This window comes from Streptomyces sp. NPDC032091 (assembly GCF_055580265.1).
In genome coordinates, this window is the sequence record NZ_JBVILR010000003.1 from 395,252 (window position 1) to 507,269 (window position 112,018).

General features: G+C 72.6%; 101 protein-coding genes, 1 tRNA gene, 1 other RNA gene and 1 pseudogene (1 of these 104 only partly in view). 28 read left to right on the top strand and 76 right to left on the bottom strand.

From position 1 onward, the window contains the following. Nucleotides 1–75: 75 nt before the first annotated feature. From ACZ5NJ_RS07600 to clpS, 5 genes are all read right to left on the bottom strand, one after another. Nucleotides 76–183: a putative leader peptide gene (locus tag ACZ5NJ_RS07600; protein ID WP_311736929.1), complete on the bottom strand. Its 108-nt coding sequence runs from the start codon at nt 181–183 to the stop codon at nt 76–78. A gap of 77 nt (nt 184–260) precedes the next feature. Continuing rightward, complete coding sequence (locus ACZ5NJ_RS07605) at nt 261–683, bottom strand: M67 family metallopeptidase (RefSeq protein WP_468763764.1); 423 nt, start codon at nt 681–683, stop codon at nt 261–263. A 135-nt stretch (nt 684–818) separates the two neighbouring features. Next, a complete protein-coding gene (locus tag ACZ5NJ_RS07610; protein WP_468763765.1) occupies nt 819–2,270 on the bottom strand; it encodes an amino acid permease in 1,452 nt (483 codons plus the stop codon). A gap of 317 nt (nt 2,271–2,587) precedes the next feature. Continuing rightward, nucleotides 2,588–3,187 carry a DUF2017 domain-containing protein gene (locus ACZ5NJ_RS07615; protein ID WP_468763766.1) on the bottom strand — a complete coding sequence of 200 codons (600 nt, stop codon included), beginning with the start codon at nt 3,185–3,187 and terminating at the stop codon, nt 2,588–2,590. After that, nucleotides 3,187–3,501 (bottom strand): ATP-dependent Clp protease adapter ClpS, encoded by a 315-nt coding sequence (gene clpS / locus ACZ5NJ_RS07620; protein ID WP_366452208.1) that lies wholly within the window; start codon nt 3,499–3,501, stop codon nt 3,187–3,189. The genes ACZ5NJ_RS07615 and clpS overlap by 1 nt, the downstream gene beginning before the upstream one ends. 102 nt (nt 3,502–3,603) lie before the next feature. Between clpS and ACZ5NJ_RS07625 the strand changes: the two genes are divergently transcribed. Next, the gene (locus tag ACZ5NJ_RS07625) at nt 3,604–4,932 is read left to right on the top strand and encodes a nicotinate phosphoribosyltransferase (RefSeq protein WP_468763767.1); all 1,329 of its coding nucleotides are present in this window, start codon (nt 3,604–3,606) and stop codon (nt 4,930–4,932) included. Between the two features lie 188 nt (nt 4,933–5,120). Beyond that, a complete protein-coding gene (locus ACZ5NJ_RS07630) occupies nt 5,121–5,729 on the top strand; it encodes an isochorismatase family protein (protein ID WP_468763768.1) in 609 nt (202 codons plus the stop codon). Between the two features lie 63 nt (nt 5,730–5,792). On the opposite strand, the gene ACZ5NJ_RS07635 is transcribed toward ACZ5NJ_RS07630, so the two are convergent. After that, nucleotides 5,793–6,095, bottom strand: a complete 303-nt coding sequence (locus tag ACZ5NJ_RS07635) for a hypothetical protein (RefSeq protein WP_468763769.1) — start codon at nt 6,093–6,095, stop codon at nt 5,793–5,795. Between the two features lie 113 nt (nt 6,096–6,208). Beyond that, nucleotides 6,209–8,563, bottom strand: a complete 2,355-nt coding sequence (locus tag ACZ5NJ_RS07640; RefSeq protein WP_468763887.1) for an immune inhibitor A domain-containing protein — start codon at nt 8,561–8,563, stop codon at nt 6,209–6,211. Nucleotides 8,564–9,063: 500 nt separating this feature from the next. Here ACZ5NJ_RS07640 and ACZ5NJ_RS07645 point away from each other — a divergent pair, with 500 nt between their 5' ends. Continuing rightward, nucleotides 9,064–9,369: a hypothetical protein gene (locus ACZ5NJ_RS07645; RefSeq protein WP_468763770.1), complete on the top strand. Its 306-nt coding sequence runs from the start codon at nt 9,064–9,066 to the stop codon at nt 9,367–9,369. 93 nt (nt 9,370–9,462) lie between these two features. Here the strand turns inward: ACZ5NJ_RS07645 and ACZ5NJ_RS07650 are convergent, their stop codons facing one another. Together ACZ5NJ_RS07650 and ACZ5NJ_RS07655 are read right to left on the bottom strand one after the other, a co-directional pair. Continuing rightward, nucleotides 9,463–10,218 carry an RDD family protein gene (locus ACZ5NJ_RS07650; protein WP_468763771.1) on the bottom strand — a complete coding sequence of 252 codons (756 nt, stop codon included), beginning with the start codon at nt 10,216–10,218 and terminating at the stop codon, nt 9,463–9,465. 80 nt (nt 10,219–10,298) lie between these two features. After that, nucleotides 10,299–12,032: an RDD family protein gene (locus ACZ5NJ_RS07655; RefSeq protein ID WP_468763772.1), complete on the bottom strand. Its 1,734-nt coding sequence runs from the start codon at nt 12,030–12,032 to the stop codon at nt 10,299–10,301. 301 nt (nt 12,033–12,333) lie between these two features. On the opposite strand from ACZ5NJ_RS07655, the gene ACZ5NJ_RS07660 reads away from it, so the two are divergent. Further along, nucleotides 12,334–12,825: an SsgA family sporulation/cell division regulator gene (locus ACZ5NJ_RS07660; RefSeq protein WP_468763773.1), complete on the top strand. Its 492-nt coding sequence runs from the start codon at nt 12,334–12,336 to the stop codon at nt 12,823–12,825. A 26-nt stretch (nt 12,826–12,851) separates the two neighbouring features. Here the strand turns inward: ACZ5NJ_RS07660 and ACZ5NJ_RS07665 are convergent, their stop codons facing one another. After that, a complete protein-coding gene (locus ACZ5NJ_RS07665) occupies nt 12,852–14,243 on the bottom strand; it encodes an FAD-binding oxidoreductase (protein WP_468763774.1) in 1,392 nt (463 codons plus the stop codon). 96 nt (nt 14,244–14,339) lie between these two features. Between ACZ5NJ_RS07665 and ACZ5NJ_RS07670 the strand changes: the two genes are divergently transcribed. Next, nucleotides 14,340–15,893, top strand: a complete 1,554-nt coding sequence (locus ACZ5NJ_RS07670) for a tetratricopeptide repeat protein (protein ID WP_468763775.1) — start codon at nt 14,340–14,342, stop codon at nt 15,891–15,893. Between the two features lie 66 nt (nt 15,894–15,959). On the opposite strand, the gene hppD is transcribed toward ACZ5NJ_RS07670, so the two are convergent. Beyond that, a complete protein-coding gene (gene hppD, locus ACZ5NJ_RS07675) occupies nt 15,960–17,105 on the bottom strand; it encodes a 4-hydroxyphenylpyruvate dioxygenase (protein ID WP_468763776.1) in 1,146 nt (381 codons plus the stop codon). Between the two features lie 129 nt (nt 17,106–17,234). Between hppD and ACZ5NJ_RS07680 the strand changes: the two genes are divergently transcribed. From ACZ5NJ_RS07680 to ACZ5NJ_RS07695, 4 genes are all read left to right on the top strand, one after another. Beyond that, nucleotides 17,235–17,705 carry an Lrp/AsnC family transcriptional regulator gene (locus tag ACZ5NJ_RS07680; RefSeq protein ID WP_395509077.1) on the top strand — a complete coding sequence of 157 codons (471 nt, stop codon included), beginning with the start codon at nt 17,235–17,237 and terminating at the stop codon, nt 17,703–17,705. 68 nt (nt 17,706–17,773) lie between these two features. Continuing rightward, entirely contained in the window at nt 17,774–18,391 is a 618-nt protein-coding gene (locus tag ACZ5NJ_RS07685) for an ArsR/SmtB family transcription factor (RefSeq protein WP_468763777.1), read from the top strand. Between the two features lie 52 nt (nt 18,392–18,443). Beyond that, entirely contained in the window at nt 18,444–18,662 is a 219-nt protein-coding gene (locus ACZ5NJ_RS07690) for a hypothetical protein (protein WP_468763778.1), read from the top strand. Next, complete coding sequence (locus tag ACZ5NJ_RS07695; RefSeq protein WP_468763779.1) at nt 18,659–19,960, top strand: MFS transporter; 1,302 nt, start codon at nt 18,659–18,661, stop codon at nt 19,958–19,960. The genes ACZ5NJ_RS07690 and ACZ5NJ_RS07695 overlap by 4 nt, the downstream gene beginning before the upstream one ends. On the opposite strand, the gene ACZ5NJ_RS07700 is transcribed toward ACZ5NJ_RS07695, so the two are convergent. Then, the gene (locus ACZ5NJ_RS07700) at nt 19,890–20,687 is read right to left on the bottom strand and encodes a S16 family serine protease (protein WP_468763780.1); all 798 of its coding nucleotides are present in this window, start codon (nt 20,685–20,687) and stop codon (nt 19,890–19,892) included. The genes ACZ5NJ_RS07695 and ACZ5NJ_RS07700 overlap by 71 nt on opposite strands. 65 nt (nt 20,688–20,752) lie before the next feature. Next, a complete protein-coding gene (locus ACZ5NJ_RS07705; protein WP_007264382.1) occupies nt 20,753–21,394 on the bottom strand; it encodes an IclR family transcriptional regulator in 642 nt (213 codons plus the stop codon). Between the two features lie 368 nt (nt 21,395–21,762). Between ACZ5NJ_RS07705 and ACZ5NJ_RS07710 the strand changes: the two genes are divergently transcribed. Next, nucleotides 21,763–22,782, top strand: coding sequence for a hypothetical protein (locus ACZ5NJ_RS07710; RefSeq protein WP_468763781.1), 1,020 nt, complete (start codon nt 21,763–21,765; stop codon nt 22,780–22,782). An 82-nt stretch (nt 22,783–22,864) separates the two neighbouring features. Here the strand turns inward: ACZ5NJ_RS07710 and ACZ5NJ_RS07715 are convergent, their stop codons facing one another. The 4 genes and pseudogenes from ACZ5NJ_RS07715 to ACZ5NJ_RS07730 all read right to left on the bottom strand — a co-directional run bounded on the left by ACZ5NJ_RS07715 (nt 22,865) and on the right by ACZ5NJ_RS07730 (nt 26,915). Beyond that, nucleotides 22,865–24,652, bottom strand: coding sequence for a DEAD/DEAH box helicase (locus ACZ5NJ_RS07715; protein WP_468763782.1), 1,788 nt, complete (start codon nt 24,650–24,652; stop codon nt 22,865–22,867). A 134-nt stretch (nt 24,653–24,786) separates the two neighbouring features. Continuing rightward, nucleotides 24,787–25,220 (bottom strand): annotated as a pseudogene (locus ACZ5NJ_RS07720) (type II toxin-antitoxin system death-on-curing family toxin). After that, nucleotides 25,217–25,417, bottom strand: coding sequence for a hypothetical protein (locus ACZ5NJ_RS07725; RefSeq protein WP_468763783.1), 201 nt, complete (start codon nt 25,415–25,417; stop codon nt 25,217–25,219). Before ACZ5NJ_RS07725 ends, ACZ5NJ_RS07720 begins: the two are co-directional and overlap by 4 nt. Nucleotides 25,418–25,448: 31 nt before the next feature. Beyond that, entirely contained in the window at nt 25,449–26,915 is a 1,467-nt protein-coding gene (locus tag ACZ5NJ_RS07730) for an MFS transporter (RefSeq protein ID WP_468763784.1), read from the bottom strand. A 195-nt stretch (nt 26,916–27,110) separates the two neighbouring features. Between ACZ5NJ_RS07730 and ACZ5NJ_RS07735 the strand changes: the two genes are divergently transcribed. Next, nucleotides 27,111–27,182, top strand: a tRNA-Cys gene (locus ACZ5NJ_RS07735). Between the two features lie 83 nt (nt 27,183–27,265). Here the strand turns inward: ACZ5NJ_RS07735 and ACZ5NJ_RS07740 are convergent. The 4 genes from ACZ5NJ_RS07740 to ACZ5NJ_RS07755 all read right to left on the bottom strand — a co-directional run bounded on the left by ACZ5NJ_RS07740 (nt 27,266) and on the right by ACZ5NJ_RS07755 (nt 31,644). Further along, nucleotides 27,266–28,540: a tyrosine-type recombinase/integrase gene (locus ACZ5NJ_RS07740; protein WP_468763785.1), complete on the bottom strand. Its 1,275-nt coding sequence runs from the start codon at nt 28,538–28,540 to the stop codon at nt 27,266–27,268. Nucleotides 28,541–28,619: 79 nt separating this feature from the next. Next, the gene (locus ACZ5NJ_RS07745; RefSeq protein WP_468763786.1) at nt 28,620–28,853 is read right to left on the bottom strand and encodes an excisionase family DNA-binding protein; all 234 of its coding nucleotides are present in this window, start codon (nt 28,851–28,853) and stop codon (nt 28,620–28,622) included. Between the two features lie 473 nt (nt 28,854–29,326). Next, complete coding sequence (locus ACZ5NJ_RS07750; protein WP_468763787.1) at nt 29,327–30,793, bottom strand: ATP-binding protein; 1,467 nt, start codon at nt 30,791–30,793, stop codon at nt 29,327–29,329. A 2-nt stretch (nt 30,794–30,795) separates the two neighbouring features. Further along, nucleotides 30,796–31,644 carry a bifunctional DNA primase/polymerase gene (locus ACZ5NJ_RS07755; RefSeq protein ID WP_468763788.1) on the bottom strand — a complete coding sequence of 283 codons (849 nt, stop codon included), beginning with the start codon at nt 31,642–31,644 and terminating at the stop codon, nt 30,796–30,798. A 246-nt stretch (nt 31,645–31,890) separates the two neighbouring features. On the opposite strand from ACZ5NJ_RS07755, the gene ACZ5NJ_RS07760 reads away from it, so the two are divergent. Next, the gene (locus ACZ5NJ_RS07760) at nt 31,891–32,862 is read left to right on the top strand and encodes an HNH endonuclease signature motif containing protein (RefSeq protein ID WP_468763789.1); all 972 of its coding nucleotides are present in this window, start codon (nt 31,891–31,893) and stop codon (nt 32,860–32,862) included. 12 nt (nt 32,863–32,874) lie between these two features. On the opposite strand, the gene ACZ5NJ_RS07765 is transcribed toward ACZ5NJ_RS07760, so the two are convergent. The 14 genes from ACZ5NJ_RS07765 to ACZ5NJ_RS07830 form a co-directional block, all read right to left on the bottom strand. Continuing rightward, entirely contained in the window at nt 32,875–33,213 is a 339-nt protein-coding gene (locus ACZ5NJ_RS07765; protein WP_468763790.1) for a hypothetical protein, read from the bottom strand. Between the two features lie 9 nt (nt 33,214–33,222). Next, nucleotides 33,223–33,513 carry a hypothetical protein gene (locus ACZ5NJ_RS07770; RefSeq protein WP_468763791.1) on the bottom strand — a complete coding sequence of 97 codons (291 nt, stop codon included), beginning with the start codon at nt 33,511–33,513 and terminating at the stop codon, nt 33,223–33,225. 16 nt (nt 33,514–33,529) lie between these two features. After that, entirely contained in the window at nt 33,530–33,706 is a 177-nt protein-coding gene (locus tag ACZ5NJ_RS07775) for a hypothetical protein (RefSeq protein ID WP_468763792.1), read from the bottom strand. An 11-nt stretch (nt 33,707–33,717) separates the two neighbouring features. Further along, a complete protein-coding gene (locus ACZ5NJ_RS07780; protein ID WP_468763793.1) occupies nt 33,718–34,206 on the bottom strand; it encodes a hypothetical protein in 489 nt (162 codons plus the stop codon). A 194-nt stretch (nt 34,207–34,400) separates the two neighbouring features. Continuing rightward, complete coding sequence (locus tag ACZ5NJ_RS07785) at nt 34,401–36,533, bottom strand: hypothetical protein (protein ID WP_468763794.1); 2,133 nt, start codon at nt 36,531–36,533, stop codon at nt 34,401–34,403. Beyond that, the gene (locus tag ACZ5NJ_RS07790; protein ID WP_468763795.1) at nt 36,533–38,194 is read right to left on the bottom strand and encodes a hypothetical protein; all 1,662 of its coding nucleotides are present in this window, start codon (nt 38,192–38,194) and stop codon (nt 36,533–36,535) included. The genes ACZ5NJ_RS07785 and ACZ5NJ_RS07790 overlap by 1 nt, the downstream gene beginning before the upstream one ends. Nucleotides 38,195–38,272: 78 nt before the next feature. After that, nucleotides 38,273–38,497, bottom strand: coding sequence for a hypothetical protein (locus tag ACZ5NJ_RS07795; RefSeq protein WP_468763796.1), 225 nt, complete (start codon nt 38,495–38,497; stop codon nt 38,273–38,275). Further along, complete coding sequence (locus tag ACZ5NJ_RS07800; protein ID WP_468763797.1) at nt 38,494–38,853, bottom strand: RRQRL motif-containing zinc-binding protein; 360 nt, start codon at nt 38,851–38,853, stop codon at nt 38,494–38,496. The genes ACZ5NJ_RS07795 and ACZ5NJ_RS07800 overlap by 4 nt, the downstream gene beginning before the upstream one ends. After that, the gene (locus ACZ5NJ_RS07805) at nt 38,850–39,086 is read right to left on the bottom strand and encodes a hypothetical protein (RefSeq protein WP_468763798.1); all 237 of its coding nucleotides are present in this window, start codon (nt 39,084–39,086) and stop codon (nt 38,850–38,852) included. The genes ACZ5NJ_RS07800 and ACZ5NJ_RS07805 overlap by 4 nt, the downstream gene beginning before the upstream one ends. Further along, nucleotides 39,083–40,096 carry a DUF2637 domain-containing protein gene (locus tag ACZ5NJ_RS07810; protein WP_468763799.1) on the bottom strand — a complete coding sequence of 338 codons (1,014 nt, stop codon included), beginning with the start codon at nt 40,094–40,096 and terminating at the stop codon, nt 39,083–39,085. The genes ACZ5NJ_RS07805 and ACZ5NJ_RS07810 overlap by 4 nt, the downstream gene beginning before the upstream one ends. Continuing rightward, the gene (locus ACZ5NJ_RS07815) at nt 40,093–40,395 is read right to left on the bottom strand and encodes a DUF6303 family protein (protein WP_468763800.1); all 303 of its coding nucleotides are present in this window, start codon (nt 40,393–40,395) and stop codon (nt 40,093–40,095) included. The genes ACZ5NJ_RS07810 and ACZ5NJ_RS07815 overlap by 4 nt, the downstream gene beginning before the upstream one ends. Next, nucleotides 40,392–40,661 carry a DUF6284 family protein gene (locus ACZ5NJ_RS07820; RefSeq protein ID WP_468763801.1) on the bottom strand — a complete coding sequence of 90 codons (270 nt, stop codon included), beginning with the start codon at nt 40,659–40,661 and terminating at the stop codon, nt 40,392–40,394. The genes ACZ5NJ_RS07815 and ACZ5NJ_RS07820 overlap by 4 nt, the downstream gene beginning before the upstream one ends. A 92-nt stretch (nt 40,662–40,753) precedes the next feature. Then, entirely contained in the window at nt 40,754–41,224 is a 471-nt protein-coding gene (locus tag ACZ5NJ_RS07825) for a transcriptional regulator (RefSeq protein ID WP_468763802.1), read from the bottom strand. 58 nt (nt 41,225–41,282) lie between these two features. Continuing rightward, entirely contained in the window at nt 41,283–41,531 is a 249-nt protein-coding gene (locus ACZ5NJ_RS07830; protein ID WP_468763803.1) for a hypothetical protein, read from the bottom strand. Nucleotides 41,532–42,354: 823 nt separating this feature from the next. Here ACZ5NJ_RS07830 and ACZ5NJ_RS07835 point away from each other — a divergent pair. Together ACZ5NJ_RS07835 and ACZ5NJ_RS07840 are read left to right on the top strand one after the other, a co-directional pair. Beyond that, nucleotides 42,355–43,101 carry a helix-turn-helix domain-containing protein gene (locus ACZ5NJ_RS07835; protein WP_468763804.1) on the top strand — a complete coding sequence of 249 codons (747 nt, stop codon included), beginning with the start codon at nt 42,355–42,357 and terminating at the stop codon, nt 43,099–43,101. After that, on the top strand, nt 43,098–43,571 hold the full coding sequence (locus ACZ5NJ_RS07840) for an NUDIX domain-containing protein (protein ID WP_468763805.1): 474 nt from the start codon (nt 43,098–43,100) through the stop codon (nt 43,569–43,571). Before ACZ5NJ_RS07835 ends, ACZ5NJ_RS07840 begins: the two co-directional genes overlap by 4 nt. Here the strand turns inward: ACZ5NJ_RS07840 and ACZ5NJ_RS07845 are convergent. From ACZ5NJ_RS07845 to ACZ5NJ_RS07910, 14 genes are all read right to left on the bottom strand, one after another. Then, the gene (locus ACZ5NJ_RS07845; protein WP_468763806.1) at nt 43,564–44,127 is read right to left on the bottom strand and encodes an HD domain-containing protein; all 564 of its coding nucleotides are present in this window, start codon (nt 44,125–44,127) and stop codon (nt 43,564–43,566) included. The genes ACZ5NJ_RS07840 and ACZ5NJ_RS07845 overlap by 8 nt on opposite strands. 28 nt (nt 44,128–44,155) lie before the next feature. After that, entirely contained in the window at nt 44,156–44,593 is a 438-nt protein-coding gene (locus ACZ5NJ_RS07850) for a GntR family transcriptional regulator (RefSeq protein WP_468763807.1), read from the bottom strand. Nucleotides 44,594–44,709: 116 nt separating this feature from the next. Then, nucleotides 44,710–44,949 carry a YozE family protein gene (locus ACZ5NJ_RS07855; protein WP_468763808.1) on the bottom strand — a complete coding sequence of 80 codons (240 nt, stop codon included), beginning with the start codon at nt 44,947–44,949 and terminating at the stop codon, nt 44,710–44,712. A gap of 349 nt (nt 44,950–45,298) precedes the next feature. Beyond that, a complete protein-coding gene (locus ACZ5NJ_RS07860) occupies nt 45,299–45,529 on the bottom strand; it encodes a hypothetical protein (protein ID WP_468763809.1) in 231 nt (76 codons plus the stop codon). A gap of 437 nt (nt 45,530–45,966) precedes the next feature. Beyond that, on the bottom strand, nt 45,967–48,315 hold the full coding sequence (locus ACZ5NJ_RS07865; protein WP_468763810.1) for a hypothetical protein: 2,349 nt from the start codon (nt 48,313–48,315) through the stop codon (nt 45,967–45,969). Between the two features lie 2 nt (nt 48,316–48,317). Next, the gene (locus ACZ5NJ_RS07870; protein WP_468763811.1) at nt 48,318–48,734 is read right to left on the bottom strand and encodes a hypothetical protein; all 417 of its coding nucleotides are present in this window, start codon (nt 48,732–48,734) and stop codon (nt 48,318–48,320) included. A 31-nt stretch (nt 48,735–48,765) separates the two neighbouring features. Further along, nucleotides 48,766–49,947 carry a type VII secretion-associated serine protease mycosin gene (gene mycP, locus ACZ5NJ_RS07875; RefSeq protein WP_468763812.1) on the bottom strand — a complete coding sequence of 394 codons (1,182 nt, stop codon included), beginning with the start codon at nt 49,945–49,947 and terminating at the stop codon, nt 48,766–48,768. Between the two features lie 1,444 nt (nt 49,948–51,391). Beyond that, nucleotides 51,392–51,904: a hypothetical protein gene (locus ACZ5NJ_RS07880; protein WP_468763813.1), complete on the bottom strand. Its 513-nt coding sequence runs from the start codon at nt 51,902–51,904 to the stop codon at nt 51,392–51,394. Nucleotides 51,905–51,983: 79 nt separating this feature from the next. Next, nucleotides 51,984–54,296: a xanthine dehydrogenase family protein molybdopterin-binding subunit gene (locus ACZ5NJ_RS07885; protein ID WP_468763888.1), complete on the bottom strand. Its 2,313-nt coding sequence runs from the start codon at nt 54,294–54,296 to the stop codon at nt 51,984–51,986. Nucleotides 54,297–54,346: 50 nt separating this feature from the next. Further along, the gene (locus ACZ5NJ_RS07890) at nt 54,347–56,938 is read right to left on the bottom strand and encodes a (2Fe-2S)-binding protein (protein WP_468763814.1); all 2,592 of its coding nucleotides are present in this window, start codon (nt 56,936–56,938) and stop codon (nt 54,347–54,349) included. After that, a complete protein-coding gene (locus ACZ5NJ_RS07895; RefSeq protein WP_468763815.1) occupies nt 56,935–57,861 on the bottom strand; it encodes an FAD binding domain-containing protein in 927 nt (308 codons plus the stop codon). The genes ACZ5NJ_RS07890 and ACZ5NJ_RS07895 overlap by 4 nt, the downstream gene beginning before the upstream one ends. A gap of 464 nt (nt 57,862–58,325) precedes the next feature. Then, complete coding sequence (locus ACZ5NJ_RS07900; protein WP_468763816.1) at nt 58,326–59,957, bottom strand: beta-N-acetylhexosaminidase; 1,632 nt, start codon at nt 59,955–59,957, stop codon at nt 58,326–58,328. A gap of 158 nt (nt 59,958–60,115) precedes the next feature. Continuing rightward, nucleotides 60,116–60,400, bottom strand: coding sequence for a DUF3039 domain-containing protein (locus tag ACZ5NJ_RS07905; RefSeq protein WP_468763817.1), 285 nt, complete (start codon nt 60,398–60,400; stop codon nt 60,116–60,118). Nucleotides 60,401–60,429: 29 nt separating this feature from the next. Next, entirely contained in the window at nt 60,430–60,990 is a 561-nt protein-coding gene (locus ACZ5NJ_RS07910; RefSeq protein WP_045947037.1) for a YqgE/AlgH family protein, read from the bottom strand. 263 nt (nt 60,991–61,253) lie between these two features. On the opposite strand from ACZ5NJ_RS07910, the gene murA reads away from it, so the two are divergent. After that, nucleotides 61,254–62,591: a UDP-N-acetylglucosamine 1-carboxyvinyltransferase gene (gene murA / locus ACZ5NJ_RS07915; protein ID WP_468763818.1), complete on the top strand. Its 1,338-nt coding sequence runs from the start codon at nt 61,254–61,256 to the stop codon at nt 62,589–62,591. 226 nt (nt 62,592–62,817) lie between these two features. Here the strand turns inward: murA and ACZ5NJ_RS07920 are convergent, their stop codons facing one another. From ACZ5NJ_RS07920 to ACZ5NJ_RS07945, 6 genes are all read right to left on the bottom strand, one after another. Further along, nucleotides 62,818–63,099, bottom strand: a complete 282-nt coding sequence (locus ACZ5NJ_RS07920) for an HU family DNA-binding protein (RefSeq protein ID WP_007264399.1) — start codon at nt 63,097–63,099, stop codon at nt 62,818–62,820. A 308-nt stretch (nt 63,100–63,407) separates the two neighbouring features. Beyond that, nucleotides 63,408–64,844, bottom strand: a complete 1,437-nt coding sequence (locus ACZ5NJ_RS07925) for an NAD-dependent malic enzyme (protein ID WP_468763819.1) — start codon at nt 64,842–64,844, stop codon at nt 63,408–63,410. A 411-nt stretch (nt 64,845–65,255) separates the two neighbouring features. Beyond that, complete coding sequence (locus tag ACZ5NJ_RS07930) at nt 65,256–67,562, bottom strand: HelD family protein (RefSeq protein WP_468763820.1); 2,307 nt, start codon at nt 67,560–67,562, stop codon at nt 65,256–65,258. A 936-nt stretch (nt 67,563–68,498) separates the two neighbouring features. After that, nucleotides 68,499–69,071, bottom strand: a complete 573-nt coding sequence (cyaB, locus tag ACZ5NJ_RS07935) for a class IV adenylate cyclase (RefSeq protein ID WP_468763821.1) — start codon at nt 69,069–69,071, stop codon at nt 68,499–68,501. 9 nt (nt 69,072–69,080) lie between these two features. Continuing rightward, nucleotides 69,081–69,395: a 4a-hydroxytetrahydrobiopterin dehydratase gene (locus ACZ5NJ_RS07940; RefSeq protein ID WP_468763822.1), complete on the bottom strand. Its 315-nt coding sequence runs from the start codon at nt 69,393–69,395 to the stop codon at nt 69,081–69,083. Nucleotide 69,396: 1 nt separating this feature from the next. Further along, nucleotides 69,397–70,644: a Twin-arginine translocation pathway signal gene (locus ACZ5NJ_RS07945; protein ID WP_468763823.1), complete on the bottom strand. Its 1,248-nt coding sequence runs from the start codon at nt 70,642–70,644 to the stop codon at nt 69,397–69,399. Between the two features lie 112 nt (nt 70,645–70,756). On the opposite strand from ACZ5NJ_RS07945, the gene ACZ5NJ_RS07950 reads away from it, so the two are divergent. Both ACZ5NJ_RS07950 and ACZ5NJ_RS07955 read left to right on the top strand, forming a co-directional pair. Further along, nucleotides 70,757–70,897: a hypothetical protein gene (locus ACZ5NJ_RS07950; protein ID WP_468763824.1), complete on the top strand. Its 141-nt coding sequence runs from the start codon at nt 70,757–70,759 to the stop codon at nt 70,895–70,897. Next, nucleotides 70,890–71,147 carry a hypothetical protein gene (locus ACZ5NJ_RS07955; RefSeq protein ID WP_468763825.1) on the top strand — a complete coding sequence of 86 codons (258 nt, stop codon included), beginning with the start codon at nt 70,890–70,892 and terminating at the stop codon, nt 71,145–71,147. Before ACZ5NJ_RS07950 ends, ACZ5NJ_RS07955 begins: the two co-directional genes overlap by 8 nt. A 692-nt stretch (nt 71,148–71,839) precedes the next feature. On the opposite strand, the gene ACZ5NJ_RS07960 is transcribed toward ACZ5NJ_RS07955, so the two are convergent. The 5 genes from ACZ5NJ_RS07960 to ACZ5NJ_RS07980 form a co-directional block, all read right to left on the bottom strand. Continuing rightward, nucleotides 71,840–72,403, bottom strand: a complete 564-nt coding sequence (locus tag ACZ5NJ_RS07960) for a CGNR zinc finger domain-containing protein (RefSeq protein ID WP_468763826.1) — start codon at nt 72,401–72,403, stop codon at nt 71,840–71,842. Nucleotides 72,404–72,485: 82 nt separating this feature from the next. Then, nucleotides 72,486–73,034 (bottom strand): GNAT family N-acetyltransferase, encoded by a 549-nt coding sequence (locus tag ACZ5NJ_RS07965; protein ID WP_468763827.1) that lies wholly within the window; start codon nt 73,032–73,034, stop codon nt 72,486–72,488. A 9-nt stretch (nt 73,035–73,043) separates the two neighbouring features. Beyond that, on the bottom strand, nt 73,044–74,195 hold the full coding sequence (locus ACZ5NJ_RS07970) for a uroporphyrinogen-III synthase (RefSeq protein WP_468763828.1): 1,152 nt from the start codon (nt 74,193–74,195) through the stop codon (nt 73,044–73,046). Between the two features lie 190 nt (nt 74,196–74,385). Next, nucleotides 74,386–75,765 carry a nitrate/nitrite transporter gene (locus ACZ5NJ_RS07975; protein ID WP_468763829.1) on the bottom strand — a complete coding sequence of 460 codons (1,380 nt, stop codon included), beginning with the start codon at nt 75,763–75,765 and terminating at the stop codon, nt 74,386–74,388. Between the two features lie 97 nt (nt 75,766–75,862). Further along, complete coding sequence (locus ACZ5NJ_RS07980) at nt 75,863–76,831, bottom strand: LysR family transcriptional regulator (protein WP_468763830.1); 969 nt, start codon at nt 76,829–76,831, stop codon at nt 75,863–75,865. An 84-nt stretch (nt 76,832–76,915) separates the two neighbouring features. Here ACZ5NJ_RS07980 and ACZ5NJ_RS07985 point away from each other — a divergent pair, with 84 nt between their 5' ends. Continuing rightward, nucleotides 76,916–78,226, top strand: coding sequence for an MFS transporter (locus tag ACZ5NJ_RS07985; protein WP_468763831.1), 1,311 nt, complete (start codon nt 76,916–76,918; stop codon nt 78,224–78,226). Between the two features lie 119 nt (nt 78,227–78,345). Beyond that, on the top strand, nt 78,346–79,773 hold the full coding sequence (locus ACZ5NJ_RS07990) for an SH3 domain-containing protein (protein ID WP_468763832.1): 1,428 nt from the start codon (nt 78,346–78,348) through the stop codon (nt 79,771–79,773). A gap of 117 nt (nt 79,774–79,890) precedes the next feature. Here the strand turns inward: ACZ5NJ_RS07990 and ACZ5NJ_RS07995 are convergent, their stop codons facing one another. From ACZ5NJ_RS07995 to ftsE, 6 genes are all read right to left on the bottom strand, one after another. Beyond that, complete coding sequence (locus tag ACZ5NJ_RS07995; RefSeq protein WP_468763833.1) at nt 79,891–80,439, bottom strand: GNAT family N-acetyltransferase; 549 nt, start codon at nt 80,437–80,439, stop codon at nt 79,891–79,893. A 99-nt stretch (nt 80,440–80,538) separates the two neighbouring features. Then, nucleotides 80,539–80,927, bottom strand: a transfer-messenger RNA (tmRNA) gene (gene ssrA / locus ACZ5NJ_RS08000). 84 nt (nt 80,928–81,011) lie between these two features. Next, nucleotides 81,012–81,497: an SsrA-binding protein SmpB gene (gene smpB, locus ACZ5NJ_RS08005; protein WP_468763834.1), complete on the bottom strand. Its 486-nt coding sequence runs from the start codon at nt 81,495–81,497 to the stop codon at nt 81,012–81,014. Nucleotides 81,498–81,515: 18 nt separating this feature from the next. Beyond that, nucleotides 81,516–82,697, bottom strand: coding sequence for a S41 family peptidase (locus ACZ5NJ_RS08010; protein WP_468763835.1), 1,182 nt, complete (start codon nt 82,695–82,697; stop codon nt 81,516–81,518). 67 nt (nt 82,698–82,764) lie between these two features. Beyond that, nucleotides 82,765–83,751: a permease-like cell division protein FtsX gene (ftsX, locus tag ACZ5NJ_RS08015; RefSeq protein WP_468763836.1), complete on the bottom strand. Its 987-nt coding sequence runs from the start codon at nt 83,749–83,751 to the stop codon at nt 82,765–82,767. Nucleotides 83,752–83,768: 17 nt separating this feature from the next. Further along, nucleotides 83,769–84,458 carry a cell division ATP-binding protein FtsE gene (gene ftsE / locus ACZ5NJ_RS08020; protein WP_042810247.1) on the bottom strand — a complete coding sequence of 230 codons (690 nt, stop codon included), beginning with the start codon at nt 84,456–84,458 and terminating at the stop codon, nt 83,769–83,771. A 228-nt stretch (nt 84,459–84,686) separates the two neighbouring features. On the opposite strand from ftsE, the gene ACZ5NJ_RS08025 reads away from it, so the two are divergent. Next, nucleotides 84,687–84,875: a hypothetical protein gene (locus ACZ5NJ_RS08025; protein WP_344155544.1), complete on the top strand. Its 189-nt coding sequence runs from the start codon at nt 84,687–84,689 to the stop codon at nt 84,873–84,875. 99 nt (nt 84,876–84,974) lie between these two features. Here ACZ5NJ_RS08025 and prfB read toward each other — a convergent pair whose 3' ends face one another. Continuing rightward, nucleotides 84,975–86,087 (bottom strand): peptide chain release factor 2, encoded by a 1,113-nt coding sequence (gene prfB / locus ACZ5NJ_RS08030; protein ID WP_468763837.1) that lies wholly within the window; start codon nt 86,085–86,087, stop codon nt 84,975–84,977. A 320-nt stretch (nt 86,088–86,407) separates the two neighbouring features. On the opposite strand from prfB, the gene ACZ5NJ_RS08035 reads away from it, so the two are divergent. Beyond that, complete coding sequence (locus ACZ5NJ_RS08035; protein ID WP_468763838.1) at nt 86,408–87,436, top strand: isopenicillin N synthase family dioxygenase; 1,029 nt, start codon at nt 86,408–86,410, stop codon at nt 87,434–87,436. A gap of 73 nt (nt 87,437–87,509) precedes the next feature. Here the strand turns inward: ACZ5NJ_RS08035 and ACZ5NJ_RS08040 are convergent, their stop codons facing one another. Both ACZ5NJ_RS08040 and ACZ5NJ_RS08045 read right to left on the bottom strand, forming a co-directional pair. Next, nucleotides 87,510–88,784, bottom strand: coding sequence for a serine/threonine-protein kinase (locus tag ACZ5NJ_RS08040; RefSeq protein ID WP_468763839.1), 1,275 nt, complete (start codon nt 88,782–88,784; stop codon nt 87,510–87,512). Between the two features lie 200 nt (nt 88,785–88,984). After that, on the bottom strand, nt 88,985–90,748 hold the full coding sequence (locus ACZ5NJ_RS08045; RefSeq protein ID WP_468763840.1) for a serine/threonine-protein kinase: 1,764 nt from the start codon (nt 90,746–90,748) through the stop codon (nt 88,985–88,987). Nucleotides 90,749–91,226: 478 nt separating this feature from the next. Between ACZ5NJ_RS08045 and ACZ5NJ_RS08050 the strand changes: the two genes are divergently transcribed. From ACZ5NJ_RS08050 to ACZ5NJ_RS08070, 5 genes are all read left to right on the top strand, one after another. Beyond that, nucleotides 91,227–94,313, top strand: coding sequence for an FHA domain-containing protein (locus ACZ5NJ_RS08050; RefSeq protein WP_468763841.1), 3,087 nt, complete (start codon nt 91,227–91,229; stop codon nt 94,311–94,313). 269 nt (nt 94,314–94,582) lie between these two features. After that, on the top strand, nt 94,583–95,830 hold the full coding sequence (locus ACZ5NJ_RS08055; protein WP_468763842.1) for an ABC transporter substrate-binding protein: 1,248 nt from the start codon (nt 94,583–94,585) through the stop codon (nt 95,828–95,830). Continuing rightward, nucleotides 95,827–97,155 carry a carbohydrate ABC transporter permease gene (locus tag ACZ5NJ_RS08060; protein WP_468763843.1) on the top strand — a complete coding sequence of 443 codons (1,329 nt, stop codon included), beginning with the start codon at nt 95,827–95,829 and terminating at the stop codon, nt 97,153–97,155. The genes ACZ5NJ_RS08055 and ACZ5NJ_RS08060 overlap by 4 nt, the downstream gene beginning before the upstream one ends. After that, complete coding sequence (locus ACZ5NJ_RS08065; protein ID WP_468763844.1) at nt 97,152–97,991, top strand: carbohydrate ABC transporter permease; 840 nt, start codon at nt 97,152–97,154, stop codon at nt 97,989–97,991. The genes ACZ5NJ_RS08060 and ACZ5NJ_RS08065 overlap by 4 nt, the downstream gene beginning before the upstream one ends. 134 nt (nt 97,992–98,125) lie before the next feature. Next, entirely contained in the window at nt 98,126–100,393 is a 2,268-nt protein-coding gene (locus tag ACZ5NJ_RS08070) for a bifunctional glycosyltransferase/CDP-glycerol:glycerophosphate glycerophosphotransferase (RefSeq protein WP_468763845.1), read from the top strand. A gap of 1 nt (nt 100,394) precedes the next feature. Here the strand turns inward: ACZ5NJ_RS08070 and ACZ5NJ_RS08075 are convergent, their stop codons facing one another. The 3 genes from ACZ5NJ_RS08075 to ACZ5NJ_RS08085 all read right to left on the bottom strand — a co-directional run bounded on the left by ACZ5NJ_RS08075 (nt 100,395) and on the right by ACZ5NJ_RS08085 (nt 103,381). Continuing rightward, nucleotides 100,395–101,291, bottom strand: a complete 897-nt coding sequence (locus ACZ5NJ_RS08075; protein WP_468763846.1) for an RNA polymerase sigma-70 factor — start codon at nt 101,289–101,291, stop codon at nt 100,395–100,397. Nucleotides 101,292–101,433: 142 nt separating this feature from the next. Continuing rightward, the gene (locus ACZ5NJ_RS08080; protein ID WP_468763847.1) at nt 101,434–102,636 is read right to left on the bottom strand and encodes an NAD(P)/FAD-dependent oxidoreductase; all 1,203 of its coding nucleotides are present in this window, start codon (nt 102,634–102,636) and stop codon (nt 101,434–101,436) included. Nucleotides 102,637–102,742: 106 nt separating this feature from the next. Continuing rightward, nucleotides 102,743–103,381 (bottom strand): TetR/AcrR family transcriptional regulator, encoded by a 639-nt coding sequence (locus ACZ5NJ_RS08085; RefSeq protein WP_468763848.1) that lies wholly within the window; start codon nt 103,379–103,381, stop codon nt 102,743–102,745. 191 nt (nt 103,382–103,572) lie between these two features. Here ACZ5NJ_RS08085 and ACZ5NJ_RS08090 point away from each other — a divergent pair, with 191 nt between their 5' ends. Next, the gene (locus tag ACZ5NJ_RS08090) at nt 103,573–104,478 is read left to right on the top strand and encodes an ABC transporter permease (protein WP_468763849.1); all 906 of its coding nucleotides are present in this window, start codon (nt 103,573–103,575) and stop codon (nt 104,476–104,478) included. Then, nucleotides 104,471–105,289, top strand: coding sequence for an ABC transporter ATP-binding protein (locus ACZ5NJ_RS08095; protein ID WP_468763850.1), 819 nt, complete (start codon nt 104,471–104,473; stop codon nt 105,287–105,289). The genes ACZ5NJ_RS08090 and ACZ5NJ_RS08095 overlap by 8 nt, the downstream gene beginning before the upstream one ends. A 75-nt stretch (nt 105,290–105,364) precedes the next feature. Here the strand turns inward: ACZ5NJ_RS08095 and ACZ5NJ_RS08100 are convergent, their stop codons facing one another. From ACZ5NJ_RS08100 to ACZ5NJ_RS08115, 4 genes are all read right to left on the bottom strand, one after another. Continuing rightward, nucleotides 105,365–110,332 (bottom strand): NAD-glutamate dehydrogenase, encoded by a 4,968-nt coding sequence (locus ACZ5NJ_RS08100; protein ID WP_468763851.1) that lies wholly within the window; start codon nt 110,330–110,332, stop codon nt 105,365–105,367. A 359-nt stretch (nt 110,333–110,691) separates the two neighbouring features. After that, nucleotides 110,692–111,360, bottom strand: a complete 669-nt coding sequence (locus ACZ5NJ_RS08105; RefSeq protein ID WP_468763852.1) for an HAD family hydrolase — start codon at nt 111,358–111,360, stop codon at nt 110,692–110,694. A gap of 14 nt (nt 111,361–111,374) precedes the next feature. Next, nucleotides 111,375–111,875 carry a DUF6912 family protein gene (locus tag ACZ5NJ_RS08110; RefSeq protein ID WP_468763853.1) on the bottom strand — a complete coding sequence of 167 codons (501 nt, stop codon included), beginning with the start codon at nt 111,873–111,875 and terminating at the stop codon, nt 111,375–111,377. 32 nt (nt 111,876–111,907) lie between these two features. Beyond that, nucleotides 111,908–112,018, bottom strand: the final stretch of a protein-coding gene (locus ACZ5NJ_RS08115; RefSeq protein ID WP_468763854.1) for an Rv3235 family protein. The gene runs 477 nt beyond the window's last position; the window shows 111 of its 588 coding nt (coding positions 478–588); its start codon lies beyond the right edge, outside the window — the gene reads right to left on this strand; its stop codon occupies nt 111,908–111,910.

Below are 112,018 nucleotides of genomic sequence, written 5' to 3' on the forward strand. Positions count from 1 at the left end.
TGTCGTGAAGGAGGAGGGGGCAGGAGAAGCGAAGAGGGCGCGCTCGCGAGCGGCCCGCGCGCGGGGCCGTGGTGCTCAGGCGGCAGGACAGATGGCGCTGGCGAGGCGGCACAGGTCGACGTGCAGCCGCGCCACGAGCAGCAGCCTGCCGGGCGTCTCGATGCTCACGTCGTGGGAAACCATGCGGTCATGTTAACGATTCCCGGTCCCCCGTTTGGAGTGTGATCCCGCATCGTGGACGTCTGCCGCTCACATCGTGGTCAGTAGGCCTCGACGACCTGCACTTCTTCCTCGGTGATCACGCCGTCGACGATCCGGTACGAGCGGAACTGGAACTCGCCGAGGCCGTCGGCGTCGGCCGTGGAGACCAGGACGTAGTGGGCGCCGGGCTCGTTGGCGTAGGTGACGTCCGTGCGCGAGGGGTAGGCCTCGGTCGCGGTGTGCGAGTGGTAGACGATCACGGGCTCCTCGTCCCGGTCGTCGAGTTCGCGGTAGAGCTTCAGCAGGTCCTTCGAGTCGAACTCGTAGAACGTGGGCGAGCGGGCCGCGTTGAGCATCGGGATGAACCGCTCCGGGCGGCCGGTGCCCGCGGGGCCGGCCACGACGCCGCACGCCTCGTCGGGGTGGTCCTTGCGCGCGTGTTCGACGATCTGGTCGTACAGGGCCTGGGTGAGGGTCAGCATGGGCCACAGGATAAGCAGACGGGCCCTCCCGTACCGAGGCGTGGTACAGGAGGGCCCGCATGGTGGACACAAGGTCCGGGGGAGTTCGGTTCCCGGCCGTGCCGGGCGGCCGGGATCCGGGGCGTGCGGCCCGGGCTACGAGGAGCTGGAGGCCTTCGCGAACGCGGCGCCGCTGGGGTTGCGGGCCTTGAGGACGAGGTAGGACACGCCGAGGATCAGGCCCCACAGCGGGGCGCAGTACAGCGAGACGCGCGAGTCCGCGTCGAGGGCCATCATCACGATGACCATGCCGATGAAGGCCAGCGAGAACCAGCTGGTGTACGGCGCGCCGGGGGTGCGGAAGGTGGACTGGGGCAGCTCGCCGCGGTCGGCCTTGGCCCGGTAGCGGATCTGGCAGACGAGGATGACGATCCAGGCCCACATGCCGGAGATGGTGGCGAAGGAGACGACGTAGTCGAAGGCCTTGCCGGGGGCGACGTAGTTGATCCAGACGCCGACGAGCATGAGGGCGGCGGAGAAGGTGGTGCCGACGAGCGGGGTGCCGGTCTTGGTCAGCTTGATGAAGAACTTCGGGCCCTGGCCGTTGAGCGCGAGGTCGCGCAGCATGCGGCCGGTGGAGTACATGCCCGAGTTGCAGGAGGACAGGGCGGCGGTCAGGACGACGAAGTTGACGATCGCGGCGCCGACGCCCAGGCCCATCTTCTCGAAGGCGAGGACGAAGGGGCTCTCGCCGGCCTTGAAGTTCGACCACGGGATGACCGACATGATCATGATGAGGGCGCCGACGTAGAAGACGGCGATGCGCCACGGCACGGTGTTGATGGCCTTGGGCAGGGTCTTCGCCGGGTCCTTGGACTCGCCGGCGGTGACACCGACCAGCTCGACCGCGAGGAAGGCGAACACGACGATCTGGAGGGTCATCAGCGTCTCGCCGATGCCGTTGGGGAAGAAGCCGCGGTCGTTCCACAGGTTGGAGACCGAGGCGCCGGCGGCGGCGTCGGAGAAGCCGACGGTGAGGATGCCGGCGCAGATCAGGATCATGCCGACGATGGCGGTGACCTTGACCATGGAGAACCAGAACTCCAGCTCGCCGAAGAGCTTCACGGAGATCAGGTTCGCGGCGTAGAGGATGACCGTGAAGATCAGCGCGTAGGCCCACTGCGGGAAGCTGTCGTGCGTCCAGTACGACATGTACTTCGCGGCGGCGGTGACCTCGGTGATGCCGGTGACGACCCAGAACAGCCAGTACGTCCAGCCGGTGGCGTAGCCCCAGAACGGGCCGAGGAACTCGCGGGCGTAGTCGGAGAAGGAGCCCGAGACGGGGCGGTACATGAGCAGTTCGCCCAGGGCCCGCATGATGAAGAAGATGACCAGGCCGACGATCGCGTAGGCCAGGATCAGGCTGGGCCCGGCCTTGGAGATCGCCTTGCCCGCGCCCAGGAACAGGCCGGTGCCGATGGCCCCGCCGATCGCGATCATCTGGATCTGGCGGGCGCCGAGCGCGCGGTGGTAACCCTCGCCGTCGCCCTCGCCCTGCGCGCCCTCGCCGGGCGTCCTGTCGTGCTGCTCGACCTGCACAGAGGTCATGTTTGGTGCGCCTTTCTCCACGCCGACCCGCGCCTCGAACGGCTGCGGATCGGGTCCTCGATCCCCCCGGATACGGATGGAGTTGCACCCGGCGGTCAGCCGGTTCAAGCGGGCCGGGGGACATGGGTGGCGTCCCGGCGGCGGTCGTGAAGATTTATCACGCGCTTACGGGTGGAGGAAGGGCCGAAAGATGACACAGTGCCCGGGTAAATGCGGACATATGACGCAGAACCAATCAGATCACCGCATGGCGGTGATCTGATCGTTATCCGGATTTGAGCGTCCGCTGAGCGAACAGTGTCCGCGGTTGAGGATCCTCAGAGGGTTTCGACGAGGGTTTCCTGCAGGCCGCCGAGCCAGAGGTAGGCCATCACCATCGGCTTGCGCGGGTCGTCGTCCGGCAGCCGGTACAGCTCGGAGCTCTGCTCGTCCTCGGTGATCTCCAGCCGGGCCGCGATGGTCAGCCGCAGGTCGTTGAGGGCGCCGAGCCAGCGCAGCGGCAGCTCCCCGTCCAGCTCCAGCACCGCCGCGCCGTCACCGGCCGGCGTGAGCGCGTCGAGGCTGCGTACGACGGCCAGCGCGTCCTCCCGCTTGCGGGTGCGCAGGTCGTTCTCGGTGAAGCGGCGGAACTCCGCCGAGCGGGCCCGCAGCTCCTCCGGGTCCTCGCCGGGCCCCGCGCCGGGGCCCCCGTAGGCGTCGGGGAACAGCCGGGCCAGGGCCGGGTCGGACGGGGGCTCGGTGGGCCCCTCGGCGGCGAACAGCACGGCGAGGGGGTCGGCGTCCTCGGCGGGCTCCGGCTCGCCGGGGCCGATCAGCTCCAGCAGCTGCACCGCGAGGGAGCGCAGGATGGAGATCTCGATCTCGTCCAGCGCGACGGCGGCCCCGCCGCCCTTCAGGGGCTCGAACACGCCGCCCATCAGGTGCGGTCCTGCGAGAGGGTCGCCCAGAGCCCGTAGCCGTGCATGGCCTGCACGTCGCGCTCCATCTCCTCGCGGGTGCCGCTGGAGACGACCGCCCGTCCCTTGTTGTGGACGTCGAGCATCAGCCTGGTCGCCTTGTCCTTGGGGTAGCCGAAGTACGCCTGGAACACGTACGTCACGTAGCTCATGAGGTTGACCGGGTCGTTGTGGACCAGGGTCACCCAGGGGACGTCGGGTTCCGGGACCGCGAAGGTCTCCTCTGCCGATTCGGTCCGTTCGATCTCAATCGGAGCAACACTCACTTGTCCCATGCTGCCACTGCGGCAGGCCCGTCGCACAAACGGGCCCCCTCCGGGAGCGCCCGCCGGCCTACATCTCGTCACTTTGACGAAATGTGCGCTAGCATCCCTGACATGAACCCTGCGGACCTGGGCCTGCCGGTGGACGTGCCGTCGACAGCGCTCTTCACGGACCATTACGAGCTCACGATGCTGCAGGCCGCCCTGGCCAACGGCACGGCCGACCGGCGCTCCGTCTTCGAGGTCTTCACCCGGCGGCTGCCCGAGGGACGGCGTTACGGGGTCCTGGCGGGCACCGGGCGCGTCCTGGACGCGGTGGAGAACTTCCGCTTCGACGGAGCCGTGCTGGAGTTCCTGCGCGAGCGCGCCGTCGTCGACATGCGGACGCTGGACTGGCTGGCCTCGTACCGCTTCTCGGGTGACATCTGGGGCTACCCGGAGGGCGAGGTCTACTTCCCCGGGTCGCCGGTGCTGCGGGTGGAGGGCAGCTTCGCCGAGTGCGTGCTGCTGGAGACGGTCGTCCTGTCGATCCTCAACCACGACTCGGCGATCGCCGCGGCCGCCTCCCGGATGGCCTCGGCCGCCGGCGAGCGGCCGCTGATCGAGATGGGGGCGCGCCGGACGCACGAGCTCGCGGCCGTCGCGGCCTCGCGGGCGGCGTACGTGGGCGGCTTCACCTCGACCTCCGACCTGGCGGCCGGGTTCCGGTACGGGATCCCGACGGTCGGCACCAGCGCGCACGCCTTCACCCTGCTGCACGACAGCGAGCGCGACGCGTTCACCGCGCAGGTGGCCTCGCTGGGCTCCGGAACCACCCTGCTGGTGGACACGTACGACGTCGCGGAGGCCGTCCGCACGGCGGTGGAGGTCGCCGGGACGGGGCTGGGCGCGGTCCGGATCGACTCCGGTGACCTGCTGCTCGTCGCGCACCGGGTGCGGCAGCAGCTCGACGAGCTGGGGGCGACGGACACGCGGATCGTGGTCACCTCCGACCTGGACGAGTACGCCATCGCCTCGCTGGCGGCGGCGCCGGTGGACGCGTACGGGGTGGGCACGCAGCTGGTCACGGGCAGCGGGCACCCGACGTGCTCCATGGTCTACAAGCTGGTCGCGCGGGCGGAGTCGGCCGACCCGAAGGCTCCGCTGGTGCCGGTGGCGAAGAAGTCCTCCGGCGGGAAGACCTCGGTCGGCGGCCGCAAGTGGGCGGCGCGGCGGCTGGACGCGGACGGTGTCGCGGAGGCGGAGGTGGTCGGCACCGGGCCGGTCCCGACGGCCCTGGCGGACCGGCAGCTGCTGGTCCAGCTGGTCAAGGCGGGCGAGGTGGTGGCCCGCGAGCCCCTGGACGCGGCCCGCACCCGCCACCGCACGGCCCGCGCGGGTCTCCCCCTGTCCGCGACGCAGCTCTCCCGGGGCGAACCGGTGATCCCGACGGAGTACGCGTAGTCCCCGGCCGTGAACGGCCCGCGCGGCGTTCGGGCGCACCGGGCGCGAGCGCACGGAACGGGGTCCGGGGCGCGGCCCCGTGGGGGCCGGCCCCCGTTTCGGGAAGGGGCGGGGTGGGGGAAGAGCACCCGCAGGGCCCGCCGCACCGCACCGCACGACCACCCATACCGAGCCGAAGGGCACGCGACATGCACCGCGCACTGATCGTCGTCGACGTACAGAACGACTTCTGCGAAGGCGGCAGCCTCGCGGTCACCGGCGGCGCCGACGTCGCCGCCGCGATCACCGAGCTGATCGGGAACGCCACCCCCGGCTACCGCCACGTCGTGGCGACGCGGGACCACCACATCGACCCCGGTCCGCACTTCGCCCTCCCCCCGGCGGAGCCGGACTACGAGAACTCCTGGCCCCCGCACTGCGTCGCCGGGACCGAGGGCGTCGGGTTCCACCCGAACTTCGCGCCCGCCGTCGCCTCGGGGGCGGTCTCCGCCGTCTTCGACAAGGGCGCGTACGAGGCCGCGTACAGCGGCTTCGAGGGCGCCGACGAGAACGGCTCCGGCCTCGCCCAGTGGCTGCGCGAGCGGCACGTGGCCGAGGTGGACGTCGTCGGCATCGCCACCGACCACTGCGTCCGCGCCACCGCCCTCGACGCCGCCCGCGAGGGCTTCACCACCCGCGTCCTGCTGGACCTGACGGCCGCCGTCGCCCCCCACACCACCGAGCAGGCCCTGGAGGACCTGCGCGCGGCCGGCGTGACGCTCGTGGGCACCGCGGGCGGCGCCCGGCCCCGCGCCTGAACCCCCGGGAGCCGCCGGGCGCCGCCGGGCGCCCCGGGGTGCGCCGGGGGCGCGCGGAGGCCTCTAGCGCCCCAGGAGGGCCCGGATCGGGTGCCACAGCTCCGACGTGCCGTCCGGGGCGCCCCGCCACAGGAGGCCGTCCGGGTGGTGGAGCACCGCCGTGATCTCGTCCGGGGTCGGGGGGTGGGCGTTGCCGCGGAGGTACACGGCCCGCATGCCGAGGTTCCGCAGCCTGGTCAGGGCGCGGGCCCGGTTCGCGGCGTGGACGAGGACGCGGACCTCGCCGCCCTCGCCGGACGGCCTCGGCAGCGTCAGCGCGACCACCACGCTGCCGCCCGGCAGTCTGACGAAACCTCCACCTGGCATGATCTTCAGCTCCCCCGTCAATAAGAACAGTCGTCCCCCGCATCTAAACGCGATCGGCCGCCGCCCGCTAGAGGGCGACGGCCGATCATGCTTTGACCTGCGGCTTTACCGGACTACTTGCCGGAGGGGCCGACCTCGATCGTCATCTGGAGACCGTCGTAGGTCTCCTTCGCGATCTTGATCTTGGTGTTGGTGTCAGCGACCTTCACCGAACCGGTCGGGTTCTCGTCGTAGTAGTACTTGCCCTTGTGGTCGTCGAAGACCAGGTTGGCCGGCTTCGGCTTGACGAAGAGCGACTCGCCGTTCTTGTGCAGGGTGAACGCGTCCGTCGAGTAGGCGCTGAACGGGGCGTCGTACGGCTGGATCTTGTTGCGCAGCAGCGTGCCGTCGGCCCACTTCATCGGCTTGGCGTTGGCGTCGATCGGAAGGATCAGACCCGAGCCCGGGTGCTGGCTCGTGTTGTTGTCCTTCTGCGACTTGTCCCACAGCCAGATCAGCAGACCGTCCTGGTACGGGTAGTGCTCGACCCAGTTCGGCTTCGAGTTGGACCAGCCGAAGTTGTACGGGCCCACCTTGAGGGTGGAGTCGTACGAGACGTAGCGGCGGTTCTCCGCGATGTAGTACTGCGGGTACTCCTTGGTGAAGCTGCCGCCGACCCGCTGGAAGCCCTTGCCGGTCCAGCCGTTGTCGCCGTTCTCGGCACCGTCGGTGAACAGCGCCGCGCCGTCGGCGGTCAGGGTGATGGCGTCGGCCGCGAAGCCCTTGCCGCCCGCGCCGCCGTCCGTCTGGTAGCGGAAGCGGAGGTCGACCTTCTTGCCCGCGTAGGCGTCGAGCGGGAAGTTCAGGGACTTCCAGGCGCCGGAGACGCCGGTCAGCGAGGGGGCGCCGGAGGCGTCGGCCGGGAGGGCCGCGCCGTCGGCGGTGCCGGCGAGGGCGGTCCAGGTGGCGCCGCCGTCCGTGGAGACCTCGGTGTAGAGGAAGTCGTAGTCCTGCTCGATGTCCCACCAGCCCTTGAGGGAGAGGGCCGCCGACTTCTTGCCCGTCAGGTCGACGGAGCGGGTGAGGGTGTTCTTGAGGTCGTCACCCATCTGGCTCCACCACTGCGAGGAACCCTCGGCGGGAGCGACGATGTCGGTCTTGACCTGCTTCTTCGGCAGCTCGACGACCAGCGCCTGCTTGTCCTTGGTGTTGTACTCCGAAACACCCAGCTTGTGCGTGGACTTCGTCGCGGCCTTGGCCGTGTCGTAGTTCAGCCAGCCCAGCTGGAGCTTGTCCCAGGCGGTCATGTCGCCCGGGAGGTCGCCTATGGAGTCCTTGCCCTCGCCGAGCCAGGAGCCCGCCGACATCAGGGACCAGAAGCCGACCGAGTTCTCGCCGCCACCGGAGGTGTCGTAGAGGTCCGGCAGACCGAGGTCGTGGCCGTACTCGTGCGCGAAGACGCCGAGGCCGCCGTTCTCCGGCTGCATCGTGTAGTCGCCGACCCACATGCCGGTGTCGCCGATCTGGGTGCCGCCGGCCTTGTTGTTGGCCGGGCCGGTCTTGCCGACGTCCGTGCCGTACGCGTACCAGCGGTGCGCCCACAGCGCGTTCTTGCCCTGCACGCCGCCGCCGGCCGACTCGTCCTCGCCCGCGTGGACGATCTGGAAGTGGTCGATGTAGCCGTCGGGCTCGTTGAAGTTGCCGTCGCCGTCGAAGTCGTTGCGGTCCCACTGGTCGTACTGCGCCAGGGTCGCCTTGATGTCGGCGTCGGACTTGCCGGCCTTCTTCTGGGCCTCCACCCACGCGTTCACACCGTCGCGGACGGCGTCCCACACGTTGGAGCAGTTGGTCTGACCGCAGTAGTTCGAGCCGTAACGGGCCTCGTTCCACGGGATCTTGACCCAGTCGGAGACCTGGCCGTCGACCGAGTAGCGACCCGAGGAGGTCTTCTCGTAGTAGGTCTTCAGCGAGTTCTTGCCCTGGCCGGTACCGAAGTACAGGTCCTGGAAGTAGTCGCGGCTGAAGTCCTTGCGCCAGGCGGTGCTGTTGTTGCTCGCGCGGTCGGGCTGCGCGATCTGGTTGTGCAGCGGGCCGGGCGTGCCCCCGTACTTGGGCTCCGGCGGCTTCGGGCCGGTCGGGCCGTCCGGGTCGAACATGGTCGTGTTGTCGACCTGGTCGCCGAAGTCGACGAGGATGGTGAAGATCTTGTCGGTCTTCTCACGGCCGAGCTCGACGTACTTCTTGTCGTCGAGCTTGACGACCTTCGAGGCACCGCGCTGCTCGACCTGCTTCTTGCCCGACAGCACCTGGTCAAGGGCAGCTTCGCGCTGCTGCGCCTGCTGCTTGCTGAACGGGGTTTCGAGGTCGTGCTTGACCTTCTCCTGGGCAGGAGCGGTCGGGTCCTGCTTGCCCGAGGCGGGCACGCCGCCCCAGCTGCTGTCGGCCTGGGCCGTGGCGAAAAAGGCGCCCGAGGCGGCGGTTGCCGCCATGGTCACGCCGACGACGGCGGCGCGCAGCGCGCGACGCCTTGCGGAGTTGCCGGTCACTTGATGTCGTTCCCCTCCCGCGGCCGCGGGCGTTGGTCGGAACGTCTCCAAAGGAGTGGGGGGTTCCGCGCGGCGCGCGTCTCAAGTGACGACATTTGACCGGAGAGTCCAAAGAAAAGACAGACCTTGACTTCTTCCTTACAACTGCACTATGCGGTCAGTCAGTTCCGCTATTCGGACGTTTGGAGTCATCGGGGCCTTCCGGGGCGAAGGGACCGTCGACATGCGGCCGCCGTCCGGTTGCGACCGGGTTTGTGACCGGTCCTGCGACCGGGTCCGTGACCCCCGTGCGCCCCCCGTGCTCCGGCACCGTGGGTAAGGTCACGCTTACCTGTGGCCCTCCTCGGGCATCCGTCGTATGGGCCCCTCGACGCGCGCGACCGTCGAGCGGACTCCGAGCCGACGTACCTGTGCACCTCCCGCCTCCGAGGACGGAACACGTCATGCCGCGTCCGACTGCCGCTCAGCTCGCCTACGGCTCCGCCACCGTCATCGTGTCGACCATCGCCATGCTGCTGCTGTCGCAGACGAGCACGGGGATCGGGGTCGCCGTCATCTCCGCCGCCGCGCTCGCCCTCGGGCTGCTGGTGGCCCTCACCGTGCCCCTCCCGCGCCGCCGCGGCCGGCACGCCGCCGGGCGCGGAGCGGCCCGGCGGAGCGGGGCCGCGGCGCAGGCGGCCGCGCCGGGCGAGGGGGTCCGGGTGCCGGAACCCCGAACGGCCCCCGCGGAGCACCCCGTTCACCACTGAGGCGCCGCCCCGGCGCACTTGGACGCGTACGGACGGCCGGCCCCCGGGGGGACCGGCCGTCCGTACGCGTGTGCGTGCCCGCGCCCGCCCGCCTCAGGGCACCGAGACCACCACGGTCTTGGCGGCCTTGTCGTGCAGGCCCTGCTTGTAGGGCTGGTCCACCAGGATCGAGATGCCCACGACGACCCACCACAGACCGCAGCACAGGAAGACCGGCACCCAGAGGGTGGCCGCCCGGCCGATGGCGGCGGACGACGAGGGCACGCTGCCGTCGTTGAGCATGGCCACGCGCAGCCGCATCGCCTTCTTGCCGAGGGTCTGACCGGACTTGTGGGTGAAGTACCAGTCGTAGGCGATCCAGACGGCGACGTAGAGCAGCCACCACAGCAGGGCCGCACCGGTGAACCAGCGCGAGGCGGACTCGGTCATCTCCCCGTTCGGGTCGGTGTCGGAGGGCAGGGCGAAACCGATCGCGAAGAGGATGAGCCAGAGCGGGACGAACACGACCACCAGGTCGATCAGCCGCGCCACGAGCCGCTTGCCGGTGTCCGCCAGCGGGGGCATGCCGGCGAGCGGGTCGGGCATGCCGTAGCCGTAGCCGCCTCCCCCGCCGCCGTACGGGTCGCCGGGCCCGCCGCCGTGCGGGGGCGGAGGCGGGGGCGGATATCCCCCGCCGCCCGCCCCGCCGGGCGGGGGCGGGTAGCCGCCTCCCCCGGCCGGCGGGTGGCCGCCGCCCGGCGGGGGCGTACCGTACGGCGAACCGCCCGCCGGAGGCGTCGGTTCCTGCGGCTTCTTGAGGAACGGGTCGTCCTCGGGCGGCTGGCCCGGCGGCGGCTGGTCGGTACTCATGGCCCGAGTCGAACCCGGCCCCACCGGCCCCGCAACACCACGGGGTCCGTCCGGGGGACGGGTCCCGTGACCCTAGGGGGTCACCGGGCCACGTAGGTCCGCGCGGCCCGGTCGTGCCAGCCGCGCCGGCGCGGGCGGTCGGTCAGGGACCACAGGGTGCCGGGCAGCCCCAGGAACCCGAACACGAGCCAGCGCAGCAGGGCCGCGCCGAAGCCGGGCGGGCGCAGGGTGGCGGTGGCCAGCACCCGTACCCCGCACAGCTTCTTGCCCGGGGTGCGGCCCCAGCGGGCGGTCGGCAGCACCTCGTAGACCATCCCGAACAGCAGGACCGCGCCCAGGACCAGGCCCAGCCGGCCGGCGGTGGTGGCGTCGAGCAGCCACACGGTGGTGGTGCGTCCGCTGGCCCGGGCGGCGTCGACCTTGGCCTGGAGGTGGGCCGTCACCTCCGGTACGAGGGGCACGGCGACGGCGGCGGCCACCCCGGCGAGGACGAGCGAGTCCAGCAGCCTGGCCAGCCCCCGCCGCAGCAGCCCGGCGGGCCGTACGGCGCGCTCCGCCATCCGCTCGAAGAGGGCCCGGGCGTCCTCCCGTACGGGTGCCTCCGGCGCCGCCGGGGCGGACGACGGGGCGTGCGCGGCGGGGGCGGCTGCCGCCCGGACGCCGGCCCGCGCCGCGGCGGCGGGCCCGCCGTGGCCGGCCTCCGCCGCGCCCTGGGCCCGGCCCTGGTCGGCTGCCCGGCCCTGGTCGGCCGGGGCCGCACCGGGCGCCGCCGCCGGGGGCGGCGACCACGCCGCCGGGGAGCCCCGCTCCGGCTCGGGGCGCGCGCCCCGGACGGCCCCGCGCTCCGGCCCGGTGGCCGGGCCCCGCGTGCGGTCGGTCCGCGCGGCGGCCTCGGGGGCGGCGGACCGGTCCCGCGCGGAGTCCGGCCCCGGGCCGGGGTGCCGGACCCCGGCCCGGGCCGACGCGGAGCCCTCCGCCACGCCCCGGCCGTGGTCCTGTGCGGAACTCCCGGCGGGGTCCGGGGCCTGCACCGGAGCCGGGCTCCCGGCCCGGGTGCCCGGGCCGGGAGCCGCCGGGGCGTCGGACCACCCGGCGGAGCCCTCCCGCGGGTTCCCGGCCCACCCCCGGTCAGGGGCCTGCGGGGCGGGATCCCCGGGCCACGCCGGGGCGGGACCTCCCGCCGGAGCCGGCGGGGCGGAGGCCGCCGCACGGGCCGGAGCCGACGGGGCGTGGACGTCCGCCGGGCCCTCCGGCCACGCCGGGCCCTCCGGCCACGCCGGGGCGGAGGCCACCGCCGGGGCTGCGGCCTCCGGCCAGCTGGACGTGAGGCCCGAGACGCCGGTGCCGGGGGCGTCGGGCCAGGCCGGCGGGCGGGCCGAGAGGATGCCCACGCTCTCGGCGGCCGCCTGCGCGGGCAGCCTCCGTGCGGCGGGCGCGGCGGGGGCGGTCGGCGCGGCGGCCGCGGGCCGGGCCAGGGAGATCCCGCCGTGCCGGGCGTCGTCGGGCTCCCCGACGTCCGGGCCGCCCCAGGAGACCCGGACGTCGCGGGGCCCGCCGAACCCCGCCTGGTGCGCGGGATCCGCCTGCCAGCCCCCTCCGGAGGGGGGCTCCGGCAGGGCTTCCGTCGCGGAGGTCTCGTCGAGGAACACCGGCCCCGTCTCCTCCACCGGCGCGGGGGCGGGGGCGGGGGCGGGACGGCTCGTACCGGGGACCCAGGCGGCGCCGTTCCAGTACCGGACGTACCCGGGGATGGACGGATCGGGGTAGTAGCCCTCGCGGGCCGCGTGCTCGCCGTCACCAGGGGAGGCCGTCAATGTCCCCAACTCCGATCGTGGCTCAAGGCTTGTGCAGGGGAGGACCCAAGGGGAGGACCATAGCCAAGAACCCCCTCCCGACAGGTCCGGTAACGGCAGATTCCAAGCCTTTGAGCGAACCTCACCCCGCCTCCGGCCCACCCCCGGCCCCGGCCCATCGATTCCGGTCATCCGACAGATTTCGGCCAACCTCGAAAACGGTGCCGGAAGTCGCGTCATACCCGGGCACATCGGCGCTCTCTGCGGGTGTGGGGCGGTCCGCGCCCCACGACCGCAACCGACGCAGCGAAGTGAGGCCGCCGTGCACCACCACCCCGTCAACCCCGTCATCGAGCGCGAGCTGGAGCTCCGGCTGATCCTGTCCCCCGAGCGCAGCATCCGCGTCCCCGCGAAGCTGCTCTACCTCACCGACGACCCGTACGCCGTGCACATCACCTTCCACACCGGCACCAGCGCCCCCGTCAACTGGACCTTCGCCCGGGAGCTGCTCGTCGAGGGGGTGTTCCGGCCCTGCGGCCACGGGGACGTCCGGATCTGGCCCACGAAGATCGACGACGAGTCGGTCCTGTGCATGGCGCTCAGCTCCCCCGACGGCGACGCCCTCCTGGAGGCCCCGGCCGGCGCCGTGTCGGCCTGGCTGGAGCGCACCCTGCGCGTGGTCCCGCCCGGGACGGAGGCGGAGCGGCTCCGCCTGGACGAGGCGCTGGCCGAGCTGCTCACCCCGACCCCGGCCGACGAGCTGTGGCTGCGCGACCCGTGGCCCTCGGACGAGTCCGCGGACGGCGACCTGTGAGGGAGGACGGCCGCCGGGACCGCCCCTCAGAACAGCTTGCCGGGGTTGAGCAGCCCGAACGGGTCGAAGGCCTGCTTGACGGCGCGCTGCATCTCCAGCCCCACGGGCCCGAGTTCGCGGGCCAGCCACTCCTTCTTCAGCACCCCGACCCCGTGCTCGCCGGTGATGGTCCCGCCCAGGGCCAGCCCGAGGGCCATGATCTCGTCGAAGGACTCGCGGGCCCGCCGCGCCTCGTCCTCGTCCGCGGGGTCGAAGCAGACGACCGGGTGGGTGTTGCCGTCGCCGGCGTGCGCGCAGACGCCGATGAGCAGGCCGTGGGTCCGGGCGATGGCGGCCGTGCCGTCCAGCATCTCGGCGAGCCGCGACCGGGGCACGCACACGTCGTCGATCATCGTCGCGGGCCGCAGGGCCTCCAGGGCGGTCAGGGACATCCGGCGGGCCTGGAGCAGCAGTTCGGACTCCGCCTCGTCCTCGGCGGGGACGACGGCGGTCGCGCCGGCGGCCTCGCACAGCGCGTCGACGGCGGCGAGGGCGGCGGGCGCGTCGGGGGTGTCGAAGGCGGCCAGCAGCAGCGCCTCGGTGCTGTCGGGCAGGCCCATCTTCCCGAGGGCGTTGACGGCGCGGACGGTCGTACGGTCCATCAGCTCCAGCAGCGAGGGCGCCAGACCCGCCTCCATGACGGCGCAGACGGCCGCGCAGGCGGCCGCGACGGAGGGGAACTCGGCGGCCAGCGCCAGTTGCCGCGGCGGCGCCGGGCGCAGGGCCAGGACGGCCCCCACGACCACGCCCAGGGTGCCCTCGGAGCCCACGAAGAGCCGGGTCAGGTCATATCCGGCGACCCCCTTGGCGGTACGCCGCCCGGTGCGCAGCAGCCGGCCGTCCGCGAGCACCACGTCCAGCCCGAGGACGTACTCGGCGGTGACCCCGTACTTGACGCAGCACAGCCCGCCCGAGGCGGTGCCGATGTTGCCGCCGATCGTGCACTGCTCCCAGCTGGAGGGGTCCGGCGGGTAGTACAGGCCCTGTTCGGCGACGGCGCGGGAGAGGACCGCGTTGACCACGCCCGGCTCGACGACGGCGATCCGGTCGACGGGGGAGATCTCCAGGATCCGGTCCATCTTCACCAGGGAGAGCACGATGCAGCCGTCGGAGGCGTTGGCGGCCCCGGAAAGGCCCGTACGGGCGCCCTGGGGGACGACGGGGACGCGTAGGGCGGTCGCGGTCCGCATCACGTGCCGCACCTGCTCCACGGTCCGCGGCAGGACGACGGCGGCGGGGGCGCCGGCGGGGCAGAAGCTCGCCATGTCGGTGGCGTAGGAGGCGGTCACCTGCGGGTCGGTGAGGACCGCCTCGGGCGGGAGCCCCTCGCGCAGCCGCGTGAGGAGACGGGAGTGCGGAGAGGTGTGATCGTCGTCCATGGGGCCAGCGTGGCAGCCGGGGCCATCGGTGTGAACACGGCTGCGGTGGGCTTCGGACACCCGGGCGGCATCTTCATATTGACGCACAGTGAGCGCATGGACGGTTTCGACGAGCATTCCCCGCAGCCCGCGCCGCCCGTGACCTTCACCGGCCGCAAGACGGTGGTGGCGGCCGCGGTGACGGTGGTCCTGATCGCCGCGACCCTGCTGATCCGCCCCGCCCGGACGGGCGACGACGCGCGTCCGCCGGGGCCGAGCGAGCGGGCCGCGTCGGCGGTGGGCATGGGCGCTCCGGTGGCGGCGGTGGACCTGACGGCGCTGGTGGCGGACCGGGAGAAGTGGCTCGCCGGGCATCCGGACGACGACGCTTCGTGGGCGGTGCTGGGGTCCGCGTACCTGGAGCAGGCCCGGCGGACGGCCGATTCCGGCTGGTTCCCGAAGGCGGAGCGGGCCCTGAAGCGGTCGCTGGAGGTGCGGCCCGCGGAGAAGGGCAACTTCGACGCGATGACGGGCATGGGCGCGCTGGCGGGCTCCCGGGGGGACTTCGCGACGGCCCGCAAGTGGGGCGAGCTGGTACGGGCGCAGGCGCCGCGGCGCTGGACGGCGTACCCGGTCCTCGTGGACGCGTACACGGGCCTGGGCGACTACAAGGGCGCCCAGAAGGCGATGGAGCAGCTGCAGGAGCTGCGTCCGGGCCTGGCCGCGGAGCTGAGGGCCGCCCAGGTGTACCGGGACCGGGGCTGGCGCGAGGACGCGGTGGTGGCGCTGGAGGCGGCGGGGGGCGCCGCGAAGTCGCCGGCGGAGAAGGCGTACGTGCTGTTCCGGCTCGGGGAGCTGGCCTGGGAGCGGGGCGACCCGGCCGAGGCCCTGCGCCAGTACGAGGCCGCGCAGCGCACGGACCCGGCGCAGGCGGAGGCCCTGGGCGGCCGGGCGCGGGCGCTGGCGGCGCTGGGGCGGAGCGGGGAGGCGGTGCGCGACTACCGGCTGGCGCTGGGGCGGACGCCGCTGCCGCGGCTGGCGCTGGAGCTGGGCGAGCTGCTGGACTCGCTGGGGCGGGCGCAGGAGGCGCGGGCGCAGTACGAGGCGGTGTCGGTGCTGGCGGCGCGGAGCACGGCGGACGGGGTGGACCAGGAGGTGGTGCTGGGCCTGTTCGAGGCGGACCACGGCGACCCGGCGGCGGCGGTGCGCCGGCTGTCGGCGGAGTGGGAGCGGCACAAGAGCATGCAGGTGGCCGACGCGCTGGGGTGGGCGCTGCACCGGGGCGGGGAGGACGCGGCGGCGCTGGAGTACGCGAAGAAGGCGACGGAACCGGGCCTGCGGAGCGCGGAGTTCGCGTACCACCGGGCGGTGATCGAGCAGGGGCTCGGGGACGAGGCGGCGGCGCGGCGGCACCTCCAGGAGGTGGCGCGCACCAACCCGGACTTCTCGCCGGTACGGGGACCGCTGGCGAAGGAGGCCCTGGCGGCGGTCGGCCAGCCGGCGCCGGGCGGCCCGGAGAACATGCAGCCGCGCACGCCGTGGGTGGCGCCGGAGATGCCGAAGCCCCGCCCGAAGCCGAAGCCGGCGGCGCAGCCCGCGAAGCCCCCGGCGCCGGCTCCGGCCCCGGCTCCGGCGAAGCCCCGGCCGAAGCCGGGCCCGTCGGCCGGCTGAGCCCGGGGGCCGGCCCCGCCGCAGGACGCGTGGCGGGGCCGGACCATGGCCCGTGGGCCGTGGAGGCTAGAGGTTGCCGCGGATCTCCTGCTCGCGCTCGATCGCCTCGAACAGCGCCTTGAAGTTGCCCTTGCCGAAGCCCATCGACCCGTGCCGCTCGATGATCTCGAAGAACACCGTCGGCCGGTCCTGCACCGGCTTGGTGAAGATCTGCAGCAGGTAGCCGTCCTCGTCCCGGTCCGCGAGGATCTTCAGCTCGCGCAGCTCGTCGATCGGCACGCGCGTGTCGCCGACCCACTCGCCCAGCGTGTCGTAGTACGCGTCCGGCACGGACAGGAACTCCACGCCCGCCGCGCGCATGGTGCGCACGGTCGAGACGATGTCGTTCGACGCGAGCGCGATGTGCTGCACGCCCGGCCCGTTGTAGAACTCCAGGTACTCGTCGATCTGCGACTTCTTCTTCGCGATCGCCGGCTCGTTGATCGGGAACTTCACCTTCTTGGTGCCGTCCGCGACGACCTTCGACATCAGCGCCGAGTACTCGGTGGCGATGTCGTCGCCCACGAACTCCTTCATGTTCGTGAAGCCCATGACCTTGTTGTAGAACGAGACCCACTCGTTCATGCGGCCCAGCTCGACGTTGCCGACGCAGTGGTCGATCGCCTGGAAGGTCCGCTTGGCCGGCGGCTCGACCATCGGGGCGGCGGCCGTGTAGCCCGGCAGGTAGGGGCCGGTGTAGTCGACGCGCTCGACGAGCGTGTGGCGGGTCTGGCCGTAGGTGGCGATGGCGGCCAGCACGACCGTGCCGTGCTCGTCCTTGACCTCGTACGGCTCGTCGAGGCCGCGGGCGCCCTGCTCGACGGCGTACGCGTAGGCGGCGCGCACGTCCGGGACCTCGATGGCGAGGTCGACGACGCCGTCGCCGTGCTCGGCGACGTGCTCGGCGAGGAAGCGGCCGTGGTCCGTCGTCGCCTTGATGACCGAGGTCAGGACGAAGCGCGCGGAGCCGTTGGTGAGGACGTAGCTGGCGGTCTCCCGGCTGCCGTTCTCCGGTCCGGAGTAGGCGACGAGCTTCATGCCGAAGGCGGTCGAGTAGTAGTGCGCGGCCTGCTTGGCGTTGCCCACGGCGAAGACGACCGCGTCCATGCCCTTCACCGGGAAGGGGTCTGCCTCACGCGCGGTCTGCGGGGTGGTGTCCAGGGTCTCAGTCATGTGGGCAGCGTCCCGCCGTTCCACAAGCTGCGCAATAGTTTCGATTTCTGCTGTACAGATTGACCAGCGGAGCCCGAGGATGGCTGAGAGATCTGTGCAGGATGACCAGCCGATCGAGGGAAGGTTTCCATGGCTATCGACGAACTCGACGGACGGTTGATCGTGCTGCTGGCGCGCGAGCCGCGCATCGGGGTCCTGGAGGCGTCGCGCCGGCTCGGGGTGGCGCGGGGCACGGTGCAGGCGCGGCTGGACCGGCTCCAGTCGAACGGGGTGATCCGGGGCTTCGGGCCGCAGGTGGACCCGACGGCCCTGGGCTATCCGGTGACGGCCTTCGCCACGCTGGAGATCAAGCAGGGGCAGGGCGCGGACGTACGGGCCCACCTGGCGGGGGTGCCGGAGGTGCTGGAGCTGCACACGACGACGGGACACGGGGACATGCTGTGCCGGCTGGTGGCGCGGTCCAACGCCGACCTCCAGCGGGTCATCGACCGGGTCGTCGGCTTCGAGGGGATCGTCCGGGCGTCGACGGCGATCGTGATGGAGAACCCGGTACCCCTGCGGATCATCCCGCTGGTGGAGCAGGCGGCCGGGGACCGCTGAACCACGTACAAAGAAAAGGTTGCAAAGAAACCCTTGCATAGAACTCTTTGCAAGCCTACGGTTGAGCCATGCCCGAAACGAACGCCGAGAACCCGCAGCAGCAGCCGGCGCAGCCCAAGCAGCCCGCAGTCCGGACGCTCGACGCCCGCTCGCTGCGCGGCCTCGCCCACCCACTGCGCATGCGCATGCTGGCCGCCCTCCGCCAGGAGGGACCGGCCACCGCCTCCCAACTCGCCGAGCGGCTCGGCGAGTCCAGCGGTTCCACCAGCTACCACCTGCGCCAGCTCGCCGCCCACGGCTTCGTCGAGGACGCCCCCGGGCACGGCAAGGGCCGCGAGCGCTGGTGGCGGGCGGTCCACCAGGGCACGGCCTTCGACGAGACGCTGATGTACGACGAGGGGGACCCGGAGACGCGCGTCGCCGCCGACGCCTTCCTCCACGAGATCGCCGCCATCCACGCCCAGGAGCTCACCACCTGGCTCGGCGACTCCCCCAACTGGCCGCGGGAATGGCGCTCCTCGACGGACCTCAGCGACCACACGCTGCGCCTGACCCCCGCCCAGGCCACCGAACTGATCCACAAGATGCACGACCTGGTGAACAGCTACCGCGACCTGCCGCAGGACGGGGACACGCAGACCGTCCGCGTCCACACGCACGCCTTCCCGCGCCGCGGCCACGCGTAGCCCCGCACCACCCCTTGTCACCCTTCCCCGCCCGCTCCGAAGGAGTCCCGTCATGCACGCCTTCACGCACACCCGGATACACGCCGCCCGCACCGCCGAACTCGCCGCCGAGGCCGCCGCCTGGCGCCTCGCCCACGACGCCGCCCCCGCCGCCCTGCCCACCACGCCCGCCGCCCTGCGCAACCGGCTCGGCGAGGCCCTGGTCGCCGCCGGGATCCGCCTGATGCAGGCCGATCACCTCCACGCCCGCATCCGGCAGCACGCGGCATGAGCCGGCGCCCCTTCGCCGCCGTCCTGGCCGCCAACACCATCTCCATCGCCGGGAGTTCCCTCACCCTGATCGGCGTCCCGTGGTTCGTCCTCCAGACCACGGGCAGCGCCGGACGGGCCGGGGCCGTCGCCTTCTGCGCCACCCTGCCCATCGTCGTCGCGGCCCTGGTCGGCGGCCCGGTCATCGACCGGCTCGGCCGCCGCCGGGTCTCGGCCGCCTCCGACCTCGTCTGCGCCGCCTCGGTCGGCGCGATCCCGCTGCTGCACTACGCGGGACTGCTGGAGTTCTGGATGCTGTGCGCGCTCATGGCCCTCGGCGGCCTCGTGCACACCCCGGGCCTGACCGCCCGCTCCGTGCTGCTGCCCGGCCTCGCCGAGCACGCGGGCACCACCGTCACCCGGGCCGCGAGCCTCTACGACGCCGTCTCGCGCGGCGCCCGCATGATCGGGGCCGCCGCGGCGGGCCTGCTGATCGCGGTCCTCGGCGCGGAGACCGTCCTGCTGATCGACGCCGCCACCTTCGCGGCGTCGTCACTCCTGGTCACCGCCTTCGTGCGCGGCCTGCCCTCCGCCGAACCCCAACGCGCCTCGGAAAAGCCCTCGTTCGCCGCCTACCGGGCCGAACTCGCCGAGGGCTGGCGGTTCCTGACCCGCTCGCGCCTTCTGCTGGGCATCACCCTCATGGTCATGATGACCAACGGCCTGGACCAGGGCTGGTCCTCCGTCCTCCTGCCGGTGCACGGCCGCGAGGACCTCGGTGGCGCCACCGCCCTCGGCCTGATGATCTCCCTCTTCGGCGGCTTCGCCCTGCTCGGCGCCCTCCTCTACGGGGTGTGGGGCGAGCGCTTCCCGCGCCGGGCGGTGTTCGCGGGCGCCTTCCTGCTCTCGGGCGCCACCCGCTACGTGGTCGCGGCCGTCACCGACACCCCGCTCCCCCTCGCGGTGACGATGGCCCTGGCGGGCCTGGGCGCGGGTGTGCTGAACCCCGTCCTGACCACCGTGATCTTCGAGAGGGTCCCCGAGGAACTGCGCAGCCGGGTCTCGGGCGTGACGACGGCGGGCTGCGAGCTGGCCATGCCGCTGGGCGGCCTCGCGGCGGGCCTGCTCGTCGACGGCCTCGGCATCACCCGGGCCCTGCTCGCCTTCGGCGCCGTCTACCTGCTGAGCACGCTGAGCCCGGTCCTCTTCCCGGCCTGGCGCGAGATGAACACCAGGCCGCCGGCCCCCGTCAGCAGCCCGGAACTCCCTCACCCCGGTTCAGCCCCCGCAGCGCGTTCACCGCATCCGTCAGCGAAGTAACGGGAATCAACTGAAGCCCGGCCGGCAGCTCGGCCTTGGCGTCGGAGCACTCGGCCTTCGGCACGAGGAAGACCGTCGCCCCGTCCCGCCCCGCGGCCTGCGTCTTGAGGCCGACGCCGCCGACCGCGCCGACCTTGCCGTCGGCGCTGATGGTTCCCGTGCCGGCGATGCTGCGGCCGCCGGTGAGGTCGCCGCCGCTGCCGTCGCCGTCGATCTTGTCGACGATGCCGAGGGTGAAGAGCAGGCCGGCGCTGGGTCCGCCGACGTCGGCGAGGTTGAGGTCGACCTTGACGGACTTGGGGTCCTTGTGGAGATAGCCCAGGGCGGCGGCCTCGGCGGCCGACTGCGACTGGTTCATCTCGTCCAGGTTGTGCTGCTCGATCTCCTTGTCGCTTCCGCCCGAGGGATAGACGGACTCCCGGGGCAGGACCGCCTCGTCGCTCCTGAACCAGTGGTCGACGAGCTCGTGCAGCCGCATCGTCGAGGAGGGGCCGGTGGCCCGGATGGTGGTCATGCGCAGCTGGCCCTTGGTCTCCCGGACCGGGGCTCCGGTGACGGTGATCACCGGCTTGCCCTGGTCGGAGCCCAGCACGTCGGCCGTGGGCCCCGGGACGGCCACCACGAAGGGCAGCGGAGCGAGGGCCGCGACGGCGAACAGCGCGAGGACGGGCGCGGCGCAGACGGCCAGGGCGGTGGGACGCGGCAGACGTGTGAGGCGAGAGAGCACCCGGCCAATCTACCGACCCGGACCCCCCGGACCGCGCCGCCTACGGCCGAGTCCGCCGGCCGGGGTCAGCGCAGGGCGTCGGCGACCTCGCGGGCCGCGTCGACCACGCGGGGTCCGACCCGCTCCGGCACGGCGTCGGCGAGCATGACGACACCGACGCTGCCCTCCAGGCCGGTGATGCCGACCAGGGGCGCCGCGGCGCCGCTGGCGCCCGCTTCGAGCTCGCCGTGGGTGAGCGTGTAGCCGGGCTCGATCAGCGAGCCCTGACGGGCCGCCAGGATGGCCCGGCCGGCCGCGCCGCGGTCCAGCGGGTGGCGGAAGCCGGCCCGGTAGGCGACGTGGTAGTCGGTCCAGGTGGGCTCGACGACGGCCACGGCGAGCGCCTCCGTGCCGTCCACGAGGGTCAGGTGCGCGGTGGCCCCGATGTCCTCGGCGAGCGAGCGCAGGGCGGGCAGGGCCGCCTCGCGCACGAGCGGGTGGACCTGCCGGCCCAGCCGCAGCACGCCGAGCCCGACGCGGGCCCGGCCGCCGAGGTCGCGGCGGACCAGGGCGTGCTGCTCCAGGGTGGCCAGCAGGCGGTAGACCACGGTGCGGTTGACGCCGAGCCGGTTGGAGAGCTCGGTCACGGTCAGCCCGTGGTCGGTGTCGGCGAGCAGTTTGAGGACTCTGAGCCCTCGGTCGAGAGTCTGGGAGGTTTCCGCGGTCACGTCGCCTCTCCCTCTGTGTCGTCGGTGGACGGCGGTGACTCTCATGAGTTCAGCGCTGCCGGTCCCTCGGCGACGCACGGAGAGGCCGCCGGTAGCGGCCATGGCACCGGCTGCGCTCCCGCGGCGGCGCTGCCACGGGGCGTTCGATGCGGGGACAGTAGCGAGCGGGTCCGCTCAGCGGAAGGCCTCGTCCAGAATCCGGTCGCCTACTGCCGGTTTCGGCCCTTTCCTCCTCGGGACTGTATCGATTCGTAATGTCCCGCGACCGAAAATCGGTTTACACGACCCTTAGTCTGATCGTGTTCAAAAAGATGTTGGGGGGTCGGGGCGACACGCGTCCCGAACGCATACAGGGGAGACAAGCACCAGTGAAGCTGAAGCGCATGGCCGTCGTGGCCGCCGCCGCAGTAGTGGGCCCGACCGTGCTCATGGCCACGCCCGCGATGGCGGACGAGGTCAAGAACACCGCCGTCACGACTCCGGACTCGGCCCCCAAGGGTGACTCCGCCGCCGCCGAGACCCCGGCCGCCCCGGCCGCGGACACGGCGAAGCCGGCCGTCGAGACCCCTGCCCCGGCCAAGGACGCCAAGCCCGCCGCCGAGAAGCCCGCCCCGGCTCCGGCGAAGCCCGCCCCGGCAGTGGACGATGTGGACGATTGGGACGACGACGCAACGGCCACCGGCCCTGTCCTCGGCCTGAGCGGCGTCCCGGCCTCCTTCAAGGCCGGCGGCGACTGGACCAACATCACCGTCAAGGTCGACAACTCGAAGGGCAAGACGCAGACGAGCTATGTGCTCGTCCTGGCCGTCGCCAACCAGGACCTTGAGCTCCAGGCCAAGGACGTTCGGGTCCAGCTGTACTACCAGGGCGGCTGGCACGACGTCGAGGTGCGGGACGAGGGTGCCCCCGTCGCGCTGCTGACCGACGACGTGGAGATCCCGGCCAAGAACCTGAGCCTCAAGGTGCGCGTCAAGTTCAACGCGGGCGCCCCGCAGGGCAACATCGCCATCGCCGTCTCCGGCGGCAGCAACGTGGACGCCGCCCATTCGAAGACGGCGTGGGCCGAGTCGAAGATCGTCTCCGGCAACACCAACGGCGGCGGCCACACCGGCGGCAACACGGGTGGCAACACCGGCGGCCACACCGGTGGCGGCAACGACACCAAGCCGGACGGTGGCGGTACCACCACGCCGATCGTCGACCACAACACCGGCACGGGCACGGGCACCGGCACCGGCACCGGCACCGGCACCACCGCCGGTGGCCAGCTCGCCGAGACCGGTGCGGACGCCGCCACCAGCTGGGCGCTCGGCGCCGGCGGTGTGGCCCTCGCGATGGGCGCCGCCCTGGTCGCCGGCACCGGCCGTCGTCGCCGCGTCACCAGCTGACCCGGCTCCACGCCCGACGGCAACGGGGTCCGTGCGCACCGCGCACGGACCCCGTTCCGCGTCCGCGTCCGGGCCGGAGGGCTCACCGCATCCGGGTGGCCCACTCCTGGACCTTCTTGATCCGCTCCTTCAGCTGCCCCGCCGTCGCCTCCGCGCTCGGCGGCCCGCCGCACACGCGGCGCAGCTCGGTGTGGATCACCCCGTGCGGCTTGCCGCTCTGGTGGACGTACGCGCCCACCATCGTGTTCAGCGACTTGCGCAGCTCCAGCAACTCCTTGTGGGAAACCACCGGCCGCCGGTCGGCCGGAAGCTCCAGCAGGTCCGCCTCCGCGTCCGGCCTGCGGCGGCTGTGCGCGATCTGCCGCGACTGCCGCTTCTGCAGCAGCAGCTGCACCTGGTCCGGCTCCAGCAGGCCCGGGATGCCGAGGTAGTCCTGCTCCTCCTCGCTGCCCGGGTGCGCCTGCATGCCGAACTCGGCGCCGTCGTACAGCACCCGGTCGAAGACGGCGTCGGATTCGAGGGCCTCGAAGGACATCTGCTCGTCCTCGCCGGTGTCCTCGTCCTCCTGCCGGTTCGCCTCCTCCATCTCCTTCTCGGACTCGGCGTACGGGTCCTCGTCCTCGCCCGCCTTCTTCGGCCGGTCGAGGACGTGGTCGCGCTCGACCTCCATCTCGTTGGCGAAGCCGAGGAGGTAGGGAATGGTCGGAAGGAACACGGACGCGGTCTCGCCGCGCCTGCGCGATCGTACGAAGCGGCCGACGGCCTGCGCGAAGAACAGCGGGGTCGAGATCGTCGTCGCGTACACGCCCACCGCGAGGCGGGGGACGTCGACGCCCTCGGACACCATGCGGACCGCGACCATCCAGCGGTCGTCGTTCGCGCTGAAGGTGTCGATGTTCTTCGACGCGCCGGTGTCGTCGGAGAGCACGACGGTCGGCTTCGTCCCGGTGATCTCGCGGATCAGCTTGGCGTACGCGCGCGCCGCGTCCTGGTCGGCGGCGATGACGAGCCCGCCCGCGTCCGGGATGCCCTTCCTGACCTCCGTCAGGCGCTGGTCGGCGGCGCGCAGCACGTTCGGCATCCAGTCGCCGCGCGGGTCCAGCGCCGTGCGCCAGGCCTGCGAGATGGCGTCCTTGGTCATCGGCTCGCCGAGGCGGGCCTCGATCTCGTCGCCGGCCTTGGTGCGCCAGCGCATGTTGCCGCTGTAGGACAGGAAGATCACGGGCCGGACGACGCCGTCGCCCAGCGCGTTGCCGTAGCCGTACGTGTAGTCGGCGGAGGAGCGGCGGATGCCGTCGTTGCCCTCCTCGTACGTCACGAACGGGATCGGGTTGGTGTCGGAGCGGAACGGGGTTCCGGTCAGGGCCAGGCGCCGGGTCGCCGGGTCGAAGGCCTCCAGGCAGGCCTCGCCCCAGGACTTGGAGTCGCCCGCGTGGTGGATCTCGTCGAGGATCACCAGGGTCTTGCGCTGCTCGCAGCGGTTGCGGTGCAGCATGGGGCGGACGCCGACACCGGCGTAGGTGACGGCGACGCCGTGGTAGTCCTTGCTGAGCGGCCCGGCCGAGTACTCGGGGTCGAGCCGGATGCCTATGCGGGCGGCGGCTTCCGCCCACTGCTTCTTCAGGTGCTCGGTCGGCGCGACCACGGTCACCTGCTGGACCACGTGGTGGTGCAGCAGCCAGGAGGCCAGGGTCAGCGCGAAGGTGGTCTTGCCGGCGCCGGGGGTGGCGACGGCGAGGAAGTCACGGGGCTGGGTCTGGATGTACTTGTCCAGCGCCCCCTGCTGCCAGGCACGCAGCTTGCTGGCGGTACCCCACGGCGCGCGGCCGGGGAAGGCGGGTGAGAGGTGGTGGGAGGCGGTAGTAGTCACGGTCTCCGGTTCGTGCTCTCGGTGGCGGTCGTACTGTGCTCAGGACGACCGGGCGGACAACCGGGCCACCTTACCCGCGCCGCGGCGCCCCCCGCGGAGGGACAGGCCCGTGACCTCGGCGGGTGCGGCGAGCGTCACACCGGGAGCAACTCCCGCAGCCTGTCGGCGATCACCGGCACGCGGGCCTCGGCGCCGCAGGCCACGTCGACTACCAGCTCGTACGCCGCGTCCTGGTCCACGGCCGCCGGATCGACCCCGTTCACATCGAGGAAGACGGCGGCGGCGAGCCAGGCGGTGCGCTTGTTCCCGTCGACCAGGGGATGGTTCACGGCGATGCCGTGGAGCAGGGCTGCGGCCTGCTGGTGGAGGTCGGTGTAGGCGGGCGTCCCATACTCCCCCAGCTACTGCTGGGAGGGGCCCCCAGCGCCCGGGGCCGGTGCACGGCGGACTCAAGCAGTCCGGGGGCACGCAGCTCGACGGTCTGCCCCTGGGCCAGGCAGGCGTGCCGGGCCAGGTCGAGGACCTCGGCGAGGGTGAGGTGGCGCACGGCGCCGGCCGGCGTCCTCATGCGCCCAGCCTCTTCAGCAGGGGCGCGTGCAGCCGCGCCAGCCGCTCCGCGGCGCCGCCGACCCGCTCGCGCTCCCGGCGCAGGTGTTCCCGTACGGCCGCGAGGGCGTGCTCCTCCGGCGTGGAGCCGGAGGCGTCGGCCAGGTCGGCGAGCTCCGCGTACGCGGCGTCGGACAGCCGGATGATCAGATCGTTCACGCACGCAGCGTAACGATCCTGCTCCGTCCCCTCATCCGGTTTTCGCCGCCGGACGCTCGTGCAGCCGGGTCGCCACCCAGGCCCCCACCAGGGCCACGCAGGCCATCGGCAGGAACACGACGAGGAACGCGGCCGGGCGCGAGGCGTCACCCTCCGCCGCGAGGACGTGCCCCGCCCCCACCGCTCCCCCGCCCAGCGCGGCGAACGCCGCCCCGCCGGCCGCCAGCAGCACCACGTTGGCCAGCGCGTCGGAGATCTGGAGCGCGGCGGAGTTCGCCCCCGCCTCCTCCGGCGCCGACAGCTGGAGCAGCAGCACGCTCGTCGAGCCGATCACCAGCCCCATGCCGAGGGAGCCCACGGCCCAGGCCAGGGCCAGCGTCCGCACCGGCACCGACTCGACCAGCACCGCCGGGGCCGCGGCGATCGCGCACGCCACCATCACCATCCCGGCCACCATCAGCCGCTCCCGGTAGGGCGCCGTCCGCCCCTGGGACTGCACCCAGGAACCCAGCGCCCAGGTCACCCCGCCGAGCGCCAGCGAGAACCCGGCGAGGGTCGGGCTGAGCCCGCGCTGGGTGACCAGCATCAGCGGCACGAAGCTCTCCGCCCCGATGAAGGCCCCGGCCGCCACCCCGCGCAGCAGCACCACGGACGGCAGCCCGCGCCGCGCCCGGTACGTCCCGCGCGGCAGCAGCCCCAGCACCGCCGGCACCAGCAGGGCCGCCCCGGCGGCGCCGGGCAGCAGCGACAGCCACCGCAGGTCCTGGGCGGCGTACTGGAGCAGCCCCGCGCCCACCGAGATCCCCAGGGCCAGCCGGATCCGCCGCCGGTCGAACGCGGCGGGCGCCCCACCGCCGGTGTCCACCGGCCCGGACGCGGTCCGCCGGATCGCCGGCAGCGCCACGATCAGCGGGACGACGACCAGCACGGGGATCCCGAGGAACACCCACCGCCAGCCGAGGCGCTCGGTGACCGTCCCGGCGGCCAGCGGCCCGACGATGGACGGGACCACCCAGCTCGCGGCGAAGGCCGCCATGATCGCGGGCCGCAGCCGCTCCTCGTAGGCCCGGCTGACGACGACGTAGAGCGCGACGATGACCAGCCCGCCCCCGAACCCCTGCACGGCCCGCCCGAGCACGAACACCCCCATGACGGCGGCGGTCCCGGAACACACCAGCCCGGCGGCGAAGGCCCCGATCCCCACGGTCAGCGGCCGCAGCGGCCCTTGCCGGTCGGACCACTGGCCGGCCAGGACCATGCCGAAGAGGCTGGTGGTGAAGTAGGCGGAGAAGGCGAAGGCGTAGAGCCCGATCCCGTCCAGCTCGCGCGCGGCGACGGGCATGGCGGTCCCGACGGCGGTGGCCTCGAAGGCGATCAGGAAGATCACGGAGATGATCCCGACGCTCAGCGTCCGGTAGACCGGCCCCAGAATGCCGCCGCCCGGCGGTGGCGGAGCGGCGTCGCTGGTCTCTGATATCCGGGGTTCAAGGGCGCTCATCGCCCCAGAGTAAGGTGCGCGGCCCGGTCGCGCCCCTGTCAATTGGTCGCATCCCGCGTGGTCCCCGGGACCTAGGCCGAACGGCCCGTGTAAACGCCCGTGTAAACGCCGCATGGCAGTCACATTGCATCCCCCACGCCCCTCTTCCGACCCGCGGCGGCCCCCCGTAGCGTCGTACCCGGCACCACACAACACGGCCGTGTGCCCGAGTGGTTGAGGGACTCGCCTGCAAAGCGGGTTACGCCGGTTCGATTCCGGTCACGGCCTCTATCTGTTCTGACCAGGCAGAACGAAAGGGCGGCATCCTTCCCAGGGTGCCGCCCTTTTCGGTGCCCGTCTCAGTTTCCGTCTCAGTTGGCGGGTACGAGGACCCCGGCCGATCCGTCATCGTCATCGGGCCGGTCCGTCTCGGCCTTCCAGATCAGACCATCCACCTGCCGGGCGATGTCCGTCCGGACCGCGTCCACCATGTGCTGGTACCGAGCCGCCATGGCGGTGGTCGACCACCCCATGAGGCCCATGACGGCGCGCTCAGGAACCCCAAGGATCAGCAGTACCGTCGCGGCCGTGTGTCGGGCGTCGTGCAGGCGTCCGTCCCGGACGTTCGCCTCGGCCAGCAAATCCTTCCACTCAGCCCAGTCCCGGCGATGGGACGGACTGCGTCCCTGCTCGTCGGGGAACACCAATCGGTTCTCCTGCCACCGCTTGGCCGCCGCCCGCTCCTTCTCCTGCGCCTTCAGGTGGTTACGGAGCAGGTCCACGAGTTGATCCGGCAGACCGACAGCGCGGCGGCCCGCCCGGGACTTCGTGGTGGACAGCTCGGGGTTCGTGCGGCGCCGCTGCGGGCAGTAGCCGGCCGCCTTACGTCCGCACGGCTCCGCACACCCGTGGGCGTACTGCGGTCGGTGACGGCTACGACGGACCATGAGGAACCCGCCCTCAAGGTCGACGTCACCCCACTCCAATCCCAGCACCTCCCCCTGGCGCAGCCCGAGGGCGAGCGCGACCGCCCACCGCGCCGAGTTGCGGTGCTTCTCGGCGGCGCTCAGGAGCCGTTTCACCTCCTGCACGCTGTAGGGCTCCACCTCGTAGTCCCCCGTCTTCGGAGCCTTGGCCAACTGGACCGGGTTCTGACCGAGATGACCGCGCCGTACGGCCTCGTTGAGGGCGGTGCGGAAGGTCCGGTGCACCTGATGCGCGGTGGCCGACTTGCTCCCGCTGGCCTGCATCTTGGCGTAGAAGACCTCGATGTGTTCGGGCTTGAGCCTGTCGAGCCGGTGCGCCCCTAGGCCGGGGATCAGGTGCTTACGAACGGCGACGCGGTACCCAACCATGGTGTTGTCGTTAACCGCCAGGGGCGCCACGTTCTCCACCCAGTGAGTCAGCCACGACTTCACCGTCCACGCCTTGCCCGGCTTCCGCACCGTCTTAGCGTCACGCTGCTTCTCCAGCTCGCGGACGGCGTCGGTCACACCAGCGCGGGTCTTGCGTTCGACGTGGCGCCGGTCCGGCGTGCCGTCGTCACGGATGCCGACGGTCACTCGGCCGTGCCACTTGCCGTCGCTGCCCTGATAAATGGAGCTGCGGCCGTTGGGCTGCCGGGTGCGCTTCTTGTCTTCCGCCACAGGCGGGCTCCTTCATGTTGGGAGGTGGAAACGACCGGAGCGCTGCCCGTCGTGGGGCAGCGCTCCGGTGGAGGATGGGTCAGGCCGCCTGCCGCTCAGCGCGACGACGGGCGAGGTACGCGGCCGGCGCATCGGCGGGGACCCGCCTCAGCCCGCCGACCAACAGTGACTCCAGCTCTCCGTTGCGGATGAGGGCGAAGCAGGTGGTCCGCCCGACCCGGAGGCAGCGTGCCGCCTCTTCGACGGTGAGGAGAACGGGGGCCGGGCCGTTGCCCGGGGCGGGGCAGGTGTCGTCCAGGTGAGTGATGCTCATGCGGGCACTCCTTCGGGGCAGCCCTTGGGGCCTGTGTCGGGATGCGCGTGTGTCCGAGGCTGGGATTTCTGCGTCACCGCGTCATTCGCGTCACTCGGCCGTCTGACCTGGGGTTTTCGGTGACGCTGGGTGTGGTCGTGTGTCACCGGTCTGTGTCACCGCGTCATCGGGTGACGCGGGCCGGTGACGCAGGTGACGCAAGATGACGCAGCCGGGGGCCGTCTGCGTCACCCGTGTATGCGCAGGTCACGCGCCGTTTGTGGGACCGTGGTGACGCGGGTGACGCAGCGTCTCTTCTCTTAGGAAAAAAGGAGGGGAGTGTCTGTTGTTGTGCGCGGCTCAAAGCGCGAAAGGCGGAGCCGCTGCGCGGCACGTCCCTTGGGCCGGCGTTCCGCCGGAACTGCAAGAGGAGCACGCCTCGCCGGCGCCGGGTGCTCCTCTTGCTTGGGCGGGTTCCGCCGGGCGCCGCAGGGTCAGAACATCGGGTCCGGCGGCGTGGCGGCGGGGCGGGTCAGCTCGATGTAGCGGGCGGTCTTGGTGCGGCCCCAGTCGATGAGGACGCCGCGTGCGGCGAGGGTGGGCTGAAGTCGCTTGAGGCGGTCGGAGAGGACCTTGCCGGTGGTGGGCCAACCCTTGGGCAAGGGGCGGCAGTCCTCGCCCGTGTAGAGCTGGGTGAGGGCATGCAGCCACTCGGCCGAGGACATCCGGATCTCGGCGCCGGGGTCGAGGCTGGCGGCGTGCTTGAGGACGGTCTGGGCGAGCAGGTCTCCTTCGATCACGTCGTCGTTGAGGTCGTCGAGGCTGGCCCGGTAGGCGGTCAGCGAGGCGAGGCCGGTGGCCGTGTCGAGCTGGGCGCAGAGGTGGGCGAAGTCGGCCATGCGCAGGTCGGTGGGGATGTCGGCTTCGGTGGCCCGCACCTTGACGGCGAGGTCCAGCAGGGAGCCAAGGATGACGGGCAGGGCCTGCGCGTACTCCGTCCACAGCTCCGCCTCGGTCCGCCGCACCTTGGGGCGCTCCAGCCGCAGGGGCAGGAGACGCTCGGCGAGGTCGGGGCGGATGACGCCTACATCGATGCCGGTCAGCAGGAGCGGGCGGCGGTAGCGGGAGCGGTAGACGTCGCCGTCGCTGAACAGGGCGCGCTTGATGCTCTCGGCGCCGGTGACGATGCAGCACATCAGGTCAGACAGGTCCGGGGGCAGGTGCGAGAGGTTGTCCAGGGCGGTGACCCATCCGGCAGCCACGGCCGTGATCAGGTTCTCCTCGTCCTTCGGGGCCCGGCGCAGGTCACCGGTCATGCCCTCGATGATCCGCACCAGCATCCGGCCGCCGGTCGACTTGCCGGCCCCCTGGGGGCCGGTGAGGAACGGTGCGGGGACGGGGACGGAGGGCTCCAGGCATCCGATCAGCCACGCGACGGCCAGGCACTCGCTCTCGGCGTTGGCGAAGTTGCACAGCCTCAGCAGAGCGTCGATGCCCTTGCCGTCGGTGTCCTTCTCGGGAAGCGGGAGTTCCCCGGTGAGCTGGGTGCGCCGCCAGCACACCTCACGCGGGTCGGGGATGCGGATGTCCCAGCCGCCCGGGTGGATGCGGACCGATCGGCCGTCGTCGCGGCCCAGGTCCAGCCACGTCGCGCCGTCGAACCCCGGCGCCACCCGGATATTGGTGGGCTGCACTTCCTGGCTGAGCGCGAGTGCCTCAATCAGGTCCAGCGCTTCCTTCATGGCGCTGCCGTTGAACACGCCGTGGCCGTCATTGAACAGGCCGACCATGAGCTCCTGGCGGTGGCTTCCGGTGGTGCCCTGGGAGCGGATCGGGCGGGCCACGGGGTGGCCGTTGCGCTGCGCGTAGACGGTGCCTTCGGTGGTGCGGAAGTACCTGAAGTGCTGCTTCGCGTAGTCGGTGATGACCTGGCGGGCCGGGGTCTTCTCGTCTTCGGGCACGGCTACACCCCCAGAGCGCTGCGGGCGTTGGTCCAGGCCGTGGTGCAGTGCCGCAAGGACTCCCCCTTGGCCTGCGCGGCGGTGAACAGCCGCTCGACGTGGGCCTCGGTCAGGCAGCCGCACCGGCCGTGCGCGGAGAGGACGGCCAGGAACGTGCTGTAGACCGTGTGGTGGATGGCGCTGCTGGCGGTGGTGATGCGCTGCTCGGCCATGGTGATGCCGCGTTCCAGGTAGGCGGGCGAGCGGTGGCGGCAATGCCCGTCCCCGGCCGGCGCGGGGACAGCGGCGGACAGCGCGGGCCGGGCCGGGGTGGGGCGCTTGACGGCCAGCGCGCGCACGGTCTCCGGCAGGGGCGTCATGGGGCCGGTGCCGGGGCCGCGCCACCGGGCGTAGGCCATGGTGGACTTCAGGTCGACGCCCTCGCGGACGCCGTTCACGGACCGCGTGGTGCCCTGGTAAATCCAGTGCTCGCCCCGCGTGGTGGCGACGGTCGTGGTGGCGGGGAGGGCTTGGCGGGCCCAGGCGACGGCGCCCGGGGTGTCGAGGTCGACGACGGTGAGCCCGGCACCACCGGGGTGGTAGGCGACGCCACCGGCGCGCTGCCAGGCACGAGCCCAGGCCGGGGAGGTGAGGGCGGCCGGATCGGTCGTGGCGGCGGCCCAGCCGTGGCAGGGCGCGGGGCACTGGCACGGACCGGCAGCCTTCATGTGGGGCCGGTCCCCGCACGCCGAGCCCACGCAGACCGGGCAGTTGCCAACGGGGGTCTTGTCCTTGCGCAGGGGCAGGACGGGGAGCCCGAGCCCGGCCAGCCGCAGCGCGGTCTGTAGCGGGGCGGGGGTGGGTTGGGTCATGCTGGAGACCTCCATCAGGTCTGTTAGAGGACTGGGAGATGTGGGGCGGTCGCTGTTCTTTGGCGAGAGGCGACCGCCCCCCTTTTTTCCTGCGCCCGAGGGCGCCGGCAGCCCGCGCCGCAGGGGTTTTCGCGGTGGGCGGGAGTGTCAGTGGTGCCCGATACGTTGATCGCGTGAGCCGTCCGGCCAAGCCGCCATGCGCGGCTGGGCATCGGTGACGGGTTTCGGGCGTGGAGGGAGTTGCAGTTGACGGCGTGGCTGATGTACCTGGGCGAGGACGCGAAGCGTGTGGGGCAGGGGTATGACGACCACCCCTCCACGCACTACAGCTGGAACAGCCGGGTCCCGAACTCGGCCACCGTGGCCGTCGGCGACACGATCGTGCTGTGGGATGGGAAGACCCTGCTGGGCCTGTCGGTCATCGAGGACATCAAGGCCGGGACCGGCACGGCCGACGTCAGCTCCTGCCCCAAGTGCGGCAAGGCCGACATCGCCGAGCGCAAGACGATGACGCCGAAGTACCGGTGCTGGACCGACGACTGCAAGCACGAGTTCGACGCCCCGCACGTACAGACCGTCCCGGTGACCACCTACCGCAGCCTCCACGAAGCCGCCTGGCTTGACCTCCGCGGCCAGGTCTCCGGCCCCGAACTGCGGGCCCTGTGCGAGCAGCCCAAGTCACAGAACGCCCTGCGGCGTCTGCGCTGGGACGACTTCCGCACCCGGGTGGAGACCGGCAAGAACGCCACTTCGCTGAACATCGTCGACAAGGCACGCGGTGTGATCGTGGGCGGCCACACGACCCGTGTCACCCGGGCCCGCAAAGGGCAGGCCCCGTTCCGCGCCGCCCTGCTGGAGCACTTCGGCGAGGTCTGTGCCTTCACCGGACCGATGCCCGCCAGCGTCCTGGACGCCGCCCACCTCTACAGCTACGCCGACAAGGCCAAGCACTACGAGTTCGGCGGCCTGCTGCTGCGTAAGGACGTCCACCGGCTGTTCGACCTCGGGCAGATCGCGATCGACCCGAAGACCCTCACCCTGGACGTGGCACCCCAGACCCGGGCCTACCCCGAGTACGACAAGCTCCACGGCCAGACCCTGGCCGTGGCTCTCGACAAGAAGCACGAAAAGTGGATCAAGGAGCACTGGGGCATGCATCGTTCCCAGGCCACCATCCCGAGCCAGAGCACCGGTGGCCAGACCGCGCTGCCTGTCTGAGTCGCCGCCTGGTCAGGCGGCGAACAGGCCGTCCTGACCGACCCCCGTCGACGAGGGGCGCTGAGGGGAGTTGCGGGTGGCGGGAGCCGCCCGCAGGTGCGCGGTGACGGGTCCATCGTTGTGGAAGCGCCAGGTGCCCACGTCGCGCTGATCTCGGCCCGGGGCGGCCGGAGTGTAGCGGCGGGCCTCGTCGGGGTGGGTGGCGTTCCACTCCTCCGCGCACACCTTGTGGACCGCCTCACCTGCGTGAGAGCGCATCGGGGTGGGCTTGCCGCACAGGCAGCACGGCCGGGCAGGGCCGGGATCGAAGTGGCGGGTGTCGCCCCAGTCCAGGCACGGGGCCGCCTCCACGGCCTGCTCCTACCTGTGGCCGGTGGCTGCGGCGGTGAACTGGATGGTCATGGCGTCGGGGCCCATCCGCTTGCCGGCGGCGGCGTGGGCGTCCTCGTGGGCGGCGTCGCGCACCTGGTCGCACACGAGGGTTCCGTCCGGGGTGAGGGTCCAGCCGCTGGGGGCGTCGTAGGTGGCTTCGGTGACGTACTGGATGGCTTCGGCGGGGGTGTCAACGTGGGGGGTAAAGCCCTCGTCCGTGAAGCTGTTGCCGCACAGGTCGCAGACGGCGACGTAGCAGAGGACAGGTCGGGTGGCCATTGCTCCTCCTGGCTGGTCAGTGCTGGGTGTGGTCGGTGGCGAGGTTGGTCAGCCGCTTGGCCTGGTCGGCGGTGACGGTGCTGTAGCGGATGCGGACAGTGCAGCCGGGCTGGGGGCAGCGGACGGTGTGGCGGCCGGCGAGGAGGGCGAACGCGTCGGCGATTCGGTCGCCAACCGTGCTCTGGTGGTCCATGAAGGTCTCCTTCAGCGGTGGTGGATGGTGCCGGTGGCCTTGCCGAAGAGGCCGGTGGCGGTGATGTTCTGAGTGATGTGCTGGGCGGGCCCCGCCTGCCGGCCGCCCCAGCCACGTGAGGCCTTGAGAGCGAGGGGTGCCAGGGCGCCGGTGGCGATGAGGGCGACGGCGGCCCACAGGGTGTCGGTCACGGCGATCAGTCCCGGGATGGCGCATGAGATCCCGTATCCGGCGGCGGCGATGCCTGCGCCGAGGGTCGGGGCGAGGAGGGCAGTGGTCTTGGCCCATGTGGGGATCGGCCGGGCGGCTGGCGCGGGCGGCTCGATGGTGGTGGGGTGGGTGTAGGCGAGGGTCCGGTGGCCGCCGGGGAGGGTGACCATCTCCACTCCCGGGGGGAGTTCGCCGGGCAGGAGGGTGGGCGGCTGGATGGTGGTGGGGTAGTAGACGGGATCGCCGTAGCGGGCGGTGTGGGCGGTGTTCGGGCGCGTGTGCTCATGCACGACGGGCCTCCCGATGGGACGCGGGCCCGCCCCCGTGGCGGTGGGGCGGCCCGGGGCTGCTTGTCGTCCTGCTTGTCGCTTGTCTTGTCTTGTCGCTTGTCTTGTCGCTTGTCGCCTCGCAGGTCAGAGCCCGTTTCCAAGCCCCAGACGGGCCACAGAGGGCCTCCTTCGCCCGGGGGCGACAAGCGACAAGTTCAGCCCTCGGAGGGCGTCTGGGGGGCGTGCTGGCGGTGGACGTAGCGGGTCTTGGTGCCGCTCCCGATCCGCACCGCTTCCCCTTCCTCCGTCCAGGTCTTGAGCCATCCGGCGACGGTCTGGCGGGTGGTGCCGTAGCGCTCCAGCTCCCGAGCGATCGCAGACGCCCCGGTGCCCTCGGGCCCGGCGGCGATCAGGATGGTGAGGGCGGCCTGCTGGGCGGCGTTGTCCTCGGCGCGGTGCGCGGACAGGTTCAACCCCGGCCGCTCCGGCTCCGCCGCCAGACCCTGGCCGGGTTCGGGGGCGGTGGCGAACTCGGCGTCGATCTGTCGCCGGAACTCCGCCGCGAGCGCGTCCTCATCCGGCGCGGTCGCCGGCGCGGGGGCGGCGTTGCGGTGGGCGGAGAGGTTCAGTCCCCCGCCCCGCCCGGCCGCCGGCGCCGGAGCGGGGCTGCTGCTGTCGCTCGGCTCGGTCTCGGGGGCTGCGCCGATGCCGTCGGTGATCCAAGCCGTGCGGGCGTGGTCCCAGCGGCGGGCGTAGTCCGGGCCCGCAGCCTTCGCGGACACCTCGTCCAGGTAGGGGTGCCGGTCGGAGGTGGCCAGGACAATGTCACGGATCTGGTTCGGCAGGATCCGCCACGTCCCGAAGAGGCCGACGGGGGATTCGGGGGTGCCCATGAAGCCGGTGCCCTTGTGTGGGGCCTGCTCCACCCTCAGCCCCCGAGCGCCGGGGAAGACCTTGCTGAGGTCCATGCCCTCGGTCTCGCCACCGGTCAGGACGGCACGGCTCTTGGCCTCGCGGCGGATCATCAGGTTCCCGAGCACGGAGCCTGTGGCGCCGAGCGCAGTCAGGACCGTTCGGACGCCCATGGCGCGGAGCATCCGGATCACTTCGAGGATCTTCTTGGCGAGCTGCTTCTTCTCGGGCTCGGTACTGACCAGGATCTCTGCGCCCTCGTCGACGACCAGCATGATCTGCGGGATCTCGTGGCTGATCGGGAGGAGGTCGGTGTTCGCCTTGGCCATGAGGCCCTGGTAGGCCTTCTTGCGGTAGAGGCCGACGCGGAGGGCCGCATCCAGCATCAGGTTGGCCTCCTTGTAGGAGGCGGCCAGCCAGTCGATCCCCGGGCGCACGGGCTTGCCGTGGCCGCCCTCCAGCGCGGGCCGCACCCACGGCAGGCCCGCGGATCCGGCGTTGAGGTCGATGACCCAGGTCAAGATGTCGGTCGCGCGGGCGAACCCGGCCAGGATGACGTGGACCAGGTTCGTCTTGCCGGAGCCGGTGGGGCCGACGACCAGGGCGCACTGCTCGCGGAGGAAGGTGAGAATCTCCTCGGCATTGGTGCGGTAGCCCCACGGGATGCCGGTGTGGACCGACAGAGGGCTGTAGTCCTCGGGGTAGGCGACCGTGTCGGCGAGGACGTTCTTGGTAGTGACGTCGATCAGCACCCGGCCCTGGTCGACACCCGGCGACGCGGCCGCGGTGCAGCCGTGTGGGAGCCGGGCATCCGCCGACAGACGGGAGTTCTCCTTGGCGATCCGGTCGTAGGTCGTCCCGCCGGAGGGGAGTTCGGCGTCGATGGTGAACCCGGTCCCGGTCGGCCACATCTCCACCGCCAGGACACGGATCGTGATCCCGCAGACCCGCTGGATCCGGTCCACCCACTCCGCCGCGACCGCCCGCCGCTCCGCCGACAGTTCGCGGGCAACCTGACGCTCGGCAGCCTCCAGGGCCTCCAGCTCACGGGCCTCCTCGTAGAGGCCGGTGGCCCGGGCGGACGCCCCGATCCCCACCCCGAGCACCGCCAGGGAGCCGATCGATACCCAGTTCAGGGGACCGGTGGCCAGCGCCCAGGTCGTCCAGCCGGAGCCGAGGAGCCAGGACGCGGCGCGGGAGCTGATGGTGCGGGCCGCAAGCTTCTGGCGCAGGCCGGTGGCGGTGTGGCCGACGGCGCCAACGGCACCGACGGCCAGCGCCCAGCTGGGCGGCATGTGGGCGAGGGTGCCGACCGTGGCCAACGCATAGGCGCCGGTGGTCGCGGACAGGGCGCCGGTGACGGGCCCGTGTCCGGCGGCCCAGTCCAATGCCAGCCCGTTGTGGGTGACCGGGCTGGTCTTCGTCTTGGTGGCCATCAGACGTTCCAGCCCTTCTCGGCCTCGTAGCCGTTGCGGGGGTCCTCGAACCGGGCGATGTCCGCCTCGTGGGCCTCGCGGAAGGTCGGGCCGAGCTGCTCGGTGTAGTCCACGGTGTTGGTGACCATCTGGAAGAGGTCACCGAGCATGTCCGCGACGATCTTCTCGAACGGGAACTCGTTGTCGGAGCGCTCGGCGAGGATCCGCAGGATGTTCGCGATGGCCTGCAGCGCCTCCGGCAGGCCCTCCAGCATGGCCAGGATCTCCATGCAGTTCTCCGGCTCGTAGGACTGCGCGGCCTGCTCCATCTCGGCGGCCAGTTCCTCGAACCTGAACCCGGACACGTTCGACATCTGCTGTGCTCCTTCGGGGGTGGGAGGTGCGGGAACGTGCGTGGTGGGACGCTCCGCGCGGTCCCCGATCGGTTCGTCGGCGTCCTGCTCGGCCGCCGCCTGCTCGTCGGCGGCTTCCTCGTCGGCTTCCAGCTGGGCGCGGATCTCCTCGTCCCGGGCCTCGCGCAGGGCGCGGGCTCGGCCGACGAGGAAGGAGTAGAGGCGCCGGCCGGGGTTCATCAGCCAGGACCAGCCGAGCTTGCGGCCGAGCGGCGTCGTGGCCATCCCCACCAGCCCGGCCGCCCCGCCGAGGACAGCGGCCAGGGCGCGGCGGGCGTGGAAGCGGGCGGCCGACCGCAGCAGGGCCTTGCGGGCGGCCTTCTGGGTGGGGGCCTTCAGCTGCGCGGCCCGCTTACGGATTGCCGCCTCCCGCACTGCGTCCCGGCCGGCCGCAACCGCCCTGCCCGCACCGCGGTCCAGCGTCTTCCGGCCTGCCTGGACGGCCTTGTCGCGGACGGCGGCGGCCTTGGACATTCCCTTCGCGAGCGTCCTCGCGGCCGCGCCCTTGGGCTTGGCGAGGGCGGATGCCGCGCGGTTGGCAGCCTTGGCCTCCCGGCGGGAGTCCGCGACCTGCCGACGGGCCTGCGTGCTGGCCGCACGCTGCGCGGCCCGCGTGGGCGAGTCGCTACGGGCCTGCGCCCGCAGGTCCCGAACTTGCCCCGCACGGCCGCCGCCCAGCGCGCCCAGAGCCCGCCCGGCCCTGCCCTGGGCCGACGAGGTGCCCTTGCCCGCAGCGGGCTTGGAGGTGGTAGAGGGGCCGGCGGCCGCCCTTCCCCCGGTCCCAGCCCCGGCGCGGGAGAGCCCCTGTGCCCCGGCCTGAGTCGTCCGGGAGCGGGTGCCGGATCCGGTGCCCCGGCTGGTACGGGAGGCGGCGCCGGGCTGGGAGGGGACGCGGCCCAAGAGGCCACCCCCGCGCCGCCCGGCCGCCGCCTGGCCCGCGGCGTGGGCGCCGCCGGGGCTGGTCTTGGAACCGGGCTTGTTCTTGCCGGACTTGGTGACCTTGGTGTGCTGGCGGGCGGCGACGGCGGCGAGGGCGGCGGCGCCGGTCATCGCGAGGGCGGCGCCGGCCGGCCCCCCGGCCAGAGCGGCCGTCGCGACCAGCCCGGCCGCGCTGTTGACCCCGGAGAAGGCGAGCGGCACGACCGGGAACCCGCCCGGCGTGTGCTCCACCTCCTTCCGCGCCGCAGAAGGGCTGGTCTCGGCCTGCGGGGCCGGGGCGGGGGTGGTTTCTTCGGGAGGGGCCTGCGGTTCGATGACGGTCTCGGTCATGCTGAACGTGCTCCTTCAGGAGAAAGGGCCCGGCCGACGCTGTAGGAGGTGGGCGGCCGGGCCCTGCTGGCGGAGGGCTCAGAGCTGGTTGGGCTCCAGCGAGAAGAAGACGGTGTTGGCCTGGGACAGCTCCGGGCGCTCGGCGGCCAGGTGCCGCCGCAGCGAGACGAAGACGTCCTGACGGGTCGCCCCGGCGTGCGGGGTCCAGGTCCCGTACTGCGTGGTCGTGCACCGACCGGGCAACTCCAGGGTCAGGATCCAGTGGTGCGATCCCTGCGGCGGCGTGCTGTTCTGGCTGGTCACGAGGACTCCTGAAGAAGATCGGCGGGTGTGATGGGCGGGGTGTCGTGGCAGGGGACGCACTTGCCGAGCGAGGTCGGGATCACGTATCCGGCGTCCCGCTCGCAGGCCGGGCACCGGCGGCGGGCCGCGTTGGCCTTCGCGAGGGCAGCGGCCCGGCGGGCGGTCATCGGCCGCACCGGCCGGGCAAGGTCGATCCGGTAGAGGTAGGCGACCAGCGGGCCGCGCCCGCGGCGGGGCCGCTCGACCTGCGCGGCGACGTCCTGACCGCCGGGCCGGAGCCCGGCGGCGCGGAGCTGTCGGCGGGTGGCGAGCCCGTCCGGGGCCAGGCGCCACCGGTAGACGGGCAGGGCGGTCACCGGTCGAGGCGGTGGAGCGAGGCCCGGCAGGCGGTGGCGTGGTCGTTCGCGTTGCGGCGGGTGAACGGCAGGTTGTCGAGCATGCCGGAGCGGTCGCCGCAGCCATGGCAGCGCCAGGCCGAGCCCAGGGAGGCCCGCGTACCGATGACGTCGACGGCGGCGCCGAGCTGGTTGTGGAAGCGGATCAGGAGGTTGACCGGCTCGGCGGGGGCGGTGTTCGGGGAGATCTTCACGATGCTGCTCCTTCGAGGGCCGGGCGCGGGGCGGGGGCGGTGAGGTCGCGCAGTTCCTGGTAGCGGTTGGCGATCCATCCGGTGGACCAGCCGGTCAGCTCGACGGCCTGGCGCTGCGGGAGGCTGGCCGCGTACGCGGCCTGGACGATCTGCCGGGCCCGCGCTTCGGGAAGCTTCTCGGTGGCTGGGCCCGCGGCGAGCAGCGCGGCGCGCTCACGCTCCGCCCGCTCGGCCGCCTCCCGCTTGTCCCGTTCGGCCCTGCGCCGGTCTTCGGCCGCGCGCAGAGAAGCGGCCTGCCGCTCGGCGCGCTCACGGTCGGCCTTCTCCTGCTCACGCTCGCGCTCGCGGCGCTCACGCTCGTCCCGCTCGGCCTTCTCCTCCCGCCGGGCTGCCTCTGCGCGCTCGGCCTCTTCGCGGCGGATCCGGTCCCGACGCTCATCGGCTTCCCGGGCCAGCCTCGCCTCGTGCTCACGCTGCTCACGTGCCTGCGCCGCCTCGTGCTCACGGCGTTCACGCTCCGCCCGCAGCCGGTTCTCTTCACGCTCCGCGGCCGCCTGGGCTGCCGCGTCCCGCTTGGCCTGCTTGCGTGCCTCGGCGGCCAGTACCGCGGCGGTGAGGGCGCGACGGTAGGCCAGTCCGGCCTCTGCGGTGACGATCAGCAGCAGGGGCGCAACCGCATGGACCGCGACCCCCACCAGGTCTCCAGCCAGGGCAGAGGCTCCGACGTTCAGCAGGAGCGTCATGGCGCCGGTCATCCAGCGCAGGGCCACAGGCCACGGCCCCCCGTGTCCGCCCAGACGCGCCAGGACCGAGTCGAGGCGGACCACGATGAGCACCGCAGCATCCACGACGAGCGGCAGGATCGGGGCCGTCCAGTCCCACTCGTCGGGGGTGTGGGCTGCCATCAACGGCGTGACCGTGAGGATGGAGTAGAGCATCGCCCCACTCACGATCAGCCAGGTCCCGAATGCCAACGCGCGTTCCGATGAGCGCAGATGAGCGTCGCTCACGACCCACCCCCCACGACCGGAGAGACGCGGGCATGGGCGATCAGAACGACCGGCGAGGCCGGGTCGTCAATCCGCTCGCTGTCCTCAAGCCAGGACCACTCCCCGGCGCCCGTGAGCGCGTAGCCGAGTTCCGTGAGCACGCGTGAGCGCTCCTGAACGGTCGGCGCGATAGCCCCCGCGAAGTAGTGGGTCGGCCAGGCCAGGGAGCCGGGCAGCGCCACGTACAGACGCCACCGCTCATCTCGGTAGACCAGGTGCGCGCTGGCCGACGCGGGGAGGGCCTGGGGCACGCTGTTCATGCGGCATCCCCCGAGGCCGTCAGGCCGGCGGCACGGTTGGCGAGGTCCCGCCGGGCGTCCAGCACCCGGTGGCGGGCCCGGCGGATCCGACGGGCGTCGAACTCGGACGGGGTCCGGTCGAGCTGGGCGATGAGCGCGTCCAGCAGCTCGACCTCAGCCAGGACCAGCGGCATTTCGGTCTCGATCGCGTCCAGCTCCGCAGCCGTCGGCTCCAGGTCCGCCGGCAGGCTGGTAACGGGCTTCTGACGTGCAACGATGTGCTTCATGAGTCGTGTTCTCCCTAGCAGGTGGACGGCTCAAAGCGGCCCCGGTGCTCCAACACCGGGGCCGCACGCCGTTGAGACGGGGAAGTCGGGGTTCAGACGGTGGCAATGATCAGAGCCGCAACCAGCAGCCACAGGTGGTGGAAGGCCTGGTCCAGGGCGTAGGCCCCGGTTCCCAGGTGTGCGGCCGGCTTGCTTTCGGCGGTGACCGGGTGCAGGGGGTGAGCCCCGGTGCCCAGGCCGTAGAAGTCCGCGAGCCCACAGACCTTGGCGAGACGGGCCAGCGTCGAGCGGCGATCCGCCCACCAGTGCGTCACCGCGTCCACGCCGAGCCCGGCCACCAGGCCGGCCAGCGACAGGCGCAGGTCCAGCAGCAGGGCGACCGGCAGCAGGACAACCAGCTTCGTGACGGTCAAGGTGGCCACGTGCCGGGCGTCGGCCAGACGGCCGGTCCAGCCGGGTTTGCCCTTATCAGCGGACTGGCGGGAGGTCTGCACCCAGTGGTCACCCACGCTGTGAGCGACGTACAGGGCGACGAAAACAGGAGCGAACGTTGCAGCGTGCACGAGGACTCCAGACGAGAACGGTCGAAGAAGTGAGACTGATGCCGGACGTTCGGGCTGGTCAGTCGTCCTCGCCGAACTCGTCGGGGTTGACCTGGCGGTCCAGGTCGTAGTGCAGGCTGTCGGCCGCCTTGGTGACCCACTCGCCGAGGTTGGCGACCCGCCGGTACCGCGCGAGCCGCAGCTCCTCGGTCAGCACCGGGACGGTCAGCTCGTCCGCGATGCCGGCCAGGTCCCGCAGGATCCGGCCCAGCTCGCCGGCGGACACGGTGCTCGGGCCGGGGAGGTCCTCCCCGTCACGGATGCTCATGGGTACTCCCACGTCAGCAGGGGTGGAGCGGAAATCCGGCTCCCCGCCACTCCGCCCGTACGACGCCAAAAGGCGCCAGACGGGCGGAGGAGGCAGCCGGCCGCAGCGCTAGCGGCGCTGCGGTGGGTGGTAGGTGACGCGAGGGGCGCGGCCGGTCGTACCGGTCCAGCACGGCCGGCGCCCGCGGATGTCGTTGGAACACGGAAACCTCCACGCTGGAGGGGCAGGGCTTCGCCGAACGCCATTGCCACGGCGCTCCGGTCCCGAGCCTGAGATCGGTGCGTCATCGTCACTGCTCTGACGCCAGCAGGCGGCCTGCACGAATCGGTGCAGGATGGCGTGCCGCCGACGACATCACCCGGTCGCCGCGGGGGCGGTCTCACTCTTGCCGCCACGTGCGTTGGGGCCCCGCTGTACATCCCCACACCCGAGTCCGGGTGGCGCTTGCCAAGCGCGTAGGGGAAGCCGGCGTTCATCACGGCCGTTTGCCCCCGGACCCTCGCCCTAGGCACCTACCGCGACCGCCGACTCGCGTCAGCCCCGCACGATCACTGTTCAGTTCTCAAGGAACCACTCACGCATCCATGCAGGTCAGCACGAAGTAGCTGCGCTCAACGCATGAGATACATGCTTGAACATGTATCTCAGCTTGGCCGTCTCGATTGCGGCTGTCAAGCTCTTCGCTTCAACCGAGTCGCCGTGCGATGTGCCATCAGAGTGCCGCCGGAGCCATGGACGAAGTCACCGCGGTCCTGGACGACTTGGGACGTCCTCGGTAGCGTTCCGGGAGTCGAGTACGTCCCTGGACGTCCCTGGGAGTGGCATGGCCAACGAGCGCTTACGATCCGCGATGTTGACCCAAGGTGTGGCAGTGGAAGCGCTGGCCGCGCACGTGGGCGTGGACCCGAAGACCGTCGAGAGGTGGATCACCAAAGGTCGAGCCCCATACCGCCGCCACCGCCTGGCCATCGCCGCGCTGCTGCGCGAGGACGAGACCTACCTTTGGCCTGAGGGGCTGCCTGAGACGCAGCGTCAGGACGCCGCGGACGCAGAAGTGCTGAAGGTCTACCCTCATCGCTCCTATGTGCCGCCCGAACTGTGGCTACAGCTGTTCGGCAGGGCTGAGCGAGAAATTGGCGTACTGGTGCACGCGGGAGTCTTCCTGGCTGAGAACCCCCGATGGCCGCGGCTTCTGCGAGCCAAGGCGGCCTCAGGGGTCAAGGCGCGCATCCTGCTGGGTGATCCGGACGGCCCTGAGATTCAGCGCCGAGGCGAGGAGGAGGAAATCGGCGAAGGCGTCGCGTACAAGGTCCGCGAAGTGATGAAGCTGTACCGCCCCCTCTACTCGGTACCTGGAATCGAATTCCGTCTCCACCGGTCGACCCTGCACAACTCGCTGTACCGGTCGGATGACGAGTGGCTGGTGAACACCCAGGTCTACGGAGTGAGCGCCCCCTTGACGCCCGTCCTCCACCTACGCCGCGTAGCTGGCGCGGAGCTGGTCTCGACGTACCAGCAGAGTTTCGAGAAGGTCTGGACCCAAGCCGTACCGCTGGAAAGGCAACCATGAGCCGCCGCACCGACTACTTCAACGACCCCGAGGCCCCGAAGGCCAACAGCATCGTGCCTGCGGTTACCGCGTTCGTCGTCAACGACGCCGGCGAGGTTCTGTTGGAGCGACGGTCCGACAATGGCCGGTGGGGTATGCCCGGGGGCGTGCAAGAGATCGGCGAAAACATCGCGGGCACCGTCGCCCGCGAGGTCTTGGAAGAGACCGGAATAACGGTGGAAGTCGTGGGCCTGGTAGGCGTCTTCACCGATCCGGGCCACGTCATCGCATTCGCGGACGGAGAGGTCCGCCAGGAGTTCTCGCTGTGCTTCCGGGCGCGGCCGGTGAGTGGTGAGATCAAGGTGAGTTCGGAGTCCCTGGAAGTTCGCTGGGTCCCCCGGTCGGAAGTCGATTCGCTCGACATGTCCCCGACCACGCGACGGCGACTCGAAGAGGGTTTCCGCGATGCCCCGACCCCCCTGATCAGCTGATTCCCAGCACCGCCGCTTCAGCACTCCGTTGACGCACACGTGCCACCCTGGCCAGCAGCTCGGGGCGGGCCGCAGAGACAGCCCGGTAGACGACGTGATCAGGGCCGTAGCGGTCTAGGACCTCCACCAGCCGATCGGCCGGGTCCACCAGCGCGCCGACCGGGCTACTCGTGAGATCGCAGTAGGTGATGGCGTCCACCAGCTCCGGTTCCGCCGGCCCGAACTCATCCAGCGCGTCGGACAGTCCCAGCTCGGACGCTTCCCAGGGAGACGACGTGTGGAAGGCCACGAGACTGCACAGGCGGCTGTCCGCGCCCACCACGTCACGGAGGTAGCGCGCGCCATCGATCATGTGCTGGCCGGTGTCGACAGCCGCCGCGGCGTAGCCGACATCGTGGGCGATGGCCGCCGCGGCCAGCAGCTCGGCGTCCTCGCCCAGAGCCGGGGCCAGGGTCAGAGCCTGTGAGTACACCCGCCGGGAGTGAGCCCACCGCTTCGGCAGACTCTCGGCGAGCAAGTCCTCGGCCAGGTCGTGAGCCCACTTGGCCAGGTGCATGTGGATACCTCCGGGAGTCTCTTGCGGGTTATGGGGTGGGGCTGACGAATCTGCCCGCCCCCTGCTGAGCCCTGATGTGCCCGGCGGTCTCCAGCTCTCGGACCGCCCGGCGGATGGTGCCTCGGGCAACGCCGTAGGTCGCGGCCAGCTCAGCCTCGCTGGGCAGACGGGAGCCGGCGGGGAGGACTCCCTCCTGGATCTGGCGCAGCAGGTCGGCCCTGATGCGCGCGTAGGGGGCTTGCCCGGTGCCCCCGGAGACCTGCCTCCCCACTCCTGCGACGGTGGCGACGCCCCCGGACTCCTCCAGGGCACGCAGGGCCCGCCGCACGGTCGTGCGGGCGACGCCGAACTCACGCCCGATCTCGGCCTCGGATGGGAGGCCGTCGGCGTAGACGCCTTCGGCGATCCTCGCTCGCAGTGCCTCAGAGATGAGCAGGTACGTTCCTCGCGGGCTCGCCTGCGGCACGCGGCCTCACTCTCCTGGGACTCGGCGGGAAAAGTCGACAACCCCCAGCTTCGCACGCTGGGAGCTGTCTGCTGCGACTCTCCTGCCCAGCCCAGAGCGGAGGATAGGTGAACTGTTCAGGCGTCGTCGTCCTCTGCGGCCGCCCGGTGGGCGTCGTATGCCTTCCAGGCACGCTCCAGGGTGTCGATGGCCCTAGGAATGGCTCCCCGTTCTTCCAGGTAGGCGATCTGTCCGGGGAGCCCCTTGCGGGAGGGCCAGTCCGGATCGGCGGAGACGTCTCGTGCCAGATCGCCGATTGCGGAGTCGTCTTTGCGGTGGGTCTTCAACCAGGTCGTGAAGCTCTGATGCTTGGCCATAGCGCCATCCTTCCGCCGACACGCTCGGCCCAACCTCGATTCCCCGTGCTGCCTGGGGCATCGGACAGCTGGGCGTCTCGCAGGGAGCCAAGCGGTGGATGAATGCACAGGTCAGCCGGGCAGTGATCCGTCTCAGTTTCCGTCTCATTCACCCCCGCCCGGAGTCGTTCACGACGGTCCGTCCACCGGGCTGAAATCCCGAGACGAACGAGGTCGAACGGAACCGACTCGGCCGGCAAGCCACGCGGACAAACCTGCAAAGCGGGTTACGCCGGTTCGATTCCGGTCACGGCCTCGGGGAGGAAGCCGAAGGCCGTCCGGGGGGGCTCCCCCGGACGGCCTTTGTCCTTCAGCCCGTCGGCAGGTCCCCGGCCCGGGCCGGCAGGCCACCGTCGTCCACGCACCGGAGCTCCTTCGCCACGGCGAGGGCGGCGGAGTGGGTGATGGTGAGGTAGTCGGGGCGGAGGACGTCCTCGCCCTTGCTCTCGTGCCACCGGTCCTGGAAGAGAAGTCCGACCCGCAAGGGGGCCTCCGGTGTGGAGCCGACACGGGGGCTGACGCAGTCGTAGGCCAGGTACATGGCCTTCTCCTTCGGCGCAGAGACCTGCACGCCGTGATCGCTCGCGTCCAAAAGATCATCCCACTTGCTGGAAGCGGTAAACCGCAAAAGCGCCGACGGGGTGTGAGGTTCCCTGTCCGACCCCCAAACCTCACACGTCGACTGGGGCATCGCCCGGATCCTGTCGCCAGACCTGTACGCGTCCTCCATCACCTGCGCGACGGCCCTGACGTTCGGGTTCCATTTTTCGTTCCGGAGCTGGAACTCCGTTGATTCGAGGACCCGCTCCAGCGCCTTCCCGCCGTCTCCGGAAAACAGGCCGACGCAGGCCTGATCAGCCGAGACCTTCTTCACGGTCGGCATGGGGGCCCGTTGCTCCGACGCCTCACCAGAGCATCCCACCACCGCAACGGCGAAGAGGACCAGGCCCCCTAGTGGGGACCTCGGCCTTCTGCCATTCACTTGACACCCTTGGTCTGAGACTCGTGGCCTTGCTGGCGGCTGATGGAGTTGCCCTGCTCGTAGCCGATGCGCATCGACTCGACGAAGTCGTTTCCGAAGTCACTGTTGGGATCGACATCATGACGCTCCATGAACGCCCTCATGGGCGCCTCGGCGCTGTACTCCCCAGCCTGGAACATCGCCTTGTTGGCGTCATGCGTCTCGCCGTCGATCTTGTCCTTGTGCTCCTCCTTGACCTCGTCAGACCATTCCCCGATAACTTGCCCCGCTGCCTGTTCTACGAGACCCGTACCGGTATCCACTGCCAGGGGGACGACGACGGCTGCCACACCTGCGGCCGCTGCCGTGGCGGGCAGGAAGGCAACTCCTGCCGCGATGGCAGCCGTGGTGCCGAACCCGATCCACGAGGAACTCTGTTCATGCGCCTTCTCATACGCCTCGTGCTTCTTCTCGGCGACTCCCGTGACCTGGCTCGCCCGGGATTCGTCGAGGATGCCCTGCACCTCGGCGCTGGTACGGATCGTCGCCCGCGCCCGGCCCTCGTCGATCGCACCATCATGCACCCCCTGGCTCTCCAGGACGCTAGCCGAATAGACGCGCTCGGCGGTCGACACCGTAGCGTAGGCATCAGGGTGCTGTCCCAGGGCGGCCAGGAGGTCACGGGCACCACTGCGTTCGAAGTTCGCGTGCGCCTGTCCATCTCCTGCCGGAGGGGCAAAGACGCTGCGCTGCCCTTCCTTACTCAGTGCTTGGTTGACGTCGTCGATATAGCCGGCGGTCATGTTTCCAAGGCTGTCCGCGAGGACCTCGTGCTGCTTGAGCAGTCCGGCATCACCGCCGTATTTCAGCGCTACAGCCTCCATGACGTGCGCCCCGGCCACGCTCCGGTGGAGCTCGGGCTTGGGATCGTCCCAGGCATGGCCAAGAGTGGCCGCTTCCAAGGCGTGCCCCAATGCATCGGGCATGTAGTTGGCGACCTTGCTCAAGTCGTCAGGGTTCATGCCCTCCATGTCGACGGTGGAGCGGTACTTCTCGTTGGCGAAGAAGTCGAGGTAGCTCTCGAATGGCTTCCCCTTCCCGTCCGTACCCAAGTCCGCGCGCCCGGACTTCTCAGTGCCGTCCTGGTTATAGGCGTGAGAGTGGTTCTCGGGGTCGAAGAACCGGGCCGACGCCTCCGGGCTGTGGCCCAGCGCCTCCAGGAAGCTGACCACCGGGTCGTAGCCCGCTCCGTTGAGCCCGGAGGGGTTCAGCATGTTCTTGCCGTAGCCGTTGAGCTGGCGGGTTCCGGTGAAGAAGTCCGGGTTCTTGGCGTGGATCTGCGTCGCGTGCTCCGCGATCGGGACCAGGAACTTCGGGTCGTAGTTCCCGTAGCGCATGATGCCGCCAAGCAGCTGGTAACCGTACGGCGGGTTCTGGTCGTAGCGGGCGACGGGGATCTGCTGGGTGCCCAGCTTCCGGAGCTCGGCCGCGTAACTGTCGGGCAGGTGGGGTTCGGTGGTGGATCGGGTGGCGGTGGCCAGGTTGAAGCCGAGGTTCCGCTGGAGCTCCTGGACGTCCTTCAGGCGCTGCTCGTCGAGCTTGCCGTACTCGAAGGTGTCGGTCGACATGGCGCCGAAGAACTGGAGCGCGCCCTTGGGGCCGAGGTTCCCGTAGAAGGCGGTGGAGAACTCGGGGACCTTGGCATTGTCGGCCAGCAGTTCGTTGAGTTCCGTCAGCTCGGCGTGCGAGAGGCTACGGCCCTTCCTGGCGAGGTCGGTCGCGCGGCCGGCCTGTTCGGCGGTGAGGCCGGAGTACTTCGGGGCGCTGAAGTTGTGGTCCTCGGCGAGGTTGGCGTTGAGGAGGCGGGCGAGGGACTGGTCGACGTCGTCGCAGGAGTCGATGGCGGCGTCGACCTTCGCCTGCCACAGGGGCCGGTTGACGCGGAGGGACTCCTGGTAGTCCGGATCGTGCCGGGCCGCGTCGCGGTCCGCCTCGGTGGTCAGCGGCAGCGGCTCGACCTTGCCCCTGGCGTCCACCCGGAAGCCGGCGGCGGGGGCCTCTTCCTCGGCGATCTTCCGCAGCCGCTCGCGGGAGGAGGTGAAGGCGTCGTGACCCTGGGTGAGCGCGTGATGGATGCCCTTGGCTTCCTTGGCCGCGTCCTGGAACTCCTTGGCCGTCTTGTCGACGAACGGCCGCGCCACGCCCGCGGTGACCCCGCTCCATTCGGCCTGGTCGGACTTGGCCTTCATGCCGTTGCGGGCGGCCTCGGCCAGCTCCTCCAGCTTGGCTGCCAGCGCCTGCCAGTCGCGGACGGCGGTGGCGAGCGGGCCGATGGGGGCGTTCAGGACGTTCTCGTAGGTCAGCACGGCTACGAGAGGTACTGGTCGATCTTGGACGCCGTGAACTCGGCGTAGAGCCGCTGCTCTTCCTTGGCGTGGGAGGAGAGGGAATAGTCGAGGCCGTTGGAGATCTGGGCGCAGGCGGCGACGAGGGTCTTGACCTGGCTCTCCCAGCGGCTGTTCGCCTTGGCGAGGGCGGCCCCGCTGGCGAAGCCTTCCCGCGCGAGGGCGGAAGCGGCTTCGGCGGAGGCGGTGGCGGCGTGGCGGCCGTCGGTCTGGAGGCGGGAGTGGAGCTTGTACGCCTCGCTGCCGACGGCACCGATGTGGTCCTGGTTGAGGGCGAGGTCGGCGGTGGAGCCGGGTGCGGCTCCGGCGTGGTCTAGCCGCAGGGCCGCGTTGGCGGCGGCGGTGGCGCGCGCCGTGGCCCATTCCTCGTCGAAGGACATCCGGTGCGCTCCACTCCCGTGCGGGTTCAGGTCAGCGGTGGGCCGCCCTGCGTACGACGACCGCCGTGACGGCACCACCGATGAGGACGCAGGCCCCGAGCCCGAGGGCGATCCAGGTCCAGCTGCTGCCGTCGCCCTTGTCTACCGCAGCGGAGGCCTGCGGCGCCTGCGACGGTGTGATCTTTCCCCCGGTCGAGGGAACGGGCGTGTCCTTGGCTGCCGCCGCGGCGAGATCGGGGAGGGGGTACACGTCCGGCGGTCCGGGATCACCGGGGGTGGGCAGCGCGACGCGGGGGCGGACGACGCCGTAGCCGATGTAGTCGTTCCGCTCGACGCCGTCCACGGGCTTGCCGGCGGTGTTGAGGAGGACCCGGAGGACCTGGTTGTTGGTCCAGGTGGGGTGGGCGGACCAGAGGAGGGCGGCGGAGGCGGAGGCTAGGGCTGTGGCGTCGCTGGTGCCGTGGCTCTTGCACAGCTCTGATTTGCCTGCGCACGCAGTCACAATGTCGATGCCGGGGGCAGACAGGTCGACTTGCGGCCCGTGCTGAGACTCCTTTGTGGCACCACCGTCGGGCCCCACGGCCCCGACGCCTACAACGCCAGGAGTGGCGCCTGGATATTCAACCCAGTTGGTCGTGTTGCCATCGTTCCCCACCGCAGCGAAGATCAACTTCCCTTTGGAAAGCGCATATCTCACGGCCTCGGCACGTAGCCGGTCATCATTTACCGAGCCGTCTACACCGAGGGAAATGTTGATAATCTTGGCATTCGAATCCGCGGCATACCGAATGGCAGAGGCCCAGATCGGAGTCGAAGGACTTAGGTCCAGCGGCACCCGGATAGGAAGAATTTTCGCCCCAGGTGCCAGCCCGTAAGCTCCGTCACCGCTCGGATGTTTACCCGAGCCTGCGATCACTGCAGCGATGCCCGTGCCGTGCTTGTTGTAGTCGTTGCGCTCGTCTCCCTCATAGCCCGCTTGGCCAGCCGCAAAATCCTTGCCCCGAAGAACCTGGCCTTCAAGTTCCGGGACCCGCCCAACGCCACCATCGATCACCGCGACAGTTACGCCTTCACCGGTGCTGGCCTTCCAGATTTCATCCGCTTTCATGGCATCGAGATGCCACTGCTGCTCTCGGATGGTCTGCGCATGGGCTGGCGTCGCGGCGACCCCAGCCAACAACAGACCCACCAGGGCCGAGGTCGCCTTTCGCATGCGCATCTCTTGCTTATCCGTTCAGCTCAGTCGATCACCGGCGGGACAACGCGACGGTTGCCCTGCCAGGTCTCTTCGTCTTCCGAAAGGTAGTCGGGCCGATCTCCACCATTTCCTTGGCTCCGCTTGCCCGGACTCGGAACACCGGGTCCAGCGTGGCCCGTTGCTCCAACTCCAGGCGCATTGCGCACGAGACCAGATCCCCCTTGGGTGAATGGCTGGCTGGCTGACTGTCGACCGCCGACAACGCCACCGCGCTCCATCGCGAGCCGACGACCTGCGGTCGGACCACCAGGGGTGCCGTGCGCTCCGCCGAGACCGCCACCCATCGCGCCGGGGACGGGTCGGCCGCCGGCATGCGGGCCTTCTGCACCGATGACGGTGCCGCGTGGGATGCCAGCACTGGTCCCCCCACTGGAAATTGGCCGACCGCTGACAATCCCGGCGTCGCGCGGGGGCGGAACGGGTACTCCACCAGCCCTGCCACCGATGCCAACCGGCAGCGGGCCTCCTCCCAGTTTGGGGGCTCCTCCGACCGGCGGAAGTGTCACACGCGGGACAGGGCCATTGGGAGAAGTCCACCCCCCAGGTACAACAGGCCCAGGTCCAACCGGCGCGGGTCCAGCGGGCAGGTTTGGCGCTGGCGTCAGACCCCTGTCTGGCAACGTCGCAACGTGGTCGAGGTCGACGTCCACGGTGTGGTCTGGCGTGACCGGCGGCAAAACCTGAGCTGGCCCAGTCACCGGAGGCAAGGAACCGCCAGACCCTGACGGGCTACCAGAACTTCTGGCGGCCGCACCCGAGGGATCGACTTCTTGGGGAGCTGAGGAGGTATAGGCGCTCCCGCCTGCACCAGAGCCACCGCCAGAACCGCCACTCGGGCGCTCCAAGTAGGTTTGCTCGCCACGCCCTGGGTCAAACTCCGGCGGTGGCGGCGGAAACGTCGGGGGCTCCGCTCGGCCCAGTTGGGTCGCCGAGGCGTCGTAGGACTGGGCCAGCTTTGTCAGTTGCTGGACCGCTTGTTCGTGGTCGGCCGTCAGTTTGGCGTGGGCCGTCTGGCCGATCTGCTGTGCGTCCGGGTCGTTGTGGTACGTGCGGGCCGCCTGCAGGTTGTCGGCAGCCGCCTTGTCGTACTTGGGGGTGTTGGCCTTGACCTCGACCATCGTCTGAGCGGCATGCGTCATCCACTGGCTGCCCACATCGCTGTACTTGCCTAGCGTCAGCGTGGCGTTGCCCGCGCTATTCACCCACTCCTGGAACGCGTGGGCCGCCTCGCCCTCCCAGCCCTTGACCTGGTGGCGTTTCAGGCTGTCGCCGATCTCGTTGAGCGCCTTCGCCGCGTCCGCCAGCTGCGTGGCGCGCGTCTTGACCGTCTCCGGGTCGAGAGAGGCGATCATTGCGAGCAGCTGCTCGTGCGAATAGCCCTCGAAGTCCGTCGTCGCCATCAGATCGTGCCCTTCGACGTGCTCGGAGTCGGGGTGGGGGAGCTCTGGTGTTTCTGGGATTCTTTCTGCTGCTGGACGAGGGGGTCGCGGTCCTTGACGTACTCCTCCTTCGAGCGCTGGATGAGGGCCCGCATCCGCGCCCGCGTCTCCTCATCCACGCCGCCGTATTCCTTGCCCGTCATCTGGATGGCAATGCCGAGCGCCTCGATCTGCCCTGCTAGCCCCTTAGACAGCTTCTGAAGCTCGCTGTGGACTGTGTCGTACGCCTTGAACAGAGCCTCCGCCTCCGCGAAGCCCGTACCGAAGGTGCCGGCGGGGAGGGTGCCGTGGGCGAGTTTGCCGGCGTCCGCCTCCGAGCCGTCCAACTTCTTCAGCAGCGCGTCGACCCGATTCTTGTAGTCGGTCATCGACTCGTACTCGACCTCAAGCGCCTGCGCCTGGCGCATCACCGCGTCCGCCAGGCCTCCGGCTACGCCGATGCCCAGCAGCCCCGGAGCATTGTCCGTTGCCACGTTGTCCTCCCCCGCACTCCCCGTACCGCGTCTCCCCTCACTCTAACGACCGGCACCGACGGCAAGGTGGGGCAGGCCGCTACGAGTTGGGCGCCGCCACCGCCGCCGATGGCCGGATCGGGATCCTGTTCACGGGCCTGCCCGTCGCCGCGCGCACCGCCGACGCCACCGCCGCCGGGGTCGTGACCACCGGGACCGCACTCGCCGCCTTCGCCCCGAAGGGGGCCACGACGTCCCGTTCCTCCACCAGCCGGACGATCCGCACCGCCGGGGCGTCCAGGGACGTCGGCAGGGCGTAGCCCGTCAGGTCGGGGTGGCGGACCAGGCCGGCGACCGAGCGGAGGTTCTCCGTCAGCGCCGCGCCGACGCCCTGCGTGACGCCCGCTTCGATACGGGCCTCCAGCTGCCGGGGGTTGAGGACCCGGCCGACGTCCTGCGCGACGGCCAGCTCCACCACCCGGACCGTGCCGAGTTCGATGTCCACGTCGACCACCGCGCGGATCGCGCAGAAGGCCAGGCCCACGAAGGCGTCGCCCTGGCCGTGGTCGTCGAGCGGCTCCGTCGGGTGCGGGCGGCACTGGGCCGTCGCCCAGAGCTCCTTGCCCTCTATGGCCTCCGCCACCGAGAGGGAGAAGGCGCCGTCGTACGACGTGATCCGGCCGTCCTGGATCTGCAGCAGTTCGGTGGACATGCCGAGCTTGTGGGCCATCGGCTGGAGGAGCTGCGTGCGGACCATCTTCGCGGCCCGCTCGACGGCCCCGCCCGAGACCCACGTGTGGCGGCCGTGGGCGGAGGGGCCCGCGGGCGGCTGGTCGGTGTCGACGGGGGCGCAGGTCACCTCGTCGATGCCGAGGACCTCCTGGACGATCTGGCGGGCGAGCGTGGCGAAGCCCTGGCCGGTGTCGACGGCCGCGCAGATGACGGTGGCGGTGCCGCCGACCACCTTCACGGTGGCGGTGGACACCTCGTCGGCGCCCTCCGCGCCGAGCATGTGGACCATGCCCACGCCGTAGCCGACGCCGCGCCGCACCGCGCCGGGCTCGCCGGCGCCCTCGGGGCCGCCGGGCAGCAGCCAGTCCTCCTCCGGGGTGTCCTTGGGGAGGGAGGGGAGGGGGAAGTCGCGTACCGAGCGGAGGAGTTCCGCCACGGGGGCCGGGCAGGTCACCGTCTGGCCCGTGGGGAGGAGGTCGCCGGTGGCGAGGGCGTTGCGCAGGCGCAGCTCCGCGCCGTCGATGCCGAGGGCGGCCGCGAGTTTGTCCATCTGGCCCTCGTAGGCCGCGCAGACCTGCATGGCGCCCTCGCCGCGCACGTGGCCGGAGGGCGGGTTGTTCGTGCGGACCGCCCAGCCCTCCACGAAGGCGTGCGGGACGACGTACGGGCCGCACGCGAACGCCACCGCCGCCGCGAGGGACTCGGCGGAGGCGTCGGCGTAGGCGCCGGCGTCCATCAGGATCTGCGCCTCGACCTTGACCAGTCGGCCCTCGGCGTCCGCGTGGTGGCGGTAGCGCAGCAGGGTCGGGTGGCGGTGGGCGTGGCCGAGGAAGGACTCCTCGCGGGTGGCGGCCAGTTTGACCGGGCAGCCGGTGCGCAGGGCGAGGAGGCCGAGCGGGAGCTGGAAGGCGGGGTCCTCGCGGTCGGCGGTGGCGCCGGGGACGCCGGTGACGACGACGCGGACGCGGTCCGGGTCGAGGCCGAAGCAGGCGGCGGCGAGGTCGCGGTCGGTGTGCGGGTCGGTGGAGGCGGTGTAGATCTCGACTCCGCCGTCGGGGCGGGGCACGGCGAGGCCGGCCTCGGCGCCGATGGGGGCCGGGTCCTGGCGGCCGATGCGGTAGAGGCCCTCGACGACCACCTCGCCGGTGGCCTCGGGGTCGCCGTAGCGCAGCGGGATGTGCCGGATCAGGTTGCCGTCCGGGTGGAGCGGGGCGGCGCCGAACGACTGCTCGGGGTCGGTCACGGCGTCGAGGAGCTCGTACTCGACGGCGATGGCGGCGGCGGCGAGACGGGCCGTGTCGGGGTGGTCGGCGGCCACGGCGGCGATGGGCTCGCCGTGGTGGCGCACGACGTCGTGGGCGAAGACCGGCCGGTCGGCGATGCGGCGGCCGTGGGTGGTGGCGCCGGGGACGTCGGCGTGGGTGATGACGGCGCGCACGCCCGGCATCTCGGCGGCGGCCGAGGTGTCGATGGAGCGGATGCGGGCGTGGGCGTGCGGGGAGCGCAGCACGGCAGCCCACAGCAGGCCCTCGGCCCACAGGTCGGCGGCGTAGGGGAAGGTGCCCTCGGCCTTGGCACGGGTGTCCGCCGGGGGGACGGAGGCCCCGATGCCGCGCGCGGGGCGCTGCTGGTCGCCGCCGCCGTCACCGTCGCCGTCGGCGCCGCCGTTCAGCGTCGCCATGGTCATGGTGGTGGTCGTGGTGGTCGTCGCCGTGGCCGCGTCCTGCCCGCTCACGCCATGCCTCCGTTGTGGTGGATCCCGTCGAAGCCGATGCCGTTGCCGATGCCGTTGCCGTTGGTGTCGTGCGGGCCGCCGTGGGTGCCGTCGAAGGCGTGCGGGCCGGGGGCCGCGGGGCCCGGGATGCCGTTCGGGCCGGTCGCGTCGAGGGCGCCGAACGCGTCGAAGCCGCCCGCGGCGCCGGCCGCGTCGAAGCCGTTGCCGCCCAAGGTGCCGTTCGGGCCCGGCGCCGCCGCGTCGAAAGCGCCCGACGCGTCGAAGCCGTTGCCGCCGAGGGTGCCGTTCGGGCCGGGGGGCGTCGCGTCGAAGCCGTGTCCGGTGAAGGGGGTGTCGAAGCCGTGGACGCCACCCTCGCCCGGCTGTGCCTGGTGCGGGATGAGGGGTTCCGCCGGGGACTCGGCCGCCTGCGCGGCCGTCGCCTCGCGCTCCGCGATGACCTCGCGGACCGCCCCGATGACGCCCTTGTAGCCGGAGCAGCGGCAGAGGTTGCCGCACAGCGCCTGCCGGGTCTCCAGGTCGCTGGGGGCGTGGTTGCCCTCCAGCAGGTCATGGATGGTCATGGCCATGCCGGGCACGCAGAAACCGCACTGCACCCCGCCCGACCTGCACAACGCCTGCTGCACGTCCGAGAGTTCCCCGCCCTGGGCGAGTCCCTCCACCGTGCGGACCTCGGAGCCGGCCGCCGTCGCCGCCGGGACCAGGCAGGAGGCGACGAGGCGCCCGTCGACCTGGACCGCGCAGGCCCCGCACTCGCCCTGCGAGCAGCCGTCCTTGGCGCCGGCCAGGCCGAGCCGCTCGCGCAGCACGTAGAGCAGGGACTCGCCGATCCAGGCGCCGGTGACGGGCCGGTCGGCGCCGTTGACACGCAGGACGTACGAAGCGGACGGGTGCTCGTGATGCGCGACGGCGGGGTGCCGTTCCTCCTCGTACGACGCCTCCCCGAGCGGGAACTCCCCGGTGTCGTGCCCGGCCGGGGCCGGCACGGCGCTGTCGGCGGTGTCCTCACCCGGCGCGGGCGCGGCCTCCGCTTCGGCGGGGGCGCCGGCCCCCTCCCCGAAGCCGTGCCCGTGCGTCCCGCCCGGTACCGGGGCGGGGGCGGACCCCTCCCCCGGAACGGCGTCGGCGTCGGCGCCCTCGGCCTCCGCCGGGCGCGGCCGCTCGTCCCCGGCCGGGGGCTGCGCCGTGCCGTGGCCGTGGGATGCCTCGATGTCCGGGGCAGCCTCCAGCACCGACTCGGGCTCCGGCCCGGCCTGGGGGTAGCCCTCGGGCAGCGGGGTCCCGACACCGGGACCGCCCAGCACCCTCGGCCCGCGCCCCGGCGCCCCGGCTCCCGCCGCGTGCGCACCCGGGGCACCGTCGCCCGGCAGCACCCCGGAGCTCAGCGGCGCCCCGGCCCCGGCCGCCACGGCCTCCGCACCCGGCCCACCCGGCCCGCCCGACCCCGCGGCCACCGCCCAGGGCGCCTGGGCCCCGCCGGGCAGCGTCGCCGGGGCGCCGCCCCAGCCGCCGTCCGGCCCGCCGACCCGGAACTCCCCGGTCCCGCCGGGCACCTCACCACCGTGCCCGGCACCACCGTGCCCGGCACCGGCACCACCGCCGTCACCCGAGCCGAGCCCGAGCCCGTCGGAGCCGCCAACACCCGCCGCACCACCGGCACCATCAGCACCCGCACCGGCACCCGCACCCACACCGCCGCCCGTGAGGTCGGCCGGCAGCGTCCAGTGCCCGGTGGCCGAAGCCTCCTCGTCCCGGTGCAGCGCGTCCGGGAACTGCCATTCGGCCGTCGCCCCCGAATCCGTATCCGTCCCGGCGTGCGGGTCGGCGTAGGGCTGCACGTGCCGCTGCTCCGCGAACCCGACGGGCTCCGCGCGCTCCACGAACTCCGCGGGCTGCGCGAACTGCACGGACTCCGCGTGCCCCGCGAATTCCCCGGGCCCCGCGAACTCGCCAGGTCCCGCGAACTCGCCAGGCCCCGCGAACTCCCCGTGTCCCGCGAATTGCCCGTGCCCCGCGAAGTCCCCGGGCCCCGCGTGCTGCGCGGCCCCGTGGGCGCCCGCGTGGGAGGCCAGGTGGGAGCCGGGCTGCGCCCCCGCGTGGGCGGTGCCCGGCTGGGCGCCGCCGCGGAACTCCGCGGGCGCCTCCGGCTCGGCGGGCGCGAAAGCGGCCGCCACCGACGCCGGAAGCGGGATGGACGCCGGGATCGGTCCGCGGGCCGGAGCGGCCGCGTCCGCGGCGGGGCCCTGGCCGGGCGCGCCGCCCACCTCGGGCCACTGGACCGGCATCGCCCAGGTCCCGGTGGCGCTGGGGTCCGTACTGCCGGACGAACCCAGCGGCATGATCATCGGGGGCGGCACGAAGCCGTGTCCGGGCGCCGCCAGGGGCTCCCCGGTGTCGAGGGCGTCCAGCATGTCCTGCGGCAGCTGGACGAAGGCGGTGGCGTCGGAGTCGTAGTCGCCCCCCTGGGGCACCGGCTCCCAGCCCCAGCCGGCCCCCGCGCCGCCGCCGTCGCCCATGTTCCCCGCGTTCCCCGTGTTCGTGTTCCCCGTGTCCCCGGTCGTTCCGCTCACGTTCTCGTTCTCACTCATGAGGTCAGCGCCCTCCCCAGGGCCCTGCGCGCCAGCACGGCGACGGTCCGCCGCAGATGCAGTACTCCGGCGGAGACCTGCTGCCCCTGGTCGGGCACGCACGCCGCCGCGACGTACTCGCCGAAGGCCTCCAGGGCCTCCGGGGCCAGGCTGCGGTCCCCGTCCCAGTCGATCAGCGAGGCCACCCACTGCTCGGCCTCCAGCGGGCGCAGCGGCATCGGGGCCACCGCGCCGATCGCGCACCGCACACCGCGGCGCGCGGGATCCAGCACGAGCCCCACGGACGCCACCGCGCGTCCCGGCCCCGTACGCCCCGTGGCCTTCAGGAACACCTGGGGGGCGTGCAGCAGTGGCACCCGCACGAACCCGATCAGTTCGCCCGGACGCAGCATCTCGCGCCCGGCGAGCAGGTGGGAGACGGGGATCTCGCGCTGCGAGCCGCCGGGGCCGACGATGACCAGCACCGCCTCCAGGGCCGCCAGCACGGGCAGCGCGTCACCGGTCGGGGCGCCGGTGGCGATGTTGCCGCCGAGGGTTCCGGCGTTGCGGATCTGCGGCGGGCCGGCCGCACGCGCGGCCGCGGCCAGGGCCGGGATCAGAGCGGCGAAATCCGGCCGCCCCATCCGGGCGTGCGTCAGGCCCGCACCGAGCAGCGCGTGCCCGTCCTGGTACTGCCAGCCGCGGATCTCGCTGATCCGCCCGAGGCCCACCAGTGCGGCGGGCCGCAGCAGTCCGGCGTTGACGGCGGCCATGAGGTCGGTGCCGCCGGCCACCGGGACGGCCGCGGGCATGGCGGCGAGCGCCGCGACGGCCTCGTCGAGCGAGGCCGGCAGCATCACGGACTGCGCCGCCTGCCCCGGCGACGCGTGCGGGGTGTGCGGCCCCTGAGCCGAATGCGGTGTGTGCGGTGCGTGCGTGGTCAACCCAGCTGCCCCTTCCCGATGTCCCGGTCCTGGCGCTCACGCCTGTCCGCCGTACGGTACGTGCTCACCGCCGGGACGTGGCAACTCTGGCACATCTTCGGGACCACCCGGCGCGAGGGTCTCCCGGGCACCGCCGCCCCGTCCCGCCCGGGGGCCGGGGGAGGGCCCGCCCGGACACCTCCCGTGCGCCGGCCCGTCACGCTCCCGTCACCCCGGTCGAGCCCTGCCCGAACCCTGCCCGGACCCCGGCCGAACCGCCGCCGGGCCCCGTCACTCCCCCGGCCGGAACCCCCGGCTCCCGCCCTCCCGACCCGGCCCGTCCCGCTCTCACCCGAGACCGACCCGAACGTCCGTTTTCCCCCGGATCCGCCTTGTTCGAGCGACAGTTCCAAAGGTTCCCGAAGAGTTCCGCTTCCGGCCGACGACGGCACCCCCGGGCCCGTACGGGTCCCCGCGCCCCCGGGTCACACGATCGGGGGCGCGCCCTCGATCGGACGGCCCCGCACCCCCGGCCGCCGCTGCCACGGCAGCGGTCCGCCCGGTGGCCGATACTCGACCCCGAGGGCGTCCAGCCGCGCCCGGTGCGCCTCGGCCCGCGCCGCGAACCCGTCCCAGTCCCGGGATTCCGGTTCCGGCAGCGGCGACCACACCACCTCGGCGAAGGCCGCCAGCCGGGGGAACACCTGGTAGTCGACCCGGCCCTGGTGCTCCATCACCTCGGTCCACACGTTGGCCTGCGCGCCCAGCACGCGCGCGGCGGCCTCCGGCGACAGCTTCGGCGGCACCGGCTCGAACCGGTAGACGTCCTCCAGGGACCGTACGTACCCGATGGGCATCGGCTCGTCGGGGCCGCCCGCCTGACGGTGGTCCAGGTACACCTGCTGCTCGGGGCACATCACCACGTCGTGGCCGGCCTCGGCGGCGGCGATCCCGCCCGCGTAGCCGCGCCAGGAGGAGACGGCCGCGCCGTCCGCGAGGCCGCCCTCCAGGATCTCGTCCCAGCCGATGAGCCGGCGGCCCCGGTCGGCGAGCCAGCGGTCGAAGTGCCGGATGAACCAGGACTGGAGGCCGTCCTCCCCGTCCACGCCCAGCTCCCGGATGCGCGCCTGCGCCGTCGCCGAGGCCCGCCACTGGGCCTTGGGGCATTCGTCGCCGCCGACGTGCACGAACGGCGAGACCTCGGGCGGGAACAGCTCCAGCAGCTCCTCGAAGACCCCTTCGTAGAACCGCAGGACCTCCTCGGTGGGCGCGAGCACGTTCTCGCTGATGCCCCAGTCGTCCCACACCCCGAGGGCGGCGGTGTCGACGACGTCCGCGTTGCCCAGCCAGGGGTAGGCGGCGATGGCGGCCTGGGAGTGCCCGGGCAGGTCGATCTCGGGGACGATGCGCACGTGCCGTTCCGCCGCGTACGCGACGATCTCGCGGATGTCGTCGCGGGTGTAGAAGCCGCCGTGCGGGGTCTCGTTCCACAGCGGGGACGCCCGGTGCCCCCACCGGCTGCGCGGCCGCCAGGAGCCGGTCTCCGTGAGGCGCGGGTGGCGCTGGATCTCGATGCGCCAGCCCTGGTCGTCCGTCAGGTGCAAGTGCAGCACGTTGAGCTTGTGCGCGGTCAGCAGGTCGATGTAGCGCAGCACCCCGTCCTTGGGCATGAAGTGCCGGGCCACGTCCAGCAGCAGCCCGCGCCAGCCGAAGCGCGGGCCGTCGGCGATCCGGACGTAGGGCAGGTCCCAGGTCCGCCCGGGCCGCAGCGGGGCCCGGCGGTGGGCGTCGGGGCCGAGCAGCTGACGCAGCGTCTGGGCGGCCCAGAACAGCCCGGCCGGGTCCGCGCCGGTCAGCTCGACGCCGTCGGCGCCGACCTCCAGCCGGTACGCCTCGGGCTCCAGTCCCTCCGGGTCCACCCGCAGCCGTACGTCGCCCCGCGCGCCGGCCCCGGGCGGGGGCAGCGCCCATCCGGTGGCGCCGCCGACCTCCCGGCGCAGCCAGCGCGCGACCCCGTGGCAGCCCGGGCCGGTGTCGAGCACGGGTTCGGGGCCGAAGACGTGGCGGCGCCCCTCCTCGTCGGGAACGGCCACCCGGGGTACGGGGATCAGGTCCATGCGTCAGCCCCTCACAGCACACCATGCGTGGCGCCGACCCTAACGCCGCCGGGGGGCCCGGAAAAGGGCCCGGCGGTGAAAGGTCCAGACAAATGAGAAGGCCCCCGGGGCGCACCGAGGTGCGCGCCCGGGGGCCTTCCCGGCGGGAGCCGGACCGGTTACTTGTCCTTGCCGCCCTTGTCCTTGTCGCCGCCCGCGCCCATGGAGTCGTAGATCTCCTTGCACATGGGGCAGACCGGGTACTTCTTCGGGTCGCGGCCCGGCACCCACACCTTGCCGCAGAGCGCGACGACGGGGGTCCCGTCGAGGGCGCTCGCCATGATCTTGTCCTTCTGGACGTAGTGGGCGAAGCGCTCGTGGTCGCCGTCGCCGTGGGACACCACCGGCGTCGGCTCTACGAGGGTCCCCGTACCAGTGCCGCGCTCGGGCTCAAGAGTGCTCATGAAATCCAGGGTACTGAACCCCGCCGGGGTCAGTTGAGCGACGGGTCGTCCAGATAGGTGGCGACCATCGCGAGCTCGCTGCGCTGGCGGCGCAGCACCGCCCGCCAGAGCCGTTCGGGGTCGGGGAAGGAGACGTCGCCTGGCTCGGAGTCCACGACGTACCAGGCGCCGTCGCCCAGCTCGTCCTCCAGCTGGCCGGGCCCCCAGCCGGAGTAGCCGGCGAAGATGCGCAGGCCCCCGAGGGCGGCGGCGAGCAGTTCCGGCGGGGCCTCCAGGTCGACGAGGCCGATGGCCCCGTGCACGCGGCGCCAGCCGAGGGGGCCCTCCTCGCCCGGGATGACCGCGACCCCCAGGGCCGAGTCGAGGGCGACGGGCCCGCCCTGGAACACCACGCCGGGGTCGCCGGCCAGCGGGGCCCACGGGAGCAGGATGTCGCGGACGTCCACGGGGGTGGGCCGGTTGAGGACCACGCCGAGGGAGCCCTGCTCGTCGTGGTCGAGCAGCAGCACCACCGCGCGGTCGAAGTTCGGGTCCGCGAGGGCGGGGGTGGCCACGAGCAGCCGCCCTGTGAGGGAGGACACCTCGGTCATGGGCACATGATCTCGCACATTCGCCCTCCGGGGGGAGCGGGCGGCGGGATCGGATCGCGCGCAGCTCAGGGCGCACGGCTGCAGACGGGAGCGCGCGACGCCCCGCACGCCCGGAACGCAACACTCCGCTACCTGGCGGACACCGTACGTGGTGTGCCTGATTCATGACAGTCATACGGCCCCGTCACCCATACAAACAAGGGGGTGGTGGCCCTTACCCTTACCACTGGTCCCCTGCCCATCCACTCCGGAACGCGAGATCCATGACCGGCAACGATGTCCTGCTTGTCCACGGCGGAACCCCGCTCGAGGGCGAGATCCGTGTCCGCGGTGCGAAGAACCTCGTGCCGAAGGCCATGGTGGCCGCCCTGCTCGGCAGTGAGCCGAGCCGGCTGCGCAATGTTCCCGACATCCGTGACGTGCGGGTCGTGCGCGGTCTGCTCCAGCTGCACGGTGTGACCGTGCGCCCCGGCGAGGAGCCGGGCGAGCTGATCCTCGACCCCACCCACGTCGAGAGCGCGAACGTCGCCGACATCGACGCGCACGCGGGCTCCTCCCGCATCCCGATCCTCTTCTGCGGTCCGCTGCTGCACCGTCTCGGCCATGCCTTCATCCCGGGCCTGGGCGGCTGCGACATCGGTGGCCGGCCGATCGACTTCCACTTCGACGTGCTCCGCCAGTTCGGCGCGACCATCGAGAAGCGCGAGGGCGGCCAGTACCTGGAGGCCCCGCAGCGCCTTCGCGGATGCAAGATCCGCCTGCCCTACCCGTCGGTCGGCTCGACCGAGCAGGTCCTGCTGACGGCCGTCCTGGCCGAGGGCGTGACCGAGCTCAGCAACGCCGCCGTCGAGCCGGAGATCGAGGACCTCATCTGCGTGCTGCAGAAGATGGGCGCGATCATCTCCATGGACACCGACCGGACCATCCGGATCACCGGTGTCGACCGTCTGAGCGGCTACAACCACCAGGCGCTGCCGGACCGCCTGGAGGCGGCGTCCTGGGCCTCCGCGGCCCTGGCGACCGGCGGCAACATCTACGTCCGCGGGGCGCAGCAGCGCTCGATGATGACCTTCCTGAACACCTTCCGGAAGGTCGGCGGCGCCTTCGAGATCGACGACGAGGGCATCCGCTTCTGGCACCCGGGCGGCCCGCTCAAGGCGATCGCGCTGGAGACGGACGTCCACCCCGGCTTCCAGACCGACTGGCAGCAGCCGCTGGTCGTGGCCCTGACGCAGGCCTCGGGCCTGTCGATCGTCCACGAGACGGTGTACGAGTCCCGCCTCGGCTTCACCTCGGCGCTGAACCAGATGGGTGCCCACATCCAGCTGTACCGCGAGTGCCTGGGCGGCAGCGCCTGCCGCTTCGGCCAGCGCAACTTCCTGCACTCGGCGGTCGTCTCCGGCCCCACCAAGCTGCAGGGCGCCGACCTGGTCATCCCCGACCTGCGCGGCGGGTTCTCGTACCTGATCGCGGCGCTGGCGGCCGAGGGCACCTCGCGCGTCCACGGCATCGACCTGATCAACCGCGGCTACGAGAACTTCATGGAGAAGCTCGTCGAGCTCGGCGCGAAGGTCGAGCTCCCCAACGGCGACCTGGTCTGACGACCGCGCCGGGACCGCGCCTGACGGTCGTCCGGTCGAGCCGGAGCACCGTCGTCCGGATCTCCCCCCTCCCGGGGCCCGCAAGGCCCCTGGGAGGGCCTGGGAGGCCCGGTAAAGGCCTGAGGGCGGCCACCCCCGCGGGGGTGGCCGCCCTCGGCCGTTCTACGTACTACTGCGTACCACTGCCGTCCCGAGGGCCTGTGCGGCCCTCGGCACAAGGGCGGTACTACTTGCCCTTGGCGGCTTCCTTGAGCTTGGAGCCCGCGGAGACCTTCACGCTGTAGCCGGCCGGGATCTGGATGGGGTCGCCGGTCTGCGGGTTGCGCGCGGTGCGAGCGGCACGGTGGGTGCGCTCGAAGGTCAGGAAGCCGGGGATGGTGACCTTCTCGTCGCCCTTGGCGACGATCTCGCCGACGGTCTCGGCGAGCGCGGCCAGAACGGCGTCGGCGTCCTTGCGGGTCACCTCGGCGCGCTCGGACAGAGCGGCCACCAGCTCACTGCGGTTCATGTTGTACTCCCGTGTTCAACTTGCCTTAGAGGCGTGAGATCGAAGCCGATGCTGCCAGGGCCCTAGGACAGTCCCCGGACCCGGGTCTGAACGTCAGACCCTCTCGCCCGGTTACGCATCCTGCCCCCACCAGCGGCGGGAAAGCCAATCCGGCACCCGCCAGGGTCACACGAAAAGCGCCACAGTCACGCCGCGGTGACGCTCCGTCGCATTCGAGGCTCCGACGCTGATGCGGACCGCGCGCTGCGCGGGCATCCCCGCAACCCTAGAGGCGCCCCGGGGGGCCCGCATCCCGCGACGCGCCGGTATCAGGCCGTGGGCCCCGTCACAGCGCCCTTCTCGGCACCGGCCTGCGCCGCCTTGCGGACGGCGCCGGCGACGGCGCCCGCGACCTTGTCGTTGAAGACGGACGGGATGATGTAGTTCGCGTTCAGCTCGTCGCGGCCGACGACGTCGGCGAGGGCGGTGGCGGCGGCCAGCATCATGTCGGTGTTCACGGTCCGGGACTGGGCGTCCAGGAGGCCGCGGAAGACACCCGGGAAGACCAGCACGTTGTTGATCTGGTTCGGGAAGTCCGAGCGGCCGGTGGCCACGACGGCGGCGGTCTGGCGCGCGACGGCGGGGTCGACCTCCGGGTCCGGGTTCGCGAGCGCGAACACGATGGCGCCCTCGGCCATGGCGGCGACGTCCTCGCCGGAGAGCACGTTCGGGGCGGAGACGCCGATGAAGACGTCGGCGCCGACCACGGCCTCCTTGAGGGTGCCGGTGTAGCCCTCGGGGTTGGTGTTGTCGGCGATCCAGCGCAGCGGGGAGTCCGGCGCGGCGTCGACCAGGTCGGGGCGGCCCGCGTGCACGACGCCGTGGATGTCGGCGCTGACGGCGTTCTTCACACCGGCGGCGAGGAGCAGCTTGAGGATGGCCGTACCGGCGGCGCCGGCGCCCGACATGACGACCTTGACGTCCTCAACTGCCTTGCCCACGACGCGCAGTGCGTTGGTGAGGGCGGCGAGGACGACGATGGCGGTGCCGTGCTGGTCGTCGTGGAAGACGGGGATGTCGAGGGCCTCGCGCAGCCGGGCCTCGATCTCGAAGCAGCGCGGTGCGGAGATGTCCTCCAGGTTGATGCCGGCGAAGCCGGGGGCGATCGCCTTGACGATGGCCACGATCTCGTCGGAGTCCTGGGTGTCGAGGCAGATCGGCCACGCGTCGATGCCCGCGAAGCGCTTGAAGAGGGCCGCCTTGCCCTCCATGACGGGCAGCGCGGCCATCGGGCCGATGTTGCCGAGGCCGAGGACGGCGGAGCCGTCGGTCACGACTGCGACGGAGTTGCGCTTGATGGTCAGGCGGCGCGCGTCCTCGGGGTTCTCGGCGATGGCCGTGCACACGCGGGCGACGCCCGGGGTGTAGATCATCGAGAGGTCGTCGCGGTTGCGGATGGGGTGCTTGGACGACATCTCGATCTTGCCGCCGAGGTGCATCAGGAAGGTTCGGTCGGAGACCTTCCCGAGGCTGACGCCCTCGATGCCGCGCAGCTTCTCGACGATCTCGTCGGCGTGGGCGGTGGAGGTGGCGGCGATGGTGACGTCGATGCGGAGCTTCTCGTGGCCGGAGGCGGTCACGTCGAGGCCCGTGACCGAGCCTCCGGAAGACTCCACGGCGGTGGTGAGCTGGGAGACCGCGGTTCCGCTCGCGGGCACTTCCAGGCGGACCGTCATCGAATACGAGACGCTGGGCGCCGTTGCCATGGCCGTGTTCCTCTTCTGTCCCTGGTTCTTCTGTACGCACAGGGCCCCGTCACACGGCAGGTGTGGCAGGACCTGTTGTCCGATCGTCCCACCTACCAGCCGGTACGAGGTAACCAGCTACAAATTTCGGAAGAACTCTTCCACCATACGAGAGAACTCGGGGTGTTGGAATGGTGGGTCCACACAAAACAGGTCCGCGCCCCCACAGGTGGAGGCGCGGACCTGGTGTTCCGTCCAGGACGGACGGGATGACTAAGACACCGACCCGCCATGCTCGCCTCGCGGCAAGTGGTCGCTCTGAGCGACGAAGGTTGGGCCCGGGGGCTTGGATCGAGCCGGTGTCGTAACCAGGCTAACAAAGGATCGCCGGAAGCGGTCCCCCCTCCCGCGAGTTGGACGCCGCCGTCACGCTCATGGCCGCAGCAGCTCCGGCACCCCGGCCCCGTCCGGCCGGTCGGCCTGCGCCGACACCACCGTCAGCTGCTGCGTCGCCCGCGTCAGCGCCACGTACAGCACCCGCAGGCCCGCCGGGGACTCCGCCGCGATCTCCGCCGGGGAGACCACCACGGTGGCGTCGTACTCCAGGCCCTTGGCCTCCAGGCTGCCCAGCGCCACCGCCCGCTCGCCCAGGTCGGCGAGCCAGCCCGCCGCCTCGGCCCGCCGGTCCATGGCCACGACCACGCCGACCGTGCCGTCCACCTGGCCCAGCAGCCGCCGCGTCTCCTCCCGCACCGCCGCCCCCAGGTCCTCTCCGGCGGTCGTGAAGCGCGGCTCCAGGCCCGTCGAGCGCACCGCCGTCGGCGGCTCCATCCCCGGCATCGCCAGCTCCAGCACCCGCGAGGCCACCTCGGCGACCTCGGCCGGGTTGCGGTAGTTCACCGTCAGCGTGAACCGCCGGCGCGGCCGGGAGCCCAGCGCCTCGTCCCGGGCCGCGGCCGCCTCCTCCGGGTCCGTCCAGGAGGACTGCGCCGGGTCCCCGACCACCGTCCAGGTGCCCGTACGGCCCCGCCGGCCCACCATCCGCCACTGCATCGGCGTCAGGTCCTGCGCCTCGTCCACGATCACGTGCGCGTACTCGGTGCGCTCCGCCGCGATCCGCTCCGCCCGCTCCCAGGTGGTCTCCTCCCGGGTCGGCATCAGCTCCTCCAGCCCGCTGAGCTGGTCCAACGGGTCCATCTCCCGCTTGCGCCGGGGCCGCGCGGGCGCGCCCACCAGCTGCTGGAGCTCGTCCAGCAGCGCCACGTCGTGCACCGAGAGGGGACCCGAGCCGTCCGGCCCGACCCGGCGCAGCGAACGCGCCAGCTGCCGGGTCTCGCGCGGGTTCAGGTCCCGGCGCGACCAGCGGCCCAGGCGCCGCTCGTCGGCCATCGCGGCCAGCACCCGGCGCGGGGTGAGCTCCGGCCACCAGGCGTTCAGGAAGCCGAGGAAGTCGTCCTCGGTGGAGATGTCCTCGTCGAAGGCGCCGCGCAGCTCGGCCGCCAGCTCCGGGTCGCTGTGCCGGCCGTTCGCGCCGGTCTTGGCGTACAGGGCGTCGAGGAGGAGCTTGCGGGCGCGCGGGCGCAGCAGGTTCACGGGGGCGGTGCCGCCGAGGACGTTCTGCCGGATCCGGTTCAGCTCCGGCGCCTCCAGCTCGACCCGGCGGCCGAAGGCCACCACGCGCAGCCGCTCGGGGGCGTCGCCCAGCTCCAGGGCGCCGCGCACCGCCTTGCGGAGCACCTTCAGCATCCGGGAGGAGCCCTTGATCCGGGCCACGGCCGGGTCGTCGTACGTGGTCGCCTCGGCGCCGTCGACGAGGGAGCCGAGCGCCCGGATCGCGACCTGGCCCTCCTCGCCGAGCGAGGGCAGCACGCCCTCGGTGTAGGCGACGAGCAGCGGCGTCGGCGAGACGATCAGGATGCCGCCCGAGTAGCGGCGGCGGTCCTGGTAGAGGAGGTAGGCGGCCCGGTGCAGGGCGACGGCCGTCTTGCCGGTGCCCGGCCCGCCCGCGACCTCCGCCACGGAGGCGGCGGGGGCGCGGATGACCAGGTCCTGCTCGGCCTGGATGGACGAGACGATGTCCCGCATGGTGTGCGTACGGGCCCGCCCGAGGGCGGCCATCAGCGCGCCGTCGCCGATGGCGGGCAGCTCCCGGCCGTCGAGGGTGGCGGTGATCTCGGGACGCATCAGGTCGTCCTCGACGCCGAGCACCTTGCGGCCCTTGGAACGGATCACCCGGCGCCGGATGACCCGGCCGGGGTCCTTCGGGGTCGACCGGTAGAACGGAGCAGCGGCCGGGGCCCGCCAGTCGATGACGAGCGGCGCGTAGTCGCTGTCGAGGACGCCGATCCGCCCGATGTGCAGGGTCTCGGCGATGTCGGCGGTGAGGTCGGGCCGGATCGCGTCGTCGGCGGGCTGGACGGAGGTGTACGCCCCGTCGGGGCCGCGCTCCCCGTCCTTGCCCAGCACGAGGTCGATCCGCCCGAAGAGGAAGTCCTCGAACTCGTTGTTCAGCCGGTTCAGGTGGATCCCTGCCCGGAAGACCTGCGCGTCCCGCTCGGCGAGCGCACCGGGCGTGCCGACCTGGCCGCGCTTGGCGGCGTCGTTCATGAGGAACTCGGCCTCGTGGATCTTCTCCTCAAGGCGTCGGTACACCTGATCGAGATGCGTCTGCTCGACCGCGATCTCCCGATCGCGGACGGAATCCGCCGTGCTGTCGACAGCGGCATTCTGCGCGGCCACCAAGGCCCCCTTCTGACGTGCATGGGCGACCGTCAACCGTACGCGAACCAGCCCCCCTCCGCACGCCCGGTCCCCACGACGGCCCCCGGCGGATGCCGTTTCGTACGAGGTCACGGCCGGACGGGACCTTCACCCCCGCGAGCGACGGGCGCCGGCCGGTGGCTGCCCGCCCGCCGGCCGGGGTCCCGCCCGGGCGGTGGCGGCACAGTGCGGCGGGCCGCTGGGGGCGCGGCGGGGGCCGGGCGGTGGCTGCCCACCCGCCTCCCCGGGTGCGGGGCGGTGGGTGGGGGGGCGGCCTGCCGCCGGGCGGGAACAGGAAGGCGAACCGGGACGAGGGAGGGCCGGGACCTCAGCGAGCGGTCTCAGAGCAGGGTTGGGGCTTTCCCGTCAGTCCCACTGTCCTTCCGGTTCGGGCCGCCCTGTCAAGGGCGCTCCTTCGTCGCGTCGCTACGCGATCGCCTACGGCGACCCTTGACAGAACAGCCCGCCCCGGAAAGACAAGGACTGCCGGGAAACCCCCAAAAGGACGGCACGGTCGTACCTGAGACATCCGGCGGGATCAGCGCTGCGCCGGGGTGGTCGGGGGCCGCCAGACCGGGCATCCGGGCCGATGCGGCGGTGGCCGGGGCCTCCCTCCGCACCAGATCGCTACGCGCTCCTCCCGTCTCAGCGTCTACCAGCCGCCTGGGGTCGCTACCCGCAGGAAAGGACGACGGGATCGTCCCCCGGGACCGGCGGGCGCCCCAGATCGCTACGCGCTCCTCGAATTCCGGCGTCCGGCGGCCGCCCGGGGCTGATACCCGCACGGAATGACGAACGGAGCGGCATCCGGGGCCGGTGGGCGCGTCAGATCGCTACGCGCTGCCGGAGTCCCGGCGTCAGGCGACCGTCTTGGGTCAGCCTGTGAGTACGTTGGCGTCCGCGAGGCGCTGGCTCCTATGCCTCGTTCTGTTCGCTCAGGCGTTGGGCCTTGACCGACGTGGTGTACAGCTCGTTGGTGAGGTCGTCCGGGCCGATGCCCAGTTCAGCGAAGACGGACCTGATGTCGTCGAGGGCTGCGGACACGTCCTTCTCCTCCACCTGGGTCTCCAGCTCCAGGAAGGTGCCTTCCAGTTCGGGTACGCGGACCAGGGTGGCCAGCATCTGGCGGCCTCGGGCCTGGAAGGTGTAGTTCCTGCACCTCTTCTCGAACGCGATGGTCGGCACGTAACCAAGGCCGCGCAGGGTCGCGTGGACGGCCTCGGCGTCTTCGACCCGGGTCTCGTGTTCAGGCTTGGAGCCGGATCCCTCGTCGACCCGGGCCCCCTTGTAGGTCAGGACGGTGCGGGTGTCGCCGGAACCGTGCACGGTCCGGACGCGCAGCTCCTCGTCCCGCACTTCGAGCGTTGCGTCGACGGTGTCGTAGTAGGTGTCCCGATATACCTCGACCCGGCCCTCGGCCCGTTCATCCAGCCGTCGCATCGTCTCTTGCGGCGCGTGGACGCGTGCCTTCAGCTCCGCTTCGATCATCTGGTCTGGTCAGTCAAGTGGGAGGGCTTGGTGGGCGGCGACGATGGCGTCGATGCGGTGTGCGAGGTCGAAGTCGGCGGCGGTGAGGCGGTGGCCTGCGTCGTGGGTGGTGACGGTGGCCCGCAGGTGGTCGATCCGCAGGTCCAGGTCCGCGTGGTGCTGGATGCGTCGGGACCGGTCGGCGATGGTGACGATGGCCGCCACGGCGGCGTGATAGCGGATCTCGTAGGTGCGGGTGATCTCGTCGCCCTTGCGTTCCCAGCCGGGCAGGTTGGTCAGGTTCTCGGCGATCTCCTGGTCGGACAACACCCTCGGTACGCCCATGTCAGCTCCCCTTGCCAACCGGCGCCAGGATCTCGGTGAGGTCCCGGCCTACGGCTGCATCGTGCCACGGGCGCATGGCCCGTTCCAGGGTGCGCAGTTCCCGCACCATGCGTGCGGACCTGGTCTCGACGGCGATGTCCACCGCTTCACGGGCAATCTCGACCGCGTGATCGGGTTCCCGGGCGGTGGCCGCCGAGGTGGCGTGCCGGGCGAGGTAGACGCCCCGGTCCCGGCGGGCGGCGGCGGGGACGACGTCGAGGACCTGCGCCCAGAGGGCGTCCGCTTCCCGGCCGAGGCCGAGCCGGCCGTAGCAGGTGGCGCGTTGGACCTCCAGGTATGCCGGGGTCCTGCGGCAGGCGTTTCCCCAGGGGAGGTCGTCGTGGACGCGGGGCAGCAGGCTGTCGGCGGTGTCGATGAGCTGGTCCACGGCGGCGCGGTCGCCGGTGAGGCTGGCGCCGTGCGCCTGCTGTTGCAGGGCCATGACGCGGATCTTGGGCAGAAGCCCGTCCGACAGGTCGAGGGCGGCCTCGCAGAGGTCGATGACGCCGTGCCCGTCGCTCAGGTCTGTACGGACGTGCGCCTGGTTGACCAGGCTGTACCCGATGAGATGGCTGTCTCGAGAACGTACCGCTATCTCCTGCGTGACCCCGCGCCAGAAGGCGGCGGCACCCAGGTCACCCGCATCCTGGTAGAGCCAGCCCACCAACGCCGCGTAGGCCGCCCCGGCCCGCAGGAGCCCCCGGCGCACCTCCCCCCTGGCCGACCGGATCAGCTTGTCGATCAACTGGTACTGCGCGCTGACGGTGCCGATCAGGTCGTGGGGGCCCAGATACATGTCGGCCCGGTAGTGCCCTTCGAGCTGCTGCTCGAAGTACTCGATGAGCGCCGGGTCGACGTGCTGGGACGCCATCGGACCGGGCACGAGCGCGGCAGCGGTCACGGAGACGAACTGTCTTCTGTTCACGTCTTCCCCCTGACGGGCCTCGGGACGGATCCATCCGGCAGGCACGGTGAACCCCAGATCTTCCGGCCACCGGCCGAGAGCGTCGTGCAGCACGATCGCCGTCTCCTCCGCCGGCCAGCCGGGCCGCTCCCCCTCCCAGCGCCGCCAGGTACGAGGGGAGACGTCGAAGTGCCGGTCCTGGAGAAGCCGCCGACCGTGCTCGGACAGCCCCTTGGCTGCCTGATCCATCGTGCGCCAGCCGACACGGAGTCTCGCCGCCCGCAGCGCGTCATTGCGTTGGCTCATGAGCCCAGCTTGAGGCGTCATCGCACCCGTTCCCGGCCATGGCCGCCACATGGCCATCGATGGCCACGCGATGACCTATCTGCCCCTCTGTCCGCCAGCCCATCATCTCCGCATGGCCACCAACAGCGCAGAGAAACCACCCGAGTTGCACGACTGCCACCACCCCAGCCCCGGCCCCCTGGCCCGCGCGGCAGCCGGGTGGGCGCGGTTCCTGCGCACCGCACCCGAACGCAGGGAGCAGGACGATGAGTGAGCAGTACGAATACATCCCCCACCGCCTCTTGCGCCGCCGCGTCCGCGACATCGCCTCGGGCACCGAGGGTGAACTGATGGCCGTCGTCAACGAGAACGTCTCGGACTACCTCACCTACGAGCGCTGGATGGAACTCGCCTACATCCGCGCCGCCTCCGGCCGAGAATTCACCACCGCCATCGAAAACGTCGTCCCCGCCTACGACCAGCCCCGGGCGGGCGGCGGACGCCGGCGAAGGAGGAGCGCGTAGCGATCTGTGGCGCCCACCGGCCCCGGATGACGAATCCGTCAGCATCTGGCGACAGCATCAGCCCCAGGCGGTCGTCGGACGCTGAGACGGGAGGAGCGCGTAGCGATCTGTCGCGAACCGCGGCCCCGGAGGGCACTCGCGTCGGCCCGGATGCCCGGTCTGCCGGCCCCCGACCACCCCGATGGATCGCTGATGCCGCCGGATGTCTCTGTTAGGACCGTGCCGTCCTTTTGGGGGTTTCCCGGCAGTCCTTGTCTTTCCGGGGCGGGACGGCCTGTCAAGGGTCGCCGAAGGCGATCGCGAAGCGACGCGACGAAGGAGCGCCCTTGACAGGCCGGCCCGAACCGGAAGGACAGTGGGACTGACGGGAAAGCCCCAACCCTGCTCTGAGACCGCCCGCTGAGGTCCCGGTCCTCCCTCGTCCCGGTTCGCTTTCCTGTTCCCGCCCGGCGGGATGCCGAGCCACCCTCCGCCCCGCACCCGGGGAGGCGGGTGGGCAGCCACCGCCCGCCCCCGCCCCTCGAGGGGGCGATGGCGGGCCCCCGCCGCGAGCGGCCCCCGGCGGCCCGCCGCACTGTGCCGCCACCGACCAGCCCCCGGCACCGCCCGGCGGGTGGGCAGCCACCGGCCCGCCCCCGGCGGCTCGCGGGGGTGAAGGCCCCGCCCCCCGTGCCGACGTAAAAGGCAGCCCCCTACCCCACCGCCCCCCGGACCCGTCTCCGGTGGCGGGCCACTCGTTCGCGGTTGCCGCAGACTTCGCTGCTGCACCAGCGGCGGCGGTGGCCGCGGGAGGTGTCGAGGTAGAGGCGGGCGCAGCCGTCGCCGCCGCAGGAGCGCAGGAGGGCCAGGTCGCCGGGGTCGGTGAGGAGCTCCACCGCGTCCCGGGCCACCGTGGCCAGCAGGCCCGCGCACTCGACCCCGCCGCACAGCTCCCGCACCAGGTGCCCCTCCCGGTCCCGGACCGCGCACACCCCCGGCGGCGGGCCGGCGGCGGCGGCGTTGACGCGGGCCAGGGCGTCCTCCTCCGGGGCGGTGCCGGCCAGTTCGGCGCGGACGAGGCGGTCGACGTCGCGGCGCAGGAGGCGGAAGGCCTCCACCCAGTCGGGCCCGAGCAGGCCGAGCGGGGTCCGGTCGGGGACCAGCCCGGCTCCGACCAGCCACAGGCGCAGCTCGTCGCCGTCGTGGATGGCCTCGGCCCCCTGGGGGGTCCGGGTGGCCAGCAGGTCGAGACAGACCCGCCCGGAGTCGAACCACATGCCCGTCACCGCCTCGGTCGTCGCCGTGGGACGCCTCCCCAGAGTGCCGTCGCCGACCGGGAAGCGGAAGCCCCCGGGCGGGCTACGCGGGCGGCGGGTCGTCGTGCAGAAGGCGCTGGAAAAGCCGGTGGTCGCGCCAGGCGCCGTTGATGTGGAGGTAGCGGGGGGCGAGTCCGAACTCGGTGAAGCCGGCCTTGGCCAGGACCCGCATGGAGGCGGTGTTGTCGACGAGGGTCCCGGCCTCGATCCGGTGCAGCCCGAGCTCGTCGCGGGCCGTGCGGACGACCTCCTCCAGGCCGGCGGTGGCCAGGCCCCTGCCGTGCCAGGCCCGGTCCACCCAGTAGCCGACGCCGCCGCTGCACAGCGGCCCGCGGGCGATGCTGCCCAGGTTCATCGCCCCGATGACGGCGCCGGTCGCCGTCTCCGTGAACACGTACGGGACGAGCCGTCCCCCGTCCCGGTCCTCCAGCATGGCCTCGATGCGGGCCCGCTGCCCCGCCTCGGTGTAGAACGCCTCGGGCCGCTGCGGCTCGTAGGGCGCCATGTACGTCCGGTTGCGCAGCAGTACGTCGGCCAGCCCGGCGGCGTCCTCGACGGCCAGGCCCCTCATCTCCACCCCGTTGATGATCATGCGGGCACGCTAACGGACGCCCCGGGCTCCGTTCCAGACCTCGCCGTCACCGGGATCCAGCGAGAGCCGGTAGCCCCGTTTGACCACCGTCTGGATCAGGTTCGGCTCGCCGAGGGCGGCGCGCAGCCGGGCCATCGCGGTCTCGACGGCGTGTTCGTCGCGCCCGGCTCCCGGCAGCGCGCCCAGCAGGTCGGCCCGTGAGACCACCCAGCCGGGCCGCCGGGCCAGTGCCTCCAGCAGGGCCATGCCGGCCGGGGGGACCGGGCGCAGCCGGTCGTCGACCACCGCCGCGTGCCCCCGGATCTCCAGCCGGTGTCCGGCGACGGGCAGGACCCGTGCCCGGCCGGGGAGTTCCTGGCAGAGGAGCTGTACCAGCGGCCCGAGGCGGAACCGCTCCGGCTGGACGGTCGCCACCGCCTCGCCCTGGAGCGGCAGCGCGGTCACCGGGCCCACGCACGCCGCGAGCACCGGCCCGCGCAGCGCCTCCAGCACGGCCTCGCGCAGGCCCCGTTCGCCGGCCCGGGACAGCAGGGAGGCGGCGGCGGGGGCGGAGGTGAAGGTGACGGCGTCCACCGCGCCGACGGCGACCGCGTCGAGCAGCCGGTCCAGCGGCGCGAGGTCCTGCGGCGGCATCCACCGGTACACCGGTACGGGCACCACGTCGGCCCCGGCGTCGCGCAGTGCCTCGACGAACCCGGGCAGCGGTTCCCCGTGCAGCTGGAGGGCGATGCGTCGCCCGGCGACGGGGCCGGCGAGCAGCCGGTCCAGTACCTCGGCGAGGGATTCGGACTGCGGGGACCAGGCCTCGACCAGGCCGGCGGCCCGGACGGCGCCCTTGACCTTCGGTCCGCGGGCGAGGAGTTCGGTGGCGCGCAGCCGTTCGAGGAGCCGTTCGCCGATCCCCCATCCGTCGGCGGCCTCGATCCAGCCGCGGAATCCGATGGCGGTGGTGGCGACGACGGCGTCCGGCGGGTCGTCGACGAGTTCCTTGGTGGCGGCCATCAGTTCGCCGTCGTCGGCGAGGGGCACGATCCTCAGCGCGGGGGCGTGCACGACCGCCGCGCCGCGCCGGCGCAGCAGGGCGATCAGCTCGTCCGCGCGCCGTGCGGCGGTGACTCCGACGGTGAACCCCGCGAGGGGGCCGTGCGTAGCGTCGTCCATCGTGTGACCTGCCTTGCCCAGTACGTCCGTTCGTGGGGCCGACGGCGCTGTCGACCGGGGCCGCCGTCGGCCGGCGCCGGCACCGGCCGCCCTCGGCGCGGCGGTGTCCGAGCCTGTCAAGGCGTCGTGTCGGGCTCGGTTCCTCCGTATTTCCGTGCCGTTAACCGGCCCCGGGCCGCCGCGGCCTGGTTCACACGGGGGTGAGCTGGGTGTGCGAAGCGCCGTCCGCGGTCTCGGGGGCGGCGGAGGCGGCCGCGGGCCGGCGGAGGTATACGGCCCAGGTGACGGCGCAGCACACGGCGTAGAAGCCGAGGAAGGAGACGAAGGCGGCGGTGCCCGTCCCGGAGGCGGCGAAGGCCTCGCGGAAGGCGAGGTTGATGCCGAGTCCGCCGAGCGCGCCGACGGCGCCGATCAGACCCATGGCGGCGCCGGACAGCCGCCGCCCCCGGGCCGCGGCCTCCTCGCGGCCGAGTCCGCGGGCGAGGGCCTGGGCCTGGAAGATGCCGGGGATCATCTTGTAGGTGGAGCCGTTGCCGAGCCCGCTGAGGGCGAACAGGGCGGTGAAGCCGGTCAGGAACACCGGCAGGGACTCCCGTACGGAGGCCAGCACGACGACCCCGGTCGCGGCGGCCATCGCCACGAAGGCCGCCAGGGTGATGCGCGCGCCGCCGTACCGGTCGGCGAGCGCCCCGCCGACGGGCCGCACGAGGGAGCCGAGCAGCGGGCCGACGAAGGTGAGGGAGGCGGCCTGGAGCGGGGTGCGGCCGAACTGGGTCTGGAGGACCAGCCCGAAGGCGAAGCCGTAGCCGATGAAGGAGCCGAAGCAGCCGACGTAGAGCAGGGCCATGATCCAGGTGTGCGGCTCGCGCACGGCTTCCCGTACCGCGCCCGCGTCGCCCCGTACGGGGGCCAGGTTGTCCATGCGGACGAGGGCCAGCGCGGCTGCGGCGACGATCAGCGGGAGGTAGGCGGCGAGCAGCAGCCGGGGGTGTCCGGCGCCGGCGGTGGCGATGACGAGCAGCGCGGCGAGCTGGACGACGGGGACGCCGATGTTGCCGCCGCCGGCGTTGAGGCCGAGGGCCCAGCCCTTCTTCCGCAGCGGGAAGAAGGCGTTGATGTTGGTCATGGAGGAGGCGAAGTTGCCGCCGCCGACCCCGGTGAGCGCGGCGACGGCGAGGAAGGCCGCGTAGGGGGTGCCGGGTTCCATGACGGCCAGGGCGGCCAGGGTCGGCGCGAGCAGGAGCAGGGCGCTGACGACGGTCCAGTTGCGGCCGCCGAAGCGGGTGACGGCGAAGGTGTAGGGGATGCGGACGAGGGCGCCGACGGTGGTGGCGGTGGCGATGAGGAAGAACTTCCCGGCGGGGTCGATGCCGTAGGCGGGTCCCATGAAGAGCACCATCACCGACCACAGCGACCAGATGGAGAAGCCGATGTGTTCGGAGAAGACGGAGTAGAGGAGGTTGCGGCGGGCGGTCCGCTCGCCGGTCTCCCGCCAGAAGGTCTCGTCCTCGGGGTCCCAGTGTTCGATCCAGCGGCCCCCTCGGCGGCCTTGCGGTCGGCTTCCGCTCATCCCACGCCTCCACAGCTGTCGTGTCCGTGGTGACGACGCTAGGAAGGGCGCGTTTCGGCCCCGGTGTCCGCCGGATGACCGGGGGGAAACCTTGCTCTCACCCGCCGTGCGGCCCGGGTGTGAGCGCGGCCGGGAGCCAGCTGTCCGGGGGGAGTTCGAGCCAGCGGTGGGCTTCCTGGAGTTCGGTGGCGGCGCGGACGAGGGCGTCGAGGCCGGGGTGGCGCAGGCCCGCGCGCCAGACCATGGAGAGCGGGGAGAGCGGTACGGGGTCCACGAGGGGCCGTTTGACGCAGCCGGGCATGTCGAGGAAGCCGACGGTGACCAGGACCGGGTTGCGGGTCTTGGCCATCACCCGCCCGAACTCCTCCTTGCCCATGGCCACCGGTGCGGGCGGCGCCAGGGCGATGCCCCGGCCGGCGAACAGCTCGCGGGCCAGACCGGTCCACTCCAGGGTGCGCGGGTTGCCGGCGCCGGCGTAGACGGTCTCCCCGGCGAGTGCGGCGAGCGGTACGGATTCCCGTGCGGCCAGGGGGTGTTCCTCGGGCAGGAGCACGGCGAGGGGTTCGTGGCGTACGGGACGGTGGGCGAGCCGGGCCCGCAGGGCGGGGGCGAGGCCGGCGACGTAGCCGAAGGAGACGTCGAGGCGTCCGGCGGCGATCTCGGCGGCGGCGTGGGTGAGGCCGCTCTCGAAGCGGGCCATCAGTTCGTGGCCGGGGGCGAGTTCGCGGGCCCGTTCCAGGACGCGGCGGCCGGTGCCGGGGCCGTCGGTGTTGAGGTCGACGAGGAGGGCGGGCGGCGGGCCGGCGAAGGCGGCGGCGAGTTCCTCGTGGGCGCGGAGCACGTCGCGGGCGTGGGGCAGCAGGCGTTCGCCGTCGGCGGTGAGTTCGACGGCACGGGTGGTACGGGTGAACAGGGTCGCGCCCAGCGCCCGTTCGAGGCGCCGGACGTCCCGGCTGAGGGCCTGCTGGGCCACGTAGAGGCGGGCGGCGGCGCGGGTGAAGTGCAGCTCCTCGGCGACGGCGAGGAAGCCGCGCAGCAGCCGGGGGTCCACGTCGGGGGAGGTCACCCGGGAAGATTAACAACGGGAGGGCGTGAATGGCCCCGGAACAGGTGTTGGACCGCCGCCGGGGCCGGGCCGCAGGCTCATGGCATGCCGCAAGAGACCCCGCTCATGGCCGTGACGGGCACCACCCTGGTCCTGGCCGACCCCACCCCCGCGCGGGCCGCAAAGCCCGTCCCCGCCCCCGCCCGTGCCGCGAAGCCCGTCCCCGCCCCCGCCCGGCGCTCCGCCGCCGTCCGTGCGCTCGGCCCCTACGCCCGCCTCCTCGCCGTCCCGGGGGCGCGCGGGTTCACCGCCGGGAACCTGCTCGCCCGGCTCCCCATGGGCATGTTCGGGATCAGCGCGGTCATGATGATCGCCGGGCAGCGCGGCTCGTACGCCCTCGCCGGGGCGGTCACCGCGACCGGGATGGCCGCCACCGCCGTCGTCGGACCCTGGACGGCCCGTCTCGTCGACCGGTACGGGCAGGCCCGTACCGCCGTCCCGGCCACCGTGATCGCGGTCCTCGGTTCGCTCTCCCTCGTCCTGTGCGTCCGTACGCAGGCCCCGGACTGGACCCTGTTCGCCTCCTACGCGGCCACCGCCACCACCCCCAACACCGGCGGCATGTCCCGGGCCCGCTGGACCCACCTGCTGCCCCGCTCCGCGCACCACACCGCGATGTCCTTCGAACAGGCCGCCGACGAGCTGTGCTTCATGCTCGGCCCGGTCCTCGCGGCCTTCCTGTGCACCGCCGTCTTCCCGGAGGCGGGCACCCTCACGGGGGCGGCGCTGCTGCTCACCGGCATGCTGGTGTTCACCGCGCACCGTGCCACCGAACCCCCGCCGGGCGGGGCGCCGAAGGCCGGACGGGGCCGGTCCCCGCTGCGCGCCCTGCTCCCCCTCCTGGGGCTGTTCCTCGCCACGGGGGTGGTCTTCGGCTCCATGGAGGTCACCTCGGTCGCCCACCTCTCCGCCCTGGGCCTGGGCGGCGCCTCCGGCCCCGTGCTCGCGCTCCAGGCGGCGGGCTCCTGCGCGGCCGGGCTGCTGTACGGGGCCCGGCGCCCGAGGAGCCTGCGGACCTGCCTGTGCGCGCTGGCCGGGGCGATGGCGCTGCCCTGGGCGGCGGCCGTCACCGGCTCGCTCGTCCCGCTGGCCGCCGCCCTGCTGCTGGCCGGGATGTCCACGGCGCCGGTGATGGTCACGGCGATGGGCCTGGTCCAGTCCCGTACCCCCGGGGGCCGCCTCAACGAGGGCATGACGCTGGCCGTCACCGCGATCCTCGCCGGGATCGCGGGCGGTTCGGCCACGGCGGGCCTGGCCGTCGACCACCTCGGTACGGGGACGGCCTACCTGCTGCCGGCGGCCGCGGCCCTGGCCGCACTGATTGTCGGATCGGCGACTCCACGGCCCGGCCGTTGATCGGGATTTCATCCGGCTGCCGGGTGACGCCACCGCGTGGGTCACACCCTTCCAGGCCGCAATCCGCCATAACTAGGGAGGCTTTCCCCCAAACCCTTCCCTTCGCGGAGGAACTCCCCTTGTCTGCTTCGCGCTCCGTCTCCTCGGCCCTGATCGTCGCGGCCGTCACCGCGTCCTGCCTGATGCCGGCCGTACCCGCCCTGGCGGACTCCTCGCACGTCCGTTTCTCCCAGCCCTACGTCCCCTCCATCGCCCCCGGCCAGACGGGCCGCGTCGTCATCGCGGCCCTGAACGGGGCGGACCCGGCGCACAGCAGCACCTTCCGCATCACCGCCCCCGAGCGGACCACGTTCCCGGAGGCCCGCTTCTACTGGAACGGCCAGCGGGCGGGCGGCTCGTGCAACCGCTCGAAGGACGCGCGCCTGCTGACCTGCAACGCCGGCACCCGCGCCGGATTCGCCTTCCCGGCGAACACGCAGACCAGACTGGCCGTTTCCCTCAAGGTGGACGCGAACGCCCCCGAGGGCACGACGCTGGACGGCGGTGAGTGGTCGGACGGCGAGGACGCGCCGGCCCTCTTCGCCGTGGCCACCGCCGTCCGCGGCCCGAAGGGCGACGACGGCCCGCCCGGGGAACACGGCCACGACGGCCACGACGGCAAGCCCGGCCACCACGGCAGGCCCGGCCGCCCGGGCCCCAAGGGTGACAAGGGTGACAAGGGCGACACCGGCGACCGGGGCCCGAAGGGCGACCGCGGTGACACGGGCGACCGCGGCCCGAAGGGCGACCGCGGCGACACCGGTCCGCAGGGCCCCAAGGGCGACACGGGCCCGGCGGGCGGCCCGCAGGGCCCCAAGGGGGACAAGGGAGACACCGGCGACCGGGGCCCGAAGGGCGACCGGGGCGACACCGGCGACCGCGGCCCCAAGGGCCACACCGGCGACACCGGCCCCCGGGGCCCCAAGGGCGACCGCGGCCCGGCCGGCCCCCAGGGCCCGGAAGGCCCGCGCGGCCCGCAGGGCGACCGCGGCCCGCAGGGCGACACCGGCCCGGCCGGAGGACCGCAGGGTCCGAAGGGCGACAAGGGAGACAAGGGCGACCGGGGCGAGACGGGCGACCGCGGCCCCGCCGGCCCCCGGGGTCCCGAAGGCCCGCGCGGCCCGCAGGGACCGAAGGGCGACAAGGGAGACAAGGGCGACAAGGGCAAGCCCGGCGACTGCAAGTGCGGCAGCCACCACGGCGGCAAGGACGACCACGGCAAGGGCCACGGCAAGGGTGACCACGGCAAGGGTGACCACGGCGACCACGGCAAGGGCGGCCCGAAGGCCCGTGTCGTGTCCGGCGAGGGCCTCGGCATCCGCTCCGGCCCCGGCACCGGCTACAGCAAGACCGGGAAGCTCGCGGCCGACACGGTCGTGGCCCTCCAGTGCAAGGTCAACGGCGAGCAGGTCGACGACAACGCGATCTGGTACAAGCTCGCCGACGGCCGCGGCTGGATCGCCGCCCGCTACGCCCTGAACCTCAACAAGGTCCCGTACTGCTCGTGACCCCACCCCCGGCCCCGGCTCCGGCTCCGCCGCCCGCACCAGCGGCGGGGCCGGTGATCCGGACCTGACGAAGGCCCCGCCGCCACCCGGCCGCGGGGCCTTCGCCCGCTCCACCGCTCACTCGGGGCGGGCCCACTCCTCACGCAGCATCCCGAAGAGCACCCGGTCGTAGCGCTCCCCCGCGACCAGCACGGCCGCCCGCAGTCGCCCCTCCTCGCGGAAGCCGAGCCGCGAGAAGGCCCGCACGGCGCGCTCGTTGCCGCTCCAGGTGTCCAGCTCCAGCCGGTGCAGCCCGTACGCGCCGAACAGGTGGTCCACCAGCAGCCGCACCGCGTCGCTGCCGTGGCCCCGGCCCCAGAACTCCCGTTCACCGATGGTGATGCCGAGCGTGGCCACGCCGACGTAGGGGTCGAGGTCGCGGTAGTCGACCATGCCGATGACCCGCCCGGTCGCCAGTTCCTCGACCGTGAGCACGGCCGCCTCCCTCGGCACCAGCCGCAGCTTGCCCTCGAAGGCGATCCGGAGCGCCTCCGCGGTGACCGGGCCGAACAGGGGGTCCCCGGCCGCGGCCAGGCGCACCACCTCCGGGTCGTTGCGCCACCGCAGGTGGTGCTCGGCGTCTTCGGCGCGCAGCGCCCGCAGTCTCACCAGGTTTCCTTCGAACATCGCGCCACCTTAAACGATCAAGGACGTGGACCGAGAGGCCCCCAGTCATGACGAAGGCCCCGCAACCGACCGGCTGCGGGGCCTTCGCCCACATGGGATGAGTGGAGATGGCGGGAATCGAACCCGCGTCCAACGGTGCAGAAGCAGGGCTTCTCCGAGCGCAGTCCGCTGCGCTTTTCTCGGCCCCGGAGATCACACGGACAAGTCTCCGACGGGCTCAGTCACTGTTTGGTTTCCCTCCGGCCCCCGTGACCGGGGCTAGAGGTTTAGATCCCTAGTTGACGCCAGGATCCGGACCGGGACCACTTCCGGGCTGACGCTCCTCACAGAGGCTTCAGCTCACTGTTATTAGGCAGCGAGGGTGAAGCGGGAGTTATCGCTCTTGGAGTTGGCGATTATTTTTTGCGACATGTGGTTAGCGAGATCATTGCCGCTTCCTCGGCTCGCTTCCCCTGCATCGACATCCGCTGTCGAAACCGATCATCCCCATGTTTTGTTTACAAGCTGCGCCGCCCCCTGGGGGGTGGTGCTGACGCCATGGTACGCGAAGTGGACCACCGCGTGCCAGGAGATTAAACCGTGCCCCGCTGCTTGCGCCGGATCGCCGAGATCGTCCGCTGGGTCTCGCGCGTGTCCTGCTTCTCGCGCAGGGTCTGGCGCTTGTCGTACTCCTTCTTGCCCTTCGCCAGCGCGATCTCGACCTTGGCGCGGCCGTCCTTGAAGTACAGGGACAGCGGCACGACCGTGTGGCCCGACTCCTCCGCCTTGCGCTCCAGCTTGTCGATCTCCTCGCGGTGCATGAGGAGCTTGCGCTTGCGGCGGGCGCTGTGGTTGGTCCAGGTGCCCTGGCTGTACTCCGGGACGTGGACGTTGTACATCCACACCTCGCCGCTCTCGACCGACACGAAGCCGTCGACCAGGGAGGCCCGGCCCTGGCGCAGGGACTTGACCTCGGTGCCCGTGAGCACGATGCCGCACTCGTAGGTGTCGATGATCGCGTAGTCGTGCCGCGCCTTCTTGTTCTGGGCGATCAGCTTGCGCCCTTTTTCCTTAGCCATAGTGCCGTCATTTTCGCACTACGACCCCACCCCGAGGCCACCCAATACCGCGCGCGCCCGCTCCTCCGCCCCGTCGCCGGCGGCCAGGTCCGGGGTGATGCCCCCGCCGTCGAGGCTGCGGCCGGCCGGGGTCCGGTACGTGCCCACCGTCAGCTCCGCCACCGCGCCGCCCGGGAGCGGGGTCGGCATCTGCACGGAGCCCTTGCCGAAGGTGCGGGTGCCGACCGTCACCGCGCGGCCGCGGTCCTGGAGGGCGCCGGTGACCAGTTCGGCGGCGCTCATCGTGCCGCCGTCCACGAGGGCCACCAGGGGGCGGGCCGTGTCCCCGCCGGGGGCCGCGTACAGGGCGCGCTCGGAGCCGCGTACGTCGTACGTCGCCACGAGCCCGCCGTCCAGGAAGGCGGAGGCCGCCGTGACCGCCTCGGTGACCAGCCCGCCCGGGTTGCCGCGCAGGTCCAGCATCACCCCGGCGCCGGGCGGGGCCTGCCGTACGGCCTCCTTGACGCGCTCGCCGGAACCCCGGGTGAAGGAGGCCACCTTGATCACGGTGATGCCGTCCGCGAGGCGGCGTACGGTCACCGGGTCGGCGCGCAGCTGCTCGCGCCGGACGGTCTCGCTGAGGAGGGCGCCGTCCCGGCCGATGCCGAGGACCACCGGGGTGCCGGCCTCGCCGCGCAGCCGGGCCACCACGTCGGCGACGGGGAGGCCGCTGACCTCGTGCCCGTCGACGCTCAGCAGCCGGTCGCCCGCGCGCAGGCCGGCCCGGGCGGCGGGGCTGTCGGGCTGCACCCGCTCGACCTCGATGCGTCCGTCGGCGCGCCGCCCGGTCCAGACCCCGACGCCGGTCCAGCGGCCGTCGAGGTCCTCGGCGAAGGCGGCGTACTCGCCCTGGTCGTAGACGGCGCCCCAGCGGTCGCCGCTGCGGCTGACCACCTCCTGGGCGGCCTTCTTCCCGGACTTCCCCTCGGCGACGGCCTCGGCGGCGGCCCGGGCGACGGCCTCCCGGTCGGCGGTCCCGGCGGACGGGACGGACCCCGGCCCGTCGGCACCGGCGAAGACGGCGGGGGCGTCGTCCACCCCGGCGGAACCCCAGCATCCGGTGGCCGCCGCGGTACCCACCGAGACGGCGAACAGCAGCGTCAGGAAGGCCCCGCGACGCAGGTCACGGGGCCGGAGACAGAGAGCGGGCAGACCCGGCATGCGCCCGAGTCTAGGACAAGCCCCGCTCCCGCAAGCGGGGTTGACCGCACACGACAGGGGGCGCTCGTCACACCTTCAGGTACTTGCGCAGGGCCACGAAGGCCGCCAGGGAGGGCATCAGGAGGCCGATGACCAGGACCAGGGGGAGCTTCGTGAAGACCGCGTCCCAGCCGATGAAGTTGATCAGCTGGAGCTTGCCGCGGAGGCCGATGCCGTGGTCGATCACGAAGTACTGGACCGCGCCCAGCATGCCGCAGGCGAAGAGGGCACCGATGAGGCCGGCCACGGCCGCCTCCATGATGAACGGCACCTGGATGTAGAACCCGGAGGCGCCGACCAGCCGCATGATGCCGGTCTCCCGCCGACGGCTGAACGCCGAGACGCGCACGGTGTTGACGATCAGCAGCAGCGCCACGATCAGCATGATCAGCATGATGCCGAGGGCGGCCACGTTGAGGGTGCCCAGCAGGGCGAAGAGGTTGTCGAGCTCGGTGGACTGGTCGGCCACCGACTGGACCCCGTCGCGGCCGGCGAAGGCGGAGGTGATGACCTCGTACTTCTCGGGGTTCTTCAGCTTGACCCGGAAGGAGTCGGGCATCTGGTCGGGGGTGACCACCGAGGCGAGCGCGGTGTGCCCGAAGCGTTCCTTGTAGTGCTTGTAGGCCTCGTCCGAGGACTCGTACATGACCGTCTGGACGAGGTCCATCTTCTTGAGCTCGCGCTCGATGCCCTGCTTCTGCTCGGGGGTGACGGCCCCCTTCGAGCAGGGTTTGCCGTTCCCGGCGGCGGGCGCGGCGGCGGCTCCCGGGGCGCCCGCCGCCGCCGGGGCGCTGCCCGCGGCGGCGTCGAGGGCGTCGTTCTTGGTGCAGAGGTAGACGGTGACGTTGACCTTGTCGTACCAGTACCCCTTCATGGCGCTGACCTGGTCCCGCATGAGCAGGGAGCCCCCGAAGAGGGCCAGCGACAGGGCCACGGAGATGATGACCGCGAAGGTCATGGTGAGATTGCGGCGGAGGCCTACGCCGATCTCCGACATGACGAACTGGGCGCGCATGGCGTCTCAGAGACCTTTCAGTGCTGGTAGCCGTAGACGCCGCGCGACTGGTCGCGTACGAGTCGGCCCTGTTCGAGTTCGATGACGCGCTTGCGCATCTGGTCCACGATCTGCTGGTCGTGCGTGGCCATGATGACGGTGGTGCCGGTCCGGTTGATCCGGTCCAGCAGCTTCATGATCCCGACGGAGGTCTGCGGGTCGAGGTTGCCCGTCGGCTCGTCGGCGATCAGCAGGGCGGGGCGGTTGACGAAGGCGCGGGCGATGGCCACGCGCTGCTGCTCGCCGCCGGACAGTTCGCCCGGCATCCGCCCCTCCTTGCCGCCGAGGCCGACCAGCTCCAGCACCTGCGGGACGGCCTTGCGGATCTCGCCGCGGGGTTTGCCGATGACCTCCTGGGCGAAGGCGACGTTCTCGGCCACCGTCTTGTTGGGCAGGAGCCGGAAGTCCTGGAAGACGGTCCCCAGCTGGCGCCGCATGTGCGGGACCTTCCAGTTGGAGAGCTTGGCGAGGTCCTTGCCCAGGACGTGCACCTGCCCGTGGCTCGCCCGTTCCTCGCGCAGGACCAGCCGCAGGAAGGTGGACTTGCCGGAGCCGGAGGAGCCGACCAGGAAGACGAACTCGCCCTTGGCGATGTCGAGGGAGACATCTCTGAGTGCGGGCCGGGTTTGCTTCGGGTAGGACTTGGAGACGTTGTCGAATCGGATCACGGGTGCACCACGGTCGCCGGGAGTAGGTGTGCGTGACCATACGCGAACGGGCGCGGGGTGGGGACCCGGCATCCGGAGTTGCCCGTTTTATCCCCGGCTCCTGGGGGAGCCGGACCGCTCTTGTCCGGACGGGCCGCGCCGAATGCCGACGGAGCTGGCACAGTGGGAGGGGGAACGGACTCGGTCCCCTTGCCGTTAAGCGTCATGAGGGGACGAGAGGAGGAGCGCATGACATATGACCGGCTCGTGTGCGCGAACTGCGCCGCACCTGTCAGCCAGGGCCGCTGCCCGGTGTGCCGGGCGAACCGGGAGCGCCTCCAGCAGGAGGGCCCCTTCGCAGGGCTGAACCCGATGGCGCTCATCGCGCTCATGGTGGTGCTGGTGGCCGCGCTGGCACTGGTGGCCCGGACCGCCTAGTCCGCGCCGCGTCCCGATCAGAGGCGAAGAGAGAAGGGCCCGGACACCGTGGGTGTCCGGGCCCTTCCTCACTGTGTGCGGCGGCGCCGCGCGGGGCGCTTACGCGGTCTGCTGCTCCTGCTGCTTGCGCCAGCGGATGCCGGCCTCCAGGAAGCCGTCGATCTCGCCGTCGAGGACCGCCTGCGGGTTGCCGACCTCGAACTCCGTCCGCAGGTCCTTGACCATCTGGTACGGGTGCAGGACGTAGGAGCGCATCTGGTTGCCCCAGGAGCTGCCTCCGTCCTTGAGGGCGTCCATCTTGGCCTGCTCCTCCTGGCGGCGCCGCTCCAGCAGCTTGGCCTGGAGCACGTTCATCGCGCTGGCCTTGTTCTGGATCTGGGAGCGCTCGTTCTGGCAGGAGACCACGATGCCGGTCGGGAGGTGCGTGATGCGCACGGCGGAGTCGGTCGTGTTGACGCCCTGGCCGCCGGGGCCGGAGGCGCGGTACACGTCCACGCGCAGCTCGCCCTCGTCGATCTCGACGTGGTCGCTGGTCTCGACGACCGGCAGCACCTCGACGCCCGCGAAGGAGGTCTGGCGGCGGCCCTGGTTGTCGAAGGGCGAGATGCGCACGAGGCGGTGGGTGCCCTGCTCGACGGAGAGGGTGCCGTAGGCGTACGGGGCCTTGACCACGAAGGTGGTCGACTTGATGCCGGCCTCTTCCGCGTACGAGGTCTCGTAGATCTCCGTCGGGTAGCCGTGGCGCTCGGCCCAGCGCAGGTACATGCGCTGGAGGCGCTCGGCGAAGTCGGAGGCGTCGACGCCGCCGGCCTCGGCGCGGATGTTGACCAGGGCCTCGCGCTCGGCGTACTCGCCGGAGAGCAGGGTCCGGACCTCCATCTCGTCCAGCGCCTTGCGGACGGACACCAGCTCGGCCTCGGCCTCGGCCAGGGTGTCCGCGTCCTCCATCTCCTGCGCGAGCTCGAAGAGCACCGCGAGGTCGTCGATGCGGCCGCGCAGCGTCTCGGTCTTGCGGACCTCGGCCTGGAGGTGCGAAAGCTTGCTCGTGATCTTCTGGGCGGCGTCCGGGTCGTCCCACAGGGACGGCGCGGCGGCCTGCTCCTCGAGCACGGCGATTTCTGCCCTCAGCTTGTCGAGGTCCAGGACGGCCTCGATCGACCCCATGGTCGAGGAGAGGGACTTCAGCTCTTCGGAAACATCGACGACTGCCACGGGTCCAGCGTAGCCGGTCCGCGGACGGCCATCTCCGGCCAGGCCGGGTCAACGGGTTCGGAGGAGGGTGGGTACGGGCGTACGCTCACCGTATGACCGTTCTCCTCGTGAAGCGCCGCCATGTGGACCACATGCGTGTGACCACCACGAGCTGTCTGCCGCCGGACCTCGCACAAGCCTGATCAACCCCGATCCGACTTCGGTCCTGTACGCGGTCACGCCCGCCCGGCGCCATCCCTGCCGGCTGGTCCGTTCCACGCTGCCCGCCGCCCCGCCATCTCCGGGGCACAGGACCCCGTGACATCCGAAACGGAGCCGTCATGCCGTCCGCGCACCCCTCCTCCCCTTCTTCCTCCTCTTCCTCCGCGTCGCTCGCCGTGATCGACCTCTCCCGGGCCGACGACCCGGCGGAGCGGGACGACTTCCTCAAGCAGCTGCACGCCGCCGCCCGCGACACCGGCTTCCTGTACCTGACCGGGCACGGGATAACGGAGGCGGAGACCGCCCGCATCCTGGAGCTGACCCGGGCCTTCTTCGCGCTCCCGGAGGCCGACCGGCTGTCCGTGAGCAACCTGAACTCCCCGCACTTCCGGGGCTACACCCGCATCGGGCACGAGCTGACCGGCGGCGCCTCCGACTGGCGGGACCAGCTGGACGTGGGGGCGGAGCGGCCGGCGCCCGAGGTGGGGCCGGAGGACCCCGCGTACCTGTGGCTGGAGGGCCCGAACCAGTGGCCGGCGTCGCTGCCGGAGCTGCGGGAGACGGTGCTGGGCTGGCAGGAGCGGCTGGCGGCGGTGGCGCACCGGCTGCTGCGGGAGCTGCTGACCGCGATCGGGGCGCCGGCGGACTTCTTCGACGCGGCCTTCGCGGACCGGCCGCACCTGCACACGAAGCTGATCCGCTACCCCGGGTCGGCCCCGTCGGGCGCGGACCAGGGAGTCGGCGCGCACAAGGACTACGGCTTCCTGACGCTGCTGCTCCAGGACGGGGTGGGCGGGCTCCAGGTCGTGCGGGACGGCGGCTTCGTGGACATCCCGCCGCTGCCGGGGGCGTTCGTGGTGAACCTGGGCGAGCTGCTGGAGATCGCCACGGAGGGGTACCTGGTGGCCACCGACCACCGGGTGGTCAGCCCGCCGGGGGCGGTGGAGCGGTTCTCGGTGCCGTTCTTCTACAACCCGCGGCTGGACGCGGTGATCGACACCGTGCCCGGGGAGTACCTGCGGTCCGCGCCGGGGGTCGCGCACGACGCGTCGAACCCGTTGCACGCGGAGTACGGCCGCAACGAGCTGAAGGGATGGGTGCGGGCGCACCCCGCGGTGGCGCGGCGCTGGCACCCGTCGCTGATCTGACCCTCCCGCCCCGGGGGCCGGGGCGGGGAGGCGGCTCCGCGGGGCGGCCCGCCCCACCGCCCGCCCCCGCCGGCTACGGGTGGGACGGGGACGAGTGCTTCGTGTCGCGGGCCGGCGGGGCCGTGTCGTCGCCGGAGGCGGCGAGCCAGCCGCCGACCCCCACCGCCGCGGCCAGCGCTACCGCCGAGGCCGAGAGGATCAGCCTCCGCTTGCGCACCGCCTCCGCGCGGTGCCGGGCGGTGCCCGGCCGGTGCCCGCCGGCCGGCCGCGGCACCCGGGCCGTGCCCAGCGCCCCGCCCGCGAGCTCGGCGGGCGTCGGCACCCGCATGGAGGTGTGCGTGTCCCGGTTGGAGTCCGTCGCGGACCCCGGGACCAGCGGCACCACGCCCCGCCTGCGGACCGGATCGGCGGCGGCCGACTCCTCCGAGACGGGCGGGGTGTCCTGTTCCGGGGCCTCGGCGTCGTCCGGCTCGTCCACGTCCAGCGGGGGCAGCCCGGCCAGCAGCGGCAGCAGCTCCCGCAGCCGTACCGACAGCTCGGAGGCGCGCAGGCGGGACGCCGGCGCCTTGGCCAGGCACTGGACGATCAGCTGCCACAGCTCCTCGGGGATCCCGGGCAGCGGGACCACGGTCTCCGTGACGTGCCGGCGCAGCACCGCCCCCGGATGTCCGCCGCCGAAGGGGGTGAACCCGGCGAGCAGCTCGTACAGCACGGTGGCCAGGGCGTATATGTCGACGGCCGCCCTCGGGGGGAGCCCTTCCACTATCTCCGGGGCCAGGTAGTCGGGCGTCCCGATGATCCGCTTCGCCGGCGCCGCCGGGCGGGCGCCGACGGGCGCGGGGGCCCGGCGGGGGTGGTCGATGAGTTTGGCCACGCCGAAGTCGGTCAGCAGCGCGGGGTGCGCGCCGCCCGGGCCGAGGGGGCCCTGCATGTCGAGCAGGACGTTCTCGGGCTTCACGTCGCGGTGGACGACGCCCGCGGCGTGCGCGGCGGCGAGCGCGTCCGCGACGTCGGCGACGATGGCCACGGCCGATTCGGGGGCCAGCCGGCGCTCGCGGTCGAGGCGTGTGCGCAGGTCCGTACCGCGGACGAGGTCCATGACGAGGGCGAGGTCGTTGCCGTCCACGACGAGGTCGCGGACGGTGACGATGTGCGGGTGCTCCAGGCCGAGCAGGGCGCTGCGCTCCTGGACGAAGCGTCCGACCAGCTCCTGGTCGGAGGCGAGGTCCTCGCGCAGCAGCTTGACGGCGACGGGCCCGTCCGGCCCCTCGCCCAGCCACACCGTGCCCGCGCTGCCGCGCCCCAGGATCTGGTGCGCTGTGTACCGGCTGCCGATCTTCCGTGCCACGACTGCTCCCTCAGCGGCTGGCGTAACGCCCCAAAGCTACGCGGCCGAAGGGGGGCCCGGCGCTCCGGATCGCGGTGACCTTCACTTCTGCGGGCGAAATCACGTCCTGGATGTCGACAAATCCACAAGGTCGGCGCTACGGAGGGCAGAAAAGGCCCTCCGCGGCGCCGCCTCGGCCCGCTTCGGGGGCTGCCGTGGCGTCAGGAACCGGTGCCGCCACCGCCGTTGGTCTTGTCGCCGATCGAGCCGACGAAGTCGGCGACGTCGGTGCCCCAGCTCCAGACCTGGTCCCACCAGCCCTTGCCGGTGCCGACCCACTCCTGGAGCGGGGTCAGCTCCCAGACCAGCCAGCCGCCCACGAAGAGCAGCAGGATCAGGACGAGGCAGCCCTTGAGGCAGCCCAGGCCCGGGATGCGGACCGGGTTGGCGCTGCGCCGGCGCGGCTCGCGCGGCGGACGGGGCTCGCGCGGGGGCTGCTGCCGGGGCGGGCGCTGCTGCTGGGGCTGCTGCTGCACCGGCGGCTGCGGCTGGCGGTACGGCGCCTGCTGCTGCGGCTGGTGCTGCGGGGGCTGGTAGGCCTGCGGCTGCTGGTACGGCTGGGGCTGCGGCGGCGGGGCGTACTGCGGCTGCTGGTACTGCTGCGGCGGCGGGGCCGGGCGGTACTGCGGCTGCTGCGGCTGGTGCTGCGGGGGCGGCGGGGCCTGGCGCTGCGGGCGGCGGCGCAGGGGGTCCTCGCTCGGGTCGAGGTAGTGCATCTGCGTCTGCTCGTTGCGGTCCCGCGCGGCCCGCATCTGCGACTGCCACGGGTGCGGGGCGTCGGGGCGCTGCACCGGCGGCATGACGGAGGTCGGGTCGGGGGCGCCCGGTCCCCCGGCCTGGCCCTGCCCGCCGGCGACGGGCGGGAGCACGGTGGTGGCGTCCGCCCCGTCGACCGGCGGCAGGACGCTCGTCATGGCGTTCGGGTCGTACTCGCCCGCTCCCCCCACGGGGGTGGCCAGGGTGGGCGCGCCGCTCCCGGGGAACGGCGGGGCGGCGGCCGGGACCGGCGCCGGCGAGGGGTCGGGGGCGAGCAGGGCGCCGACGCCGAGCGCGGCCTCGACCTCGTCGGGCGAGGAGTGCACGCGGATGCCGGCGGCGACCACGCGCAGGCCGCGGGCCAGGCTCTCGGCGCTCGGGCGCTCGTCGGGCTCCTTGCGCAGGCAGCGTTCGATGACGATCCACAGCGCCTCGGGGACGGACGGAGGACGCTGCGGGTCCTCGCTGAGGTGGCGGTGGAGGACTTCGAGGGCGGTGCCGCCGGCGAAGGGCGGACGGCCGGTGAGGAGCTCGTACAGCAGGATGCCGGCGCCGTAGATGTCGACGGCGGAGGTCTGCGGGCGGCCTTCGGCGGACTCGGGGGCGACGTAGGCGGGGGTGCCGACGAACTCGTGGGTGCGGGTGAGGCCCGGGGAGTCGGCGAGGCGGGCGATGCCGAAGTCGGTGAGCATCGGCTTCATCTGCCCGTGACTCTCGTCGAGCAGGACGTTGGCCGGCTTCAGGTCGCGGTGGACGACGCCGTCGGCGTGGCTGGCGGCGAGGGCGTCCGCGATCTGGGCGGTCAGCAGGGCGGCGGCGACGGGGCTGAAGGGGCCGTTCTGCCGGATGTACCGGTGCAGGTCCGGGCCGTCGATCAGGTCCATGACGAGGGCGAGGAGGTCGCCCTCGACGACGAGGTCGCGGGTGCGGACGATGTTGGGGTGCGTCAGGCGCAGCAGGACGGAGCGTTCGCGCAGGAAGCGCATGACGATGTCCGCGTCCTGGGCCAGCTCCTCCTTGAGGACCTTGATGGCCACGGTCTCGCCCGGCTGGCCGGCGACGGCGGCCTCCGCGCCGGCGGTCTCCCTCTGGCGGGCACGCCAGACGGTGCCCGTGGCGCCGCGTCCGAGCGGCTCCTCGAGCAAGTACTTGCTGCCGACTGGCCGCACGTCTCGCGCTCCCCTGCTGTCGTCCTGCTGTCGTTTTCCGGCTGATTCCGCCGAGGGGTCTCCGGATGGGTTTCCGGCCCAACTCTAGGGGGTGTCTCCGTGGAGGACGCGGGTCGCCGGAGGTTGGTTGCCGCACATTTGTACGAAGGGTGAGTTTTACGGCGTATGCCGGAGGCGCATTTCCCCGGAATTGCCTAGTGGTTCGCCCGACCGGGTGGCCGGATCCTTGCGCCGGGCGGAGCGCGCGGCCGCCAATCAAGATCGTTTATTGCCGGGGGCCGGGCGTGTTGCGGGCGACAGGTGCGAGGATGCACCCGTACGGAACGGCCGGGACGGGAGCCCTGCCTTCCGGCTGACCTGAACGGACGAAGCGTCCGTGCCGGGCGGGGGGTTGACCGGGCAGACATGTCCCGCCGCTCCTCCGCCGGGCGCCCCGCACCGTGCACTGCGCTCCGCGCAGAAGGGAACGCTGACGGCGATGCAGATCCGGCTGACCGTCCTCGGATCGCGCGGCGGCCACCCGGCCGCCTCCGCGCCCGCCGGCTGTGACGTGCTCGTCACCGCCCCCGCCGGGACCGCGCTGGCCGCGGTGGCCTCCGGGCTCGCGGCGACCGTCGGCGGGCCCGACACTCCCGCCGCCACCGCCGGCGGGACCCCCCGCGGCACCGTGGTGCTCTACGCCGGGTCGCGGCGGCTGGACCCCCACCGCACGGTGCTGGGCGAGCCGCCGCTCGTGGACGGGGCCGTGCTGAGCCTGCACGTCCCGGCGCCGGACGCGGACGCCCTCGGGGACGACGGTCTCGGCGCCCCCCAGCTGCACGTGGTGGCCGGCCCCGACGCGGGCGGCGTGCACCTGCTGCACCCCGGGTCGGTGCGCATCGGGCGCTCGGCGGACGCCGACGTCCCGCTGGACGACCCGGACGTGTCGCGGCTGCACTGCACGGTGACGGTGATGCCGGACGGCCGCGTGGCGGTGGCCGACCTCGGCTCGACGAACGGCACGACGCTGGACGGCACGCCGGTCGGCGTCCGGGCGGTCCCCCTGGCGCCGGGGGCGCTGCTGCGGATCGGCGAGTCGACCCTCCGCCTGGCCCCCGGCGGCGGCGACCGCCTGCCCGTCGCCCCCGACCTGGAGGGCCACCTCGCCCTCCCGTCCCCCGCCGGCGGCGCCACGGGGGCCTCCGGCGGCGGACCGGGCCGGGGTACGGGCGCGGGTGTCCCGGGGGCCGGCGCACACGAGCTCCCCCACCCCGCCCCTTCCCGGAACGCGGGCTCCGGCGGGGGGCCGTACCCCGGCGCTTCCGGCGCCACACCCGCCCACGGGACGGCGGCGCACCCCGCCCCGGGCCACCCGGGAGCCCCCGACGCGTTCGCCCCCACCGCCCCCGGCGGGACCCGGGCCGGGTACGGCGCCGACACCCCCGTCCCCGCCGACGACGCACCCCGGCGGCGGCGCGGCGGGATCGGGGCCTGGGCGCGGAAATGGGTGCGCGGGGAAGAGGACGAGGCGGCCGCCGGGGCCGTCGAGGCGGCCGAGCCCGAAGCCGCGGCGCCCGACGTGGACGACCCCGCCGCGCTGCTGCTCGCCGCGCTCGGCCCGACCGGACGGCTGTGGTCGCGCGGACCCGGCCACCCCGGGTTCCTGGAGGTGGGGCTGGGGGCCGGCAGCAGGGTGGCGCTGCGCGAGAGCGGGTCGCTCGGGGTCGCGGGACCGCGGGCCCGGCTGATGGGGGTCGCCCGGTCCGTCGTCGCCCAGCTCGCCGCCCTGCACGCGCCCGCGCGGCTGGAGATCGTGCTGCTGGCCGCCGACCGCGTCCGCCCGCTCCAGGAACGCCGCCGCGACTGGGCCTGGCTCGGCTGGCTGCCCCACGTACGCCCCGGGCACGGCCAGGACTGCCGGCTGCTCCTGGCGTACGACCGCGACCAGGCGGCCGCCCGGGCCGCCGAGCTGACCCGCCGGCTGGACGACGGCCCGCTGGGCAGCGGCTGGGCGGCCGCCGAGCCGTCGGCCGTGCGCCGGACGGCCGACGCGTACGAGGGCCCGCGCACCCTCGTCGTCGTGGACGGCGACCCCGGCACCGGCGCCCTGCGCGACCTCACCGGCCGGCTGGCCACGCACGGCCCCGCCGCCGGCATCCACGTCCTCGCGCTCGCCGAGGCCCCGGCCGCCACCCCCGCCTCCCCGGTGGCCCAGACGTACGAGGCGGCCTGCGCGGGCACCCCCGCGTTCCGCGACTGCGCCGCCGTCGCCCTGCTCAGCGGGGACGTCGCCACCGCCGTACGGACCTTCGCGGTCAGCGGCGGCAGGCCCGTCCCGCCGGGCGGCACCGCCGTCGCCGACGGGGTCTCCGCCGCCTGGGCGGAGCGGTTCGCCCGCGCCCTGGCCCCGCTGCGCGCGGACACGCCCCCGGCGGACCACCAGGGCGGCCACCGCCCGGCCGCCAGCCTCCCCGCGGCCGCCCGGCTCCTCGACGAGCTCGGGCTGGCCCGCGCGACCCCGGCCTCCCTGATGGCCCGCTGGGCCACCGCCACCGACCAGGGCCGGGCCGTCGGCGGTCTGGCCGACGTGGTCCTCGGCGCGGGCCGGCGCGGCCCGGTCGGCGCCGAGCTGGTCCACGAGGGCCCGCACCTGCTGATCGAAGGGCCCGCCGGCAGCGGCCGCACGGAGCTCCTGCGCTCCCTGGCGGCCTCCCTGGCGGCCGGGTCCCGCCCCGACCACCTCGGCCTGCTCCTCCTCGACGGCGCGGGCGGCGAACGCGGCGAGGGCCTGCTGCCGTGCACGGAGCTCCCGCACGTGTCGGCCCACCTCGTCGCCTCGGACCCGCTGCGGATGCGCGCGTTCGCGCAGGCCCTCGCCACCGAGCTGGGCCGCCGCCACGAGCTGCTGGACGGGGTGCCCTTCACGGAGTGGCACGGCCGGCACGCCCTGTCCGACCGGATGGTCTCGCCCCGCGACCCCGGGCCGGGCGAGCACCGCGGCGACCTCGACCCCCAGCGCACCGGGACGCTCCGGCTGCGGGCGTCGGCGCCCCGCACCGAGCCGGCCGCCGGCCCGAGCCCCCTGCCCCGGCTGGTGCTGCTGGTGGACGACTTCGACGCGCTGGTCGCCCCGGCCCTGGGCAGCCCCGGGCGGCCCGCGGCGGGTTCCCTCGTACGGATCCTGGAGGGCGTGGCCCGTGAGGGAGCCCGCCTCGGGGTGCACCTGATCACCGCCACCGCCCGCCCGGACCGCACCGCGGAGACCGAGCCGGCCCGGCAGGCGGCGCTGCGGGTGGAGCTGGACGCCCCGGACCGGCCGGGCCCCGGCCGCGGCCGGCTGCTGTACGCCGACGGGCGGGCGGTCCCGTTCCAGGCGGGCCGGGTCACCGGCCGGATCCCGCGGACCGCGACCCTGAGGCCGACCGTGGTCCCGGTGGAGTGGGAGCGGATGGGCGACCCGCCGGCCCGCCGCCCGGTGCGCGAGCTGGGCAACGGTCCGACCGACCTCGCGCTCCTGGCCAGCGCCCTCGACCGGGCCTCGCACCTGGTCTCGGCCATACCGGTGCTGTTCCCGGCGGCCCCCTGACTCCGCGCCGCTCCCCCGCGACGCGGTATTGCGGGGGTGCCCGCCGCGGCGTAGACCTGGTGGCACGGAGCACACCACGGTCACTCGGCATCGGGGGCGGCACCATGCGCGGACGGCACGGGCAGCACGGATCGAGCCAGACGGGAGCGAGAGCGCGAGCGCGGACGAGGGCGCGCGCCTGGGCGGCCCTGGCCGCCGCCGGCGCGCTGGCGCTCACGGCCTGCGGCAGCGGAGGCGGTGGCGGTGGCCCGTCCACCGGCCCGGCGAAGATGGGGCCCAGCGTCGAGTTACCGAAACTTTCGGGCGAGAAGCTGCAGGTCTCGGCGGTCTGGACGGGCCCCGAGCAGGCCAACTTCGTCAAGGTGCTCGAGGAGTTCGAGAAGCGGACGGGCGCGAGCGTCTCCTTCGTCCCGGCGCAGGACCCCATCGTCACCTTCCTCGGCACGAAGATCGCCGGCGGTCAGCCCCCGGACGTGGCGCTGCTGCCGCAGGTGGGGGCGCTGGTCGCGGCGGTGCGCAACAAGTGGGTGCAGCCGGCGGGTCCGGAGGCCCGGGCGCAGCTGGAGGCGAACTACTCGCCGGGCTGGCGGCAGCTGGGCGCGGTCGACGGGACCCAGTACGGGGTCTACTACAAGGCGGCCAACAAGTCGCTGGTCTGGTACAACGCGAAGGCCTTCGAGGCGGCGGGCGTGAAACCGCCGAAGACGTGGAAGGAGCTGCTGGCCACGGCGGACACCCTGTCGGCCTCCGGTACCCCGGCGGTGTCGGTGGCGGGTGCGGACGGCTGGACGCTGACGGACTGGTTCGAGAACGTCTACCTCTCGCAGGCGGGCCCGGAGAAATACGACCGGCTGGCGAAGCACGAGATCAAGTGGACGGACGACAGCGTCAAGGAGGCGCTGACCACCCTCGGCCAGCTGTTCGGCCGCAAGGACTTCCTGGCGGGCGGCACCAGCGGGGCGCTGGCGACGGAGTTCCCGAAGTCGGTGACGCAGACGTTCACCGGGGGCGAGCGGCCGGCGGCGGCGATGGTCTTCGAGGGCGACTTCGTCGGGGTGAACATCGCGCAGACCTCGGCGAAGGTCGGCGAGGACGCCCTGGTCTTCCCGTTCCCGGCGGTCGGCGACAAGGCGCCGGTGGTGTCCGGCGGTGATGTGGCGGTGGCGCTGAAGCCGTCGAAGGGGGCGCAGGCGCTGCTGACGTTCCTGGCGTCGGCGGACGCGGCGCGGATCCAGGCCGGGGAGGGCGGTTTCGTCTCCCCGAACAAGGCGGTGGCCCTCTCGGCGTACCCGAACGACATCCAGCGGGGCATCGCGAAGGCGCTGATCGCGGCGGGCGACGACTTCCGCTTCGACATGTCGGACCAGGCTCCGGCGGCTTTCGGCGCGACGCCGGGGACGGGTGAGTGGAAGGCGCTCCAGGACTTCCTGGCGAACCCGTCGGACGTGGCGGGCACCCAGGCGCGGCTGGAGGCGGACGCGGCCAAGGCCTACGGGAACGGGAACCAGGGGTCGTGACGGCCTCGACGCGGGCGGCCCGGGGCACCCCGGGCCGCCGGGCCGCCGCGCGCCGGCGGCTGGTGGCGGCGGCGTTCCTGCTGCCGGCGCTGGTGCTGCTGGGGGCGCTGGTCGTGCAGCCCATCGGCTTCTCGCTCTACCGCAGCCTCTTCGACCGTTCCGGGGACTCCTTCGTCGGCGCCGGCAACTACGAGGCCATCGTGCGCGATCCGGCGATCCGCACCGCCCTGCGCAACACGGCGGTGTGGGTGGCGGTGGCCCCGGCCGTGGCCACGGCCCTCGGCCTGGTGTTCGCGGTGCTGACGGAACGGGTCCGCTGGGGGACGGCGTTCAAGCTGCTCGTCTTCATGCCGATGGCCATCTCCATGCTGGCGGCGGGGATCATCTTCCGGCTGGTGTACGACCACGACCCGCACCGGGGCGTGGCCAACGCGGTGGTGGTGGGGGTGCACGACACGTTCGCCCCGTCCTCGGCGTTCCCGAAGGCCCGTCCGGGCCGGGACTCGCCGCTGGAGCCGGCCGGGGACGGTGGCTTCGTGACGCGCGGCCCCGTACGGGCCGGGGTGCCGGCGCTGCTGCCGCTGGTCGGGGTGGCGCCGGAGGCGCTGCCCGGCGGGGCCCGTACGGCGGTGGGGGCCCGGCCGGTGCCGGGGGAGGTCACGGGGACGGTCTGGCAGGACTTCACCCGGGGCGGGGGCGGCGCGGTGAACGTGGTCGACCCGACGGAGACGGGCCTGTCCGGGATGCGGATCGAGGCGGTGAAGGACGGCCGGGTGGTGGCGGCGGCCACGGCCCGCGCGGACGGCACGTTCAGCCTGTCGGCCGCCGCGGACGGGGCCCGGCTGCGGCTGCCGGCGTCGAACTTCCGGGAGGCGTACGCGGGGGTGGAGTGGCTGGGGCCGGTGCTGGTGACGCCGGCGGTGATCGGCGCGTACGTGTGGATGTGGGCCGGGTTCGCGATGGTGCTGATCGGGGCCGGGCTGGCGGCGGTGCCGCGGGAGCTGCTGGAGGCGGCGCGGGTGGACGGGGCGGGCGAGTGGCAGGTGTTCCGGCGGATCACCGTGCCGTTGCTGGCGCCGGTGCTGGTGGTGGTCCTGGTGACGCTGGTCATCAACGTCATGAAGGTCTTCGACCTGGTCTTCGTGATCGCGCCGGGGGCGGTGCAGGACGATGCGAACGTGCTCGCCCTCCAGCTGTACCGCACCTCCTTCGGTACGGACGCCGACCAGGGGCTGGGGAGCGCCATCGCGGTCCTGCTGCTGGTGCTGGTGGTGCCGGTGATGCTGCTGAATATCCGCCGGATGCGTAGGGAGGCCTCGCGGTGAACGCCGTACGGCGCGTGGCGGGCGGCACGCTGGTCCGCGTCTTCCTGGTCCTGGCCGCCCTGTTCTGGCTGGTGCCCACCCTGGGCCTGCTGGTCTCCTCCTTCCTCTCCTCGGACGACCTGAACCGGGGCGGATGGTGGCGGGCGCTGACGGCTCCCTCGCGGCTGACGGCGTCCAACTACGCGCACCTGCTGTCCGATGACACGATCACCGGCTCCCTCGTGAGCACGGTCGCGATCGCCGTGCCGGCGACCGTGCTCGTCCTCACGCTGGGGGCGCTGGCCGGATACGCCTTCGCCTGGCTGGAGTTCCCCGGCCGGGACTGGCTGTTCCTGGTCGTGGTGGGGCTGCTGGTGGTGCCCGTGCAGGTGGCGCTGATCCCCGTCGCCGAACTCTTCGGCGCGATCGGGCTGTTCGGGACGACGGCCGGAGTGGTGCTGTTCCACACCGCGTTCGGGCTGCCCTTCGCGGTGTTCCTGCTGCGCAACTTCTTCGCGCAGATCCCGCGGGAGCTGCTGGAGGCCGCACGGCTGGACGGGGCGGGTGAACTGCGGCTGTTCGCCCGGGTGGTGCTGCCGCTGGGCGGTCCGGCGATCGCCTCGCTCGGCATCTTCCAGTTCCTGTGGGTGTGGAACGACATGCTGGTGGCGCTGGTCTTCGCCGACTCGGCGCACCCGCCGGTGACGGTGGCGCTCCAGCAGCAGGTGCGGCAGTTCGGGAACAACATCGACGTGCTGGCGCCCGGCGCGTTCCTGTCGATGGTCGTGCCGCTCGTCGTGTTCTTCGCCTTCCAGCGGCAGTTCGTGACGGGGGTGATGGCCGGAGCGGTCAAATAGCCCGAAAAGCCATGGCGATCATGGCATTGACGTGGCGTGTTGACGCTGAGTAACCCGAATGCCGCAGGGGGCGTAACCCGATCGCCGCGCGCGCGTTCCCGGGCCATATGCCCACGCCGACCCCTGGATGTCCCGTGCCCCGGTTCAGCGTCATCGTGCCCGCGTACAAGGTTCAGGCGTACCTCCAGGAGAGTCTGGACTCGGTCCTGTCGCAGTCGCACCCGGATCTGGAGCTGATCGCGGTCGACGACGCCTCCCCGGACGCCTGCGGTTCGATCATCGACGAGTACGCGGCCCGCGACCCCCGGGTCACGGCCGTGCACCTGGCGCACAACCTCGGCCTGGGCCCCGCCCGCAACGCGGGCCTGGCCCGGGCCACCGGCGACTACCTGCTCTTCCTCGACGGGGACGACACCCTCGCCCCCGGCGCCCTCCAGGCCATCACCGACCGGCTCAAGGCCACCGGCTCCCCCGACGTCCTCGTCTACGACTACGCCCGCTCCTTCTGGACCGGCGAACTGGTCCGCAACCGCCTCGCGCACCGCCTCCGCGAGGACGGCCCGGCCAGCTTCCGGCTCACCGACCGCCCGGCGCTGCTGAGCATGCTGATGGTGGTGTGGAACAAGGCCTACCGCCGCGAGTACGTGGAGCGCGAGGGCCTGGAGTTCCCGCCCGGCCTCTACGAGGACACCCCCTGGACCTATCCGGCGCTGCTGGCCGCCGAGTCCGTGGCCGTCCTCGACCGGGTCTGCGTGCACTACCGGCAGCGGCGCACCGGTTCGATCCTGACCACCACCAGCCGCCGCCACCTCGACATCTTCGACCAGTACGACCGGGTCTTCGGCTACCTCGCGGCCCGCCCCGAACTGGAGCGCTGGCGCCCCGCGGTGCACCGGCGGATGGCCGAGCACTTCTGCGCCCTGTACGCCGACCCGCGCCGCCTCCCGCGCGCCGGCCGGGCCGAGTTCTTCGCCCGCGCCTCCACGCTCCTGCGCCGCTACCGCACCCCCGGCGGCGGGGGCGCGCTGCCGCTGTCGCCGAGCCGCACCGACCGGCTGCGGCACGCCCTGATGCGGCTGGGCCTGCGCCGCACCTACCGGCTGGCGTCGGCCGCCCGCGCCGCCGCCCTGGCCTCGGCCCGGGCGGGCTCGGCCCTGGGGCGGGGGCTGCGCGAGAGCACGCTGCGCCTGCACTACCGGATCCAGCGACTGCTGCCGCTGCGGCCCGAGCTGGCGGTGTTCTCCGCGTACTGGCACGGCGGCTACGCCTGCAACCCCGCCGCCATCGAGGCCACGCTGCGCGAGCTGGCCCCCCGGATGCGCACGGCGTGGATCTGCGACCCCCGGCACACCGCGACCCTGCCGCCCGAGACGACCCCGCTGACACCCGGCTCGGCCGCGTACTGGACGGCCCTGGCCCGGGCGACGTACCTGACGACGAACGTCAACTTCGACCGGGCCCTGGTCAAGCGGCCGGGCCAGGTCCTGCTCCAGACCCAGCACGGCACCCCCCTCAAGCGGGTCGGCCTCGATCTCCAGGACCGCCCGGCCGCCGCCCCCACCGCGGACTTCGAGGGCCTGCTGCGCGGCGCCGACCAGTGGGACTTCCTGCTCTCCGCGAACCGGCACTCCACCCTGGTCTGGGAGCGGGCCGTCCCCGCCTCCTACACCACCCTCGAATACGGCTACCCGCGCAACGACCCCTTCCACCGGGCCACCCAGGCCGAGGTCCTCGCCCTGCGCGAGCGCCTGGGCATCGCCCCGGGCACCACCGCGATCCTGTACGCCCCGACCCACCGCGACTACCGGCGCAGCCGTCCCGAGCACCTGGACTTCGAACGGGTCCTGCGCGACCTGGGCCCCCGCTTCACGATCCTGGCCCGCACCCACCTCACGTACGCGGGCGCCGAGCCGGCCCGGGAGGCGCACCCGAGGCTGCTGGACGTCTCCGGCCACCCGTCGGTGGAGGAGCTGTGCCTGGCTTCGGACGCGCTGGTCACCGACTACTCCTCCCTGATGTTCGACTACGCGGCCCTGGACCGGCCGATCGTCATCCACGCGGACGACTGGGAGGCGTACGAGGCCGCCCGCGGCACCTACTTCGACCTGCGGGCCTGCCCGCCCGGGGCCATCGCCCGCACCGAGGACGAGCTGGTGGACATCTTCGCCACCGGCCACTGGCAGGGCTCCCGCTCGGCCCAGCTGCGGGCCGCGTTCCGCGCGCGCTTCTGCTCGTACGACGACGGGTACGCGGCCGAGCGGGTGGTGCGCCGGGTGTTCCTGGGGCAGCAGGCGCCGCTGCCGGCCGTCGTCCCGCTGGAGGACCGCCGGCCCGCGCCCCCGGCACCGTCGTCGGCGGCGGCCCCGGCCCGCACGCCCCTGACGGCGGGCCTGTGGCCGTGAGTCAGCGCCGAGTGAGCGGGGTCTCGGACAGGACGTGGGTCAGCTTCTCGGGGTTGCGGACGTAGTAGAGGCCGGTGACGAGGCCGTCCTCGATCCGCATCGCCATGATCCCGTCGAGCTCGCCGTCCAGGTACGCGACGAGTGCGGGGCTGCCGTTGACCACGGTGGGGGCCAGGGAGAGCGGGAGCTTGGTCTTGCCGATGCCGCCGAACAGGAAGCGGGCCACCTTCTCGGCGCCGCCGACCGGGCGGAGCGCGGCCTGCTTGTGGCCGCCGCCGTCGCCGATCAGGACCACGTCGGGGGCGAGCACGTCGAGGAGGGCCTGCGGGTCCCCGGTCTCCACGGCCCGCAGGAAGGACTCCACCGCCGCGGTGGCCGCGCTCGCCGGAACCGTCTGGCGGGGCCGGCGGGCGTCGACGTGCTTGCGGGCCCGGTGCGCGATCTGGCGCACCGCCGCCGGGGTCTTCTCGACGGCGGCGGCGATCTCCTCGTAGCCGAAGTCGAAGGCCTCGCGCAGCACGAAGACGGCGCGTTCGGTCGGCGAGAGGGTTTCGAGGACGAGCATCATCGCCATCGACACGCTCTCGGCGAGCTCGGCGTCCTCGGCGACGTCCGGGGTGGTGAGCAGGGGCTCGGGCAGCCACTGGCCGACGTAGGCCTCCTTGCGGCGCTGGAGGCTGCGCAGCCGGTTGAGGGCCTGGCGGGTGGTGATCCGCACCAGGTAGGCGCGCTGCTCGCGGACCTGGTCGAGGTCGACGGCGACCCAGCGCAGCCAGGTCTCCTGGAGGACGTCCTCGGCGTCGGCGGCCGAGCCGAGCATCTCGTAGGCGACGGTGAAGAGCAGGTTGCGGTGGGCGACGAAGACCTCGGTCGCGGGGTCGGTGGTCTCGGTGCTCATGTCTCGGTGCCTCTCTTTCGCGGCCGGCCGGGGCCGGTTGCGGACTGCGGCCGACAGGCCACGGAAAGATCATCTTTCGGCGGCGGCCGCGCCACCAGCCATTCGGCCGGGCCGGCGCCGGACCGGCCGTGCGGCGCTCCGGTCAGGCCGGCTGTGCGGCGACGGCCGCTTCCCCGGCGGCCCGGGCCCGCAGCAGTTCCTGCCGCTTGGGGTCCTTGGTCCACCAGGTGCGCACGCCGGGCTTGCGCGCCTCGTACGCCAGCTGCCAGGGGACGCTCCGGCAGATCAGTTCCTTGAGCTTCGCGGCCGGTCGGCCGCGCAGCACGTACTTGCGCGGGGTGTCGTCCTTGGCCGCGAACTGCAGGACCGCGTCGCGGCGCCCGAGGCTGACGCACTGGGCGACGAATCCCACCTCGATGGGCGCGGGCCGCTCCCCCGCGATCCGGCTCAGCACGGTCTCGGCGGCCTGCGGCCCGGTCTGGGCCGCGGCCTGGCAGCTCATCCGCAGGGGCAGGTCCGAGGGGGCGGCCGCGTCGCCGGCGGCGATGACGCGTACGTCGTCCACGCTGGTCAGGGTCTCGTCCGTGAGGAGGCGGCCCAGGGCGTCGGTGCTCAGCCCGCTGCGCGCCGCCAGGTCCGGTACGCCGAAGCCGGCGGTCCAGACGGTCACCGCGCTGGCCAGCTCGCGGCCGTCGGCGAGCCGCACGGTCTCGCGGGTCACCGCCGTCACCTTCGCTTCGGGGCCTTCGACGACGGTGACGCCGAGTGCGGCCAGCCGCCCGGCGACCGCGCGCCGGCCGCGGGGGTGCAGGGAGGGTCCGAGTGCCTTGCCGCAGACCAGGGTGACGGCGCGGCCCGCCGCTGCCAGCTCGGCGGCGGTCTCGATGCCGGTCGTACCGCCTCCGACGACGGTCACCGGGGCGTCCGCGGGTGCGGCGTCGAGGGCCGGGCGCAGCCGCCGGGCCTCCTCCATGGTGGCGAGCGGGTGGGCGAACTCGGCCGCTCCGGGGACGCGGGGGTCGGCGCTGCCGCTGCCCACCGCGTAGAGGAGGTAGTCGTAGCGGGCGGTGCCGCCGCCGGCCAGGGTCACGGCGCGCCCGGCCGTGTCGATCCGGGTGACGGTGTCGACCACCAGCCGGACCCGTTCGCCCAGGACCTTGCGGTACTCGACGACGGCGTCGTCGGTCCCGGCCACCAGCTGGTGCAGGCGGATCCGCTCGACGAATTCCGGGCGCGGGTTGACCAGGGTCACGTTCACGTCGGCGCGCCGCGTCAGGCGGTTGGCGGCCATGACGCCCGCGTATCCGCCGCCGATGACGAGGACTTCGGTCTGCTCGCCGTTCATGGTGTCTCCTCCGGCTCCAGGGTCCGCCCCTCAGGGGGTTCGACCACAGGACACCGGGGGCCCGCCCGCCGTGACAGCGTGTGGGCCGGATCACACCGGGGAGGGGTCAGCCGGTCTTCAGTCCGGCGACGACCGAACGGGCGAGCCCGTCCAGGTAGCCGGCCGGTACGGCGTCCCCGACCACGACCTGCCGCCAGTACAGGGGGCCGATCGCCAGATCGAGGGCCCGCTCGGGGGAGGCGGAGTCCGCCAGCTCGCCGCGCGCGACGGCTTCGGCGACGATGCCCTCGGCGAGGCGGCGCTGGCCGTCGAGCAGGGCACCGCGCACCGCGGCGGCGATCTCCGGGTTCCGGGCGGCCTCCACCAGCAGGTCGGGGATGACCGCCGAGGCCACCGGGTGGCGCAGGACGTGCGTCATCACCTCCAGCAGGGCCCGTACGTCGCCGTAGAGGGAGCCGGTGGCGGGAACGGGCAGGCCGTCGGCGGCGAAGGCGCCGATCAGGTCGAGGACCAGGTGGAGCTTGGACTTCCAGCGCCGGTACACGGCCGTCTTGCCGACGCCGGCCCGCCGGGCGATGCCCTCGATGGACATCCGGGCGAAGCCCGCCTCCGCCAGCTCCGCGAGCACCGCGGCGCGGATCGCCTCCGTCACGTCCTCGCGCAGGACGGCCGCGCCGGCGGGGGCACGGCGGGCCGGGGCGGACGCGGGGGCGGCGGTCGGGGCGGCGGCAGGCTCGTTGGTCATGCACAGAGCATAGCCGCGCACGACGTCACGAACCCGTCACGACGATACGGTTGCGTTGCGACCTTGAGGGGCCTAACCTCGCCGTAGCGACGATACGGACCCGTCCCGTCGCCCGGCCCCCTTCCGGACTCCCCCCGGGGACCCCCACAGGCGCCCCCGGCGACGCCCCGACCCCGTCGAAAGCGAAGCCCGTGACCCGAGCGACCACCGCGCCCCCCTCCGCGGCCCCCACCACCGCCGCGGCACTGGCGGCGGCCCACGGCCTGACCCTCAGCGGCGCCCGCCCCTCCCTGCCGAGCTACGTCGCGCAGCTGTGGGCCCGGCGCCACTTCGTGATCGCGTACGCCACCGCCCGGATGCAGGCCACGTACAGCACGGCCAAGCTCGGCCAGGTCTGGCACCTGATGACCCCGCTGCTCAACGCGGCCGTCTACTACTTCATCTTCGGCATGGTCATGCACGCCAGCCACGGCGTACCCGACTACCTGCCGTTCCTGATCACCGGCGTCTTCGTCTGGGACTTCATCGGCAGCTCGATCAACACCGGCACCCGCGCCGTCCACAGCAACCTCGGCCTGGTCCGGGCCCTGCACTTCCCCCGCGCCAGCCTGCCCCTGTCCGCGGTCGTCCAGCTCTTCCAGCAGCTGCTGGTCACCATGGGTGCCCTGGTCATCCTGCTGCTGGCCTTCGGCCAGGTGCCCTCCCCGGCCTGGCTGCTCGCCGCCCCGGCCCTGTTCCTGATGGCCGTCTTCTGCGCGGGCTGCGCGATGGTCATGGCCCGCATCGGCAGCAAGAACCCGGACGTCAGCCAGCTGATGCCGTTCGTGCTCCGCACCTGGATGTACTCCTCGGGCGTGATGTGGTCCATCGACACGATGCTGCGCTCGGACCACCTGCCGCACTGGGTCACGCTCCTGCTCAAGCTCAACCCCGCGGCCGTCTACATCGACCTGATGCGCTTCGCGCTGATCGACAGCTTCAAGGCCTCGCAGCTGCCCCACCACGTCTGGCCGATCGCCATCGGCTGGGCCCTGCTCGCCGGCGTCGGCGGGTTCGTCTACTTCTGGAAGGCAGAGGAGGAGTACGGCCGTGGCTGACACCCTCACCCGCACCGGTACCGGTACCGGTACGGCCGACGGCACCGCCGCCGACACCCGGATCCCGACCGTCATCGCCGACGAGGTCCACGTCGTCTACAAGGTGCACGCCGGCGGCCGCAAGGGCGGCGCCACCGCCGCCCTCAGCCGGATCTTCTCCCGCAAGCCCGCCCCCGGAGTCCGCGAGGTGCACGCCGTCAGGGGCGTCAGCTTCACCGCCTACAAGGGCGAGGCCATCGGCCTCATCGGCACCAACGGCTCCGGCAAGTCCACCCTCCTCAAGGCCATCGCCGGCCTCCAGCCCGTGGCCCGCGGCGCCGTCTACTCACACGGCCAGCCCTCCCTCCTCGGAGTGAACGCCGCCCTGATGAACGACCTCACCGGCGAACGCAACGTGGTCCTCGGCGGGCTGGCGATGGGCATGACCAAGCAGCAGATCCGCGAGCGCTACCAGGACATCGTCGACTTCTCCGGCATCAACGAGAAGGGCGACTTCATCTCCCTGCCCATGCGCACCTACTCCTCCGGCATGGGCGCCCGGCTGCGGTTCTCCATCGCCGCCGCCAAGGACCACGACGTCCTGATGATCGACGAGGCCCTCGCCACCGGCGACGCCGCCTTCCAGCGCCGCAGCCAGGCCCGCATCGAGGAGCTCCGCGCCCAGGCCGGCACCGTCTTCCTCGTCAGCCACTCCATCGGCACCGTCCGCGAGACCTGCGACCGGGCGATCTGGCTGGAGTCGGGCGTCGTCCGCATGGACGGCCCGTCCAAGGAGGTCTGCGACGCCTACGAGGCGTTCACCCGCGGCTGACGACAGCGCGAACGGGCCGGGCCCGGAACCCCTCGAAGGGGTTCCGGGCCCGGCCCGTTTCCGTCCGCCCGCCGACTAGCCGTGCGCCCGCAGCAGCGAACGCATCGTGCGCATCGCCACCGACAGGTTCGCCAGGTCGAAGTCGTCCGAGCCCCGGATCTCGTCCAGGGTCGTGCGCGCCCGGCCGATCAGCGCCGCGTTCCGCTCCTCCCACGCCTTGAAGCGCTCCTCGGGAGTCGCGTCCGCGTCGCCCACCGCCAGCACGTCGGCGGTCAGCGCGGCGTGCGCCGCGAAGAGGTCCTCACGGATCGACGCACGGGCCATCGACTGCCAGCGGTCCGACCGCGGCAGCTCGATGATGCGGTCCATCAGCTGCGTGATGTCCAGCCGGTCGGCGAGGTCGTAGTACACCTCGGCGACGGCCAGCGGGTCCACGCCCGTCCGGTCGGCGGTGGCGACGATGTCCAGCGTCGGGAAGGCCGACGAGAACCCGGCCACCTTCGCCGCCAGCTCCGCGGGCACGCCCTCGGCCGTCAGCTCGTCCATCACCGACTGGTACCACTCCAGGTCCGCGCCGCGCACCAGCTTCGGCAGCTCGGCCCAGGCCTGCGCCACCCGCGCGCTGAACAGCTCGACGGTCTCGGTGATCTGCAGCGGCTGCGGCCGGTTGTTCAGCAGCCAGCGCGTACCGCGCTCCACCAGGCGCCGCGAGTGCAGCCGGATCCGCGTCTGGACGTCGGCCGCGACCTTGTTGTCGAGCGCCTCGACGGCGTCCCACACCTCGGCCAGACCGAAGATCTCGCGGGCCGACAGCTGCGCCCGGACGATCTCCTCCAGCGAGGCCCCGGTCTCCTCCCGCAGGCGGTGCAGGAAGGTCGAACCACCGGTGTTGACGGTGTCGTTGACCAGCAGCGTGGTGATGATCTCCCGGCGCAGCGCGTGCGCGTCGACCTGCTCGGGGAACTTCGCCACCAGCGCGCCCGGGAAGTACGAGTGCAGCAGACGGCGCAGGTACGGGTCGTCCGGGAGCTCGGTGTGGATGAGCTCGTCCGCCACCGTGATCTTGGTGTAGGCGAAGAGGACGGCCAGCTCCGGCTGGGTCAGACCGCGGCCGGTGTTCAGCAGCTCGCGGATCTGCCGGTCGTTGGGCAGGAACTCCAGCTGGCGGTCCAGCAGCCCGTCCCGGCCCAGGCGGCGCATGAAGCGCTGCTGGGCGTGGAGCAGGCTCGGCGCCTGGGCGGAGCCGTTGGCCAGGGCCACGTTCTGCGCGTAGTTGTTGCGCAGGACCAGGTGACCGACCTCGTCCGTCATCTCGGCCAGCAGCTTGTTGCGCTGCTTGACGGTCATGTCGCCCTCGGTGACCAGGGCGTTCAGCAGGATCTTGATGTTCACCTCGTGGTCCGAGGTGTCCACGCCCGCGCTGTTGTCGATGGCGTCGGTGTTGATCTTGCCGCCCTCGCCACCGGCGCCGCTGCGGGCGAACTCGATCCGGCCCAGCTGGGTCAGACCCAGGTTGCCGCCCTCACCGATGACCTTGGCGCGGACGTCGGAGCCGTTGACGCGGATGGCGTCGTTGGCCTTGTCGCCGACATCGGCGTGCGTCTCGGCCGTCGCCTTGACGTACGTGCCGATGCCGCCGTTCCACAGCAGGTCCACCGGGGACTTGAGGATCGCCTGCATCAGGTCGGCCGGGGTCATCTTGGTGACGCCCGCCTCGATCCCGAGGGCCTCGCGCACGTGTGCGTTGACCGGGATGGACTTGGCCGTACGGGGGTGGATGCCACCGCCCGCCGACAGCAGCGCGGTGTCGTAGTCCGCCCACGAGGAGCGCGGCAGCTCGAACAGGCGCCGGCGCTCGGCGTACGAGGTCGCCGCGTCCGGGGTCGGGTCGATGAAGATGTGCCGGTGGTCGAAGGCGGCGACCAGGCGGATGTGCTCGGACAGCAGCATGCCGTTGCCGAAGACGTCGCCGGACATGTCGCCGACGCCGACGACCGTGAAGTCCTCGCTCTGGGTGTCGTGGCCCAGCTCGCGGAAGTGGCGCTTGACCGACTCCCACGCGCCACGGGCCGTGATGCCCATGCCCTTGTGGTCGTAGCCGGCGCTGCCGCCCGAGGCGAAGGCGTCGCCCAGCCAGAAGCCGTAGGACTCGGCGACACCGTTGGCGATGTCGGAGAACGTCGCGGTGCCCTTGTCGGCGGCGACCACCAGGTAGGTGTCGTCACCGTCGTGGCGGACCACGCCCTTGGGCGGGACGACCTCGCCCGCGACCATGTTGTCGGTGATGTCGAGCAGCGCCGAGATGAAGATCTTGTACGAGGCGATGCCCTCGGCGAGCCACGCGTCGCGGTCCACCGACGGGTCCGGCAGGTTCTTCGCGACGAAGCCGCCCTTGGCGCCGACCGGCACGATGACGGTGTTCTTGACCATCTGCGCCTTGACCAGGCCGAGGATCTCCGTACGGAAGTCCTCGCGCCGGTCGGACCAGCGCAGGCCGCCTCGGGCGACCTTGCCGAAGCGCAGGTGGACGCCCTCGACGCGCGGGGAGTACACCCAGATCTCGAACGCCGGGCGCGGGGCCGGCAGGTCCGGGATGGCCTGCGGGTCGAACTTCATCGACACGTAGGAGTGCTGCTCGCCCGCGTCGTTCAGCTGGAAGAAGTTCGTCCGCAGGGTGGCCTTGATCAGCGTCAGGAACGCCCGCAGGATGCGGTCCTCGTCGAGCGAGGCGACCTGGTCCAGGGCCCCGTCCAGCTCCTCCAGCATGGCGTCGACGAGCTCGGTGCCGGCGGACTGGCGGCCCGGCGACATCCGCGCCTCGAAGAGGGAGACCAGCAGCCGGGTGGTGTGGACGTTGTTGCGGAGGGTGTCCTCCATGTAGTCCTGGCTGAAGGTGGAGCCGGCCTGGCGCATGTACTTGGCGTACGCGCGCAGCACCACGGCCTGCCGCCAGGTGAGCCCGGCGCCGAGGACGAGGGTGTTGAAGTTGTCGTTCTCCGCCTCGCCGGTCCACACGGCCGCGAAGGCCTCCTGGAACCGCTCGCGCGCGTCGTCGCCGAGGTAGGAGTCCCCGTTGCCGGTGGACAGCGGCATCCGCAGGCCGAAGTCGTAGATCCAGGCGCTCACCCGGTCGCTGCGGCGCAGCTCGTACGGGCGCTCGTCGGTGACCTCGACGCCCAGGCGCTGGAGGACCGGCAGGACGGCGGACAGGGAGACCTGCTCGCCCTCGCGGTAGATCTTGAAGCGGCGCTCGCCCGGGCCCGCGCCGACGGGCTCGTACAGGGAGAGCGCGAACTCGCGGTCGCTCGCCGACAGCCGCTCCAGGTGGCACAGGTCGGACACGGCCATGCGCGGCGTGTGGTCGGCCTTGTAGCCCTCGGGGAAGGAACCGCTGTACTTGCGCAGCAGCTCGGCGGCGCGCTCCTCGCCCAGCTCGGCCGTCAGGGCCTCGCCGAAGCCGTCGGCCCAGGAACGGGCGGCCTCCACCAGACGGGTCTCGACGCGCTCGACGTCGGCGTCGGTCAGCGCGGGCAGCTGGGTGCCCTGCGGGACGCGGACGACGAAGTGGATGCGGGAGAGGATCGACTCGGTGTTCCAGGCGGTGAAGTCGACGCTGGTGCCGCCGAGCTCCTCCTTCAGGATGTCCATCAGGCGCAGCCGGACACCGGTGGTGAAGCGGTCGCGCGGCAGGTAGACGAGCGCCGAGTAGTAGCGGCCGTACTCGTCCTGGCGCAGGTACAGCCGCAGCCGGCGGCGCTCCTGGAGGTACAGCACGGAGGTGGCGATCTCGCGGAGCTTGTCGACCGGGGTCTGGAACAGCTCGTCGCGCGGGTAGGTCTCCAGGATCTGGAGCAGGTCGCGGCCGTCGTGGCTGGACGGCGAGAAGCCGGCGCCCTCCAGCACCTCGGCGACCTTGCGGCGGATCACCGGGACGCGGCGCACGGACTCCGTGTACGCGGCGGAGGAGAACAGGCCGAGGAAGCGGCGCTCACCGACGACGTTGCCCTCGGCGTCGAACTTCTTCACGCCGACGTAGTCGAGGTAGGACGGGCGGTGCACGGTCGCGCGGCTGTTGGCCTTCGTCAGCACGAGCAGCTCGTGCTCGCGGGCCTTGGCGCGGGCGTCGGCCGGCAGCCGGTTGAAGGACGGCGAGACGGGGTGCGCGTCCTCCTGGCCGTGGTGGACCGGGTCGGAGCGCAGGATGCCCAGGCCGGTGCCGGGGACGGCCGAGAGGGCGTCGCCGTCGACGAGGTTGTACTCGCGGAAGCCGATGAAGGTGAAGTGGTCGTCGGCCAGCCAGCGCAGCAGCTCGCGGGCCTCCTCCAGCTCGTACTCGCGCAGGTCCGGCGCGGTCGGCTCGTTCGGCAGCTCGTCGGCGATGCGCAGCGCGGCGTCGCGCATCTTCTCCCAGTCCTCGACGGACTCGCGGACGTCGGACAGGACGCGCAGCAGGTCACCGGTGATCTGCTTGAGGTCGGCCTTGTCGGTCTCGCGGTCGATCTCGACGTGGATCCAGGACTCGACGAGGGAGTCGTGGGGGCGCGCGGTCTTGGGCCCGTGGGCGTCGCAGTCGGGACCGAGGATCTCGATCAGCTTGCCGGTGACGTCACGGCGCACGACGACCTGCGGGTGGATCACGACGTGGATGCCGCGGCCCTGGCGGGACAGCTCGTTGGTGACCGAGTCCACGAGGAAGGGCATGTCGTCGGTGACGACCTCGACGACCGAGTGGCTGGAGGTCCAGCCGTTCTCCTCGACCGTGGGGGTGTGCACGCGCACGTTCGCCGTGCCCTGCGGGCGGTTCTCGGCCAGCCGGTAGTGGGAGAGCGCCGCTCCGAACACGTCGACCGGGTCGCGGTCCGCGAGGTCCTCGGGGGCCGTGTGCAGGTAGTAGCGCTGGAGGTAGGCCAGCGTCGCGCCCTGTCCGGGGTGCTCCCCCTGCTCGGACCCAGTCGGAAGTAGCCCCCCGGCCGGGCTGTTCTCAGCTACCCGTGCCGCCCGCGCGAGCAGCTCGGCCTTTGCTTCGTCCAGCTTGGTCTGCATGTCCTCTGGCTCCTGTCGCGCGCCATTGCGTGACGTAGGGGAAGGAAGGAATGACAAAGCGCCGGACGGGAAGCCCATCCGGATCCGGTCGCGACGCCGTGTCGTCGGGAGAGCCGCCCGGGAACGCTTCGACCGTGATCGACAGGTCCCGGCGGCCAGGATCAGCGAAGGCCCGGGCACGGACGTGCGCCGGGCGCGGGCCGGGGGCGTCAGTGCCCCCGAGGACTATCGCGCTGATCACGGGTACAAGGCTATCTCGCCCCACCCCCAGGTCGTCATTCACTGCATCTGTACAAAACCCGGGGGAAAACCTGGACACTCTGGCCAGCGACGTGGCCGTCCCGGCGTGCGGGGGGTGCCTATCCGGCCAGCTCACGGGCGGTGGCGACGGCCTCCGCGAGGCTGTCGACGACCGGCACGCCCGCCGACTCCAGACTGGCCCGGCTGTGCGAGCCACCGGTGTACAGGACCGCGCGGGCACCCACGTGGGCGGCGGCCAGCGCATCGTCCACGGCGTCGCCGACGAGGACCGTACGGGAAGCCGTCACACCGGCCTCCTCCATGGCCGCCATATGGCGTACGAGGTGCCCCGCCTTGGAGGTGTGCGACGGCCCGGTACGGCCGTCGACGCGCAGGAAGTGCACGTCGATGCCGTGCTCGCGGACCAGCGGCACCAGCTTCTCGTGGGGCGCCAGCGACAGCAGGGACTGGGTGAGCCCGTCCTCCTGCCAGCCCCGCAGCAGCTCCCGCGCCCCCTCGGCGAGACCGGAACCGGCGGCCGCCGCCCAGTAGTGGCGGTGGAAGGCCTCGTCCATGACGGCCCACTCGGCGTCCGTGGGCAGCCGCCCCATCAGCCGCTCGTAGAACCGGGGCACGGGCACCACGTACAGCTCGCGGTACCTCTCCAGGGTGATCGGCGGAAAACCGAGCTCGGCGAAGGAGGCGTTGGTGGCGACCATGACCGCGTCGATGTCGTGCAGCAGGGTCCCGTTCCAGTCCCACACGATGTGGGCCCCACCCCCGCTCACCCGGATCTCCGCACTCATCCCAGCAGCCCCGGGATCTCCTGCACGCCGAACCACAGCAGGTCGTGGTCCTCGGCCCCGTCGACGAGGAACCGCGCGTCGTCGTCACCGGCGTCGGCGGCCGCGAGGGCCCCGGCGGCGGCGGTGACGTCCCGCTCGGCGTCGTCGGCGTCCACGTGCACGGCGGCGGCCACCTTGAGCCGTACGGCGGCGGCCAGCGTCACCTGCCCGAGGGTGGCCTCGTCCACGCCCGGAGACGCGACGGCGGCCTTGTCGTCCACGTCGACGGCGACGACGACCCGCTTGCGCGGGGCGGCGGCGTCCTCGGCCAGCATCCTCAGCGAGGCGGCGGCAGCCCGGCCCAGGGCCGCGTACTCCAGCTCCTCGATGTCGTCGGAGACGTACCACTCCCGCAGCCCGGGGGTCACGGCGTACGCACGGAGCGGGGCGGGCCCCAGCTCGCCGGCCTTGTGCGCCTCGGCGAGCCCGGGGAGTGTCAGGGGGACGTACACGCGCATGGCCGGCTGCTTTCGGTAGTCGGAAAACCCCCTCAGGATACGACCGCGACCCGCGAACTCCCCCAGGGGCGGGGGCCCCGGATCTCCACGGCGGCACACCGCCAGCGCAGATCAGCCCCCTGTTCGAGCCGGAAGGCCAGCGC

Coding starts and splice junctions, on each gene's coding strand:
- ACZ5NJ_RS07600 (WP_311736929.1), bottom strand. CDS start 183: ATGGTTTCCCACGACGTGAGCATCGAGACGCCCGGCAGGCTGCTGCTC.
- ACZ5NJ_RS07605 (WP_468763764.1), bottom strand. CDS start 683: ATGCTGACCCTCACCCAGGCCCTGTACGACCAGATCGTCGAACACGCG.
- ACZ5NJ_RS07610 (WP_468763765.1), bottom strand. CDS start 2,270: ATGACCTCTGTGCAGGTCGAGCAGCACGACAGGACGCCCGGCGAGGGC.
- ACZ5NJ_RS07615 (WP_468763766.1), bottom strand. CDS start 3,187: ATGGGCGGCGTGTTCGAGCCCCTGAAGGGCGGCGGGGCCGCCGTCGCG.
- clpS (WP_366452208.1), bottom strand. CDS start 3,501: ATGGGACAAGTGAGTGTTGCTCCGATTGAGATCGAACGGACCGAATCG.
- ACZ5NJ_RS07625 (WP_468763767.1), top strand. CDS start 3,604: ATGAACCCTGCGGACCTGGGCCTGCCGGTGGACGTGCCGTCGACAGCG.
- ACZ5NJ_RS07630 (WP_468763768.1), top strand. CDS start 5,121: ATGCACCGCGCACTGATCGTCGTCGACGTACAGAACGACTTCTGCGAA.
- ACZ5NJ_RS07635 (WP_468763769.1), bottom strand. CDS start 6,095: ATGCCAGGTGGAGGTTTCGTCAGACTGCCGGGCGGCAGCGTGGTGGTC.
- ACZ5NJ_RS07640 (WP_468763887.1), bottom strand. CDS start 8,563: ATGGCGGCAACCGCCGCCTCGGGCGCCTTTTTCGCCACGGCCCAGGCC.
- ACZ5NJ_RS07645 (WP_468763770.1), top strand. CDS start 9,064: ATGCCGCGTCCGACTGCCGCTCAGCTCGCCTACGGCTCCGCCACCGTC.
- ACZ5NJ_RS07650 (WP_468763771.1), bottom strand. CDS start 10,218: ATGAGTACCGACCAGCCGCCGCCGGGCCAGCCGCCCGAGGACGACCCG.
- ACZ5NJ_RS07665 (WP_468763774.1), bottom strand. CDS start 14,243: ATGGACGACGATCACACCTCTCCGCACTCCCGTCTCCTCACGCGGCTG.
- ACZ5NJ_RS07670 (WP_468763775.1), top strand. CDS start 14,340: ATGGACGGTTTCGACGAGCATTCCCCGCAGCCCGCGCCGCCCGTGACC.
- hppD (WP_468763776.1), bottom strand. CDS start 17,105: ATGACTGAGACCCTGGACACCACCCCGCAGACCGCGCGTGAGGCAGAC.
- ACZ5NJ_RS07680 (WP_395509077.1), top strand. CDS start 17,235: ATGGCTATCGACGAACTCGACGGACGGTTGATCGTGCTGCTGGCGCGC.
- ACZ5NJ_RS07685 (WP_468763777.1), top strand. CDS start 17,774: ATGCCCGAAACGAACGCCGAGAACCCGCAGCAGCAGCCGGCGCAGCCC.
- ACZ5NJ_RS07690 (WP_468763778.1), top strand. CDS start 18,444: ATGCACGCCTTCACGCACACCCGGATACACGCCGCCCGCACCGCCGAA.
- ACZ5NJ_RS07695 (WP_468763779.1), top strand. CDS start 18,659: ATGAGCCGGCGCCCCTTCGCCGCCGTCCTGGCCGCCAACACCATCTCC.
- ACZ5NJ_RS07730 (WP_468763784.1), bottom strand. CDS start 26,915: ATGAGCGCCCTTGAACCCCGGATATCAGAGACCAGCGACGCCGCTCCG.
- ACZ5NJ_RS07745 (WP_468763786.1), bottom strand. CDS start 28,853: ATGAGCATCACTCACCTGGACGACACCTGCCCCGCCCCGGGCAACGGC.
- ACZ5NJ_RS07755 (WP_468763788.1), bottom strand. CDS start 31,644: ATGACCCAACCCACCCCCGCCCCGCTACAGACCGCGCTGCGGCTGGCC.
- ACZ5NJ_RS07770 (WP_468763791.1), bottom strand. CDS start 33,513: ATGGCCACCCGACCTGTCCTCTGCTACGTCGCCGTCTGCGACCTGTGC.
- ACZ5NJ_RS07775 (WP_468763792.1), bottom strand. CDS start 33,706: ATGGACCACCAGAGCACGGTTGGCGACCGAATCGCCGACGCGTTCGCC.
- ACZ5NJ_RS07785 (WP_468763794.1), bottom strand. CDS start 36,533: ATGGCCACCAAGACGAAGACCAGCCCGGTCACCCACAACGGGCTGGCA.
- ACZ5NJ_RS07790 (WP_468763795.1), bottom strand. CDS start 38,194: ATGACCGAGACCGTCATCGAACCGCAGGCCCCTCCCGAAGAAACCACC.
- ACZ5NJ_RS07815 (WP_468763800.1), bottom strand. CDS start 40,395: ATGAACAGCGTGCCCCAGGCCCTCCCCGCGTCGGCCAGCGCGCACCTG.
- ACZ5NJ_RS07820 (WP_468763801.1), bottom strand. CDS start 40,661: ATGAAGCACATCGTTGCACGTCAGAAGCCCGTTACCAGCCTGCCGGCG.
- ACZ5NJ_RS07830 (WP_468763803.1), bottom strand. CDS start 41,531: ATGAGCATCCGTGACGGGGAGGACCTCCCCGGCCCGAGCACCGTGTCC.
- ACZ5NJ_RS07835 (WP_468763804.1), top strand. CDS start 42,355: ATGGCCAACGAGCGCTTACGATCCGCGATGTTGACCCAAGGTGTGGCA.
- ACZ5NJ_RS07840 (WP_468763805.1), top strand. CDS start 43,098: ATGAGCCGCCGCACCGACTACTTCAACGACCCCGAGGCCCCGAAGGCC.
- ACZ5NJ_RS07845 (WP_468763806.1), bottom strand. CDS start 44,127: ATGCACCTGGCCAAGTGGGCTCACGACCTGGCCGAGGACTTGCTCGCC.
- ACZ5NJ_RS07855 (WP_468763808.1), bottom strand. CDS start 44,949: ATGGCCAAGCATCAGAGCTTCACGACCTGGTTGAAGACCCACCGCAAA.
- ACZ5NJ_RS07860 (WP_468763809.1), bottom strand. CDS start 45,529: ATGTACCTGGCCTACGACTGCGTCAGCCCCCGTGTCGGCTCCACACCG.
- ACZ5NJ_RS07870 (WP_468763811.1), bottom strand. CDS start 48,734: ATGTCCTTCGACGAGGAATGGGCCACGGCGCGCGCCACCGCCGCCGCC.
- mycP (WP_468763812.1), bottom strand. CDS start 49,947: ATGCGAAAGGCGACCTCGGCCCTGGTGGGTCTGTTGTTGGCTGGGGTC.
- ACZ5NJ_RS07885 (WP_468763888.1), bottom strand. CDS start 54,296: ATGGCGACGCTGAACGGCGGCGCCGACGGCGACGGTGACGGCGGCGGC.
- ACZ5NJ_RS07890 (WP_468763814.1), bottom strand. CDS start 56,938: ATGAGTGAGAACGAGAACGTGAGCGGAACGACCGGGGACACGGGGAAC.
- ACZ5NJ_RS07900 (WP_468763816.1), bottom strand. CDS start 59,957: ATGGACCTGATCCCCGTACCCCGGGTGGCCGTTCCCGACGAGGAGGGG.
- ACZ5NJ_RS07905 (WP_468763817.1), bottom strand. CDS start 60,400: ATGAGCACTCTTGAGCCCGAGCGCGGCACTGGTACGGGGACCCTCGTA.
- ACZ5NJ_RS07910 (WP_045947037.1), bottom strand. CDS start 60,990: ATGACCGAGGTGTCCTCCCTCACAGGGCGGCTGCTCGTGGCCACCCCC.
- murA (WP_468763818.1), top strand. CDS start 61,254: ATGACCGGCAACGATGTCCTGCTTGTCCACGGCGGAACCCCGCTCGAG.
- ACZ5NJ_RS07920 (WP_007264399.1), bottom strand. CDS start 63,099: ATGAACCGCAGTGAGCTGGTGGCCGCTCTGTCCGAGCGCGCCGAGGTG.
- ACZ5NJ_RS07925 (WP_468763819.1), bottom strand. CDS start 64,844: ATGGCAACGGCGCCCAGCGTCTCGTATTCGATGACGGTCCGCCTGGAA.
- cyaB (WP_468763821.1), bottom strand. CDS start 69,071: ATGATCGAAGCGGAGCTGAAGGCACGCGTCCACGCGCCGCAAGAGACG.
- ACZ5NJ_RS07940 (WP_468763822.1), bottom strand. CDS start 69,395: ATGGGCGTACCGAGGGTGTTGTCCGACCAGGAGATCGCCGAGAACCTG.
- ACZ5NJ_RS07945 (WP_468763823.1), bottom strand. CDS start 70,644: ATGAGCCAACGCAATGACGCGCTGCGGGCGGCGAGACTCCGTGTCGGC.
- ACZ5NJ_RS07950 (WP_468763824.1), top strand. CDS start 70,757: ATGGCCACCAACAGCGCAGAGAAACCACCCGAGTTGCACGACTGCCAC.
- ACZ5NJ_RS07955 (WP_468763825.1), top strand. CDS start 70,890: ATGAGTGAGCAGTACGAATACATCCCCCACCGCCTCTTGCGCCGCCGC.
- ACZ5NJ_RS07960 (WP_468763826.1), bottom strand. CDS start 72,403: ATGTGGTTCGACTCCGGGCGGGTCTGTCTCGACCTGCTGGCCACCCGG.
- ACZ5NJ_RS07965 (WP_468763827.1), bottom strand. CDS start 73,034: ATGATCATCAACGGGGTGGAGATGAGGGGCCTGGCCGTCGAGGACGCC.
- ACZ5NJ_RS07970 (WP_468763828.1), bottom strand. CDS start 74,195: ATGGACGACGCTACGCACGGCCCCCTCGCGGGGTTCACCGTCGGAGTC.
- ACZ5NJ_RS07975 (WP_468763829.1), bottom strand. CDS start 75,765: ATGAGCGGAAGCCGACCGCAAGGCCGCCGAGGGGGCCGCTGGATCGAA.
- ACZ5NJ_RS07985 (WP_468763831.1), top strand. CDS start 76,916: ATGCCGCAAGAGACCCCGCTCATGGCCGTGACGGGCACCACCCTGGTC.
- ACZ5NJ_RS07995 (WP_468763833.1), bottom strand. CDS start 80,439: ATGTTCGAAGGAAACCTGGTGAGACTGCGGGCGCTGCGCGCCGAAGAC.
- smpB (WP_468763834.1), bottom strand. CDS start 81,497: ATGGCTAAGGAAAAAGGGCGCAAGCTGATCGCCCAGAACAAGAAGGCG.
- ACZ5NJ_RS08010 (WP_468763835.1), bottom strand. CDS start 82,697: ATGCCGGGTCTGCCCGCTCTCTGTCTCCGGCCCCGTGACCTGCGTCGC.
- ftsX (WP_468763836.1), bottom strand. CDS start 83,751: ATGCGCGCCCAGTTCGTCATGTCGGAGATCGGCGTAGGCCTCCGCCGC.
- ACZ5NJ_RS08025 (WP_344155544.1), top strand. CDS start 84,687: ATGACATATGACCGGCTCGTGTGCGCGAACTGCGCCGCACCTGTCAGC.
- ACZ5NJ_RS08035 (WP_468763838.1), top strand. CDS start 86,408: ATGCCGTCCGCGCACCCCTCCTCCCCTTCTTCCTCCTCTTCCTCCGCG.
- ACZ5NJ_RS08050 (WP_468763841.1), top strand. CDS start 91,227: ATGCAGATCCGGCTGACCGTCCTCGGATCGCGCGGCGGCCACCCGGCC.
- ACZ5NJ_RS08055 (WP_468763842.1), top strand. CDS start 94,583: ATGGGGCCCAGCGTCGAGTTACCGAAACTTTCGGGCGAGAAGCTGCAG.
- ACZ5NJ_RS08075 (WP_468763846.1), bottom strand. CDS start 101,291: ATGAGCACCGAGACCACCGACCCCGCGACCGAGGTCTTCGTCGCCCAC.
- ACZ5NJ_RS08080 (WP_468763847.1), bottom strand. CDS start 102,636: ATGAACGGCGAGCAGACCGAAGTCCTCGTCATCGGCGGCGGATACGCG.
- ACZ5NJ_RS08085 (WP_468763848.1), bottom strand. CDS start 103,381: ATGACCAACGAGCCTGCCGCCGCCCCGACCGCCGCCCCCGCGTCCGCC.
- ACZ5NJ_RS08100 (WP_468763851.1), bottom strand. CDS start 110,332: ATGCAGACCAAGCTGGACGAAGCAAAGGCCGAGCTGCTCGCGCGGGCG.
- ACZ5NJ_RS08110 (WP_468763853.1), bottom strand. CDS start 111,875: ATGCGCGTGTACGTCCCCCTGACACTCCCCGGGCTCGCCGAGGCGCAC.